97 protein-coding genes (1 of these 97 running past the window's edge) are annotated in these 115,343 nt (G+C 67.0%); 50 read left to right on the top strand and 47 right to left on the bottom strand.

The window, feature by feature from the left end:
- Window positions 1-2,315, top strand: the 3' portion of a protein-coding gene (locus AB0C34_RS25005) for an AAA family ATPase (RefSeq protein ID WP_357077540.1). 826 nt of this gene lie to the left of the window's left edge; the window shows 2,315 of its 3,141 coding nt (coding positions 827-3,141); its start codon lies beyond the left edge, outside the window; the stop codon is at window positions 2,313-2,315.
- 37 nt (window positions 2,316-2,352) lie between these two features.
- Here the strand turns inward: AB0C34_RS25005 and AB0C34_RS25000 are convergent, their stop codons facing one another.
- The 4 genes from AB0C34_RS25000 to AB0C34_RS24985 form a co-directional block, all read right to left on the bottom strand.
- Window positions 2,353-2,940 carry a methylated-DNA--[protein]-cysteine S-methyltransferase gene (locus tag AB0C34_RS25000; protein ID WP_357077537.1) on the bottom strand — a complete coding sequence of 196 codons (588 nt, stop codon included), beginning with the start codon at window positions 2,938-2,940 and terminating at the stop codon, window positions 2,353-2,355.
- Window positions 2,937-4,553: an Ada metal-binding domain-containing protein gene (locus tag AB0C34_RS24995; protein ID WP_357077534.1), complete on the bottom strand. Its 1,617-nt coding sequence runs from the start codon at window positions 4,551-4,553 to the stop codon at window positions 2,937-2,939. Before AB0C34_RS24995 ends, AB0C34_RS25000 begins: the two co-directional genes overlap by 4 nt.
- Window positions 4,554-4,727: 174 nt before the next feature.
- Window positions 4,728-4,913 (bottom strand): YbdD/YjiX family protein, encoded by a 186-nt coding sequence (locus AB0C34_RS24990; protein WP_357077671.1) that lies wholly within the window; start codon window positions 4,911-4,913, stop codon window positions 4,728-4,730.
- A 71-nt stretch (window positions 4,914-4,984) separates the two neighbouring features.
- A complete protein-coding gene (locus AB0C34_RS24985; RefSeq protein ID WP_357077531.1) occupies window positions 4,985-7,255 on the bottom strand; it encodes a carbon starvation CstA family protein in 2,271 nt (756 codons plus the stop codon).
- A gap of 201 nt (window positions 7,256-7,456) precedes the next feature.
- Between AB0C34_RS24985 and AB0C34_RS24980 the strand changes: the two genes are divergently transcribed.
- The 3 genes from AB0C34_RS24980 (at window position 7,457) to AB0C34_RS24970 (ending at window position 10,625) form a co-directional block, all read left to right on the top strand.
- Window positions 7,457-8,773 (top strand): sugar ABC transporter substrate-binding protein, encoded by a 1,317-nt coding sequence (locus tag AB0C34_RS24980; RefSeq protein WP_357077528.1) that lies wholly within the window; start codon window positions 7,457-7,459, stop codon window positions 8,771-8,773.
- A gap of 68 nt (window positions 8,774-8,841) precedes the next feature.
- Entirely contained in the window at window positions 8,842-9,717 is an 876-nt protein-coding gene (locus AB0C34_RS24975) for a sugar ABC transporter permease (RefSeq protein ID WP_357077669.1), read from the top strand.
- A gap of 47 nt (window positions 9,718-9,764) precedes the next feature.
- Window positions 9,765-10,625 (top strand): carbohydrate ABC transporter permease, encoded by an 861-nt coding sequence (locus tag AB0C34_RS24970; protein WP_357077666.1) that lies wholly within the window; start codon window positions 9,765-9,767, stop codon window positions 10,623-10,625.
- Here AB0C34_RS24970 and AB0C34_RS24965 read toward each other — a convergent pair.
- Window positions 10,622-11,044 (bottom strand): VOC family protein, encoded by a 423-nt coding sequence (locus AB0C34_RS24965; protein ID WP_357077525.1) that lies wholly within the window; start codon window positions 11,042-11,044, stop codon window positions 10,622-10,624. The two genes, AB0C34_RS24970 and AB0C34_RS24965, sit on opposite strands and share 4 nt — an antisense overlap.
- Before the next feature lie 11 nt (window positions 11,045-11,055).
- On the bottom strand, window positions 11,056-11,892 hold the full coding sequence (locus AB0C34_RS24960) for a helix-turn-helix domain-containing protein (RefSeq protein ID WP_357077522.1): 837 nt from the start codon (window positions 11,890-11,892) through the stop codon (window positions 11,056-11,058).
- 259 nt (window positions 11,893-12,151) lie between these two features.
- Between AB0C34_RS24960 and AB0C34_RS24955 the strand changes: the two genes are divergently transcribed.
- The gene (locus tag AB0C34_RS24955) at window positions 12,152-13,075 is read left to right on the top strand and encodes a zinc-binding dehydrogenase (protein WP_357077519.1); all 924 of its coding nucleotides are present in this window, start codon (window positions 12,152-12,154) and stop codon (window positions 13,073-13,075) included.
- Window positions 13,076-13,237: 162 nt separating this feature from the next.
- Window positions 13,238-14,332, top strand: a complete 1,095-nt coding sequence (ychF, locus tag AB0C34_RS24950) for a redox-regulated ATPase YchF (RefSeq protein WP_357077516.1) — start codon at window positions 13,238-13,240, stop codon at window positions 14,330-14,332.
- Between the two features lie 161 nt (window positions 14,333-14,493).
- On the opposite strand, the gene AB0C34_RS24945 is transcribed toward ychF, so the two are convergent.
- The gene (locus AB0C34_RS24945; protein ID WP_357077663.1) at window positions 14,494-15,243 is read right to left on the bottom strand and encodes an SDR family oxidoreductase; all 750 of its coding nucleotides are present in this window, start codon (window positions 15,241-15,243) and stop codon (window positions 14,494-14,496) included.
- On the opposite strand from AB0C34_RS24945, the gene AB0C34_RS24940 reads away from it, so the two are divergent.
- The 3 genes from AB0C34_RS24940 to AB0C34_RS24930 all read left to right on the top strand — a co-directional run bounded on the left by AB0C34_RS24940 (window position 15,209) and on the right by AB0C34_RS24930 (window position 16,742).
- Window positions 15,209-15,724: a hypothetical protein gene (locus AB0C34_RS24940; RefSeq protein WP_357077680.1), complete on the top strand. Its 516-nt coding sequence runs from the start codon at window positions 15,209-15,211 to the stop codon at window positions 15,722-15,724. The genes AB0C34_RS24945 and AB0C34_RS24940 overlap by 35 nt on opposite strands.
- Before the next feature lie 389 nt (window positions 15,725-16,113).
- Window positions 16,114-16,332 carry a type II toxin-antitoxin system VapB family antitoxin gene (locus tag AB0C34_RS24935; RefSeq protein WP_357077513.1) on the top strand — a complete coding sequence of 73 codons (219 nt, stop codon included), beginning with the start codon at window positions 16,114-16,116 and terminating at the stop codon, window positions 16,330-16,332.
- Window positions 16,329-16,742, top strand: coding sequence for a PIN domain-containing protein (locus AB0C34_RS24930; protein WP_357077510.1), 414 nt, complete (start codon window positions 16,329-16,331; stop codon window positions 16,740-16,742). Before AB0C34_RS24935 ends, AB0C34_RS24930 begins: the two co-directional genes overlap by 4 nt.
- A gap of 152 nt (window positions 16,743-16,894) precedes the next feature.
- On the opposite strand, the gene AB0C34_RS24925 is transcribed toward AB0C34_RS24930, so the two are convergent.
- Window positions 16,895-17,395, bottom strand: coding sequence for a helix-turn-helix domain-containing protein (locus tag AB0C34_RS24925; protein ID WP_357077507.1), 501 nt, complete (start codon window positions 17,393-17,395; stop codon window positions 16,895-16,897).
- 87 nt (window positions 17,396-17,482) lie between these two features.
- Between AB0C34_RS24925 and AB0C34_RS24920 the strand changes: the two genes are divergently transcribed.
- Together AB0C34_RS24920 and AB0C34_RS24915 are read left to right on the top strand one after the other, a co-directional pair.
- Entirely contained in the window at window positions 17,483-18,127 is a 645-nt protein-coding gene (locus AB0C34_RS24920; protein WP_357077504.1) for a dihydrofolate reductase family protein, read from the top strand.
- Between the two features lie 218 nt (window positions 18,128-18,345).
- Window positions 18,346-18,789, top strand: coding sequence for a nuclear transport factor 2 family protein (locus tag AB0C34_RS24915; RefSeq protein WP_357077660.1), 444 nt, complete (start codon window positions 18,346-18,348; stop codon window positions 18,787-18,789).
- 18 nt (window positions 18,790-18,807) lie between these two features.
- Here AB0C34_RS24915 and AB0C34_RS24910 read toward each other — a convergent pair whose 3' ends face one another.
- From AB0C34_RS24910 to AB0C34_RS24900, 3 genes are read right to left on the bottom strand one after another with little or no spacing between them, the layout of a single operon-like run.
- Entirely contained in the window at window positions 18,808-19,821 is a 1,014-nt protein-coding gene (locus AB0C34_RS24910) for a hypothetical protein (RefSeq protein ID WP_357077501.1), read from the bottom strand.
- On the bottom strand, window positions 19,818-21,167 hold the full coding sequence (locus tag AB0C34_RS24905; protein WP_357077498.1) for a peroxidase: 1,350 nt from the start codon (window positions 21,165-21,167) through the stop codon (window positions 19,818-19,820). Before AB0C34_RS24905 ends, AB0C34_RS24910 begins: the two co-directional genes overlap by 4 nt.
- Window positions 21,164-21,685, bottom strand: coding sequence for a hypothetical protein (locus tag AB0C34_RS24900; protein ID WP_357077657.1), 522 nt, complete (start codon window positions 21,683-21,685; stop codon window positions 21,164-21,166). The genes AB0C34_RS24905 and AB0C34_RS24900 overlap by 4 nt, the downstream gene beginning before the upstream one ends.
- A 925-nt stretch (window positions 21,686-22,610) precedes the next feature.
- Here AB0C34_RS24900 and AB0C34_RS24895 point away from each other — a divergent pair.
- Together AB0C34_RS24895 and AB0C34_RS24890 are read left to right on the top strand one after the other, a co-directional pair.
- The gene (locus tag AB0C34_RS24895; RefSeq protein ID WP_357077495.1) at window positions 22,611-24,359 is read left to right on the top strand and encodes a hypothetical protein; all 1,749 of its coding nucleotides are present in this window, start codon (window positions 22,611-22,613) and stop codon (window positions 24,357-24,359) included.
- Between the two features lie 86 nt (window positions 24,360-24,445).
- Entirely contained in the window at window positions 24,446-24,943 is a 498-nt protein-coding gene (locus AB0C34_RS24890) for a hypothetical protein (protein WP_357077492.1), read from the top strand.
- Here AB0C34_RS24890 and AB0C34_RS24885 read toward each other — a convergent pair.
- The 3 genes from AB0C34_RS24885 to AB0C34_RS24875 all read right to left on the bottom strand — a co-directional run bounded on the left by AB0C34_RS24885 (window position 24,918) and on the right by AB0C34_RS24875 (window position 28,316).
- A complete protein-coding gene (locus AB0C34_RS24885) occupies window positions 24,918-25,772 on the bottom strand; it encodes a VOC family protein (protein WP_357077489.1) in 855 nt (284 codons plus the stop codon). The genes AB0C34_RS24890 and AB0C34_RS24885 overlap by 26 nt on opposite strands.
- 257 nt (window positions 25,773-26,029) lie before the next feature.
- Window positions 26,030-26,512, bottom strand: a complete 483-nt coding sequence (locus AB0C34_RS24880; RefSeq protein ID WP_357077486.1) for a MarR family winged helix-turn-helix transcriptional regulator — start codon at window positions 26,510-26,512, stop codon at window positions 26,030-26,032.
- A gap of 235 nt (window positions 26,513-26,747) precedes the next feature.
- On the bottom strand, window positions 26,748-28,316 hold the full coding sequence (locus AB0C34_RS24875) for an MFS transporter (RefSeq protein WP_357077654.1): 1,569 nt from the start codon (window positions 28,314-28,316) through the stop codon (window positions 26,748-26,750).
- A gap of 220 nt (window positions 28,317-28,536) precedes the next feature.
- Here AB0C34_RS24875 and AB0C34_RS24870 point away from each other — a divergent pair, with 220 nt between their 5' ends.
- The 10 genes from AB0C34_RS24870 to AB0C34_RS24825 all read left to right on the top strand — a co-directional run bounded on the left by AB0C34_RS24870 (window position 28,537) and on the right by AB0C34_RS24825 (window position 52,979).
- Entirely contained in the window at window positions 28,537-37,950 is a 9,414-nt protein-coding gene (locus AB0C34_RS24870) for an amino acid adenylation domain-containing protein (RefSeq protein WP_357077483.1), read from the top strand.
- Window positions 37,947-43,442, top strand: coding sequence for an amino acid adenylation domain-containing protein (locus AB0C34_RS24865; RefSeq protein WP_357077481.1), 5,496 nt, complete (start codon window positions 37,947-37,949; stop codon window positions 43,440-43,442). The genes AB0C34_RS24870 and AB0C34_RS24865 overlap by 4 nt, the downstream gene beginning before the upstream one ends.
- The gene (locus tag AB0C34_RS24860; protein ID WP_357077478.1) at window positions 43,439-44,560 is read left to right on the top strand and encodes a saccharopine dehydrogenase NADP-binding domain-containing protein; all 1,122 of its coding nucleotides are present in this window, start codon (window positions 43,439-43,441) and stop codon (window positions 44,558-44,560) included. Before AB0C34_RS24865 ends, AB0C34_RS24860 begins: the two co-directional genes overlap by 4 nt.
- Window positions 44,561-44,636: 76 nt before the next feature.
- Window positions 44,637-45,662 carry a Gfo/Idh/MocA family oxidoreductase gene (locus tag AB0C34_RS24855; protein WP_357077474.1) on the top strand — a complete coding sequence of 342 codons (1,026 nt, stop codon included), beginning with the start codon at window positions 44,637-44,639 and terminating at the stop codon, window positions 45,660-45,662.
- On the top strand, window positions 45,659-46,396 hold the full coding sequence (locus AB0C34_RS24850; protein ID WP_357077471.1) for an alpha/beta fold hydrolase: 738 nt from the start codon (window positions 45,659-45,661) through the stop codon (window positions 46,394-46,396). Before AB0C34_RS24855 ends, AB0C34_RS24850 begins: the two co-directional genes overlap by 4 nt.
- Before the next feature lie 131 nt (window positions 46,397-46,527).
- Complete coding sequence (locus AB0C34_RS24845; protein WP_357077468.1) at window positions 46,528-48,309, top strand: ABC transporter ATP-binding protein; 1,782 nt, start codon at window positions 46,528-46,530, stop codon at window positions 48,307-48,309.
- Window positions 48,309-50,072, top strand: coding sequence for an ABC transporter ATP-binding protein (locus AB0C34_RS24840; protein ID WP_357077465.1), 1,764 nt, complete (start codon window positions 48,309-48,311; stop codon window positions 50,070-50,072). The genes AB0C34_RS24845 and AB0C34_RS24840 overlap by 1 nt, the downstream gene beginning before the upstream one ends.
- A complete protein-coding gene (locus AB0C34_RS24835) occupies window positions 50,069-50,704 on the top strand; it encodes an MptD family putative ECF transporter S component (RefSeq protein ID WP_357077462.1) in 636 nt (211 codons plus the stop codon). The genes AB0C34_RS24840 and AB0C34_RS24835 overlap by 4 nt, the downstream gene beginning before the upstream one ends.
- On the top strand, window positions 50,701-51,459 hold the full coding sequence (locus AB0C34_RS24830) for an energy-coupling factor transporter transmembrane component T (protein WP_357077459.1): 759 nt from the start codon (window positions 50,701-50,703) through the stop codon (window positions 51,457-51,459). Before AB0C34_RS24835 ends, AB0C34_RS24830 begins: the two co-directional genes overlap by 4 nt.
- On the top strand, window positions 51,453-52,979 hold the full coding sequence (locus tag AB0C34_RS24825) for an ABC transporter ATP-binding protein (protein ID WP_357077456.1): 1,527 nt from the start codon (window positions 51,453-51,455) through the stop codon (window positions 52,977-52,979). The genes AB0C34_RS24830 and AB0C34_RS24825 overlap by 7 nt, the downstream gene beginning before the upstream one ends.
- 261 nt (window positions 52,980-53,240) lie before the next feature.
- Here the strand turns inward: AB0C34_RS24825 and AB0C34_RS24820 are convergent, their stop codons facing one another.
- Window positions 53,241-54,224 carry a WYL domain-containing protein gene (locus AB0C34_RS24820; RefSeq protein WP_357077453.1) on the bottom strand — a complete coding sequence of 328 codons (984 nt, stop codon included), beginning with the start codon at window positions 54,222-54,224 and terminating at the stop codon, window positions 53,241-53,243.
- 87 nt (window positions 54,225-54,311) lie between these two features.
- Between AB0C34_RS24820 and AB0C34_RS24815 the strand changes: the two genes are divergently transcribed.
- Window positions 54,312-54,965 (top strand): TIGR03086 family metal-binding protein, encoded by a 654-nt coding sequence (locus AB0C34_RS24815; protein WP_357077450.1) that lies wholly within the window; start codon window positions 54,312-54,314, stop codon window positions 54,963-54,965.
- Between the two features lie 218 nt (window positions 54,966-55,183).
- On the opposite strand, the gene AB0C34_RS24810 is transcribed toward AB0C34_RS24815, so the two are convergent.
- The 4 genes from AB0C34_RS24810 to AB0C34_RS24795 are packed head-to-tail and all read right to left on the bottom strand — an operon-like array spanning window position 55,184 to window position 58,765.
- Window positions 55,184-56,158 (bottom strand): glycine betaine ABC transporter substrate-binding protein, encoded by a 975-nt coding sequence (locus AB0C34_RS24810; protein WP_357077448.1) that lies wholly within the window; start codon window positions 56,156-56,158, stop codon window positions 55,184-55,186.
- Window positions 56,155-56,925: an ABC transporter permease gene (locus AB0C34_RS24805; RefSeq protein WP_357077445.1), complete on the bottom strand. Its 771-nt coding sequence runs from the start codon at window positions 56,923-56,925 to the stop codon at window positions 56,155-56,157. Before AB0C34_RS24805 ends, AB0C34_RS24810 begins: the two co-directional genes overlap by 4 nt.
- A complete protein-coding gene (locus tag AB0C34_RS24800) occupies window positions 56,922-58,121 on the bottom strand; it encodes a betaine/proline/choline family ABC transporter ATP-binding protein (RefSeq protein WP_357077442.1) in 1,200 nt (399 codons plus the stop codon). Before AB0C34_RS24800 ends, AB0C34_RS24805 begins: the two co-directional genes overlap by 4 nt.
- Complete coding sequence (locus tag AB0C34_RS24795) at window positions 58,118-58,765, bottom strand: ABC transporter permease (RefSeq protein WP_357077651.1); 648 nt, start codon at window positions 58,763-58,765, stop codon at window positions 58,118-58,120. The genes AB0C34_RS24800 and AB0C34_RS24795 overlap by 4 nt, the downstream gene beginning before the upstream one ends.
- A gap of 548 nt (window positions 58,766-59,313) precedes the next feature.
- Between AB0C34_RS24795 and AB0C34_RS24790 the strand changes: the two genes are divergently transcribed.
- Window positions 59,314-60,441, top strand: coding sequence for a hypothetical protein (locus tag AB0C34_RS24790; protein WP_357077439.1), 1,128 nt, complete (start codon window positions 59,314-59,316; stop codon window positions 60,439-60,441).
- A 177-nt stretch (window positions 60,442-60,618) separates the two neighbouring features.
- The gene (locus AB0C34_RS24785) at window positions 60,619-61,335 is read left to right on the top strand and encodes a DUF1906 domain-containing protein (protein WP_357077436.1); all 717 of its coding nucleotides are present in this window, start codon (window positions 60,619-60,621) and stop codon (window positions 61,333-61,335) included.
- A gap of 48 nt (window positions 61,336-61,383) precedes the next feature.
- Here AB0C34_RS24785 and AB0C34_RS24780 read toward each other — a convergent pair whose 3' ends face one another.
- Window positions 61,384-61,743, bottom strand: a complete 360-nt coding sequence (locus AB0C34_RS24780) for a hypothetical protein (protein WP_357077433.1) — start codon at window positions 61,741-61,743, stop codon at window positions 61,384-61,386.
- Between the two features lie 128 nt (window positions 61,744-61,871).
- Entirely contained in the window at window positions 61,872-62,657 is a 786-nt protein-coding gene (locus AB0C34_RS24775) for a hypothetical protein (RefSeq protein WP_357077430.1), read from the bottom strand.
- Between the two features lie 277 nt (window positions 62,658-62,934).
- On the opposite strand from AB0C34_RS24775, the gene AB0C34_RS24770 reads away from it, so the two are divergent.
- Window positions 62,935-64,206, top strand: a complete 1,272-nt coding sequence (locus AB0C34_RS24770; protein ID WP_357077427.1) for a mannosyltransferase — start codon at window positions 62,935-62,937, stop codon at window positions 64,204-64,206.
- A 7-nt stretch (window positions 64,207-64,213) separates the two neighbouring features.
- On the opposite strand, the gene AB0C34_RS24765 is transcribed toward AB0C34_RS24770, so the two are convergent.
- Window positions 64,214-64,513, bottom strand: a complete 300-nt coding sequence (locus tag AB0C34_RS24765) for a 4a-hydroxytetrahydrobiopterin dehydratase (RefSeq protein ID WP_357077424.1) — start codon at window positions 64,511-64,513, stop codon at window positions 64,214-64,216.
- A 51-nt stretch (window positions 64,514-64,564) separates the two neighbouring features.
- A complete protein-coding gene (locus tag AB0C34_RS24760) occupies window positions 64,565-64,741 on the bottom strand; it encodes a hypothetical protein (protein ID WP_357077421.1) in 177 nt (58 codons plus the stop codon).
- Between the two features lie 153 nt (window positions 64,742-64,894).
- On the opposite strand from AB0C34_RS24760, the gene typA reads away from it, so the two are divergent.
- From typA to AB0C34_RS24730, 6 genes are all read left to right on the top strand, one after another.
- The gene (gene typA, locus AB0C34_RS24755) at window positions 64,895-66,793 is read left to right on the top strand and encodes a translational GTPase TypA (protein WP_357077418.1); all 1,899 of its coding nucleotides are present in this window, start codon (window positions 64,895-64,897) and stop codon (window positions 66,791-66,793) included.
- Window positions 66,794-67,804: 1,011 nt separating this feature from the next.
- Window positions 67,805-69,520 (top strand): ABC transporter family substrate-binding protein, encoded by a 1,716-nt coding sequence (locus tag AB0C34_RS24750; RefSeq protein WP_357077648.1) that lies wholly within the window; start codon window positions 67,805-67,807, stop codon window positions 69,518-69,520.
- The gene (gene mshB / locus AB0C34_RS24745) at window positions 69,517-70,428 is read left to right on the top strand and encodes an N-acetyl-1-D-myo-inositol-2-amino-2-deoxy-alpha-D-glucopyranoside deacetylase (RefSeq protein WP_357077415.1); all 912 of its coding nucleotides are present in this window, start codon (window positions 69,517-69,519) and stop codon (window positions 70,426-70,428) included. The genes AB0C34_RS24750 and mshB overlap by 4 nt, the downstream gene beginning before the upstream one ends.
- Before the next feature lie 163 nt (window positions 70,429-70,591).
- Window positions 70,592-72,061, top strand: a complete 1,470-nt coding sequence (locus tag AB0C34_RS24740) for an amino acid permease (RefSeq protein WP_357077412.1) — start codon at window positions 70,592-70,594, stop codon at window positions 72,059-72,061.
- Between the two features lie 36 nt (window positions 72,062-72,097).
- Complete coding sequence (locus AB0C34_RS24735; protein ID WP_357077409.1) at window positions 72,098-72,256, top strand: hypothetical protein; 159 nt, start codon at window positions 72,098-72,100, stop codon at window positions 72,254-72,256.
- Window positions 72,253-72,696 carry a hypothetical protein gene (locus AB0C34_RS24730; RefSeq protein WP_357077406.1) on the top strand — a complete coding sequence of 148 codons (444 nt, stop codon included), beginning with the start codon at window positions 72,253-72,255 and terminating at the stop codon, window positions 72,694-72,696. Before AB0C34_RS24735 ends, AB0C34_RS24730 begins: the two co-directional genes overlap by 4 nt.
- 9 nt (window positions 72,697-72,705) lie before the next feature.
- Here the strand turns inward: AB0C34_RS24730 and AB0C34_RS24725 are convergent, their stop codons facing one another.
- The 3 genes from AB0C34_RS24725 to AB0C34_RS24715 all read right to left on the bottom strand — a co-directional run bounded on the left by AB0C34_RS24725 (window position 72,706) and on the right by AB0C34_RS24715 (window position 76,831).
- Window positions 72,706-74,478: an amino acid permease gene (locus AB0C34_RS24725; protein ID WP_357077645.1), complete on the bottom strand. Its 1,773-nt coding sequence runs from the start codon at window positions 74,476-74,478 to the stop codon at window positions 72,706-72,708.
- Between the two features lie 194 nt (window positions 74,479-74,672).
- The gene (locus tag AB0C34_RS24720) at window positions 74,673-76,280 is read right to left on the bottom strand and encodes a PH domain-containing protein (protein WP_357077642.1); all 1,608 of its coding nucleotides are present in this window, start codon (window positions 76,278-76,280) and stop codon (window positions 74,673-74,675) included.
- 53 nt (window positions 76,281-76,333) lie between these two features.
- On the bottom strand, window positions 76,334-76,831 hold the full coding sequence (locus AB0C34_RS24715; RefSeq protein ID WP_357077403.1) for a PH domain-containing protein: 498 nt from the start codon (window positions 76,829-76,831) through the stop codon (window positions 76,334-76,336).
- A gap of 107 nt (window positions 76,832-76,938) precedes the next feature.
- Here AB0C34_RS24715 and AB0C34_RS24710 point away from each other — a divergent pair, with 107 nt between their 5' ends.
- The 5 genes from AB0C34_RS24710 to pruA all read left to right on the top strand — a co-directional run bounded on the left by AB0C34_RS24710 (window position 76,939) and on the right by pruA (window position 83,498).
- Complete coding sequence (locus tag AB0C34_RS24710; protein WP_357077400.1) at window positions 76,939-77,232, top strand: hypothetical protein; 294 nt, start codon at window positions 76,939-76,941, stop codon at window positions 77,230-77,232.
- Between the two features lie 146 nt (window positions 77,233-77,378).
- Window positions 77,379-80,045: a 5-amino-6-(D-ribitylamino)uracil--L-tyrosine 4-hydroxyphenyl transferase CofH gene (gene cofH / locus AB0C34_RS24705; RefSeq protein WP_357077397.1), complete on the top strand. Its 2,667-nt coding sequence runs from the start codon at window positions 77,379-77,381 to the stop codon at window positions 80,043-80,045.
- A 261-nt stretch (window positions 80,046-80,306) separates the two neighbouring features.
- Entirely contained in the window at window positions 80,307-80,630 is a 324-nt protein-coding gene (gene fdxA, locus AB0C34_RS24700) for a ferredoxin (RefSeq protein WP_357077394.1), read from the top strand.
- Window positions 80,627-81,748: a succinyldiaminopimelate transaminase gene (gene dapC / locus AB0C34_RS24695; protein ID WP_357077391.1), complete on the top strand. Its 1,122-nt coding sequence runs from the start codon at window positions 80,627-80,629 to the stop codon at window positions 81,746-81,748. The genes fdxA and dapC overlap by 4 nt, the downstream gene beginning before the upstream one ends.
- A gap of 115 nt (window positions 81,749-81,863) precedes the next feature.
- A complete protein-coding gene (gene pruA, locus AB0C34_RS24690; RefSeq protein WP_357077389.1) occupies window positions 81,864-83,498 on the top strand; it encodes an L-glutamate gamma-semialdehyde dehydrogenase in 1,635 nt (544 codons plus the stop codon).
- A gap of 471 nt (window positions 83,499-83,969) precedes the next feature.
- Here the strand turns inward: pruA and AB0C34_RS24685 are convergent, their stop codons facing one another.
- On the bottom strand, window positions 83,970-84,728 hold the full coding sequence (locus tag AB0C34_RS24685; protein WP_357077386.1) for a PhzF family phenazine biosynthesis protein: 759 nt from the start codon (window positions 84,726-84,728) through the stop codon (window positions 83,970-83,972).
- A gap of 274 nt (window positions 84,729-85,002) precedes the next feature.
- On the opposite strand from AB0C34_RS24685, the gene AB0C34_RS24680 reads away from it, so the two are divergent.
- Window positions 85,003-85,635 carry a TetR/AcrR family transcriptional regulator gene (locus AB0C34_RS24680; protein WP_357077639.1) on the top strand — a complete coding sequence of 211 codons (633 nt, stop codon included), beginning with the start codon at window positions 85,003-85,005 and terminating at the stop codon, window positions 85,633-85,635.
- Window positions 85,636-85,690: 55 nt separating this feature from the next.
- Here AB0C34_RS24680 and AB0C34_RS24675 read toward each other — a convergent pair whose 3' ends face one another.
- Both AB0C34_RS24675 and AB0C34_RS24670 read right to left on the bottom strand, forming a co-directional pair.
- Window positions 85,691-86,401, bottom strand: coding sequence for a hypothetical protein (locus AB0C34_RS24675; RefSeq protein WP_357077383.1), 711 nt, complete (start codon window positions 86,399-86,401; stop codon window positions 85,691-85,693).
- 138 nt (window positions 86,402-86,539) lie between these two features.
- Complete coding sequence (locus AB0C34_RS24670; RefSeq protein ID WP_357077636.1) at window positions 86,540-87,394, bottom strand: oxygenase MpaB family protein; 855 nt, start codon at window positions 87,392-87,394, stop codon at window positions 86,540-86,542.
- 146 nt (window positions 87,395-87,540) lie between these two features.
- Here AB0C34_RS24670 and AB0C34_RS24665 point away from each other — a divergent pair, with 146 nt between their 5' ends.
- Window positions 87,541-88,968 carry an acyl-CoA synthetase gene (locus AB0C34_RS24665; protein ID WP_357077381.1) on the top strand — a complete coding sequence of 476 codons (1,428 nt, stop codon included), beginning with the start codon at window positions 87,541-87,543 and terminating at the stop codon, window positions 88,966-88,968.
- Between the two features lie 69 nt (window positions 88,969-89,037).
- Here AB0C34_RS24665 and AB0C34_RS24660 read toward each other — a convergent pair whose 3' ends face one another.
- The 3 genes from AB0C34_RS24660 to AB0C34_RS24650 all read right to left on the bottom strand — a co-directional run bounded on the left by AB0C34_RS24660 (window position 89,038) and on the right by AB0C34_RS24650 (window position 93,377).
- A complete protein-coding gene (locus tag AB0C34_RS24660) occupies window positions 89,038-90,273 on the bottom strand; it encodes an MFS transporter (RefSeq protein ID WP_357077378.1) in 1,236 nt (411 codons plus the stop codon).
- 75 nt (window positions 90,274-90,348) lie between these two features.
- Window positions 90,349-92,133: an HEXXH motif domain-containing protein gene (locus AB0C34_RS24655; RefSeq protein WP_357077375.1), complete on the bottom strand. Its 1,785-nt coding sequence runs from the start codon at window positions 92,131-92,133 to the stop codon at window positions 90,349-90,351.
- 14 nt (window positions 92,134-92,147) lie between these two features.
- Window positions 92,148-93,377, bottom strand: a complete 1,230-nt coding sequence (locus AB0C34_RS24650; RefSeq protein ID WP_357077372.1) for an FxsB family cyclophane-forming radical SAM/SPASM peptide maturase — start codon at window positions 93,375-93,377, stop codon at window positions 92,148-92,150.
- Between the two features lie 877 nt (window positions 93,378-94,254).
- Here AB0C34_RS24650 and AB0C34_RS24645 point away from each other — a divergent pair.
- Window positions 94,255-94,641: a PPOX class F420-dependent oxidoreductase gene (locus tag AB0C34_RS24645; protein ID WP_357077369.1), complete on the top strand. Its 387-nt coding sequence runs from the start codon at window positions 94,255-94,257 to the stop codon at window positions 94,639-94,641.
- 239 nt (window positions 94,642-94,880) lie between these two features.
- Here the strand turns inward: AB0C34_RS24645 and dapD are convergent, their stop codons facing one another.
- On the bottom strand, window positions 94,881-95,828 hold the full coding sequence (dapD, locus tag AB0C34_RS24640) for a 2,3,4,5-tetrahydropyridine-2,6-dicarboxylate N-succinyltransferase (protein WP_357077366.1): 948 nt from the start codon (window positions 95,826-95,828) through the stop codon (window positions 94,881-94,883).
- 139 nt (window positions 95,829-95,967) lie between these two features.
- Here dapD and dapE point away from each other — a divergent pair, with 139 nt between their 5' ends.
- From dapE to AB0C34_RS24615, 5 genes are all read left to right on the top strand, one after another.
- Entirely contained in the window at window positions 95,968-97,068 is a 1,101-nt protein-coding gene (dapE, locus tag AB0C34_RS24635) for a succinyl-diaminopimelate desuccinylase (RefSeq protein ID WP_357077363.1), read from the top strand.
- Window positions 97,069-97,183: 115 nt separating this feature from the next.
- Window positions 97,184-97,993 carry a TIGR00730 family Rossman fold protein gene (locus AB0C34_RS24630; RefSeq protein ID WP_357077360.1) on the top strand — a complete coding sequence of 270 codons (810 nt, stop codon included), beginning with the start codon at window positions 97,184-97,186 and terminating at the stop codon, window positions 97,991-97,993.
- Window positions 97,990-98,547, top strand: coding sequence for a TIGR00730 family Rossman fold protein (locus tag AB0C34_RS24625; RefSeq protein ID WP_357077357.1), 558 nt, complete (start codon window positions 97,990-97,992; stop codon window positions 98,545-98,547). Before AB0C34_RS24630 ends, AB0C34_RS24625 begins: the two co-directional genes overlap by 4 nt.
- Before the next feature lie 317 nt (window positions 98,548-98,864).
- Window positions 98,865-99,749 (top strand): dihydropteroate synthase, encoded by an 885-nt coding sequence (folP, locus tag AB0C34_RS24620; protein WP_357077354.1) that lies wholly within the window; start codon window positions 98,865-98,867, stop codon window positions 99,747-99,749.
- Window positions 99,746-100,684 (top strand): glucosyl-3-phosphoglycerate synthase, encoded by a 939-nt coding sequence (locus tag AB0C34_RS24615; RefSeq protein ID WP_357077351.1) that lies wholly within the window; start codon window positions 99,746-99,748, stop codon window positions 100,682-100,684. The genes folP and AB0C34_RS24615 overlap by 4 nt, the downstream gene beginning before the upstream one ends.
- A gap of 155 nt (window positions 100,685-100,839) precedes the next feature.
- Here the strand turns inward: AB0C34_RS24615 and AB0C34_RS24610 are convergent, their stop codons facing one another.
- The 7 genes from AB0C34_RS24610 to sigE form a co-directional block, all read right to left on the bottom strand.
- Window positions 100,840-101,079, bottom strand: a complete 240-nt coding sequence (locus AB0C34_RS24610) for a hypothetical protein (protein ID WP_357077348.1) — start codon at window positions 101,077-101,079, stop codon at window positions 100,840-100,842.
- A 22-nt stretch (window positions 101,080-101,101) separates the two neighbouring features.
- A complete protein-coding gene (locus tag AB0C34_RS24605) occupies window positions 101,102-101,548 on the bottom strand; it encodes a hypothetical protein (protein WP_357077346.1) in 447 nt (148 codons plus the stop codon).
- 506 nt (window positions 101,549-102,054) lie between these two features.
- A complete protein-coding gene (locus AB0C34_RS24600; RefSeq protein ID WP_357077343.1) occupies window positions 102,055-102,912 on the bottom strand; it encodes a hypothetical protein in 858 nt (285 codons plus the stop codon).
- A gap of 52 nt (window positions 102,913-102,964) precedes the next feature.
- Window positions 102,965-103,381 carry a Sec-independent protein translocase protein TatB gene (tatB, locus tag AB0C34_RS24595; protein ID WP_357077340.1) on the bottom strand — a complete coding sequence of 139 codons (417 nt, stop codon included), beginning with the start codon at window positions 103,379-103,381 and terminating at the stop codon, window positions 102,965-102,967.
- 123 nt (window positions 103,382-103,504) lie between these two features.
- Window positions 103,505-105,034: a trypsin-like peptidase domain-containing protein gene (locus tag AB0C34_RS24590; RefSeq protein WP_357077337.1), complete on the bottom strand. Its 1,530-nt coding sequence runs from the start codon at window positions 105,032-105,034 to the stop codon at window positions 103,505-103,507.
- Between the two features lie 10 nt (window positions 105,035-105,044).
- Entirely contained in the window at window positions 105,045-105,440 is a 396-nt protein-coding gene (locus AB0C34_RS24585) for a hypothetical protein (RefSeq protein WP_357077334.1), read from the bottom strand.
- Between the two features lie 60 nt (window positions 105,441-105,500).
- On the bottom strand, window positions 105,501-106,160 hold the full coding sequence (gene sigE / locus AB0C34_RS24580; RefSeq protein WP_357077331.1) for an RNA polymerase sigma factor SigE: 660 nt from the start codon (window positions 106,158-106,160) through the stop codon (window positions 105,501-105,503).
- Between the two features lie 270 nt (window positions 106,161-106,430).
- Between sigE and AB0C34_RS24575 the strand changes: the two genes are divergently transcribed.
- The 3 genes from AB0C34_RS24575 (at window position 106,431) to AB0C34_RS24565 (ending at window position 107,784) form a co-directional block, all read left to right on the top strand.
- Window positions 106,431-107,069: an O-methyltransferase gene (locus tag AB0C34_RS24575; protein WP_357077633.1), complete on the top strand. Its 639-nt coding sequence runs from the start codon at window positions 106,431-106,433 to the stop codon at window positions 107,067-107,069.
- 69 nt (window positions 107,070-107,138) lie between these two features.
- On the top strand, window positions 107,139-107,366 hold the full coding sequence (locus AB0C34_RS24570; RefSeq protein WP_357077328.1) for a hypothetical protein: 228 nt from the start codon (window positions 107,139-107,141) through the stop codon (window positions 107,364-107,366).
- Between the two features lie 211 nt (window positions 107,367-107,577).
- Window positions 107,578-107,784, top strand: coding sequence for a hypothetical protein (locus tag AB0C34_RS24565; protein WP_357077326.1), 207 nt, complete (start codon window positions 107,578-107,580; stop codon window positions 107,782-107,784).
- On the opposite strand, the gene glgC is transcribed toward AB0C34_RS24565, so the two are convergent.
- On the bottom strand, window positions 107,781-108,995 hold the full coding sequence (gene glgC, locus AB0C34_RS24560; protein ID WP_357077323.1) for a glucose-1-phosphate adenylyltransferase: 1,215 nt from the start codon (window positions 108,993-108,995) through the stop codon (window positions 107,781-107,783). The genes AB0C34_RS24565 and glgC overlap by 4 nt on opposite strands.
- 137 nt (window positions 108,996-109,132) lie before the next feature.
- Here glgC and glgA point away from each other — a divergent pair, with 137 nt between their 5' ends.
- Window positions 109,133-110,290 carry a glycogen synthase gene (gene glgA, locus AB0C34_RS24555; RefSeq protein WP_357077630.1) on the top strand — a complete coding sequence of 386 codons (1,158 nt, stop codon included), beginning with the start codon at window positions 109,133-109,135 and terminating at the stop codon, window positions 110,288-110,290.
- 19 nt (window positions 110,291-110,309) lie between these two features.
- Here glgA and AB0C34_RS24550 read toward each other — a convergent pair whose 3' ends face one another.
- From AB0C34_RS24550 to AB0C34_RS24525, 6 genes are all read right to left on the bottom strand, one after another.
- Complete coding sequence (locus tag AB0C34_RS24550) at window positions 110,310-111,134, bottom strand: putative RNA methyltransferase (RefSeq protein ID WP_357077627.1); 825 nt, start codon at window positions 111,132-111,134, stop codon at window positions 110,310-110,312.
- Between the two features lie 63 nt (window positions 111,135-111,197).
- A complete protein-coding gene (locus AB0C34_RS24545; RefSeq protein WP_011211259.1) occupies window positions 111,198-111,365 on the bottom strand; it encodes a DUF3117 domain-containing protein in 168 nt (55 codons plus the stop codon).
- Between the two features lie 141 nt (window positions 111,366-111,506).
- Window positions 111,507-112,100, bottom strand: coding sequence for a DNA-3-methyladenine glycosylase I (locus AB0C34_RS24540; RefSeq protein WP_357077624.1), 594 nt, complete (start codon window positions 112,098-112,100; stop codon window positions 111,507-111,509).
- Window positions 112,097-112,417, bottom strand: coding sequence for a DivIVA domain-containing protein (locus AB0C34_RS24535; RefSeq protein WP_357077320.1), 321 nt, complete (start codon window positions 112,415-112,417; stop codon window positions 112,097-112,099). Before AB0C34_RS24535 ends, AB0C34_RS24540 begins: the two co-directional genes overlap by 4 nt.
- A gap of 200 nt (window positions 112,418-112,617) precedes the next feature.
- Window positions 112,618-113,745, bottom strand: coding sequence for a P-loop NTPase (locus AB0C34_RS24530; RefSeq protein WP_357077318.1), 1,128 nt, complete (start codon window positions 113,743-113,745; stop codon window positions 112,618-112,620).
- 19 nt (window positions 113,746-113,764) lie between these two features.
- The gene (locus AB0C34_RS24525; RefSeq protein WP_357077315.1) at window positions 113,765-114,631 is read right to left on the bottom strand and encodes a lytic murein transglycosylase; all 867 of its coding nucleotides are present in this window, start codon (window positions 114,629-114,631) and stop codon (window positions 113,765-113,767) included.
- Window positions 114,632-115,343: the final 712 nt, after the last annotated feature.

The following is a 115,343-nucleotide window of genomic DNA, read 5'->3' as shown; positions in this document are numbered from 1 at the left end:
AGCGCCGCATGGTCACGGCGCGTCGACAGTTGGACGCCTATGCCGCGGACGCCGAGCGGCGCACCGCCTGGCAAGCCGAACTCGAACTGGCGCGCCGCGCCGAGCCGATCGCGGAAGCGATCGACGAGGCGCGTTCGGCGGTCCGGATGCAGCGGCGCCGTGACGGCGAACAGCGGAGCGCGGCGCAGCGATTGGCTGCTTTGCTGCTGGAGCCGGCAAGCGGCGATCTCGGCGGCGCCGAACTGATGCGATCCGCCGATGGGACGACGGTTCGTGCTGACGTGATCGGTGCGGACAGCGATGCGGCGATCCGGCTGTGGAGCGCGCAGATCGGCGCGCTGGACGAAGTCCGCGCGGATGCCGCCGTCGCCACCCGTCTCGGTGCCGAACTCAGCGTGTTGCGCGCCGAGGCCGCGACGCTGGTCAGCCGCGCCGCGGAACTCGCCGAGCGGCGTGACCGGCTGCCCGCCGCGGTCGCCGCGGTGGAAACAAGGCTGCGCGAGGCGACCGAAGCGGTCGCGGCGCTACCCGGCCTGTCCGCGGCAACCGAACGTCTGCACACCGCGGCGACGGCGGCCGTCGAACTGGCCGCGCGCCGAACGGCGCTGGACCACGCCAGGGTCGAGTTCGACACCGCCCGCACGGTTCACCTGGACGCCAAGGAAGCCGTGCTCGACCTGCGCGAGCGCAGGCTGACCGGGATGGCCGCCGAGCTGGCCAGCGGACTGGTCGAGGGAAGTCCGTGCGCGGTCTGTGGTTCAACCGACCATCCCGCGCCCGCCCGGCCTACCACTACCGCGGTGTCCGAGGCGGAGGAAGAGGCCGCCGTGGCGGCCGAGCGCGCGGCAGAGGACATCCGCGACCGGACGCTGGCCCGCATCTCCGGACTCGAGCGCGAGATCGAAGCGCTCGTGGCACGCGGCGGCGATACCGACCGCGTCGCGCTCGCCGCCGAGGTGCGCGCCGCGACCGACCGTTACGCGGACACAGCCGAACTCGCCACGCACGCTGAGGGTCTGACCAGCGAACTCACCCGTCTGCGTGACGAGCAGACCCGCCTGCACGACGAACTGCGTGAGTCCGAGGCCGGCCACAGCGCTGTCGCCGCCACCATCGCCTCCGCCCAGGCGCGCTTCGACGAACTCACCGGCCGATTGCGCAAGGCGGCGGGAGCCGACGAGACCATCGACCGGCGTCGCGCCCGGCTCGCCGCCCTGGTCGCCGCGGCGACGGCACACCGCGATGCCCGCACGGACGCGGCAGCCGCGCGCGAACAGGTGTCGGTGATTGCCGAGCGGGTCGAAAAGCTCGCCGGTGCGGCGGGTTTCGTGCCGGAGGACGAAGAGGGCGTCGATCGCGGTCCCGCTATCGGCGCCGCTGCCTCGACCATGAAAGAAAAGTCCGCGGATCATTCGGCGACCGAGGAGCCACCCGATGGCGTCGGGGTGCTGACCGCATACGCAAAGGTCATCGCGGTTGCTTCCCGTTCCCTCGAGCGGCAGGCGGAGATCGACGGTGATCTCGTGGCGGCCGACCGAGCCAGAGCCCACGCGGAAGCCGTCCTGGCGGAACCCGAGATCCAGGCGGTCGCCGCGCTGCGGCCGGGCGACCTGACCGAACTCGACGACCAGGTCGCCACCGCGCAGACCAGCCTCAACGCCGCGATCGCCGCCCACGCCGACGTGAGTAAGCGGGTGAGTCAGCTCGAAGACCTCGGCAGTCAGCTCTGGGCCGCGGTCGATCGGATCGCCCCGGCGCGGCAGGCGTTCGAGGAGCTGGACGGTCTGGCCGATGTGGTTGCCGGACGCGGTGCGAACAACCGCCGCATGTCCCTGCATTCCTACGTCTTGGCCGCCCGGCTGGAAGAGGTGGCGCAGGCGGGTTCGTTGCGGTTACGCAGGATGTCCAGCGGCCGTTACGAATTCGTCCATTCGGACAAGGCAGGGCCGCGCGGGCGCCGGGGCGGACTCGGACTCGACATCCGTGACGACTACACCGGCGCCATCCGCCCGGCCAAAACACTCTCCGGCGGCGAAACCTTTATGGCCTCGTTGTCGCTGGCACTCGGCCTGGCCGACACCGTGGCAGCAGAGTCGGGCGGGCTCGTGCTGGATACCCTCTTCATCGATGAGGGCTTCGGGGGCCTCGACGGTGACACCCTCGACGCGGTGATGGGCGTGCTGGACGAACTCCGCGCCGGTGGCCGGGTGGTCGGCGTGGTCAGTCACGTGGACGAGATGCGCCAGCGCATTCCGAGCCGGCTGCATGTCCTGCGCGGACGCACCGGCTCTCGGGTCAAGGCAACCGTTGCCTGAGTGCGCGCCGTAGCAGCACTCGGTGGTGTCCGCGCTGTCAGCCGCGGCGCAGGGCCGAGGCCACGGACTCGCTGTCCCGCCACCCCTCGTGATCAAGCAACCAGCGCTTGATCGGCAGGCCCCAGCGGAAGCCGCCGAGTGCCCCGCCGATGCGGAAGATCCGGTGGCAGGGCACGAAGAGCGCGGCGGCGTTGCGGGCGCAGGCGTTGGCCGCGGCTCGGGTGGCGTTCGGTCGTCCGGAGACGGCGGCGAATTCGGTGTAGCTGAGGGGGCTGCCCGCGGGGACCTTACGCAGCATGTCCCACGCGTGCATCAGGAAATCGCCGGAGCGCTGCCGGACGTCAATGCTGTCGATCGCCGTGAGATCGCCCGCGTGGTAGGCGATGACGGCGCTGGTCACCGAGCCGAGCGAAGGCCGCTGGCGCAGTGTGGTGGGACGCAGCACGGGATGAATCAGGCCTTGCAGGTTCACCGCGTCCGCGGTCCAGCCGGCGGCGAGCACGGCGCCGTCCGCGTCGACGAGCGTGGTGAAGGGACCGACCGGGGTATCGGTGATGGCGAAATCCGCGGTGGTGGGGACGGTGGTCTCGCGTACTGTGCGGTGGTCGACACGGGTGGTGTTCATGATTCGACGTCCTTTCTCGCCACGGCCAGCGCGGCGGTTCTCGATGGTGTGGCGCGGCCGGTCAGCGCCGCCTTCCACAAATGCATGGACAGATACGACCGCCACGGCGCCCAACGCGCGGTGTCGGTGAGATCGATGCCGAGCAGGCTCGCGCCCTGGCGGACGACCAGGTCGGTGCTGAGCAGGACATCAGGGTCGGCGAGCAGACGCATGGTGACGTAGTCGGCCGTCCATGGCCCGACGCCGTCCACCGCGAGCAGTTCGTGGCGTAACTCGGCCGCGGTGCGACCCTGGTGCAGCGCCAGCTCGCCGGAGGCGAGCGCCTCCGCAGCGGCGACGATCGCGCGGACTCGTCGGGCCGGGCCGGTCAAGACCTCGGCGCCGCGTTCGGCGATCATCGCCGGGGTGGGGAACAGCAGGGGGATCGGTCCGTCCACCCGCTCGCCCAGTGCCTCGACGAGCCGGGCGGTGTGGGTCGCGGCGGCGGACACCGAGATCTGCTGTCCGATCATGGTGCGCAGGAGCAGTTCGGGTCCGTCGAGGCAGCCGGGCGCCCGGATGCCCGGCGTGAACGCGACGTGCCGCGGCGCGGAGCTGCCGGCCTCGGGCATCGCCTCGGTGTTCGGTGGTGAGCCCGCGCCCGCGTCCAGTAGTTGTTCGGTGCGCGGGTCCGAGAGTCGTTCGTCGGAGGCCGCGGCCCCGGCCCCGAGGGCCTCGTCGATGCCGATCGGATCGGCATCCAGATCGAGCAGATGTCGTAACCGCGCCACCGTCGGCGCCAGATCGCGCATATCGCGCAGGGACAATTCGGCGCGCACATGGTCGCGTCGGAAGCTGAGGCGTGTCGTGGCGTGCCCATGCGGGGTGCGCAGGTTCCTGGTGTACGCGCGGTCCTCCCACAGTTCCAGGCCGGGTACGGCGTGGGCGCAGAGGAACCACTCCAGCCAGGCGCGGTCCAACGGCTCGCGGTAGGGCAGTCGCAGGGCGAGCGACCCGGTGGCAGGGGGCGCCGGATGAGCGCCGGATCCGGAACGCCGCACCTCGGTCCGCATCGTGGTCGGGCTGACCGCGAATACTTCGCGAACCGTGTCGTTGAACTGGCGGATGGAGGCGAACCCGGCCGCGAACGCGATGTCCGACATCGGCATCGCCGTGGTCTGGATCAGCAGCCGCGCGGTGTGCGCCCGGTGCGCCCGGGCCAGCGCCAATGGTCCGGCGCCCAACTCGGTGGTCAGCACGCGGGTGAGTTGGCGCTGTGAATAGCCGAGCGTGGCGGCCAGCGCGGGTACCCCACCGCGTTCGATGACACCGTCGCCGATCAGCCGCATCGCCCGCGCGGCCAGATCCGCCCTGGTGTTCCACAGCGGCGAGCCGGGAGCGGCATCCGGCAGGCAGCGCCGGCAGGCCCGGTAGCCTGCCTGCTGTGCCGCGGCGGCGGTCGGCAGGAACGAGACGTTGACGCGCTTCGGCGTGATGGCCGGACAGGAAGGGCGGCAATAGATTCCGGTGGTCCGCACCGCGGTGAAGAATTGCCCGTCGAATCGGGAGTCTCTGGTCGACACCGCCCGATAGCAACGCTCGAAATCCAATGCCGTGATGGTCACGCCCACCACGATGTCAGCTGCGACCGACCTGTGCTAGCGGAAATCAGTCATCGTCGCCAGCGCTGGCGCGCCCTTCGCACAGGCGCCGTGACATCGCACAACGAACCGGCGCTCGGGAATTATTCGAACTACCAATTCGACATGCGACGGCGCGCACCGAAGTCGGTGCCACCGGGTTCGGACTCAGCAGCAGCGATTCGTGGGATTGTTGTCCGCCTCGGCATGACGGTGCCGCCAGTACTCCCGCTCGGTCGGAATCTCGCACCCTGGATGGGTGCGCCGCAGATGGTCGACGTACCGCTGGTAGTCCTGCCCGCCCAGGATCGAGTTGAACCACCAGATGCCGGCGCGAACGCCCTCGACGCATATCCGCGCCGCGCCGCGCAGCCGGGCACCGGCTGGTCCACTCGACCAGCCGGCCCGCGGCGCCGTGGCATCGCTCATCGCGCGTGCGCGTGCGCGTGCGCGTGCGCCGCGCCGGAAGCACGCACCTTTCCGGCCGCGATCAGCTCGTCCCACTGCTTCTGGACTTCCTTCTCCGCCGCGGTGGCGACGAACCCGCTGGGTGCGAAGATCTTCGACGGCTCTTCCGGCGTCTCGGTGGTTGTGGGCTGTCCGGACCGCCAGGCACGGAAAGCTACGACGGCACCGACGATCGCGACGATCAGCACCAGCACGGCGAAGATGATCGACAGCGTGCCCTGGATGAAGGTATTGCGCAGGATCGCGGTCATGTCGTCCTGGGTCTTGGCCGTCAGGCACATCTTGCCGGCCTCCTGCGCCGTCTGGCAGATGCTGTGCTGCTTCCAGTATCCGACTTTCGGATCGGCGGAGAAGATCTTCTGCCAGGACGCGGTCATGGTCACCGCGAGGTCCCAGACCAGCGGAATGCCCGGAATCCAGGCCCACTTGGCCAGGCCCTTACGCACCACGATCACCAGGACGACGGTCAGCGCCATCGCCGCGAGCAACTGGTTGGCGATGCCGAACAACGGGAAGAGCGTGTTGATGCCGCCCAGCGGGTCGGTGACGCCCATCAGCAGGATCGAACCCCAGGCCGCGACCACGACGGCCGAGCACAGCCAGGCGCCGACCCGCCAGGACGGATCACGAAACTTCTTCGCCGCACCACCGAAGTTGCCCAGCGCGTCCGACAGCATGAAGCGCGCGACGCGGGTGCCCGCATCGATCGTGGTGAGGATGAACAGCGCCTCGAACATGATCGCGAAGTGATACCAGAACGATTTCATACTCGCGCCGCCGAGGAACTGGTGGAACACCTCGGAGATGCCGACCGCCAGCGTGGGCGCACCGCCCGTGCGGGAGATGATGGTGGTCTCACCGACATCACTCGCGGCCTGGCTCAAGCCGGCGGCCGTCGTGGGGGCGCCGCTCAGCCCGAGGCTGTTGGTGTAGGCCGCGGCCTTCTCCGCGGTACCGCCGGTGAGGCCGAGCGGCGCGTTCATCGCGAAATACAGGTGCTGGTCGATGATCGAGGCGGTGATGATGGCCATGACCGCGACGAACGACTCCATCAGCATGCCGCCGTAGCCGATCATCTTCGCGTGCGATTCCTTCTCCAGCAGCTTTGGTGTGGTGCCGGAGGAGACCAACGCGTGGAAACCGCTCAGCGCACCGCAGGCGATGGTGATGAACAGGAACGGGAACAGTGAGCCCGCGAACGCGGGGCCGGTCCCGGAGGTCGCGAAGTCCGAGACGGCGGGGGCCTTCAGCACCGGAAGCGTGACCAGAATGCCGACCGCGAGCAGGACAATGGTGCCGACCTTCATAAAGGTGGACAGATAGTCCCGCGGGGCGAGCAGGAGCCACACCGGAAGTACCGAGGCGACGAAGCCGTAGGCGATCAGCAGCCAGGAGATGGTCACCGGCGAGAGCGTGAACAAATCGGTGCCCCACTCGGTCTCCGACACCCAGCCGCCGCCGAGGATCGCCAAGATCAGCAGCGCGAACCCGATGACGGACACCTCGCCGACCTTGCCGGGGCGCAGATAACGCAGATACAGGCCCATGAACAGCGCGATCGGGATGGTCATGCCGATCGAGAAAACGCCCCAGGGGCTGGCCGCGAGCGCGTTGACCACGACCAGCGCGAGCACCGCGAGCAGGATCATCATGATCACGAGAACACCGACGATGGCCGACCAGCCGCCGATCACCCCCAGTTCGTCGCGCGCCATCTGTCCGAGGCTGCGGCCGCGCCGTTTCAACGAGACCCAGAGCACCAGGTAGTCCTGCACCGCCCCGGCCAGCACCACACCGACCACGATCCAGATCGTTCCCGGCAGGTAACCCATCTGTGCGGCGAGCACCGGGCCGACCAGCGGACCGGCGCCGGCGATGGCGGCGAAGTGGTGCCCGTACAGCACCCGTCGGTCCATCGGCATGTAGTCCCTGCCGTTTTCCAGGATCTCGGCGGGGGTGGCCAGGTCATCGCGTGGTTTGGTGATCGTGCGTTCGATGAACCTGGCGTAGAACCGGTACGCGAAGATGTAGGTACAGACGGCGGCGATCACGATCCAGACCGCGTTGACCGATTCGCCACGGGATACCGCGAGCACCGCCCAGGCAATGGCGCCGAGTACGGCGATACCGGCGAAGATCGCTTTCTTGGCCGGGGTGATCGGGGACTTGTCGACTACACCGACAGGCGGCAAATCGGGATCGGTCCGTAGATATTCGATTGTCGCCATCCGTCTACTCTCCTGTAAAACGCGCAGGATCCTGCTGAAACACGTGACAACGTATCCGATCGGTGCTCGCCCTCGTGCCGATTCCGACCGCAAGGCAAGCGCCGTGAAATATTGTTCATGTGTCGGCCGTCACCATGATGTAGCCGAACGTATGCTGCCATGCAGTTCGAGAAAGCTCCACATGTGCCCCAGAGGAGGGCTGTGTCGCGTTCCAACCCTGTTCCACGGGTCCGTCGCCGGACGTTGCTCGGGTCAGCGCTGGCGGCGCCATTGCTCACCGCCACCGGCTGCGGATCTCCCGATGACGCGCTGACCTTCTTTTTCCAGGCCCGACCGGAAGAGGCCCGGGTCCGGCTGAAGATCATCGACGAGTTCCGAAAACGGCACCCGGACATCAGAATTCGTACCATCATGGCAGGGCCGGACCCGATGCAGCAGATGCTCACTTATTGCGCCGGAGGCAAGTGCCCAGACGTGATGATGGCCTGGGAACTGTTGTATTCCGGGTTGGCCGAGCGTGGTGTGCTGCTGGATCTGAATACCCTGCTCGACCGCGATCCGGCCTACGCCGCCGCGTTGCGTGCCGACAGCTACCCCGCGCTCTATGACACCTTCACCTACGGGGGCGGTCAGTACGCCCTGCCCGAGCAATGGTCGGGAGTGTTCCTCTACTACAACCGGGAACTGTTCGCCGACGCCGGGCTCAGACCGCCCACGCGCTGGCGCGACGCCTGGTCGTTCGACGAGTTCCTCGCCGCCGCTCACGCGCTGACCAGGCACGAATCCTCCGGAAGGACCCGGTGGGGATTCGCCGACGCCTGGGTGCCGTACTTTTCGGCGGCCTGTTTCGGCATGAACAACGGCGCCGAGTGGTTCACGCCGTCGGTGCGTCCGACCAGGACGAATCTGGGTGATCCGAAGTTCGCCGAAGGGTTTCAGTTCTACGCCGACCTCGCGGTCCGCCACCGGGTGGCGCCGAAAGTGTCCGACACCCAATCGGTGTCGGCACCGGACCTGTTCCGGCGCGGCCGGGCGGCGATGGCTTTGGGCGGGCATTGGCTCTACTCCGAGTTCGCCGGGCACGACGATCTCGCCATCGACGTCACGGTGCTGCCGGTCGGCCCGCGGGGCGGCCCCGGCGCCAGCACCGACGTCGGCAGTACCGGCCTGTCCATCGCCGCGGACAGCCCGCGGATCGAACAGGCGTGGGAGTTCGTCAAATTCGCGACCGGGCCGGTAGGGCAGGCGATCATCGCCGCGTCCGGACTATTCGTGCCGGTGCTGAAATCCGCCATGGGCGCACCGGGTTTCGCCGCAGCGCACCGGGAAGTCCGCAACCTCGAGGTGTTCACCGACGGCCCAGCCAACTCCCGTCCCCTCCCGGTGACGCCGGCGTGGGGCAAGGTCTCCGCGCTCTTGGAACGCGGCGCCAACCGGGTGCTTCGCGGTGCGGATACCGCCGCCTCGCTGAACGGCCGTTTCACCTCCGACGTCGACGCCCTCCTGGACACGCCATGACGAGATCGCAGTGGTCGCACACCGCCGGCAAAGTCCTGCGCCATGCTCCAGGCGGCGCAGCGGCGGGTTTGGCGCGGCGCCGGGAACGAGCCGGATGGGCGTTCGTCGCGCCGAATGTGGCGGCTGTCGCCGTCTTCTTGTTGTTCCCGTTGTTATTCTCGCTCTATCTGAGTTTCCATTCGTGGGACCTGTTCGGCCCCATGAGGTTTATCGGATCGACCAACTACCGGCGATTGTTCGGTTCGGATCCACTGTTTCTCATCGCCTTGCGCAATACCGCCGTTTTCACCGTGCTGACATTGCTTCCCACGGTGGCGATCGGTCTCGGAGTCGCGGCGATAGTGAATCGACAGTGCGCCGGTATCGGGATCTTTCGCACGTTGGCGTTCCTTCCCCTGGTCGCCTCCACGGTCGCCATGGCGGTGGTGTGGCGGTTCATCTTCACCGAAGACGGGCTGCTGAACCTCGCGCTCGGCAAGATCGGGATCGACGCGGTGCCCTGGCTGACCGATCCGAACTGGGCGCTGGTCTCGCTCAGCATCGTCACGGTGTGGAAGAGCGTGCCGTTCGCGACGGTCATTCTGCTCGCGGCCATGCAAGGTGTGCCGGAGACGCTCTACGAGGCGTCGAAGATCGACGGTGCCGGAGCGTTGCGCAGGTTCTCCTCGATCACCCTGCCATTGATCCGCGGGCCGCTGTCGTTCGTCTTCATCATCACGATCATCAACTCGGTGCAGGCCTTCGACCAGGCATACGCGCTGACCGGAGGTAACGGCGGACCCGAGACCGGCACCTACCTGCTCGGGATCATGTTGTTCCAGAACGCGTTCGGCTTCTACGAGGTCGGCTACGCGTCCGCGCTGGCCTGGGTGATCTTCGCGATCCTGTTCGTGCTGACGCTGTTGCAGCTGCGGATGGCTCGGCGCGCGGAGGTCGAACAGTGAACGCCTACGAGGTGGTGCGTCGCGCGCTGCCGGTCCGGCGCGACAGCGTGGTTGTCGTCGCGCGCTGTCGGGTCGAGCGGGCGATCGTGCGGCGGTTGGTGCGCGGCGTCGCGGTCTATGTCGCGCTCGTCGTCGTCGGCTGGTGTGCGCTCGCGCCGATTCTGTGGGCGGTCTCCGGGTCACTGAAGCAGGATGGTGAGATCGCCGACGCCGCGTTGCTTCCCGAGCATCCGCGGTGGTCGAATTACGGCGAAGTCTTCGATCTGCTGCCGCTCGGCCGGATGTTGCTGAACACGGCGGTTTACGCGCTGTGTGTCACAGCGGGACAGGTCTTCTTTTGCTCGCTGGCGGGTTACGCGTTCGCGCGCTTGCGTTTTCGTGGACGCGAAGTGCTGTTCCTCGCCTATCTCGGCACGCTGATGGTGCCGTTGACCGTGACAGTGATTCCGCAGTTCCTGCTGATGCGGGCTTTCGGCTGGGTGGACACCCCGTGGGCGATGATCGTGCCCGGCCTGTTCGGGAGCGCGTTCGGCACCTATCTGATGCGCCAGTTCTTCCGGACGCTGCCGGCCGAGTTGGAGGAGGCGGCGATTCTCGACGGCTGCTCCACCTGGCAGGTCTATTGGCGGGTCCTGCTTCCGCACACCCGCCCCGCCTTGATGGTGCTCGCCGTGCTCACCTGGATCACGGTGTGGAACGACTTCCTCTGGCCACTGGTCATGATCCAGCGCAACGACATCGCCACCGCGACACTGGGTCTGGTACGGCTGCAGGGGCAGTACCAGACTCAGTGGCCCATCCTCATGGCTACCGCGGTGATCATTCTGCTTCCGCTGCTGGTGATCTACGCGATCGCCCAGCGCGCGTTCATCCGCGGCATCGCGCTGTCGGGGGTCGGCGGTCGCTAGGAACCCGAATAGGTACCGAAACTCCAGAGGTTGCCCTCGGGATCGCGGACCGTGAAACCGCGGGAGCCGTAATCCTCGTCGCGCAGGCCCTGCACCACTTCGGCGCCCGCGGCGGTGGCGCGGGCGAACAAGGCGTCGGGGTCTTCGCAGACCAGATAGACCGCGTCGTGGCCGGGCGGGCGCGTGCCGAACGGACCGTCGTCTTTGCCGGCCGACCCGAACATGATGCCGCCGCCCAGCGGCCAGCGCAGTTCCGCGTGTTCGACGATGGACGGATCGTTCTCGCGGGTATAGAGCGCGCTCTGGCGGAAGTCGAACGCCGCGACGAGGAAGGCGGCCATCGCGCGGGCATCGCGGAAACTCAGGGTGGGCCACACCGCGGTACGGGTGCCGGATTCGGTAGTTGTCGGGTTTGTCATGTCGTTCATCATCATCCCGCGAACTCGTCGGAGTCTTGGACGGATGGAACCTCCTCGGCCAGCCAGGTCGTCGGGCTGGCCCCAGCCAGTACGGCGAAATCGCGATCGAGATGGGCCTGGTCGTAGTAGCCGCAGGTGGCCGCCACCTGCGCGATGGTGGCGAACCGCGGTGCGTACGCGAGCATCCGCCGGGCCCGCTCGAACCGGGTGATCCGCGCTGCCAGTTTCGGGCCGAGGCCGAACTCCCGGGTGAACCGACGGGTGAGATGCTGCCTGCTCCACCCGATCTCCTCGGCCAACGGGCCGACCGCGATCGCGCCGCCGGATCGGACTACGGCGCGCCACGCGCAGGTCAACTCAGGGCCGACCACCCGGTCCTGGTCGGCGAGTGCCGAGAGCACCCGGTCGCACGCGGCGAAGCGTTCCGGCCAGGTCGGCGCGTGCTGCACGCGCTCCCATAATTCCATCCCTGCCGGGCCGACCAGGTCGGCGAGCTCGACCGAGGTGTCCCACAGTGCCGCCGCGGGCATCCTGAACAGCGTGCGGCAGCCCAGCGGGGTCAACTGCACGCCCACGCCTTCCTGATGTCCAGCGTGCGCGATCAACGCCGTGCTCGCCTGCAGACCACTCACCACACAGCGGTAGCGCTGTGGCGACTGGCGCGGATCGGTCTGCTCGATGACATCGATGGTGGGGCCGACAGCGACGATGAAAGTCATGTGCCGCGAAGGCAACCCGCGATGCACCGCCGCGGCGAACCCGGACATGCGATAGCCGATATAGCGGTCGACGAATGCCGCGAGCGCGGGTGCCGGACGTGCCGCCACCACCTCCGTGGTCGGCTCCATGTCGGTTACGGTACGCCGAGGTGCCGGCCACGGGACGCGGATGACGGTGGCGGGCCTCGCGGCGGAATGGTGCGGGGTTCAGGACGCACACCGGCGGGATACGTCGTGTGGTCGGTCCGCCCGGAAACCGGGGTGTCCGGAGCGGCTCTTCCAGCACAACCGGCGAAGGTGAGATCGCACACTTTCGCCGTTGTAGGGGTGGGTAGTAGCACCGCGGTCTGGTTAGCGTTGCGGCTTCGAACGGTTTTCTGGAGGTGCGATGCGGCGGGTTCACTACGAGCGCAGCGGTGGACCCGAGGTGCTCGAACTCGTATCGGTCGAAGCGCCGACGCCGGGCCCCGGTGAACTTCTGGTCCGTGTCGAGGCGATCGGGGTGACCCTGCCTGTGGTGCGGAAGGTGCGCGAGCAGCGTGCGCCGATCGCATTGGGCGGCGAAGTCGCCGGTGAGGTGGTCGCGGTCGGCGAGGGGGTCGAAGGGTGGGTGCCCGGCTATCGCGTCACCGGCTTGGTGTTCGGCCACGGCTACGCCGAGTACGCGCTGCTGTCGGCGGCCATGGCAACGCCGATTCCCGACGGCGCCTCAGCGGTCGACGCGGTCGCGCTGGTGCGCAGCGGCCTGGTCGCACTTGGCGCGCTCGACGCCGCGTCCGCGCGGGAGGGCGAGTCGGTACTGATCACCGCCGCCGCGAGCGGTGTCGGACACCTCGCGGTCCAGCTGGCCCGGGTGCGCGGTGCGGTGCGTGTGGTCGGCGCCGTGTCGGATCCGGCCAAAGCGGATTTCGTGCGGCAACTCGGCGCCGACGAGGTGGTGGGATACGGCCAAAAGTCCTGGGGCGCGCCCGTCGACTACGTACTCGACGCGGTGGGCGGCGATCTGCTCACACCCGCGATCGCTGCCCTCCTGCCCGGTGGTCGGCTGGTCGCCTACAGTTCCGGCGGCGGAACCATCCAGGCGTATGACCTGCTCGTTGGCGCAAAATCGGTGGTCGGCTTCCAGCTGGCCCGCATCGCGCAAGGGCAGCCCGATCGATACGAGCACTGGCGTCAGGAGCTGTGGCAGTACTTCGCGTCGGGTCGACTACGCCCCGCCGTGCACGCCGAGTTCGCACTCGAGGACGCCGCCGAAGCGCACGCCGTCATCGAACGCCGCGCCAACCTCGGCAAAGTAGTGCTGATCCCGTGAACATCGACCCGATCCCGACCGATCGCCGCTCGACGAGTACGTGGCACCCCTGATCTCCCCGAGCTGGGCGCCGGGCCGGTCGGCCGCGCGAGAGCGGCGCGCTGCCGCCTTGCGGCAGGCGCGGGGCAGCGGGGTCGGTGTGCCGCGTAGACTCTGTTCCTCGTGAGTCTCACCCTCGGAATCGTCGGCCTGCCCAACGTCGGAAAGTCGACGCTGTTCAACGCGTTGACCAAGAACGATGTGCTCGCCGCGAACTATCCGTTCGCGACCATCGAGCCCAACGTCGGGGTTGTTCCGCTGCCCGATCCTCGACTGAACCAGTTGGCGGAGATCTTCGGTTCCGAGCGCATCGTGCCCGCCACCGTGTCCTTCGTCGACATCGCTGGCATCGTGAAGGGCGCCTCCGAGGGCGCGGGCCTGGGCAACAAGTTCCTCGCCAACATTCGCGAAGCCGACGCCATCTGCCAGGTGGTGCGGGTGTTCGCCGACGACGACGTGGTGCATGTCGACGGCCGCGTCGATCCCTCCGCGGACATCGAGGTGATCGAGACCGAACTCATCCTCGCCGATCTGCAGACCCTGGAGAAAGCGGTCGTGCGGTTGGAGAAGGAAGCCAAAGTCAAGAAGGACCGCAAACCGGTCGCCGACGCCGCCAAGACCGCGCAGGAGATCCTCGACAGTGGCACCACCCTGTACGCCGCGGGCGACAAGGTGGACACCGAACTGCTGAAGGAACTTTCGCTGCTCACCACCAAGCCCTTCCTCTACGTCTTCAACGCCGACGAAGCGGTGCTCACCGACGAAGCGAAGGTCGCGGCCCTGAAAGCCTCGGTAGCCCCGGCAGATTCGGTGTTCCTCGACGCGAAGGTCGAAGCCGAGCTGCTCGAACTGGACGAAGAGTCGGCGATCGAACTGCTGGAATCCATCGGCCAGACCGAGCCCGGCCTACACGCCCTCGCCCGTGCCGGTTTCCACACCCTCGGCCTACAGACCTACCTCACCGCAGGCCCGAAAGAATCCCGTGCCTGGACCATTCACCAGGGCGACACCGCGCCGAAAGCCGCCGGCGTCATCCACACCGACTTCGAACGCGGGTTCATCAAGGCGGAGGTTGTGGCCTACAACGACCTGATCGAGGCAGGTTCGATGGCCGCAGCCAAAGCGGCGGGCAGGGTCCGGATGGAGGGCAAGGACTACGTCATGGCGGATGGTGACGTGGTCGAGTTCCGTAGCGGATTAGCGTCTGCGAAGAAGTAGGTAGAGCAGCGGGCTGACAGCGCGCGACGGCGTTTCACGCTGTCACCCCGGCTGACGGCGAGAGGCATCGGCTGCTCACTCGCCGGCGGCACGACCGGGCTCGATGAGACCGGCAGTTCGAGAAGCTGGCAAGGACGAAATCACCCCCGTGAGAGGCAGTCTCAGATCTGACTCGCCCCGCCGTCCACATAGATCTCGGCGCCAGTCATGAACGAGCTGCTGTCCGAGGCAAGGAAAACTACCGCGTCGGCGATCTCTTCCGGCTTGCCCAGTCGATTCATCGCTACGCCGGCGGCGAGGTTCTCGAACAGTTGCTCGGCAGCCTCGGGGCCGTCGACCAAGCCAGTCAGACCGGGCGTCTGTACGGGGCCGGGCGCGATGCTGTTGACCCGAATGCCGCGGTCAGCGAGTTCGGCGGCCCAGCTGCGGGTGAACGAGCGCAGAGCCGCTTTGCTGGCTGCGTAGACGCTGAACGCCGCAACTCCCTTGATGTCTGTGTTGGAGCTGGTCAACACGATCGATGCACCTCGGTTGAGAAGCGGCAGCATGGCTTGGACGGTAAAAAGTGTGCCTCCCACATTGGTGTTGAACGTATCCGAGTAGTGCTGCCAGGTAATGTCGCCCAATGCGGCGAACTCACCGCTGCCGGCATTGGCGAACACGATGTCGAGTCCAGCGCCCTTCTCCTGGATGGCCGCGGCGACCCGCTCCAGGTCGCCCAGATCGGTGACGTCGGCGCGAATCCCCGTGGCGTGGGGGCCGAGGCCGGCCACGATTCCGTCGAGCGCATCCTGGCGACGGCCGGTAAGGAACACCGATGCGCCCTCGCCGGCCAGCTTCTCGGCTGCTGCCAGCCCGATCCCTGAGGTGGCCCCGGTGACCAGGGCCGTCTTTCCGTTGAGCATGTTGATTCTCCTAAAGGGACAGTGCGTCGGCCAGGTCACGCCACCGCGTCAGCGGCTGATCGTTGCGAGCATGGATGGCTATGTGGTCGGCGCCTTCGGAAATCAAGATGAGTTGTTCAGGCGTGTGGTCGCACGTTATGCCCAAGTCGACATGGCATACGCGCGCCGCGCCCTGGCTGAGCCCACGGCGTATGCCGTGATCGAGCGCTACCGCGAGGCGCAGGTCCATAGACAGGTCCGGCTCGGCCACGACGGCGAGGCGCTGAATCCCAGCTTTCGCCGCAGTTCGGGAGAGCACCGACCGGTATCCAGAGGTTCGCCGAACTCGGGAGCCTTGCGGCGAAGGCCAATGCGCTGCAAAGGTATTCGGCCGCGTGATGGCGACCGTTACCGGTTGATCCCCCGCTGCTGCGCCATAGTGCTGTCGGCGGTTGCCTCACCACGGATTGATCATTGTGGTGCCGGTGGACGGCGGGCCGGTGAATGATCGTACCTGCCAGAGTCGGTGGTACGTCGCTGCCGACGGCGCGGTGCTCGAGCCGTCCCCGAAGTCGCTGGACCATCGAACCTGCACCGCGATCCGCCACCGGGCCTGAAGTGCCTCCGCTGACCACCGCCCGGCGACTGGAATTTTCGGACCTGCACGTCTTGGACGAGGCTCGCTCGGTCCGATATCTTCTTCGACCGACTCAGCACAGCGCTCGCGGCCCGGCTTACGCGGGGTTGGTGGGGGTGGTGCTCGGATGGCTCGTCTTCTCCGGCGCGGTGTCGGCAGCGCGGTGGTGACCGTGCGCTCGCCGTATCGATTGCTTTGGTGGTAGTCGGTGCCCGCGGCCTGGTATATAATCAGCTATATAGCGCAGAGGAGGGGTTGTCATGGCAGTCACCAGCGTCGACCTGGATCCGCAGCTCATCGAGCGTGCCAGAGAACTCACGGGCGAGCGATCGAACCGGGCCGTGCTCGACCTTGCGTTGCGTCGGCTCATCGCCTCGAAGCAGAAAGGCGCGATGATCCGCGGCATCGCGGGACTGACCGACCTCGAGAACGAGTTCGGCGCGCCAGTAGTCTCTCCGGGCGAGTCGCAGTCCGCGTGACCGACTACCTGGTCGACAACTCGGTATGGGCAAGGCTGGCCACAGGAGACGCGGCTGTCGCTGCGCGCCTGCGGCGAATCGAGCGAGCACCGGCGGACCTGTTCGTCACGTGCCCGCCGCAGGTACTCGAGTTTTGCCACAGCGCCCGGACGCCCGATGAGCACGCGAACTATCGAGAGCAGATCTCCCTCGGATTTCCGCTCGAGCACGCACCGGACGAATCGCTTGTCCTCGATATTCAGGCGGCGCTGTGGAACGCGGGGCTCGTCCGGGCGGCCGGCTCGCACGACATCCTGATCGCCGGCTACGCCATTGTGAACGATGTGACCGTGCTCGCCGCAGATCACGACTTCGAGCACATTGCGAGGGTTTCCGACCTGCAGTGCGAGTACATCGCGCCTTCACTGTGACGTTGCTTCGTCCCGAAAGTAGTCGAGTTCCGCTTCAACGTGTAGTCGGGTTTCGGTTCAACCTCAGGGCTTCTCGCGAAGGCGTCGGGCCGCCCGAACGTTCAGAAGTCGGCGCTCGAGGGTGCTGGTTCGGGCGCGTCGCTGCCACCGGGTTATGCTCCCGCTCTCGCTGTGGCGGCCTCGAACGCGTGCTGTAGTCGTTCGGACGCGAGGGGGCGTTCGTGGTCGCGTCGCGGAATGCCGAGGTGAATCTCGCGGAGTTCGTCAATGAGGTCGTCGACGAGGTCCGGGGACTCGGCCAGGATGCGAGCGCGAACGCTCAATGCGTGTGACGTGGGTCGATGACGCATGCCCCAGGTTCCGAGGGCCACCATCACTGGAACCGTCTGAATCCCTGCCTCGGTGAGCGAATACGCCGCCCGCTGCCCGCGCGTCGCATCGTCACGAGAAAGCAGGCCCTCATCGACCAGATTTCGGAGGCGGTTGGCGAGGATGTTCGACGCGATGCCTTCGTCGCTGCGCGTCAGGAGTTCGCGGAAGTGTCGGCGACCGCCGAAAACGATGTCGCGAAGCACGATGAGGCTCCAGGCGTCGCCCAGCACTTCGACCGCCGCATTGATTGCGCACCCTGATCGGGCCTGTTCTCTCGCCACCGGGCCTCCAAAGTGGTTGCAGATAGAAATCACTCTACGCTACGATGCGAATGATTTTATTCTGCAACCACTTGTATTGGAGCCATGATGTCCCGTACCCGAGTCCACAACCTCTTCGTTTCCTCGGACGGGTATGCCGCCGGCGATCATGTGACGTTCGAAGCGCCGATCGGCGGAGCGGAGGCGCTGTTCGGCAAGTTCGACGGACGCGTCATCGACGGCATTCACGGAATCGACGAACCGGTGACCGTGGACCGCGCCATGTTCAGTATGTGGGGCCAGGGTGTCGGGGCGGAGATCATGGGTCGTCGTAAGTTCGGCCCGCAGGCGGGCGAATGGCCGGAAGACGGCTGGGAGGGATGGTGGGGAGATGCGCCGCCCTTCCGCACCCCGGTCTTCGTTCTGACCCATTACCCGCACGAAGTACTCGAGTTCGACAACGGCACCAGTTTCCACTTCGTGGATGCCTCGCCGCAGGAGGCGCTTCGCTTGGCGCAAGACGCAGCCGGCGGGTTGGACGTCCGGATCGGCGGCGGGCCGTCCACCGTGAGCGAGTTCCTCCAGGCTGATCTCATTGATTTTCTGCACGTGTCGATCATTCCGATCGTGCTCGGTGCCGGTGTTCGGATCTGGGATCACCTCACTGGCCTGGAAGAGCGATTCAGCGTCGAGTCCATCAGCACTTCTAGCGGTCTGACGCATCAGCTGTGGAACAGGACCCGCGGCGAGTGAGAGCGCGGTGGCTTGGGTCGGTGACACGCACCCGACGAATCGCTCGTGCTCGATATCCAGGCGGCAGTGTGGAACGCGGGGCTCATCCGGGCGGCCGGCTCGCACGGCATCCCTCTCGCCGGCTATGCCATCGTGCATGATGCGACCGTGCTTGCCGCGGACCACGACTTCGAGCGCATCGCGAGGGTGTCCGAGACCCGGCAGCTAGTAGGCGCGCCATCGAGGATCTCATCATCAGGTACGCGTCGCTGATCGATGCGGGCGACCTCGCGGCGCTCGCATCCCTCTTCGCGGATGCCACGTTCGCGACCGACATCACGTCGGTGCGGGGCAGTGTCGCGGTCGTCGAGGAGCAGTTCCGCGACCTGATGATCACCTACGCGGACGGCACACCGCGTACCAAACATGTCATTACGAACATTCTCGTCGACGTCGATGAGCAGGCCGGGACGGCCGCTGCGCAGGCGTACTACACCCTGCTCCAGGCGCTGCCGGAACTGCCGTTGCAGATTATCGCCGCTGGCCGTTACCGCGACCGCTTCGCGCGCCGCGACGGCGAATGGCACTTCGTCGAACGGCACTTGTTCTTCGATCTCGTCGGGGACCTCAGCCGCCACCCGCGCATAGCCGCTCCCGTCTCGGGAGCGTCCGACACAGCGTGAACGCCACTCGGCTTGCGGTCATTTCATGGTGGCGAGGTTGTGCCACAGGTTTTCGAGGCTGTCGGTGCCACCGAACAGTGTGGTGAAGTTGGTGGAGTCGATGAGCACGATGTCGCCGGCACGTTGGCCGGTGGGTGGCATCCAGATCAGCGTGTTGAATTCCGTATCGCCGGCCTCGGTGAAGGGATGGGGCCGGGTGGGATCGACGCGCTGACGTGCCAGGACCCGGAGGGACTCGCTTTCCGGTGCGGTGAGCGCGTAGTGCGGCAGATGGGGGTGGAAATTGAAGGTGGTGACGTTGTCCAACAGATGGGGTGTGTCCAGATCGCGGAATCCGGTCAGGGGAACGATCTCGCCGCTGCCGTCGACGACCGCGGGGCGTAGTCCCCACTTGTTGTGGACCGGCACGTCGAGCGCATTCATCAGTGAGCGCGTGTACTGGCCGAACCTCTGCTGGCGGGGGACCAGCGGGTCGCCGTGATGCTCGTATTCGGTTTGCCGCTGGGTGTAATCGTCGGTGAAGCCCACATCGTGGTGTGGCGCCAGAAGTAAGCAGGTGCCTTCGCGTTGCAACCAGTCCCGGATCGCGGCGCACTCGTCGACTGCGGCTTCCTGCTCGGAGAGGACGTGATCGAGCCCGAACACCATCAGCGTGTCGGTATCGGCCAGGATCCGCTCGTCGATCGGCAGGCGGTAACCGGCCTGGTCGATGCGCTGGAACACCGCGACGGGATGACCGGTCGCCACACCGGCCAGCCGCTGAAACGCCAGAGTCGAGCGATGGAACAGCTCGAGTGTGCCAGCAATACCTTGTAGGAAGTGCGTCGCGTCGTACTCGGGGGTCTCGTAGCCCGGCCACGTTGCGTTGCGGACTTCGGTCATCGTGGAGAAGCGATTGTATATTTCGGCGGGATCGCGTTGAGCCTCCCACGGGTAACTCCACGCCCAATAGATGCTGATCCTGCGGTGCCCATCGTGGGTGCGCGGGACGTGGTTCTGGTTGTAGGTGCGGGCGAGAAAAGGGGCGCTCATGATGTCACCTCTCGGCTGTCGAGCGTCGCGAGATATCGCAGGGCGTTGATCCCCGGCAGGAAGAAGTACGCGCCACCTCTGAGCGTGGTGAAGGCAGGCAGGCCAGCGAGCACTGTGCGGATGGGCCGCTTGGGGATGGTGAACTCCAGGGTTCCGTCCTGCGTGCCGCAGATGGGATCGCGTTCGTTGCCGAGTTCGTGAAATGTCTTGTCATTGATCCAGACGTTCTGGGCGAACTCGAACTGGCGGACCAGGCTGGCGCAGATGATGAACGCGGCGATGCCTCGATCCGCCCCATCGTCGGGTTCGCCCTCGGGAAGCGCGGGCCCGTAGGTGGCTCCGCGGCGAATCATCCTGCGCCGGTTCATGTTGACTGCGGTATCGCGCGGATTGAGTCGCCGGATGTGCGAACCGAGCGGAACTGCGTAGCCGTGCGGGTCCATCTCCCGGTAGGTGAAGTCGTTGTTCCGCAGGGGATCCGCGCCCAGTTGCGGATCGTCGTGCTCGGGGGCCAGTGTCAAGGGCGCGCCGCTGCGCCAGCGGCCCATGAACTTCGCGGCCAGTAGTTCCTGCCCCTCCGGGGTGTCGGCGTGCTCGTGTAAATGGGTCCGAAACACGCCGACGTGTTCTTGCAGTCGCCGGTAAGCCATATAACTGCCGTTGCGGGACAGCACGTGCGGCTGCGGTAGGCCGTGTGGCGGCCCTTCCTCGTCCGGGTAGCCCAGGATGAATTCGCCGGGTTTCAGTGCGGGCCCGGAGCCCGGTGTCGGGGTCTGGCCCGAGCCTTCGATCACTGGCTGGGACAACCGGTCTCGGAATCCGAAATGGTCATGGGCGTGGTCGAAGGGTGGCGTCGCGTTCAAATCCAGAAATGACAACACCCGCACGCCAGAGCAACGGGCCACAAGCTTGTGGTGCTCGGCGGTGCATCTCTGGTATTCGGTGTCGGTGCGGGCGAACAAGATCGCGATGGCGTGCAGGTCGTCACCCGCCAGTCCGCCCACCCAGTTGTCCGGGCTATTGGCGCCCGTGTCGCCCAGGATGTCGGCGCGGGCGGCCATACCTTCCCGGAATTCGTCGGGAAAAGTGGCCAGCGATTGCTCCGATACCCCGAGCGCCCGCAACCCTTTCCAGGTGAAGGCGAGGGTGATCCAACGCTGGGAACTGTCCATCGTGGCGTGCGCGTCCGCTGCCGACTGGACTCGATCCAGCAGCGCGGCCAACCAGGCCCGACCTCCGGTGGGGTCGTCGAAGGACAGGAACTCGTAGCGGCCCGTCATCGCGGGGGTGCGGGTCAGCAGGATGTGCTGGATATCGTCGAGCTCGAGCGTCGACGGGGCGCTCACTGCATCTGGTCGAGCATATCGGAGAACGATGCCTTGGCGCGCAGCGCCTTTTTGATTTCCTCGGCGGTGACGTAGGGGTATTCGCCGTATTCGAGGAAGCTCGGAAAGTGGTGTTCGCGGACGAATCGGGCGAAGGCGCCCGGGTTCTCCTTCCAATCCTCGGGGAATCCTTCGAGGTTGGTGAATACGGTGGTGATGCCCGTCTGGCTGAAGAGCGTTACGGCATCCTCGGTGTACTTATCGAAATCGGTATCGAAGATGCCTTGATATTGGAAATGCAATCCGGATCCGATATCGAACAGAACCCATCGCAGGTAGTGCAGCCGCAGTGGCGCCAGCACGCCCGGATCATTCGCGACCGCATCCTCGATCTGCTTGCCGTACTCGCGAATAGCTTCTTCTCGACCAGGTTTCACCTTCGCGATGATCGAGAAACCGTAGGAGGCGGGTGTGCGTGGATAGATCGGGCCGTATCGGCCCCGCTCCAACTCGAAATAGCCGTCGGCCGGTATGGCCATAGCCGCCGGTTTGCTCCAGTCGCGATCTGTTGTCGACACGGCGCCACCTTCCTCACCACCGTAGGAAACCGCACGTCGATCAGCGTACCGCTTCCGAGCGCGCGGTCGCAGTGCAATGGGCGTGATAGGCCGGTGGTGCGTCGACCGAAATCGGTGAGCGATATTTGCATATTACTTCTGGTCGGTTATCCATCGACTCCTATGGCGAATTTCGGGCTCGGCGGGATGATGTCATGTCGGTTTCTGTGAGACGCGCGAGTCAATTTTAGAACTCTCGCCGTTTCTCAACGCTATGGGCCGCCGCGGCGGTCGGAGTATTGTTTGCGATGTCGTTTCCGGAGATAATGTTGATCTCGGTGCACATGGAATACCCGAAGAGGTTCGGGGAGGCCCTATTGATGGGAGCAACCGACTCCGAGTTCACCAGCGACGGACACCAGCGACGGACACCAGCGACACGGCGTTCCATCGGCCGGGTGCGGCCTTCTCGTTTCGGTACTGTCGCGGGCAGTCGACATCGCGAAGTGTGAACCCACACAAACAGGATTCACGTTCAAGCGCATCTCGGTGGATGACGCCCGGACTACTCGGCGCTCCTACCTGTGATCGCGTTCTGGAGATGTCCGTCGCCGTGCGCGCGACGACGCGGCTCGGCGTCGACGGCCCTGCCGCCGGGGTGGCTGGATCCGGCCGCCGATCTGCGCAGCCCGTGCTCTCCGCCCGGGGCGAGCCCGCCACCTCCGGACGGTGGATTCCGCCGCTCGTCGACGGCAATCGGGCCCAACGGTTTTCGATGACGCGGTTCGGATCTATTCTTTGGTCTCGGACGAGGCCGTCGTCGCGTTCGGCGGATAGACGCCGACGGGCGGATGTCGTTCTGACTCGCTGAGTCTGGAACACTGCATCGTCGGAAAGGTTCTTGCTGATGATCCGTCGTTTCACGACCCTTGCGCCCGCTACGGCGACGCCGGTGGACGATTTGGTGGCCGGCGCGCTGCCGGACCGGGTACAGATTGCGCACGAGCGGCTGGCGCACCAGGACGATCCAGCCCTGCTGGAGGCGTTGTCGCAGCGGGAACTCGCCGCTGCCCGCGAGCTGGCGGAACTTGTGCGTGACCACGAACGCAACGAGCAGCGGGCCCGTATCCAGGCGGCCGCCGACGCCGCGGCGCGGGTGCGGCATACCGCTGCCGAGTTGGCCGAACGCGAGGCCGCGGACCTGCTGCGTGCCGCACAAGCGATCGGCGAGCAGCGCCACAGCAGTAGTCCGCACGCGAAAGTGGCTCGCCTGCACCAGCGCAAACCACGGGTGCTGGGGTTGCTCACCGGTGTCGTGGCGTTCTCGATGCTGTTCTCCGCGGTCACCGTGCAGCAGAACATCGCGCCGACCGGCGGCATGACGAATCCGATGTGGTGGTTGTCCTATGGTCTGGAGGCTCTGATCAGCGCGGTACTCGTCGCGCTGATGCTGTCCACCGGCGATACCGCCGAGTGGGGTGTGATCGATAGACTGTGGCAGGTGTACACCGTGGAGGGTGTGCTCCTGACCGCGAGTATCGCGCTGAATACCTTCCCCTACGTCAAGGCGGGCGCGGTCAGCGGGATCGGTATCCACGCGATCGCGCCGATCATGATCGGCGTCGCGCTCGTGACGCACAGACTTGTCGCCGAACGCTACGGACGGGCCATCGAGCAGGCCACTGCCGCTGTGCCGGACCACGAAGATCTCCAGGCCCGGCTCACGGCGCTCACTCAGGTCGGCGGCGCCGGGAATCAGATCCTGCCGGACATTCTCACCGAGCAGCCCACAACCGCGCGCAGCGCCAGAGAGCACCCCGCCGATGTCGGGGAGCGCCAACCGGGCATGTCAGCCGATCACGCAGCGCACCCCGGCGCAGGGCATCCCACCGCGGAACTCGGGATCGCGGCGTACACCGCTGATCCCGCTGCCACGATGCCGGAGCGGGCGACTACCGACCCGGGGTCGGGCGCGATGCGGACCCTCGCGGGCGAGCCGCCCCCGGGCGGCCGGGAACCGTCTGCCCAGGGCAATGCCAGCGTGGCTGACCTGGATGCTCGATTGGCCGCGGCGTTGCGGCAGACGCTGGCCCATAAGCAGATCAGCGCGCAGGCGATGCCGGCACCGATCGTGGCGCCGGGGTCGTCGCGCCCCGATGCTGTTGAGCACGAACGGAACACCCCTGCTTCCGCTGCGGCGGAAGCCGAGTGGGTCGCCCCTTCAGGATCGGCCGAGCTGCTTCCCGAACCGATCGCACGCGGTGACTGGGGACCGATGTCCGCGCAACCGAACGAAGGCCCCGCACCGACCGCGCGTGAAACCGATTCTGCGCCGTACACGGAACAGAACGCACCGATCGCGCCGGACATGTCCGCTCGCGTCCGCGAGGCCGGAGCTGGGCGGTACGTCGTGCCGGCACCGTACCTGGCAGGCGAGCCGGAACCCGCACAGATGGCCGGGCATCCGATCGTCGATCACGAACCGCCCGCGCAGGAAATAGATCGCGCGTGGCTCGCGGCGCACGACTCGGCCCACGTCGAGAAAAACCAGGCACCGAGCACGGGCGACGAGCATGCCGCTCGCTCCGCGGTTTCTCCGGTCTGGCTCACCAACCGCACAGGGGTCGCGCGCGGGCCCGTCGCACGCCACCTGTGAACCCTGCGCGGGCGAATCGGTCTGGGCTGCAAGCGACCTCGCCTAGGCTGATTCACCCGCACTCGTGTGCGGGAGAGGGGGTCGACGTGGCGGTACGCCGGAATTCCGCCGATGGACGCGGAGGTTGCCCGTTACGGCGAATACCGCATGACTGTCGTCCAACCCGGACCTCCCGTGAACGGCCCGATCTCTCGGCGCATGCCCCCGCCGCGGCCTACGAATTCGCCGAATCCTTCGGCACCATCGACTCGGGCGCGGCGGTCGGCCGCGGTGTCGGTTCGGTCGGCGGCGCGGTCTTCGGTGCGCCCATCCTCGACGCCGGCGGCCGCACCCTCATCGCAGGATGCCTGGCCGGTGCTGGTGTGCTCGCTGGCCCGGGGGCCATCGTCAACGCGGTGGTGCTCGGTGTCCCGGTGGGTATTGCCGCGGCGATCGAGTTCCAGAACACCATGAGTCGGCCGTACGACGAGGAAGGCGCACACGGAGTGACGGGTACCCGGGTTCGGCACCGTCGACTGGGTATTTACCGTTGTCAGGTCCCGATCGCCTCGTCCGAGGCTATGAGAGGGACCCCGGCGGGGTGAACTGACTCGCGGTGAATTCCGCGCCTTGCGGATCGCGGATCAGCACGGCTCGCGTCCATTCGGTATCGGCGGTCGAGAGCACGGTAGCGCCGAGCTGTACTGCGGCAGCGGCTGTTTCGTCGCGGTCGGCCACGGTGAACGTGACATGCCAGTGCGACGCTTTGGCTTCCTGGACCGGCGTCAGCCATCCGATGGCGTCGGCGAATCCGGGTGGCACCATGTCGCCGGATTGCCGCTCGTAAATGCCTGGATCGACCGTGGCGGCGAGATGGTCCCCATAACCGGGACGGCGAATCATCGTCGCGAAGTCGAGATCATCGATGACCCACCCGAATACTTTGGCGTAGAACGAACTCGACTCAGCGGTATCGACCGCATGGAGATCGCTGAAGTTCCACGACCCCGGCGTGTTGGTGATCTGCGCGCCCGGCCGCCGTTTCGCCTGCCACAGTCGGAACTCCACACCGGCCGGGTCGGCGCACACCACCGATGTCCCGCCCTCGCCCGCGGCGGTGGGCGGTGTGACAATGCGACCACCCGAATCCGTGACGAGTTCGGCCGTGGCGTGCGCATCGTCGACCGCCACGTAGGTGTTCCACGCCGAAGCCGCCGGTTGTGCCCGAGCGGTGTCGGTGGGACCGCCGATCCCGGCGACGTCCTTACCGTCCAGTTGCGCAATGACATATCGGAACGGCGCACCTGGTGCGGTCGCCTCCACGAACGTCCATTCGAATAGTCCGCCGTAGAAAGCCTTCGCCGCCGCTACGTCGTTCTGCTCCACGTCGACCCAGGACGTCACTCCGGCTGGATAGGTCCGCACGCCAGTCATCAGTCGCTCCTCTCGGTTTGTGCTCACGAACGTAGGCGCAGGCACTGACAACGTTGGGAATCTGGACAAGGCCCGAGAGCGACTGGTTCGGATCGCGGCCAGTACGTTGGTGGTGCGGGGAGCCTTGCCGCTCACGGTGCTGTCGTGGTCGCAGTCGTTGTCCGGAACCGGCGGCGATGTCGACCGCGGTGACGCTGGACCACGTCAGGGTGCCGTCGTAGCGGTGCGAGGGTGCCTGTGGGCCCTACTGACCGGACTCAGCGCAGACCCGGTGGGCGTGGCCAGGGATTGTTTTCCCGGTGCTCGACCGATTGGTTGAATCGCGCGACAAGTTTGCTCAGTTGATCGACGTCGGATTCCGCCCAGTCTGCGACCACCACTCCGACGCCGTGGCGGCTCTGTGTCCGATCGGATGCCAGGAGTTCCAGCCCCTTGGCACTGGCGCGGATCTTGCGGGCGATGCCGCCGTCGGGGTCGGGAACCCGGTCGACCAGGTCTTGCTTGAGCATTGCTCCGACCTGGCGATTGATCGTGGAGATGTCGAGTTGCAGCGCTTCGGACAACTCGCGCAGGCTGAGCGGGGAGTCGAGGTCGAGCCGGGTCAGGATCAAAAAGGCCGAGCGGTCGAGCTGGAACCCGGGGCGACGGTGCACCGCGGCGGGAAAGTGCCTGGCCAACAGGGACAGCTCGAAGACGAGGCGACTCAGCGCTGGATTGTCGGCGGGACCGAAATCGGACATGGCCACACTATGTCGTGTAGGTCATGCCGAGATCAAACTGTGTACCATACATATGATGTGTATCGTGCATTTATGAATGTCGCGTGGACGGGTCGTCGACTGTCTGTGGGATCGGTATCGGGTCCGCGTCTCCGGTGTGGTGGCGAGAACGACGCGTTCGGTGTACCGGTGTGCAGCGGCCATCACATCGGAGAAATCCGCGGACAGCGCGTAGGGATGAGTGCTCGAGCGGCGATCATGGGTTCCCTATGGTGTCGGTGGGTGTCTGCCCAGTAGCGGGGGTGCTTTCGCGGCGGTCGACGTGGCGAAGGAGCAGTGCCGAGATGATGGCGGCTGCCAGTGCGCCGCAGCCGGCAAGAACGAAGATCAGTCGCAGGCCGTGGGTGAACGCGGAGATGGCGAGTTCGGTCTGCGCGGCGTTGGGATAGCGCAGGATGCCTGAGGTCACCGCGGCGGCGAAGCGTTCCGCGCCGGCTCCGACCGCCTCCGTGTCGATCTCGGCGTGGACCCGGCTCGACAGCACCACGCCGAACAGGGCCACACCGGCCGCGGTGCCCAGCGGCAGGGCCGTATTCGCCGCACCGGTGGCCATACCGGCCTTGTCGGGCGGAGCGACATCCACCGCGAGATTCATCAGGTGCGGCATCGCGAGCCCGCAACCGATGCCGACCGTCACGAGGCACGGCAGAGCCATCTGCCAGGGGCCGGTCCCTGCGATCAGGGTGCCGAGGAACAGGCCGGCGGCGGTGATGATCATCGCCAGCGTCATGGTTCGAGCGACTCCGATGACCCGGGCCAGCGGGGTCCCCACTCCTGCGGCGATCATCAGCGGCACCGCGAGCGCGGTGAGGACGAGCCCGGTTCGGAACGCGGACATCTCGTGGGCGCCGGCCAGCCACAGGATGAGGAACGGGAAGATTCCGAATGTCAGCAGCCGCACCACGAAACCGAGCACGATGGCCGCGGCGAAGGTGGGGATGCGGAACAGTTCGAGGTCGAGCAGCGCGGTACCGCTCCGTCGCAGTTCGAGCCACACGAAACCCGCTCCGGTGGCCACCGCGACGGTGAGGGCGGCGACGACCTTCGGCTGCCCCCATCCGCTGTCCGCCCCGGTCAGTAACCCATAGTTCGCGGTGAACAACGGAACGACCACCAGGACGGCTCCCACGCGATCTACGGCACCGTCGATCGCCGGAGTTCGTTCGACAGTGGGAACCCGCAGCACCGTGGCGACGATCAGGACGACTCCGATGGGGATGTTCACCGCGAAGATCCACTGCCAGGACCCGGCCTGCACCAGCCCGCCGCCGATGAGTGGACCCAGCGCCGCGGCGGCGGCGCCGGCGGCGATCGCGGCGCCTACCGCTTTTCGTCGCATCTCCTCGGCGGCACCGATATGGGCGTCTGCGACCAGAGCCAGGCAGGTCCCGAACACCAATGCGCCGCCGACGCCCTGCACGGCGCGGGCCGCGATCAGGGCCGTGTCCGATCGAGCCGTCATGCACAACGCCGAGGCGACGGAGAAGACCGCCAGCCCGGCCAGGAACAGCGACCGGCGGCCGTACCTGTCGGACAGGCTGCCGACCGTCAGCAACAGGGCGGCGAACGCCAGAACATAGGCGTTGACCGTCCACTGGAGGCTGTCGAGCGAAGCGTCGAGATCTGACTGGATCTCCGGAAGCGCGACATTGACGACAGTGACGTCGAGGGTCATCAGAAAGCAGGAGAGCGCCGCTACGGCGGTGGTCCACCGTCGGCGAACACCGGCTGCGAGTGTCGCCGATTCCGTTGTTGCGGTGTCGATGTCGCTTCCTCCTTGTGGCCGGTCGACCGTGGCTCGGTCCGTAGTGCTCCCACTATAGGCGATAGGTAATGGAAATCATTTGCGTTAGCATGGCAGGCTGAGTCCACTTTGCGCGAGTGTTCGACCGCCGTCGTCGTCGGTTATCGCGTGCACGTGGCGAGATCCGCCGCCGTGTACCGCTTGTAGGTGCGGTGCGCGGCTGAGTATGGAGACAAGAGATTTGAGCATCATCCCCCATCCGCTGTCCGCCGAATCCGCCGCTGTTCAACGGTCCGTCAGCGAGGTATTCGACGATTGCGCGCAATGCTTTCCGGATCGGATCGCACTCCGTACCGTCGAGGTGGGCCGAACCCGGGAATGGACCTATGCGGAACTGACCGAGCGGGTCGCGGTGACCAGCAGCGCTTTCGCTGATTTGGAGTCCGGGGCGCGGGTCGTGCTGGCACTGCCGAGTGGGGTCGACTTCGTAGCCGGTTTCCTGGCCGTACTATCGGCCGGCGGGCTACCGGTGCCCATCTACCTGCCGTCGCTGAGATCTCCGCAGCGGTACCTTGCCCGCGCCCGCCACATTCTGCGGGATTGCGAACCGGCCGCGATGTACACCCTCCCCGAACTGACCGAGGCGGTGGCGCAGGAGCCCGGCACCGCGGACATCCCGGTGCGCACCCCTGCCGATCGGGGCGCGGCGCCGCCGCCGGTCTCGCGCCGGCCCGAGGACCCGGCGTTCCTACAGTATTCGTCCGGGTCGACGGGGCGCCCGAAAGGCGTGGTCAACACCCATGCCTCGATCCTGCGCCAAGTGGGGATCGCTACCACGATGTGGCGCGGCCCGGACCCCGTCCACACGGTGAGTTGGCTGCCGCTCTACCACGATATGGGTATGTTCTGGGGGGTTCTCGTACCGCTGCTCACCGGTGGCTGCGCGACCCTCATCGCGCCGCACGATTTCGTGCGCGATCCGCGGATCTGGTTGGAAACCGTCTCCGCCGTTCGTGGAAACTGGATCGCCGGACCGGATCTCGGCTACCGCCGATGCGTTCAGGCATTCGACGCCGAGGCCGTCGCCGCGCTCGATCTGAGTTGTCTGCGGATCGCGACCAATGGCGCGGAACCGATCCGCCCGGACAGCGTGCGCGAGTTCATCGAGCATTTCGCGCCGGCCGGACTCGGCGCGCAGGTCGTCGCACCGCAATACGGGCTCGCCGAGGCGGGCCTCGGGGTGAGCGGTAGCCTGCGCCCGCGCCGCCCGCGGCAGGCCGATTTCGACGCCGCGGAGTTGGAGCGGGGCCGGGCAGTGGTGGCCAGCGGTGCGACCGCCACCCGCGTCCGCACGCTGGTCGGCTGCGGTGATTCCGCCCTGGGCTGGGATTTACGCATCGTAGATCCGGACAGCGGAGAGGTACTGCCGGACGGTCGGGTCGGGGAGATCTGGGTCGGCGGCCCCGGTCTACCGCAGGGGTATTGGCGACGACCGGAGGATACCGAGGCGGTATTCCGGGCGGTGACCGCCGATGGCAGCGGGCCGTTTCTCCGGACCGGCGACGCGGGGACGCGTCGGGACGGCGAACTGTATATCTGCGGACGCTACCGAGATCTGCTGGTGATCGGTGGTAGAAACCATTTCCCGAACGATCTCGAGGCCACCGTCGAGAACGCCGAATGCGGTGTCGGCCGCGCCGGCGCGTGCGCTGTGCAGCCGGACTTCGGGGATCCGTCGTGGACGCTCGTCGCCGAAACCGACCGGAGCGCGGACGATCTGGACGATCTGACACGAATACTCCGCCGCCGGATACTCGCCGAACACGAGACCACCCCCGATCGCATCGTCTGGGTGCGGCCCCGGACGCTACCGCTGACCACATCGGGCAAGATCCGGCGCCACGAGGTCGTCGACCGGCTGGCGGCGGGAACGCTGCCGGTGGTGTACGAGTTCAGTACGGCGGCCGACGGGGCGCGTCGGGACGAACTGACCGACTATGTGGCTGGCCTGCTCGGTGTGCATCCGGACCGGCTGGACGCCGACGCCGATCTCGTGGAATGCGGCTTGACCTCGATGCTGACCGCGGATGTCATGACCTGGGCCGCGGCCAGGGGGAGCAGACCGGCCTTCGTCGAGCTCTATCGGACGCCGACCCTGGCCGCCTGGCGGAAACTGCTCGAGCGCACGACCGTGCCGGACACGACCTTCCAGCCGCCGAGCCCCGCGAGATCGATACCCACCACACCCCTGCAGCGGGCGTACTGGATCGGCCGGGACCCGCGTCAGCCGCTCGGCGGAGTGGGATGCCAGACCTATCTCGAATTCGCCGAGACGCGCCTCGATCCCGAACGGCTGCGGGAGGCCGTGACAACGCTGACACATCGGCATCCGATGCTGCGCAGCCGATTTCCCAGCGCCGAGCACTACCTGATCGAACCCCGCACGGCAGCACCGGTGCCGATACCCGTCCACACTGTCGCCACCGCGGATACGCGCCGACATCTCGAGCAGGTGCGCACCCGGTTGCGTAACCGCCGATTCGATCCGGTCGCGGGCGACTGCTGGGCCATGGAGTTGACGGTCACCCCGGACACCTCGGTCCTGCATTTGGCGATCGATCTGATAATCGCCGATATCACCGGCATCGGCATTCTGGTGCGTGATCTTGCCGCCCTGTACCGCGGGGCCGAGCTGCCCGAGATCGAGGACGGGTTCGCATCCGGGATTACCGCAGTCGTCGACGCCGCGACCGATACCGGGAAGTCAGCGGGCGGTGTGGGAAGCGCGGATGCCGCCCTGCCGGAACCGCCGCAGCTGCCGCAGGCCGCCGAAGAGGCGATCCAATTCCGGCGACGCCGTCACACATTGTCGCCCGCCCTGGTCGCGGCGCTGGACCGAGCCTGCCGGGCGGCCGGTGTCACTCGGGCCGCGCTGCTGCTGGCCTGCTATGACCTGGTCCTGCAACGGTGGTCCACCCGTTCGACGTTCCTCGTCACGGTGACGATGTCCGGTCGGACCCCGGAAAACGCGCGAACGGTCGGTGATTTCACCGCGGCCCGGCTGCACCGGTGTACGGCCACCCCGGGCAAATCGTGGGCCGACCTGATACGCGATACCCAGCGCGCGCTGCGGGCGGAACTGGATACTCCCGACGCGAGCGCGGTCTTGCGCGCGGAAAGCGCCCGTGGGGGCGGGCATTCGGGGCTGTCACCGATTGTGTTCACCTACGCCGCGGATATTCCGCTGCTCGACGAATCGACCACCGCGACCCTCGGTGTGGTCCGGGAAGTGACGTCGATGACACCGCAGGTGTTGATCGACAACCAGATCTGCACCATCGGATCGGAACTGATGGTCTCCTGGGATCACCGGTCCGGATGTTTCCTGCCCGGGGTGGTCGACGATATGTTCGACACCTACACCGGTCTGCTGGAACGGCTGACCAGCGGGGACTGGGACGAACCGGCACTTGTCGACCTCCCCGAACATTCGCGCCGTATACGTGCCCGGCGCAACGCCACCGAGGCGCCGCTTCCGACCGGCCTGCTGTACGACGGGTTCCGGCGACAGGCCCTCACCGACCCCGACCGGGTCGCGGTGCGCTGGCAGCCGGACGAATACGACGGTGCCGAAGTGGTAGCGGCACTGGTCGGACCGTGCGCTGAACTCGATTATGGCGAACTGGATCGTTACGCCCGCGCCGTCGCCGCGACGGTGAGCGCGGAACACGTGCCGGGCTCGGTGGTGGCCGTTCAGCTGCCGAAGGGGCCGGGCCAGATCGTCGCGGTCCTCGGCGTCCTCATGGCCGGCTGCACCTATCTGCCGATCTCGGTGGACCAACCGGCCGAGAGGGTGGCGCGAATCCGGCAGCGATCGGGGATGCGCGCGCTGATCCGAGCGCGAGCTGACGCCGGGATTATCGGCACCGACGGCGTGGCCCGGTACGCGCTCACCGAGATGCTCGACCAGGAACCCGGCGAACCGATACCCGTGGACCCGGCGCAACCTGCCTATATCGTCTACACGTCCGGCTCCACCGGCGAACCGAAGGGTGTGGTGGTTTCGCACACCGCCGCGCTGAACACCGTGCTGGATGTCAACCGCCGCAATGAGATCGACCACACCGATACGGTGCTCGCGGTCTCCGCACTCGACTTCGACCTCAGTGTCTACGACATCTTCGGCCTGCTCGAATGCGGGGCGGCGATCGTCACCATTTCCGAGGATGCCCGCCGCGACGCTTTCCGCTGGCGCGATCTGGTGCGCTCCTTCGGGATCACGGTGTGGAACTCGGTGCCGGGACTGATGGAGATGCTGCTCATCGCCGCCCGATCGGACGCCGCGACGCTGTCGACTCTGCGGCGGGTGCTGTTGTCTGGCGATTGGATTCCGTTGGACCTGCCGGGTCGGCTGGCCGAACTTGTGCCGGGGTCGCGGTTGGTGGCCATGGGCGGCGCCACCGAGGCGGCGATCTGGTCCAACGAATACGTGGTGGACTCGGTCGACCCCGAGTGGCCGTCGGTGCCCTACGGGTCGCCGCTGACCAACCAGATGTATCGGGTGGTCGGCGAGGACGAGCGTGATCGGCCCGATCAGGTGCCGGGCGAACTGTGGATCGGCGGTGCGGGTGTCGCGCTGGGCTATCACAACGCGCCCGAGCTCAGCGCCGCCCGGTTCCTCGTCGACGACACCGGAATCCGCTGGTACCGCACCGGGGATCTGGGCCGCTATCGGCCCGACGGCATCCTGCAGTTCCTCGGCCGGATCGACGCCCAGGTCAAGATCCGCGGACACCGGGTGGAATGCGGGGAGGTGGAGCATATTTTGCGCGCGCACCCGGTGGTCGAGGACGCGGTGGTGGTGCCCATCGGCGGCAACACCGCCCTGGGCGGGGTCGTTGTGTTCGCTGGCGCCGCCGATCTTCCCGATGACGAACTGCGGACCCATCTGGCTCAGCGGTTGCCCGGCTATATGGTGCCGAGAACGTTCGTCCGGACCGATGCCGTTCCACGCAGCGCGAACGGCAAAGTGGATCGGCGGGCAGCGGCCGGCCTCATCGAATTACAGCGGCCGGCGGACGATACAGCGCCGGCGGGGCGGCTGTCGATCGTCGAAGAAGCGGTCGCCGCGGCATGGGCCGAGGCATTGGATGTACCGGTCCAGAGGCTGACACCGACCGCCAATTTCTTCGCCTTCGGCGGCGACAGCCTGCGCGCCACCGAGGTATGCCGGCGTCTGGAACAGCGGGGTATGCGCGGAGTGCAGGTGCAGGCGCTGCTCGGGCGACAGACATTGCGCGATTTCGCCGCCGGGTGTGTTCCAGGGGTCGGTACCGACCGGGCTGCCCCGACACACTCGACACCGACGACGCCCTTTCCGCTCACCCGTCTCCAACAGGGCTATGTGCTCGGCGCCGGCGGACTGAACGGAGTGGTGCGTGCGCCAACGGCGTACGGGATCGTGCTCGCCGGATCCGCGCCGATCGATACCGATCGGCTGGCGCGCGTGATCGGCGACTGCACGGCCGAATTCGCGGTGCTGCGCTGTCGTCTCGACTCGGATATCGCCCAGATCGTCCGCGGTGCGGCCGATCCGACGCCGGTGCATATCATCGACGGTCTGCGCGACGACCCGGACGAGTTGATGTACCACCTCGGCGGCGTCGATCTCGACCTGCGCACCGATCCCGTGGTGCAGTGTTTCGCGGCGGCGACACCGAAACATATCGGGCTACTCGTCAACTACCTCGCCCTGGACGCTCGCAGTATCGCCATGGTGGTGGAGACGATCCTCGCCGACTACGACGCCGTCGCCCGGCCCGTCGCGGTCGACGGCGATGCCGACGTCTTCCGCACCTACGCGGAAACCGGAGTGGACGCCGACGCCCTGCCTAAGGTGGCCGTGGCTCCGCCGCAAGTGCCCCTGGCGCGCGACCGCGGCGAGGGATCGGACAATGCCTGGCCCGCGCGCTTCGTGCGTCGTGGTTTCACGCTGAATTCCGAGGAATATCAGCGTCTTCGGCGGCGGGCCGCCGATGGCCTGGTGACGCCGAACGCCCTGATCCTCGAGGCGTTCGCGCACGCGCTGTACTCGATCGGCGGGGGTGAGCGGTTCGCCGTATCGATTCCACGCACTCACCGGCCGTCCTACGCACCGCGGGACCGGGAGATCCTGGGCAATTTCACACGTCTGTTCCTGTGCGATATCGACTTTGCGACGCATCGCCCCGGTTCCGCCGCCGCGGTGGCGCACATCCAGGACAGGTTGCGTGCGATCGTGAGCGCTGAGGGGGACGGCACCGGGGATATCGCCGCGGCGCGTTCGCGGTATCGGGACGGGTACCCGGTGGTTTTCACCAGCACATTGGGTTTCGGGGCCCGGCGAAGCTATTCGCTGCGCGGTGTCGCGAGTCTGACCAGAACGCCGGGGGTGCTGCTGGACTGCCAGGTCGAAGACCACGAAGGTGGGATCCGGGTCGGCTGGGATATCCCCGACAACACCCTGGCGCCGACGCCGACGGCTGTGGCGTTCGCCGCGTTCGAGCGGTATGTCCGCGCATTTCTCGAACCAGCGCCCATCGCGCCGAACCCGGTCTCCACGCGGCCGGGTACCGCGCCCGGCGCGCGCGATACCGAGCCCGGCCACGTGGCGCCGGATGGTCGCGGCGCATTCACCATCGATGCTGGCATCGCCCGAGTGGGCGCGGCGGACAGTGACTCGCGGAATTTGGCCGGCCCCGCCGTCGGAAGCCCGGGAACCGCCGCCGGCGGATCGGATGGTGGCCGGCCCGGTGCTCTCTGGCCGTCGGCCGTGATCACCGCCGCGTTGCGTTACCTGAGTGCGGAAGGGAACAGGGACGTTCTGGCGGAGTACCGGACGCTGGTCGATCGCTGGCAGACCGTAGCGAAGGCGGGGGAGCCCGATGGGGCGGCACTGCGCGCGGGACACCGGTTGGCGGCCATCGTCACCGGAGCGATGTCAGCGCACGCGGTGCTCGGCGATCCGGAACTCTCACCCGAAGAGTTGCTGCTGCGGCAGCCGGAGGTATCGGCCGGGATCGCCGAACTGGTAGACCGGGTCTACGCGCACGCGCGAGCCCTGGGCAGGCGGGTACGGGTGGTCGAATTGGGTTCACGCACTGGGCTTGTCGCCGTTCGGATGTTCGCCGAACTCGCCCCTGTGATCGACTCGTACACGGCGGTGGAACCGAACCCCGTCTTGCGGGCCATGGCCACCGAACGCACCGCGGCGACCTCCATCGCGCATCGCACCCCCGCCGAGGCGTGGACGGGGGAGCCGTTCGATATCGTGCTGTGCTTCGGTTCGCTGCACCGGACACCCGAGGCGGGCCGGCTGGTCCGCGACATTCCGGCACACCCGCGCGGGTGGCTCTGGCTGGCCGAACACCAGCAGTTCACTGCCGCGTCGCTGATCAGCGCGGCCGTCATCGATCTCGGAATGGTTGCCGATGAACCGGTATCGGCTGATCGGTGGTGGCGCTTCCTCGTCGACCACGGGTGGACCCCGACACGGATGACCGCCACTGGCCCCGGGGTCACTATCCTCGCCCGGCCGGAGAACGTCGAGGACGACCTGACCGAAACCCTCTCGGCAGCGGAGTCCGAACCGACCTCGCTCACACGCCGGGAGGCGGCAGAGGTGTCAGGGCGTGTTCCGGACGAGCCGATCGACGATGACGCCGTTGCCGTGCTGACCGAACTCTGGCAGCGATATCTGGGGGTGCGGCCCGGTCTCGAAGACGATTTCTTCCTGCTCGGCGGGGACAGCCTCGCCGCCACCCGGATCTACACGCGGCTTCGGGAAGCCGGATATGAGCGTCTCGCCATGGTCGACCTGTTCAACCATCCGGTGTTGGGCGATCTGGCAGGCAGGCTGGGCGCGCCGAATACGACCGCGCCACAGCCGAATACCGCACAAAACAACAAGCCGGCGGCGATCGACGCGCCAGCGCGGTACACCCTCACCCCGGTCCAGCGCGCCTATGCCGCTGGCCGCCGTCGCGGATACCTGCTCAGCGGAGTCGCCGCGTACTGCTATTTCGAATTCGCCACGGCCGAGCTGGATCTGCCGCGGTTCCGTGCCGCGGTGACCGAGCTGCTGCGCCGCCATCCGGGTCTGCGCACCACCGTGCACGACGGCTCGGCGACGGTGCATCCCGAACCCCTCGAACCGGTGGTCCGCGTGCTCGGCGACCTGCGTGCCGCCATGCGCGACCAGGTGATAGACCTGTCCACGCGTCCCGGAATCGATATCGGCGTCCATCTCGCGGCGGCGGGCGAGCGCACGCTGATCGGGATCGGCATGGACAACCTGCTGCTGGACGGCGCCAGTATGATGACCGCGCTCGCGGAACTCGACCACCTCTACCGCGGCCGACCTGTGACCGAGCTGCCACCGATCCCGGTGACATTCGCCCACTATGTGCGAACCCATCCCGTCCTGGACGGCGACGCCGACGAAACGGCGCTGCCGGAACTCGCCGCGGCCCGGGACTATTGGCGATCCCGGCTGGCGACCCTGCCCACCGCGCCACCGCTGGTCTCCCCGATGGTTCTCGCGGAGATCGAACGACCCGTATTCGCCCGAGCCACCGCCGCCATCGAACGTGAGGTGTGGCAGCGGATCACCGCGCGCTGCCGCGCCGACGGCGTGACGGTCGCCGCGCTGCTGCTGGCCGGATATGCCCGCACCCTGGCCCGCTGGTCGCGCACTACGCATTTCTGCGTGAACGTGACCATGTTCGACCGTGATCCGGCGATCGCCGGCGTGGAACATGTCATCGGCGACTTCACCTCGCTGGTCCTGCTCGAATGCCGGGTCGAACCGGGGGCCGGTATCGGCGAACAGGCGCGCGCCGTTCAGGCGCGACTGATGACGGATCTGGCGCATCGCGCCGCCGACGCGGTGTGGTTGCAGCGGGAACTGCTCGCCCGGCACGGCACACCCGGGGCGGCCATGTTCCCCGTGGTCTTCACCAGCGGGCTGGGGTTGCGTGAGATCGACACCGGCGGCGGGCTCGCATTCGGCGAACAGGTCTACGCGGCCTCGCAGACCCCGCAGACCTTGCTCGACTTCCAGGTATGGGAGGACGGCGGCGGACTGAACCTGTCCTGGGATTTCGTCACCCAGGCGATCGCTCCGGAACTCGCCGATGAGCATCTGGCAGGACTGGTATCGGATCTCGTCGCGGTCGCGACAGGGGTGCACGACCCGGCCACGTGGTCACCACACCCCGAAACCGGCACTCCGGTCGTCGACGCCGCACCGGCGTCGGCCCCGGACCCGGATACGGCCGCGCGGTCGTCGCGCTCCGAGACCGGGACATCGGTCATCGACGTGACACCGCCGCCGGTCGCGATATCGGAGGAGGAACTGCGCGTACGGATCGTCGAGATCTGCGCATCCGCGCTGGGCAGCCCGCGGGTGGACGCCGAAACGAACTTCTTTCGAGCGGGCGGCGATTCGGTGACCGCCACCGCCGTAGTCGATCGGATCCAGCGCGAGGTCGCGCCCGCGGCGACGTTGCGGATGCTGCTCGCCCATCCGGTGCTCGCCGACTTCGCCGCGGCGATCGTTCGCGCGACGGCCGCCGCTCTCACCACCGCAGACGATGTCGAGGAAGGCATACTGTGAGCCCCGAAGAACTGCTCCGTCAGCTGCGCGCCGCGGGCGTCGAAGTGTGGATCGACGGACCCGGACTACGGTTCCGGGCACCGCGCGGCGCCCTTACCCCGGAGCTGAAGACCGCCCTGGCCGCGGCCAAACCCGAGATCATGACGTTGCTCGCGGCCGAGGATACGCTGATCCGCGAACCGGAGCACCGGTACGAGCCGTTTCCGCTCACCGACGTACAGGCGTCGTATCTGCTGGGCCGCACTCGCGCGTTCCGCTGGGGCGGAGTGGGATGCCACGGTTACGCCGAATTCGCGGTACGCCCGCCGCGGGGGACACGGTCCCCCGAAGCGCGGCGTTTCCGGGACGCATGGCGGAAGGTGATCGCCCGGCACGAGATGCTGCGCTGCGTCGTGTATCCCGACGGATATCAGCGCATCGCACCCCTCGGTGACGATCCCATGCCCCCGGGCTTGACGGTGCACACCTGTGCCACCGCCGCCGAGGTGGCCGAACTGCGGACAGATATCGGCCGGACCCTGGCGCACCACGTGTACGAGCCCGGTGTCGGTCCGATGTTCGACCTGGTGGTGACCCTTGGCCCCGAGGACACCGTGGTGCACTTCTCCGTCGACCTGCTCATCGCCGATTTCGTCGGCATCGCGGTGATCGTGCGCGATCTCGAACGCTGTCTGCGCGAGCCCGATATCGACTTGCCCCCTGTCGAATTCGGCTTCCGAGACTATGTGCTCAACCTCACCCGCGCCGCCCACGGTCCGGCCGAACGCGCCCGCCGCGATCGGGATCGGCAGTACTGGTTCTCCCGCCTGGACACCCTGCCGCCGGCGATCGGTATGCCGCTGCTCCCGGACGCGGACTCGGCGCCTGCCCGGTTCGCTCGCCGGTCCTTGCGACTGTCGACCGACGAATGGTCGGCATTCACCCGCGCCACTGCCGAGCACGGCGTGACCCCGACCGCAGCCCTGCTGACGGCGTTCGGTCGAGTACTCGGCCGCTATGGTGATCGCGACCATTTCCTGCTGACCATGACGACGATGAACCGCCGCCGGATCACCGCGGCCGTGGACGAACTCGTCGGCGATTTCACCGGTACCAGTCTGCTCGAGGTCGACGTCCGCGGCGAGGTGCCGTTCGCCGCGTTGGCCGCCCGCGTGGGGGAGCGGTTGTTCGACGATATGGACCATGCCCGGGTGAGCGGTGTGGAGGTCCTGCGCGAACTGGCCCGCCGGGACGACAACCGTGGCCAGCAATCACCGGTGGTGTTCACCTCCACCCTCGGCGCCGCTACTCGCGACGGCGGCGAGGCGCTGCTGGTGCCGGTCCCCGGACGTGGGCTCAGCCAGACCCCGCAGGTGCTGTTCGACTGTCAGGTCACCGAAACCGTCGCCGGCGTGGACGTGAACTGGGATACCCGTGCGGGAGCGATCCCGGATGCGGTGCTGGATCGCGCCTTCGCCGATTTCGACATGATTTTGCGCGTCCTGTCGACCGACACTGCCGCCTGGGAACGGCAACTGCTACCACCGGTACCGCCCCCGCCGACATCGGTCGGGCCCCTCTCGACCGATCTGCTGCACAGCGGTTTCCTCCGGAAGGCCGCCGAGCGGCCGGAGGCGGTCGCGATCCGCCGCGGCGACCGCGCGATCACCTACGCGGAACTGCTGGGAGCGGCCACGGCGGTCGCCGCGGAACTGAGCACAAGTGGTGTCGGTCCGCGCGAACTGGTCGGGGTGCGGCTGGAGGCCGGCCCCGAGCAGATCGCCGCCCTGTTCGGAACACTGTTGGCCGGCGCGGGCTATGTGCCGCTGGACGTTCGCTGGCCCGATGCCCGCGTCGCGCAGATCGTGCAGCAGTGCGGTTTGGCGGTGCGAATCGAACCCGACGGCGCGATCGCCGCCTTGCTGTCCGATCCCGCTACCTGGGCCCCGCGCACATCCGAAGTCGTCGCCGAGCAGGCGCGTCGCAAACAGGTCGGTCCGATGGACACGGCTTACGTGATCTTCACCTCGGGCACCACCGGAAGGCCGAAGGGGGTGGTGATATCGCATGCGGCGGCGGTCAATACGATTGACGACCTCGAGCAGCGGTTCGGCGTCACCGCCGCCGATGCGGTCCTGGCGGTTTCCCAGCACACCTTCGATCTGTCCGTCTACAACGTCTTCGGCCTGCTCGCCGCGGGCGGCTGCATCGTTGTCCCGGAGGGGGATGAGCGCGCCGATCCGCAGTCTTGGCTGGATGCCGTGACCACTAACGGCGTCACCGTGTGGAATTCGGTGCCCGCGCAGTTCCAGCTGCTACTGGACCACATGCGCGATCTGGACGGGGAGCGCGGATTGTCGAGTTTGCGCCTGATCATGCTGTCCGGTGACTGGATTCCCGTCGGACAACCGGTGGAGATCGCGGCGGCAGCGCCGAACGCGCGGGCCTACAGCCTAGGTGGCGCCACCGAGGCGGCCATCTGGTCGATCCTGCACCCCCTCGAGGCGAGAACCTATCTCCGGAGCGTGCCGTACGGCACGGCGATGCGGAATCAGAGTGTCCGGGTGCTGACGCATCGCGGTGAGCTCGCCGCGCCCTGGCAGATCGGTGAGATCACGATCGGGGGAGCGGGCTTGGCCGCAGGCTATCTCGGCGACTCCGAACGCACCGCCCAGGCGTTCATCACCCATCCGGTGAGCGCGGAGCGGCTGTATCGCACCGGCGACTACGGGCGCACCGACGAGGCCGGCGTCATCGAACTCGTGGGCCGCCGCGACAACCAGATCAAGATCCGTGGCCACCGAATCGAACTCGCCGATATCGAATCCGCCCTCGACCGGCTCGACGGTGTCGCGGCGGCGGTGGCCTGCGTGGTGGGCGACCGGCACCGCCCAACCCTCACCGCGGTAGTGACCCCCGCGCCGGCCGACGCCACCGAACTCGCGCGGCGGCGGGTGATCGCGGACGCGGTGGCGGAAACCGCCGCGGTCGCCCACCGGTCGCTCACCGCCGACCTGCCCACGGAGGGACTCGTCGCGTTCGCCGCCGCCGCGAAAACGGCCGCGCTGCACAGTATGACGGCCGCCCTGGCACCGGCCCTGCCACCTGGTCAGCGGTCGAGTTTCGACGAACTCGCCCGCGATCTGAAGGTGTCCGACAATCTGCACCGGCTGCTGCGCCGGTGGATCGCGGTACTCGTCGACGAAGGAATGGCCCGCCGCCGCGGCGACGGTATCGAACTGCTCGAACACCACGACCTGGACCGGTGTGTCGGCGAGTGGGCGCGAGTGCGGGAACTGGCGGCGGGTATCGGCTACGGCGACGAACTCATCGCCTACGTCGGCCGGTGTATCGCGGAACTGCCCCGCCTGCTCACCGGTGCTACCGATCCGCTGACCCTGCTGTTCCCCGCGGGCAGTACCGATATCGCTACCGCCGCGTACCGCGACAACCTGCTCAGTCGATACGCCAACGGCATGATGGTGGCGCAGATCGTCGAATACGCCCGTCATCATGTCGGCGATCAGCCCCTGCGCATCCTGGAAGTGGGCGCCGGGGTGGGTGGTACCAGCGCGGAGCTGGTGCCCGCGTTGCGTGGGCTCCCGGTGCGGTACACGTTCACCGATGTCTCGCAGTTCTTCCAGAAGGCCGGCCGCGAGCTGCTCGCGGACCACGATTTCGTCGATTACCGGTTGTTCGACCTGAACACCGATCCCGCCCGTCAGGGTCTGTTCGATTCCTCGTTCGACCTCATCGTCTGTGCGAATGTTCTGCACAACGCCGAACACATCGAGGAATGCCTTGCTCGGCTCGACCGGTTACTGCTGCCTGGCGGCGCACTGGTTTTCCTCGACTCCACCGGAGTCAACCATCCGCTGATGATCTCCATGGAATTCAAGGACGGCCTGGGCGGTCATCGTGACCTGCGCGCCGACGGCGACTCGCCCTTCCTCACCTTCGATCAGTGGGGGCAGGTGCTCGAGCGCTCCCCCTTCGGCGCGATCCATGCCTTCCCACCGCGCGGACACAGCCTCGAGCCCTTCGGACAACATGTGTTCTGGTGTGCGAAACAGGCGCCGGCGCGGGCACTTCGACCGGCTGGGCTGCTCACGGCCGTGCGGGAACTGCTGCCGTCCGCGATGGTGCCGCAGCAACTGCGCGTCGTTCCCGCCCTGCCGCTGACCGGCAACGGCAAGATCGATCGGGCGCGCGTTCGCGAGGATATGGAGCGTTTCGTCACCGCCGTCCGCGCCGACGCCGCCACGACGGCCGATGGCGGCGAACTCACCGGGGTGCAGACCCGGATCGCCGAGATCTGGGCTTCGGTACTCGGACTCACCGCTATCGGCGCGCTGTCGCCCCGCTCCGATTTCTTCGATCTCGGCGGCGATTCGCTGCTGCTCGCGCAGTGTATCGGCCGGATTCGGCAGGAGATCGAGAGCGCGGCCGACCGCACCTGGGACGAACTGCTCCGGGCCATGGTCACCGACCCGACCTTGGCCGGTGCCGAACGCGCCGTCTGTGGTTCGGACGGGCAGCGGGTAGGCGTAGAAAACGAGACAGCCGCGACCTCGGTATCGCCGCTGGTGCGAATCGGTGCCGGGGCGGTGACCGACGGAGCGAACCGTCCCATTGTCGTGTTGGTGCACGACGGCAGTGGCGGCCTGGCGCCGTACGCGGAACTGATCGACGCGCTGACGCGGCAGCACACGACACCCGACCTGTATGGCGTGCGGCGTATTCCTGGTGACGACTACGCGCGGATACCGCCGCAGGACCTGTTCACCACGCTCGCGGTCGGCTACGGGCGCGCGATCGCCGAGATCGCCCCCGCCCGTGTCCATCTCGTCGGCTACTGCATGGGCGCACTGCTGGCCACCGAGATCGCCAGATATCTCGAGGAAGCCGGCATCCCGGTGGGCGGAGTGACCGCCATCAGCTCCTACCGCGTTCCCGTCGAGATCGACGACGAGGATGTGCTCGACTACTGCTTCGCCCAGATCATGGGTGTGCGTGCCACCGAACTCGGGTTGGTATCCGCCGATGCCGACTTCGTCGACGCCTTCACTCGCGCCCGTGCCGACCATCCGCGGGTCATCCCGGCGGGGACATTGCGCCGGATCAGCCCAGCCCTGACCCGCGACCTGGCCACCGCACCGGAACCCGGGGTGCCGCGCTTGCGGTTACTGGCGGAATCCGGTGTCCTGGGCCGGGACTGGTCGGCGGAATCGCTCGCAGAACTGCGTTCGGTCTTCGCGCACAGTATCCGCGCCGTGGCGCGCGGAGCCCGCGAACCGTTCCTCGGTGATGTGCATTTCTTGCGGCAACGCGGCGATATCCACTTTCTGCCGACCCTCAAAGAGGATATGACCGACTTCTGGCGCGGGCACTGCCTTGGCGAACTCATCATCACCGATATCGACGGCAACCATTTCGACTGCCTCACCGGCGCGAACGCCGTCGCGGTGGCGCGGCTGCTCGACGCGTCCTGGCGGGAGGTGGCTGGCCGATGACCCGGGTATTGCTGTTGGGAGCCACGGGGGCGGTCGGGCGTGCCTGCTTTGCCGCGCTTGCCGCCGACTCGCGGTTGGCGATCACCGTGGCCGGACGTGATCCTCGGCGGCTGGCCGAGTTCTGCGCCGGAACCTCCGCACGACCCGCGTCGCAACAGATCGATCTCGCGGCCCTCGCCGCCGGCCACGACCCGGGCCTGACCGAACTCGTCCGGACCGCCGACGTGGTCGTCAACTGCGCGGGTCCCTCGCACCGCTACAGTGTCGCTCTCGCCGAAATCGCGCTGCGCGGCCACAGCGCCTACGTGGACCCCGGTGTGGACGAGTCGCAGCGGCAACTGTTGCGGCGTATCGCCCCTCCGGACGGTGTCGCGTTGGTTCAGGCCGGGGTCCAGCCGGGGCTGTCCGGGCTGGCGCTGCGCATCGTCGCCGATCGTCTCGGCGGACGAGCCGACGCCCTCATCGCCTGGTGTGGTGGACTGCAACCACTCACCCGGGCCGCGGTCCACGAATACCTCGACAGCATCACTGTCGGGAGCGGCGGAGTGTCCACGGTACGGCGAGCTGGTGGGCGTGTTCGGGTCCGGCCAGACGAGATGTCGCCCGCACCCGCGCCCTGGTTCCCGGATACGGCGCAATCGCACGTCCATCTGGACGTCGAAACCGAAGTCCTCGCCGATGCCGTGGGAGCCCACGACGTGGAATGGGTCAACATCACCGACGGCGAACGCACCGTTCGCGCCATCCAGGACCTTCAGGTGTCGGTGTCCGCAGCCCCGCCGTCCGACACCGCTGTCGACGCCGTGCTCGCGGCGGCGGAACTGGATCTGTTCGGCCGTGAACCCTATTTCACCCTGCTCGCCACCGCGCGGTCGAGTGGGAAGGCGGCGACCTTCCTGTTGCGTACTCGCGACAGCTATGCCGTCACCGGAGCCATCGCCGCCTGGGCGACCCGTGCGGTCACCACGTTGCCCGCCGGTATCCATCCGCTCCGGTCGATACCGGACCCGCGGGCCCTGTCGGACGACCTTGCCGGGCTCGCGCCGGGAACCGAGGTGCGTGTTATCGACGGTGCGGTGACCGGCCACCGAGACCTCGTCGAGGAGGGGGTGCTGTGACCACCGCTGTCCGCCCGCCGCGTTCGCCGATCGGCGCGGCGTCGTGTCCGGATATCGCGGTCCAGGAGCGTGATTGGTGACCGCGCCCAGTAGCCGCAAGCCGACCGCGGTCTTGGTCGGCGGCACTTTCGGTGCCGTCTACGCCGAGGCGTTGACATCCCTGAACTCGCCGGTCGAACTCGTCGGGATCTTGGGAACTGGCGCGGGTCCCGCGCGGGATTTGGCGCATCGGCTAGGACTGCCGCTATATACCGACCCGAACGCGCTGGGACCGGTCGATATCGCCCTGGTCGTCGTCCGGTCCGGGGTGGTGGGTGGCGCCGGTGCCCGGATCAGCGCGGAACTGCTCGAGCGCGGTATCCACGTCCTCCAGGAACAGCCGGTGCACGCCGATGAGATCGTGGAACTGCTCAGAGTCGCCGCTCAGCATGGAGTTCGCTACGGCGTCAACGATTTCTACAGCGCACTGGCGCCCGTGCGACGGTTCGTCGGGGCCGCGCAGTTGCTCGCCGCGCGCACACCGGTGCGCTATGTGCAGGCACGATCCGCGGTCCAGGTCGTCTACCCGTTGTTCACGATGCTCGCCGATCTGGTCCCCGCTCTCACACCCGCGCGGGTCGAGATATTGCCCCCCACCCCGGGCGCGTTCGACACCGGGCGGATAACTCTCGGCGATATCCCGGTGGATCTGCTGATCGACAACCAGTTGTGCCCGAGCGACCCGGACAACTACGTGCGGCTCATGCACGAGGTGACCGTAGGCACGGACGCCGGCGAACTGGTGCTCACCCACACCCACGGCCGCACTCACTGGCGGCGCCGGCAGACGGGCGCCGTGGCCGACCGGGCGATCGCGGAAACCGTTGGCGACGCCGACGAACCCACGACCGCGACCATCCGCGAGCGCATCTGGCCGGACGGGGTGCGTCGCGCGGTCGCCGATTTCGCCGGCACGATCGCGGCCGGCCGCAACCCCGTCTCGCATCGTTTCATCCGGGCCGTCCGGTTGTGGTCGGAGTTCACCGCAGCAGCCGGCCCGGCCACCCTGATCGAACCGATCGAACCGCCGCCGATCACCGCCGAGGAGTTGCTCACGCCATGACCGTTCAGATCGACACGCTCACCGAACGCTCCGCCGCCGTGGTGGTTGTGGTGTTCCCGCACGCGGGCGGTAGCCCTCGGTTCTTCGCGCCCTGGTCGTCGTCGCTGCCGGAGACCTTCGAACTGGTTGGGGTGACCTATCCCGGCCGCGATGCCCTGATCGACGTTCCCTCGGCCGCCGATATCCCGGCCTTGGCCGCGGACTGCGCGGCGGAACTCGCGCCGCTCGCCCGCTCGCGTCCGGTGCTGCTGTTCGGGCATTCCATGGGCGGCCACGTCGCCTTCGAAACCGCGCGGCGGTTGGAAGGCATCGGCTGTCCGGTCGCCGGACTGGTCGTCAGCGGTGCCGACGCGCCGTCTCGAAGAACCATCGAGCGGTGGCATCTGGCCTCGGATGTCGAGTTGGCCGACCATATCGGCGAGCTGGACCCGAAAATCCGGGCGGTACTGGCCGAACCGGCATTGGCACGGATGTTCCTGCCAACCATTCGCGCCGATTACCGGCTGGTGGAGACCTATCGGGCCGATCCGTGGGCGACGGTGTCCTGCCCGACTGTGGTCGTCTCCGGTGACAGCGACCCGGAAATCACCCCGGACGGTATAGCCCAGTGGATCGCGCACACCCCTGGCGGTTGCCTGTTCCGGTTCGCGCGTGGCGGACACTTCTCGCTGGCCACCGACCCCTCCGAGATATATCGGTGCCTGAACGAGGTGCTCGGCGCACGGGTGGGATGACGGTCCCGTGTCTGGATTCCGAACCGCGTGCTGACGTCAGGGGCGTGGTCGGCTACCATGCAATTGAAAATAGATTTCATTATCTTTCTGATCGGGATATCGACCTATCAGCCTGCGCTCGAAGGGTTTCCATGTCTGCACCTGTCACCGAGGCCGCTGCGCCGACCGAGGTGAGGCGGACGCCCTCGGTGTTCGCCGGCGCCCGTCTCACCCTGATCGGCTGTGCGGTGCTCACCGTCGTCTGCGCGGTCGCCGGAATGGCGCCGCTCATCGCCGTCGTCGAGATCACCCGCCGTATGTTGCGCGGCGACAACGACGTATGGCCGATCATCATCGTCGCTCTCATCGCGCTCGCGATACGGCAACTGGGCATATTCGGAGCCGGTGTGCTCACCCATCTCGCCGATATCGAGGTGTCGTTCGGTATCCGACGGCAGTTGCTCGGCAAACTCAGCCGGGTACCGCTGTCCTGGTTCACCGATCGCAACTCCGGCGTCGTCAAGAAGACGGTCGAGGACGACGTCGCCGCCCTACACCGGCTCATCGCCCATTCGATTGTGGAGATCACCGCCGCGGCGGTGCCACCGGTGGTCGCCGTCGGCTACCTGTTCTCCGTCGACTGGCGCATGGCACTGCTCACGCTACTGCCTGTAGTGGTGGGCCTGGCCGTCTACCAGTGGGCGATGTCCGACGCGGGCACGAAATATCCGGAGTATCTGCGCTGGCTGGAGCAGTTGAACGGCGCCGCAGTGGAATTCGTCAATGGGATCGGCGTGGTGAAGACGTTCGGCACCCCGGGCACCACCACCCTGCGATTTCGGGAGATCTCGCGCGATTTCGCGCAGTTCTTCCATGACTGGGTCAAATCCACGAGTGTCGCCGGGGTGATTGCCGAGATCATGGTGTCGCCGCCGAGCATGCTGGTGGTAGTCGCCGCCGGCGGAGGACTGCTCACCCTGGACGGGAGGTTGCCACTGCCGGATCTCATCGCGGTCCTGGTGTTCGCCACGGTCGTCACCGCCGGGGTCATGATCGTGATGATGTCCGCGAACCAGCTGGTCACCGCGTTGGACGTCGCGCGTGGTATCCGCGGACTGCTGTCCGCCCCGGAACTGACCGTCCCGGACGATCCGATCATGCCGGACCCGAACCACGACGGACCGGTGGTCCGACTCGACGGTGTGCGCTTCACCTACGGCGATACGACCGCACTCGACGGGATCGACCTCGAACTGCACGCCGGTACCGTGACCGCGCTGGTCGGCCCATCCGGATCCGGGAAATCCACCCTCGCCAAACTGCTGCCGCGCTTCGACGATCCGGTGGCGGGTTCGGTCGAACTGTACGGTGTGGACATCCGGCGGATGGCTCCCGCGCAGCTCTACCAACACGTCGCGTTCGTCTTCCAGGACGCGACCCTGCTGCGGACCAGCATCCGTGACAATATCCGGCTCGGTCGGCCCGACGCCGACGACGCCGCGGTGCGCGAGGCGGCCCGTAAGGCGCGGATCGCCGACTGGATCGAGGAACAACCCGGCGAATACGACGCCATCGTGGGGGCCGAGGTGCAGCCATCCGGGGGACAGCAGCAGCGCATCTGCATCGCCCGCGCAATCCTGGCCGACCGCCCGGTTCTCGTTCTGGACGAGGCCACCGCCGCCGCCGACCCGGAGAACGAGGCCTGGATCCAGGACGCCCTGAGCGAGGTGGCGCGCGACCGCACCGTTCTGGTGATCGCGCACCGGCTGGGCACGATCCGGGGGGCGGACCGGATCGTGGTCCTGGACGGGGGACGGATCGCCGACCAGGGCACACACGACGAACTACTCGCCCGCGACGGGCTCTACGCCCGCCTGTGGGAGTACGACCGGCGGGCACGCGACGGGGACACCATACAGAGGGGAACCGATTGATGAGCACGATGATCCGATACCTGCTCGACCTGCTCGATCCGCCCGGCCGCCGTCATCTGCGCACCATGCTGGTGTTGCTGGTCGGGCAGGGTGTCCTCCAGGGACTCGGGTTCCTGTTCGTGGCACCGCTCATCGCGGCGCTCGCGCAGACACCGATGGACCGGGACCAGGCGCTGCTATGGATCGGCGCACTCGCCGCCGCCGTTGTCGCACACCATGTGCTGCTGGCGTGGAGCACGTCGCTGGGCTACCGCATCGGCACCGATGTGCTCACCGGTTTTCACGGCCGCATCGGTAACCACCTGGCAGTTCTGCCAATCGGCTGGTTCCGTACCGACCGCACCGGTCCCGTCGCGCGATTGCTCAGCAAGAACACGGTCGATGTCGCCGACCTCCCCGCGCATCTGCTGCGCTACGTGGTGGTCGGCGTCGTCGCGCCGACCGTCATGATCGCCGGTAGTTATCTGCTCGATTGGCGGATCGGCCTGACCTTCACCGGGGGCGCGCTGCTGTGCGCGCTCGCGCTGCGACTGCTCATGGCCGTGATCGCCCGCAACGACGACGGGCACGAGCACGATATCGGCGTCTCCGCCTCCGGCATCGTGGAATTCGCACGGCAGCAGCCGATCCTGCGCGCCTACGGTGTCCTGGACCGCCCGGATCTCGGCACCCTGGGCGACGCCTTGGATCGGCAGCGGGAATCACAGTCCCGGCTCACCATCGGCGGCGCCTGGGGGCTGATGCTGTTCTACGGCGCCGTGCAGCTGGTGATGACCGCCGTTATCGCGTTGACCGTGGCGTTCGCGGTGGACGGCAGCCTTGCCGTGGCGTCCATGGTCGGTCTGCTGATCATCACCCTGCGCATGCTCGATCCGCTGGCTCAGTTGGGTGATCTCGCCGGACACGTCCAAGTGAATGCCGACGCCATTCGCCGGGTACGTGCCCTGCTCGCCGAACCGCGGCTGCCCGAACCCGCGCAGCCGGTCGAGCCGTCCGGATACGATATCGACCTGCGCGGGGTGCGATTCGGCTACGACGACCGAATCGTCCTCGACGGTATCGATGCCCGGCTGCCACAGGGCACGCTCGCCGCGATCGTCGGTCCGTCCGGCGCCGGGAAGAGCACCCTGCTGAAACTGATCGGACGTTTCTTCGACACCGACGACGGCACGGTCCGGATCGGCGGTTGCGATATCCGTGATCTGGGCAGCGCCGCGGTGGCCCGGATGACCGCGCAGGTCTTCCAGGAGGTGTACCTGTTCGAGGGCACCATCGCCGAGAACCTGCGGATGGCCGATCCCGACGCCACCGATGCGGACCTGGCTCGCGTGGCGCGCATCGCCCGCCTGGAGGAGGTGATCGAAAGGCTCCCCGACGGCTGGAACACCCGGGTCGGCGAGGCCGGATCCACCCTGTCCGGTGGTGAGAAGCAACGGGTGTCCATCGCCCGAGCCTTGCTGAAGGACGCTCCGATCGTCCTGTTCGACGAGGCCACCGCGGCATTGGACGCCGTCAACGAGGCCGCGGTCGCCGATGCCATCGCCGAATTGGCGCGCGACCGCACCGTCGTGGTGGTGGCTCACCGCATGTCCACGGTGACGGCGGCCGACCAGATCCTGGTGCTCGATGACGGCCGGATCACCGAACGCGGAACCCACGGCGAACTGCTCGCCCACGGCGGAACCTACGCCCGGTTCTGGCACGAACGCCGCCGGGCCCGCGGCTGGCAGCTGCGCGGTGACGTACCGGCAGGCGCCTCATGACTCTCGACCGCCCACCGCGGGAACCCTTCTTCGCCGGACGCCGAATCGATATCCGGATGAGCGCCCAGGATCTCATCACGATCGGGGTCTTCGCCGCCCTCTATGTCGTGATCGTGTTCGCGATCAATATGCTCGGCTTCCTCAATCCCGCGATCATGCTGGTCGCGCTGGCCGCTGGGATCGTCGCCGGCGGTGTGCCCTTCATGCTGTTTCTCACGCGGGTCCGGCACCCGGGCATGGTTCTCCTCTTCGCGGCGATCACCTCCGGGCTGATGACCCTCACCGGCCATCCGCCGATCGGTCTCCCGCTCACCCTGCTGTGCGCGCTGTTCGCCGAGAGCGCGCTGTGGATCGGCGAATACCGTTCCCCCCGGATGAGCGTGCTCGCCTACACGGCCTACTCGCTGTGGTATTGCACCCCGTTGCTGCCCATCTTCTACGCCCGCGACGAGTATTTCGCCGACCCGGCCATGCAGCAGATGGGCAGCGGCTACATCGAACAGATGAAGGACCTCCTGTCGCCGCCGGTACTGGCCGGGTTCAGCGCTTCCACCGTCTTGTTCGGTCTGCTCGGGGGACTGCTGGGATTACGGATGCTGCGAAAGCATTTCGAGAAGGCCGGGCTGGCGTGACCGGATCCGACATCACCGACGAGGCAGCGGTCGCCGCGGCGGCCATGACGGAGCAAGCGATCGTGCAAGCCCACACGGACCCTCGGAATGCGGTTCTCGATCCACGCACGAAGATCGGCATCGTCCTCGTCACGTCGGTGGTGGTCATGGCGCCGGGCGGCGCGAAATTCGTACCGGCCGCCCTGATCTTGGCGGTGGTGCTCACCCTCGCCGAACGGGCCTGGCCGCGGGCGGCCGGGCTGCTCGCGGCGGCCGCGGTCGCCGCGTCCTTCGCCTACCTGCTGCCGCGGACGGTGGTGCATCCGCTGACCGGCGTCCTCGGCGTGCTCGCCGCCTATCTGCTGCGGCTCGTCGTGATCGCGGGTGTGGCCATGTATCTGGTGCGCACCACCACACCGAGTGAGTTCACCGCCGCATTGCGCGTGGCCCGGGTACCTCGGGGCATCACGGTATCGGGCGCGGTGATGCTGCGTTTCATTCCGACCATGATCGCCGAGGCTCGCGCGGTGCGCGACGCTATGCGACTGCGCGGTCTCGGCATGCTCGGCAACCCCGTCCGAGGTCTCGAGTACTTCACCGTGCCGCTCATCGCGTCGAGTCTGCGTGCGTCCGAGGACCTTTCGGCTTCGGCGCTATTGCGCGGTCTGGGCTCTCGTACCCCGCCGACGTGCATGCGCCCGCCGCGGTTCGGGATCGGCGACGTCATGGTCGGGCTGTTCGTCGCGCTCCTGGCCGGAGGCACGCTGCTGTGGTAGCCGAACCGATGATCGAGATCGCCGACGTGACCTGGCGTTACGCTGGTGCCGACACCCCGACACTGGCCGGCCTGAACCTGCGGATCGAGCAGGGCGAAACCGTGGTGCTGTGCGGGGCGAGCGGGTCGGGGAAGAGCACCGCGCTCCGACTCGTGAACGGACTCATCCCGCACTTCCACCGCGGAACCCTCGAGGGCATCGTTCGTCTCGACGGCGAACCGATCGCCGAGCAGCGCCTGGACGTCATCGGCCGACAGACCGGAACCGTCCTGCAACACCCACGTCGCCAGTTCTTCACCGATAGCGTCGACACCGAATTGGCCTTCGCCTCGGAGAATTTCGGTGCGCCGCCCCAGTTGATCCGGGCACGCGTCGCCGCCGCTCGCACCGAGCATCGACTGACCGATCTCACCGGCCGTCGACTGTTCGAACTCTCCGGCGGCCAACAGCAGCAGGTCGCCTTCGCTGCCGCCACTGTTCACCGGCCCGCGGTTGTGGTCCTGGACGAACCCACCGCGAACCTGTCCGCCGCGGCCGTCGAACAGTTCATCGCCCGAATCGCCGAACTCCGAGCCGCTGGCGTCACCCTGGTGATCGCCGAGCATCGGCTTCATCGGCTCGCCGATCAGGCGGATCGCATAATATTGCTGCGGGACGGCCGCGTCACGACGGAGTGGTCCGGCGCGGACTTCGCGCGCCTGCCCGAAAAAGTATGGACAGCGGAGGGATTGCGCCGCGACCTGCCCGCGACCCGCGTACTGCCACGGGTATTCGGCCACGGACCCAGTGTCGAACCGGCGCGACGGTCGCCGCGACAAAAGAATCCAGCGGGCGGCTCCGAGCCGTCTCGTGGCCTGACGCTGCACGAGATTCGGTGCACTCGCAAGGGTCGCCCGGTACTCGATATCGCTGACGCACACTTCCCGGCAGCAACCGTCACCGCGGTCACCGGACCGAACGGGGCGGGCAAGTCCACGCTGGCCCATGTGCTCACTGGATTACAGCGCCATAGCGGCGTGATCACCCTGGACGGCCGCCGGCTGAGCCGGCGTCGTCGACTCGCCGATGCCGCGCTCGTCATGCAGGACGTCCAACGTCAACTGTTCGCCGACAGCGTCGCCGCGGAACTGCGTCTCTGGACCGACGAATCCGCGGCCGGCCGAACGGATCCGAGCGGCGCGCCGAGCGAGTCCACGAGTCATCCACTGCTCCGAGCGCTCGGTTTGGCGGGACTCGACGACCGCCATCCTCTCGCCCTGTCCGGCGGACAACAGCAGCGTCTTGTGGTCGCGGGAACCCGGCTGATCGGGCGCCGGATCGTGGTGTTCGACGAGCCCAGTTCCGGTGTCGACGCCCGCCATCTGGCCTCGATCACCGACGTCCTACGCGGCCTCGCGACTGATGGAGCCGTCGTCATATTGATCAGCCACGATGACGAACTCGTCACTCGAGCCGCCGATCTGGAACTCCGGTTGCGCTCGTTGCCAGACCCGGTCGGCACAGAACAACCTCGGGGATAGGGCGACCCACGCCGACTGCGGGGCTGGGGTGGCGGGTTGTCCCTGGAAGGAATCGAAATTGTCACTGCGGACAAGTGAGAACGATCGGTGGCGACAAACTCGGCGAGGTCCGCATCCACCGATTGGCCCGACGTGTCGGGGGCGAAACCTGAAATCGGCTACCTCGAAGGCCGATCCGGGTGTGCCCTGGCCGGCTCGCGGCACGGCGAGGCCCCCGGACGCCGCGGACCCGATTCCGGCCGCGCACGTCGTCGCGGCAGGTCAGGCGTTCGGTGTGTCGGCGACTGCCTCGGTGTACCGGCGGGCGAGGGTACGGATGTGCGTGAGCAGTTCTGGCGGACTGTCGACGCGAAAGTCCATCATCAGCATGGACAGGTAGATCGCGACCGTTTCCAGTGCGTCCGCGCCGGTGTGCAGGACACAGGTGTCGGCGTCCACGGTCTCCACCACGCCGACAGCGGGGTTGATGCGTGCGATCACGGTCTCGGCCGGGGCGAGCACGGTGATCCGCGCATGCACCCGCCAGCCGGTGATGGCGATGTGGCGCATGACGAACGCGACGAGGTCGTCGTCGGGAAGCGCGCGTGCGGCGAAGCGATGGTCGCCCGGCTCGGCTCGGTGGATCCGGGCAACGGGAATCGCATGCCAAGAATGGTCCCCGAGGCTGTAGGCGACCAGGTACCAGCGGCGCTGCCAGTTGATCAGGCGATACGGTTCGACCTCCGATCCGGGATGGCGCCGGGCGTTCTCCTCGATGCGGACCGTCGCGCCGTCTCGGATGGCGCCGGCCAGAGTGGTCAGGACCGCGGCGGGCACCGGGGTGTCGGGCTCGCGGGAGCCGGTGGTCGCCGGGCCGATCGCGGTCGCCGCACGTAGCGCGGACACCTTGCGTTGCAGGCGTTTCGGCAGAATCTGATCCAGTTTGGCGAGCGCCCTGCTGGCGTGGTCGGCGATGTCCGCGATGCCGGTGGAGCCGTCTTCGGCCACGCCGATCGCCACCGCGACCGCCACCGCTTCATCGTCGTCCAGCAACAACGGCGGCATGGTCGTGCCGCGGCCGAGCCGGTAACCGCCGAGCGCGCCGCGCTGTGCGTGGACGGGGTAGCCCAGCTCGCGCAGCCGCTGGATGTCGTTGCGCAGCGTGCGGTCGGTCACGCCCAAGCGCTCGGCCAGCTCGCGGCCGGTGCGCTCGCGGCCCTGGAGCAGGGCCAGCAACCGAAGGACACGCGTGGTGGTAGGAGCCACTATTCACCTCGATAAATTAGGAAAATAACTAGCCTAATGGCCGCATAGGCTGGATGTCAGCAGCACCGACAACCCGAAAGGTCTGACATGAACGCCGCAGTCGCCACCACCTCCGTTGTTTCCTTGCGCCCTGTCTGGCGGGACGTTCTCGACGCCGCCTACCGCGCCTTGGACAGCGTCGTCGCGGGCATCGCGGACGAGCAGTGGCACGCGCCGACACCGTGTTCGGAATGGGATGTGACACAGGTGGTTCAGCACGCCGCCGGCGATCAGCTGGCGTACGCCGAGTCACTCGGCATCGGTGAAGGTCCCGCCTACAACCCGTTCGCGCCGTCCGGCACGGTCGACGGGTGCCCGGTGCAGTTGGTCCGCGCAGCGATCGAACGGGCCGCTGTCGCCTGGGCCACGGTCGCGGACGACACCGAGACCGTGCCGACGCCGCTGCCGCACGGCGCCCTCGCCACGCCGGTCGCCGCTGTCATGTGCGCGCTGGACGCCGCGGTACATGCCTGGGACATCGCCATCGCGACCGGCCAGTCCTCGCCGCTGACCGACGACCTCGCTGTCCATTTGCTGACCGCCGCCCGCACCACACACCCGGCTCCTGGCAGTGGCGCGCGAGTCGAAATCATCGAGCCTCTGCGTCAGTGGGGCGCTTACGCCCCGATTGTGGACGGTTCGGCCGTGGGTACCGCGGTCGCCGAACTCTTGCGCTACCTGGGCCGTAACGCGGGAGCCTGACCGCCGCGGCCGGACGCGGCGCCGCGTCCGGCGAAGCCTCCTTGCGAGCGTCACAGCATTTCGGTCAGCCCGACGGCGTTCATCCAGCGGCGGCCGCCCGGTCGCCAACGAGTCGATGCTGGTTCACCGCTCGAGCCGGGTATACAGGGCGCGGCGCGCGAGTCGCCGAACGGTGTTGCCGGAAGACACGATCGGGCAGGGGAGTGCGGGGCGCCGATTCAGCGCGCGGTCACGAAACCTTCGGCAACCATCCAGTCTCGTGCCACGTCGGCGGGCTCGCGTCCGTCCACGTCGACCTGCCGATTGAGTTCGGTGATGGTGTCGTTGGTGAGGCGTCTGGAGATCGGCGACATGACGGTGGCGACCTGTGGATGTTCGTCGGCGAAGTCCGCGCGCATGACCAGGGCGGCGTTGTATTTCGGAAAGAAGCCGCGGTCGTCCTGGAGCAGAACGAGATTCAGGGCGGGGAGACGGCCGTCGGTCGCGGCGACGGAGCCGAAACGGCACTGCTTGCTGTCGGCGGTGGCCTGGTAGACCACGGCGTCTTGAACGATCTGTTTGCGCACCGCGGTAGTGTCGATCGCGTATCTGCGGGCAAGGCCGGGGAATCCGTCCGGTCGGGCATTGAATTCGGTGCCCACGCACAGGGCGGCCGCGGCCGGGTCCGAGCCGACCAGCGCGGCGAAGTCCGACAACGTGCGTACTCCGGTCTCCCGCGCGGTCCGGGCGCTCATGACCAGCGCGTAGGTATTGTTCATCGGCGCCATGGCCGTCCACGCCATGCCGTGCTCGGTGCGGTCGGCGTCGCGGACCGCCTCGAACTGGCCGATCTCGTCCGGCGCCGCCGTCTCGTTGCCGAGGTAGTTGATCCAGCCGGTTCCGGTGTAGTCGTAGGCGACATCGATCTGCCCGTGCAACTGGGCGTCGCGCACACTGTTGGACCCTTGGATATTCGTCATGTCGCGAACATCGGCGCCCGCCGCCGACAAGGCGAACTCGATGAGGTATCCGAGGATGTTCTGCTCGGTGAAATCCTTGGAACCCACGGTGATCCGCACACCCTCGAGTTCGGGGACCCGTTGAATGCCGGCTGGGCCGACTCGCAACGGCACCACACCGCCGGATTGCAACCCGCACGCGGCGACCAGTGTCAGACCGAGCACAAGCGCGCATGCGCGCCAGGCCAGGCTCATGTCAACCCCCTCGGCCCGAGGAATTCCTCGGCTAGCGCGCCGAGCCAGTCGACCAGCAGTGCCAGCGATACCGCGAGCACCGCACCGACCACCAGGGTGACGTTGTCACGCAGCTTGTATCCGGTATCGATCAGAATGCCGAGGCCACCCGCGCTCACCAGGAACGACAGCGTCGCTGTGCCGACCGCGAGCACCAGGGAGGTGCGTAGTCCGGCCAAGATGTATGGCACGGCGAGCGGGAATTCGATGCGACGCAGGACCATGAACGTGGACATCCCTTGGCCGCGCCCAGCGTCGATCAGGCTCCGATCCACCTGCTGGTAGCCGAGAATCGTGTTGCGCAGCACCGGAAGCAGCGAATAGAACGCGATCGGCGCGACGCCGATCCAGAAGCCGGTGGTGCGGATCGCGAGGTAGCACAGCACGATCAGACCGATAGCGGGCGCGGCCGCGCCGATATTGGCGATGCCGACGAAAATCGGTGCCAAACGGCCGAATCCGGGCCTGGTGACCAGGGTGGCGAGCGGGACGGCCACCGCGACGACGATCAGTACCACCGTCGCGGTGATCAGTACATGCTGCCAGGTGAGGGTCGCGATCGTGCGCGTGTTCAGCCCGGCCCGCTGTGTGGTTGTGAGGTCGCGGGCGAACCCCCACGTCAGCACGCCCGCAGTGAGTGCCAGAACGAGCGCGGGCTGGGCGAACAGGCGGATGCGGTCGGCTCTGCGCTGGGTAGCGGGCGACGTCGCGCCGCTGGTGGCCGTCATGGTAGTTCCGCTGGTGCGGCACTGTCGGATCCGTGCTCCGCGCGCATCGCCGACAAGTGCCGGACGAGGGTGTCGATCGTGATCAGCCCCACATACTCGCCACGCGTTCCGGTGACCACGGCGGTCGCCGTCTGGTGGGTGAGCAGTGCTTCGAGCGCGTCTTGCAGGGTCGACTTCAGCGACAGTATCTCGCCGATCGGCGTTCCGGTGCCGCGCAACGCGTCAGCGTGCGCCAGCTGCTGTGCCGACACCCAGCGCAGCGGCCGCCGATGGCCGTCGAGGACCAGCGCCCACGGCCAGTCCTTCCCGGTCAGCGCGTTTCGTAAATCCTCGACCGGGTCCTGCTCGAGTGCGGTGGGGCAGCGGCCGAGTTCGACATCACCGACCCTGGTCAGCGTCAGTTGCTTGAGTGAGGCATCCGCGCCGACGAAGCCGGCGACCGTCTCGTCGGCGGGATCGGCCAGGATCGTGGCAGGTGTGTCGTATTGCAGGATCCGGGATTGGTTGCCCAGCACGGCGATGCGATCGCCGAGCTTGACCGCCTCGGTGAAATCGTGGGTCACGAACACGATGGTCTTGCCCAGGTCGGCTTGCAGACGCAGCAATTCATCTTGCAGCAGGCCACGGGTGATCGGGTCGACCGCGCCGAACGGCTCGTCCATCAGCAGCACGGGCGGATCGGCTGCCAGTGCCCGCGCCACCCCGACCCGCTGCTGCTGACCACCCGAGAGTTGGCGCGGGTAACGGTCGCGGTAGCTGGCCGGGTCGAGGCCGACCAGTTCGAGCATTTCGTCGACCCGCGTGTCGATGCGCTTGCGGTGCCAACCGACCAGACCGGGCACGGTCGCGATGTTCTTCGCGACCGTCATATGAGGGAACAGTCCAGCCTGTTGGATCGAATAGCCGATTCCGCGTCGTAGCCGATCGGGATTCATCGAGGCGGCGTCCCGCCCGTCGATCGTAATGGCGCCCGAGGTGGGTTCGATCAGCCGGTTTATCATCCGCATGGTGGTCGTTTTGCCGCAGCCGGACGGCCCGACCAAGACAACGATCTCACCGGCGGGAATGGTCAGCGAGACGCTGTCCACCGCGGGGTCATGGTGGCCGGGGTAGCGTTTGGTGACCGAGTCGAGCACGATCTCGACGCCGGACACGCCCGATTCGGTGGTGCCGGTCCGGGTTTCGATGTCACTCACGCCAGTCCCCTCGAAGTGGTGAGTTGTCCGAGCAGGACGTAGATCCCGTCGAGAACAAGTGCGAGCACGACGATGAGGACCGTGCCGATCAGGGCCTGCGGCATCGCGTTCGGGCTGCCGAGCCGTGCGAGTCCGGAGAAAATCAGATTGCCGAGGCCGGGACCTTTGGCATACGCGGCGATAGCGAGGATGCCCATGATCATCTGCGTGCTCACCCGCATTCCGGCCAAGATCGAGGGCCAGGCGAGCGGAAGCTCGATGTGTGTCAGCACGCGCAGCCGATTCATCCCTACCCCGCGAGCCGCGTCGGTCACGGCGGGATTCACCGAGGCCAGTCCGATGATGGTGTTGCGCATGATCGGAAGCAGCGCGTAGACCACCAGGGCGGTGATGGTCGACGCGACGCCGAGGCCGAGCACCGGGATCAGCAGTCCGAGCAGCGCGAACGAAGGAACGGTGAGCACCGCGCTGGCCAGCGCGGTGGCGATCGAGGAACCGAGCGGGCTGCGATACACCAGGATTCCGATCAGCACCGACACCACCGCGGCGACCACGATCGATTGCACCACTGCCGAGACGTGCAGCGCGGAGTCGACAAGCAGTTGGTGGCGCCGGTGCACGACGAACATCCACAGCGTGTCCAGAGCCGTACCTCCCCGCTGGGTTCTTGCGGAGACCGTAGCGGTTTCCGTGCGACCGGACGCTATCCCGGCTCGTAGGGGTTGCCCCGTGAACGGGGGATCGAAACCACGGTTCGGTGGGGAACTGTTGCGGCCGTGCGATCGTCGAACTCATGCGGGCCGGCGGGCTGGCGCTGCGAGGCCGTGACCACGATGACCCCGCAACTTCGGCTGTGAGCGGGCACGGACGAGGTGAGCGGGTTCGGTGAGCAAACTCGGCGAGGTCCGCATCCCCCGATTCGCCCGACGTGTCGGGTGCGGTCGAAATCGGGTGATCCGTGACAAGCGTCGCCGGTGCCGGCACGGATCATTCCGATACGGGCGTGAAACTGGTGCTGGATGGTCCTACGATGAACTCGGCGGCGCCCGGCAGCGCCGTCGCCGATCCCCGGCCCTGCTTCCCCCTCATCAGCAGGTCGGGGATCTCGGCTCTTGGCGTGTGCGGTTTCGACGCACTATTTCTCGCGTACGGTGTCGGTTGTCCATCGAGAGGTGAGGGTTTCGGAATACTGATGCAGCCGACCGACGAACGCAGCGGTGCGCCGGCCTGGATCGACTATGCCGAGTTCGGCCGGCGTTTCGTCACGCACGCCGTGACCGCGGCCCGGATCGAGGCAGCGGTGTCGGGCATGGCAGGTCGGGGCATCACTATCGGCCCGGTCTCGATCGGCCCGGCCGGACTCGCCGGTTTCGTCGCCGAGGGCAAGGTTGGTACTCCCGTCGTTCTGCACAGCGGTCCGCGGATTACGTTCGAGGTCACCGTTCCGGTCTCGCTCATGCTGAAGGTGCTACTCGGTGGCAGGAAGTTGCGACTGGAAGCCAGGGTCGAGATCGATGTGACGCTGCATGCCCGCACCGCGGATCCACTGCTCATCGTCATCGATATCCCGCCGATCACCCAGCGTGATATCAGCTTCGTGCTGCGCGCCCAAGCGGTGGAATCGGCGTGGGAGTGGCTGCTCGACCCGATCGCGGGAGTAGTGCAGCGCGAGGTCGCCGCCAGGGTGAACGCCATGCTGGCCGATCCGCAGACCCGTCGCGGCCTGGTGTTCGATATGGAGGCGATGGTCGGCGGCACCCGTTCGGGTCATCGGGACAAGACCACGTTCGACTGGATCGACTACGACGAGTTCGGGCGCCGGTTCTTCGCCCGTGTCGTCACGCGGGACCGCGTGTTCGACGTCGTGGAACGGTTGGCGGGCAGGCCGATCGAGGTCGGGCCGTTACGGGTTGGTCCGCGCAACGCCGCGTCGGTGTCGGTCCGCGGATCGGTGCGAGTGCCGCGGCTGGTGGACCGATCGGCTGAGCCGGTTGCGTTCGACCTGACGCTCCCGGTGAGTCTGGATATCACCGTCGAGGTGTTGCAGGCCAACCGCTACCGCGCCGACGTGGAGGTACCACTGGTGCTGACCGCGCGGGCGGCCGACCCGCTGTTGCTGGTGATCGACGTCCCGCCGCCCGACCTCGACGACATTCAGCTGGAGTTCATTGCGCACGGTATGCGCGCCGCTACCCTCGGTGTATTCGCCGGCATCAAAAAGCACATCGTCGCCCAGGTCGCCAGGGTCGTCGGCCGTGAACTGGCCGACCCTTCCAGTCGAACCATCGACGTCGCCGCCCGCATTGATGGTGCGGCCTGAAAATCGTCGCATGGCTTGCTCGTGTGGCAAATGTGAAGTATGTGCCCTGTGGGTCTAGCGGTTCCAATGTGAATGTGGTGAAATAAGTTCACGTTCGAGGCTCCCGGCGCGCGTTGGATAGGGGAAGGCGCGCCGGGCACTGTGCCATCCATGTCGGGTTGCGCGAAGGAGTCCACGATGCGTTCCAGCTCGGTATCCCGGCGCGAACTGTTCGCCTATGCGGCCGCGGTGGCATCGGTCGGCGTGACCGCCTCGGCGGCTCCCGCCATGGCCACCACGCCCGCACTCGGCACGCTGATCGACTACGCCGGCGGCATTCCCTCGGCCGCGGCGATCAGGGACGCGGGCCACCTCGGCGTCATCCGGTACGTCTCCGATCGCAGGCCAGGCGCGGAGTGGATGGAAGGCAAGCCGCTGCGCGCCGCGGAAGTCGAGCAGTTGAGAGCGGCCGGCCTGCGGATCGTCTCCTGCTACCAGTTCGGCAAAGGACAGACCGCCGACTGGCGCGGCGGCCTGGAGGCGGGAAAGCGGCATGCCGAGCGCGGGCTCGAGCTGCACCGCGCGGCGGCCGGCCCGGACAACGTGCCGATCTACGCGTCCATCGACGACAACCCGTCCCCCATCGATTTCGCCACCATGATCGCGCCGTACCTGCTCGGCTGGCAGTCCGTTCTCGGCAAGGAGAACACCGGCGTCTACGCGAACGCGCCCACCATCGAGTCGGCCGCCATCGCGGGATTGTGCTCCTGGTATTGGCAGCACGATTGGGGCACGCCGAAGGGTTTCGTGCACCCCGCCGCGCACCTGCACCAATTCGAGATCGACAAGCGATCCATCGACGGGGTGGGTATAGACCTGAACAACGTGCTGGCCCCCGAGTACGGGCAGTGGTGAGGCTGCGCGAGCGTGGCAGGGGGATCGGCCGGCCGCGCGGCGGTACACCTAGGTCTGGGAGTGGCTCAGTGGTGTGACACGCAGGTCGGGCTCGGCATCAGGGACGACCCGCAGCGTCGGACGGCTGTCGGGCGCCTCGTGGTTGCCGAGCCAGGAGAACAGCGACCATTGGGACAGGCCGGAGAACGCCGAACCGAGGCTGGTGAACGAGAACGAGGAGATCGCCGACCCGAATGACCCGACCGACCCGATCGACAACACCGAGCCGACGCTGCCGATGGACAGGATCGAGTAGGCCGAGCCGATCGACAGGATCGAACCTTCCGAACGGATCGACAGAATCGAGCGGCGCGAGCGCCTGCTCCGAATCGCGTGAACCGGCCGGGTCGAACGATCGATGGGAGCCATGGTCAGGGATTACCACAGTCGTGGCGGCTCATGCGTGATGGTCGCCGACTTTCCGTGTTGTCCGGAAGATCGTTCCGATACGACGACGGGCGGCGCCTCCGGTGGAGACGCCGCCCGTAGTCGAAAGATCAAGCGACGGTGAAGAATCCGAGCGTCGGCAGGAATGAGCAGGTCCGCGCCTCGGCGTCGTCCGCCTTGGTGGTCAGTGAGCCGGCGACGACCGCGACTACGCGGCCCGAGCCGGTATCGGCGATCGCGGACAGCGTGGCCGGGCCGCCCGGATTGATCTTGGCCTCGTCGGTCAACGGCAGGACACCGGACTGACGGGTATCCAAGTTCAGCCACTGCACCGTCATCGGCGGGTTCTGCACCGGGGTCGGCGACTTGGTGCCGAGCGCGGTGAACACGAAACCGGTCTGTCCAGCCTTCGGTCCCGGCGGCGGCAGCGTGGCGGGGCCGGGCACGGCCAGCGCGGTACCGATCGAGTCGGCGGTCGGGCCGATGCAGCCCTTGCCGACGGTCGGGTACAGGAACTGCGCGATCGCGGGCCCGTCCTTCGGTACCTCGGGGCCCCCGCCGCCGCTGCCGTCGAGGAAGGTGATGATCGATTCCAGCGTCGACTTGATCTGGGGCGGCAGGTTGAGCAGATTCAGCAACTTGCGCGCCTGGTCCAGAATCGCCGACTGCGGACCCGCGACATCGGCCGGACCGGCGATGGATCCGACGATGGCCGGGGCGAGTGCCGCCAGCGTATCCACCGGAACACCCTCAGGGACCATCGGAACGCCCTGTGTGGTCGCCGTAGTGGCCGCGGGCGCAGGGGCCGCGACCGCCGTCGTCGGCACGGCGAGCGTGGCGCTCGCCGCGATGGCGAGCGCGGACAATGCGATCCGCGATCCTCGGGTGCGAAGCACTGGTCTGGCCGTCCTTACCTCGGGTACATCTGGGGCCGATGCCAAAAGCCATCGTTTCGGGGTCACTCTAGGGACATCACGGCAATGTGTACAGCCGGGTGCCCGAAAGGCGCTGTGGACGATCAGTGTTATCAGACGGTAACGCGTGCCTGGTGCTGCTGGTGTGAACAGTGATGCAAACGTTATCAGCGGTTCGAGGGTGGAACAGGCACGATCCGCGCTGCGGTTAATCTAATCCTGCCGTCCGCCCCGTCGTCGGATTTACGGAACTCCGGGCGTGCCGAACCGACCTTCCGCACCCGAGCCGAAAGCCAGCGATTTGAATCGTCACCTCCGATGGGCTGTGTCGGTGCTCGGTCTTTCTGTGCTGGCCCGATTGCTCTGGATGTTGCTGTCGACGAACGGCATGAACCTCGTCGACCTCCACGTCTACGTCGGTGGATCGGCCGCGCTGCTGACCGATCACCTCTACGACTTCACCTATGCGGAGAAGACTCCGGACTTCCCGCTGCCGTTCACCTATCCGCCGTTCGCGGCGTTGGTGTTCTTCCCGCTGCACTACCTGCCGTTCACCGTGGTCGCGGTGGTCTGGTTACTCGCCATCGCCGCGGCGCTGTATGTCGTGGTGTACATCAGTTTCGAGCTCATGCTCGGCGCGCAGGCCCTGCGCGCACCACAGTGGCGGGTGGCGACGGTCGGCTGGACCGCGGTGGGACTGTGGCTGGAACCGGTCCGGACCACGATCGATTACGGCCAGGTCAATGTGTTCCTGGTGCTCGGCGGAATGCTCGCGGTACGAAGTTCGCGCTGGTGGATCTCCGGCGGGCTGGTCGGCGTCGTCGCGGGGATCAAGCTGACGCCCGCGATCACCGGTCTGTATTTCGTCGCGCGGCGACGCTGGCTGACGGTGGTGTGGTCGGCGCTGGTGTTCGGTGCGACCGTAGGGCTGAGTTTCCTGATCGCGCCGGAGGAAGCGCGGCGCTACTTCGGCACGCTCCTGGGGGACGCGGACCGGATCGGGCCGGTGGGTTCGGTGTGGAATCAGTCGTTGCGTGGCGCGCTGAGCCGAATCCTCGGCCACGACGTGGAATCCGGCCCTTGGTGGATCGTGGCGGTGCTCGTGATCGCGGTGCTCGCGTTCCTGGCCTGGCGCGCGCTCGGTCCCGACGACCTGCTCGGGACGCTGATCATCGTGCAGTTGTTCGGGCTGATGGTCTCGCCGATCTCGTGGTCGCACCACTGGGTGTGGCTGTTGCCCACGGTGCTGTGGCTGGTCTACGGACCACTGAGTCCAGCGGCGGGCGCGCGGATCTTGGCGGGATATTGGCTGGCGACCATGCTCGTCGGCGTGCCGTGGGTGCTGTCGTTCTTTCAGGATTCGATCTGGACCATCTCACGCCCCGGCGTGCTGGCCTGGCTCGGCGCCGTCGATGTGCTCGGCGTCGTGGTTTTCTACGGGTGGGTGATCAGGGCGGGGCGTCGGCGTGTGCAGTCCGGCGCGCCCGAGGGAGTCGTGGTGACTTCCGAGGGTCCAACGCACGCCGGATAGGTGCAGCTCAGGCTGGCTGCGCCGCGAGACGATCGATTTCGTGAGCCAGTGCGACGTCCTTGGCGGTGAGCCCGCCCGCCGAGTGGGTGGACAACGTGAAGGTGACCTTGCGCCAACGGATATCGATGTCCGGGTGGTGGTCGGCAGCCTCGGCGACCTCGGCGACCTGCCGCACCAGTTCGATGCCCGCGGGGAAGGTGGCTGCCTTGACGGTGCGGACGATATTGTCCTCGGACCGGGCCCAGTGCGTCAGCTCGGTGAGGGCATCGGCGATTTCGGTGTCGGAGAGCAGGGTGGGCTGCGCCATATCTCCTTACTACTCGCTTCCGGCGGCAGCGGGAAGGGAGGCTGGCGGCGGTCAGGCGGCGCGGGCCTGTTTGAGTGCTTTTTTCAGATCCTTGCCGCAGATGCCGGCGGCTTCGCACTTCTTCATCCGCATGATGACGACGGGGCATTTCACGCAGCGCGTCTTCTTGCGACAGCACTTCTTCTTCGGCTTCAGGCCCGAGACCTTCTTAGCTTTGACCTTGCCCACGATGGTTAGCATACCCTAAGTGCAACGCCTGAAACATGGCCCGGACGGGACGGGCGGTAAGGTGTAACCGGCCGCAATGCCCGGTGAGTTTCGATTCTCCACCTGTTTGCAGGGGTCGGCCGGCACCAACACCTAACAGCAGGAGGATTCAGCGTGTCGTCTGCACGCGATTTTCGCAACGTCGCCATCGTGGCCCACGTCGACCACGGCAAGACGACGCTGGTCGACGCCATGCTGCGCCAGTCCGGCGCCTTCGCCGAGCGGGCCGAGCCCGTCGATCGCGTGATGGACTCCGGCGACCTGGAACGCGAGAAGGGCATCACCATTCTCGCCAAGAACACGGCGGTGCACCGCCACCACCCGGACGGTTCGGTCACCGTGATCAACGTGATCGACACCCCCGGCCACGCCGACTTCGGTGGCGAGGTCGAGCGCGGCCTGTCCATGGTGGACGGCGTTGTGCTGCTGGTCGACGCGTCCGAGGGACCGCTGCCACAGACTCGGTTCGTGTTGCGTAAGGCACTTGCCGCGTCGTTGCCGGTGATCCTGGTCGTGAACAAGACCGATCGTCCCGACGCTCGGATCGAAGAGGTGGTCGAGGAGAGCCACGACCTGCTGCTCGACTTGGCTTCCGATCTGGACGACGCCGCCGCCGAGGCCGCCGAGCTAGCGCTCGACCTGCCGGTGCTGTACGCGTCCGGCCGCGAGGGCAAGGCGTCCAAGGAGCGTCCGGAGAACGGCAACGCGCCCGCCGCGGAGAACCTCGACGCGCTGTTCGAGGTGCTCATGGAGAACATCCCGGCGTCCAAGGGCGACCCGGCCGCGCCGCTACAGGCGCACGTCACCAACCTGGACGCCTCCGCGTTCCTCGGTCGCCTCGCACTGGTCCGCATCCACAACGGCGAACTGCGCAAGGGGCAGAACGTCGCGTGGATGCACGCCGATGGCATCAAGCAGGTGAAGATCACCGAACTGCTGCAAACCATCGGTGTGGAGCGACAGCCAGGTGAACTCGCCGTGGCCGGCGACATCGTTGCCATCGCGGGCATCCCCGAGATCATGATCGGCGACACCCTCGCCGATATCGACGACCCCGTGGCGCTGCCGCGGATCACGGTCGACGAGCCTGCGATTTCGGTCACCATCGGCACCAACACCTCGCCGCTGGTCGGCAGGGTGCAGGGACACAAGCTGACCGCGCGCATGGTGAAGGCCCGACTGGATCAGGAACTGGTCGGCAATGTGTCGCTACGCGTGCTCGACATCGGCCGACCGGATGCCTGGGAGGTGCAGGGCCGCGGCGAGTTGGCCTTGGCCATCCTGGTCGAGACCATGCGCCGCGAGGGCTTCGAGCTGACGGTCGGCAAGCCGCAGGTGGTGACCAAGCAGGTCGACGGCAAGGTGCACGAGCCGTATGAAGAGTTGACCGTCGACTGCCCCGACGAGTACCTGGGCGCCATCACCCAGCTGCTCGCCGCACGCAAGGGCAAGATGGTGCAGATGAGCAACCATGCCGCGGGGTGGGTGCGGATGGAGTTCATCGTCCCGTCGCGCGGTTTGATCGGCTTCCGCACCGACTTCCTCACCGAGACCCGAGGCACCGGCATCGCCAATGCGGTTTCGCACGGGTATGCGCCGTGGGCGGGTGAGATCCGGGCCAGGCACACCGGCTCGCTGGTGTCCGACCGCGCCGGCTCGGTGACGCCGTTCGCCATGATCCAGTTGGCCGACCGTGGGCAGTTCTTCGTCGAACCCGGTGCGGATACCTACGAGGGCATGGTCGTCGGCCTCAATCCGCGCGCGGAGGATCTCGACATCAATGTCACCCGTGAGAAGAAGCTGACCAACATGCGCAGCTCCACCGCCGATGTGATGGAGACCCTGGCCAAGCCGCTTCAGCTGGATTTGGAAGCCGCCATGGAGTTCTGCGCCGCCGACGAATGCGTCGAGGTCACCCCGGAGGTGGTTCGGGTGCGCAAGGTCACCCTGGGCCAGAACGAGCGGGCGCGGGAGCTGTCCCGGCGCAAGGCGCGCGACCGCGCAGCGCTGTAACCACTTGTCGCGTATCGGAATCCGGCGCCGCCCCGGCGGCGCCGGATTTTTCCTGCTCGGATCGCGTGCTCAGTGAGCCGGGATGGGAGTGCTCACCGGAGGGTGGGAAGCCGCGGTAGGCCTCGAATCGAGCGGGTGGGGTGCGGGCGGCAATTCATCGTGATATGGCCACTAATTGAGACTTCGCGCGCAGAGAAATAATTTTCCGGCCAAGGGGAATCCCATCGCTGGGAGTGGATTCGGCCCGAATGAAACATACCCGGAGTGGGCGAGGTGTTCGGTCGACACAATCCGGTAGCGCTTCGATCGTTTCGACCGCGTGCGCAGCAGGAGAATTTGTGCCGGCCAGGCGTGCGGCGGAGATCGTTTCCTTTCGAGTCACTGCGACGGTCATGGATGATTTTAGAATTCAGTTCGAGGGCCACGGTCGCCGTCGACACCGCGATCAGGGTGTACTTTTCTCGACCCCGGCCACCCATGCGCTCTTCGGCGCAACGCAGTGCGTATCGATCGCGTCCGTCGGCCAGTGTGGGCGGACTCCGACCAGGCATCTCTCGCGTGTGCATGGCTGTTGGGCCGGAATGTCGGTTCGGCGCACACGAGGCCGGGCGCGTCCGGTTCCGCGGCCGGATGCCGCGGCATACTCGGATGAATGTCGCCGCGGTGCCCGGGTTCTGGTCGGTTGGCATTGCACATCCCATATCACTTCTTGCTCGCTGCCCGATTCGCGTGTGGTGGTCGACATTCGAATGAATGTGTACTGCCGCGTTCTATAAGCTGAATATTTACCCAAGGGTGACAGGGTAATATTTGACCGGTGCGCTGGCTGGCGTGGCCGAATGCTTTTCTCGTCGAATCGATATCGCAACCGTCAGGATGGCGCGCTCTTGTCGGCGGCGACACCGTGATTCGGTGAGCGGACTCGACGGTGCGGTAGAGTTCCCGAGCGTGAAAGTGGGCGCAGGAAAACGCGCAGCGTGGCGCACGTTGTTGCCGACCGTGGCAGTGCTGATGCTGATCAGCAGTTGCGCGGCGAACCCGCCGCCGCCCATCGAGAGCACCGACAGTCCGAAGACCACGCCGGTGAAACCGGAGGAGACGACGGTGGTCGTCGCCCTCGACACCATCGGCACGGCCTTCAACCCGCATCTGCGGTCCGACCAGTCCGCCGCCACCTCGGCGATCGCCTCGCTGGTGCTGCCGAGTCCGTTCCGGCCGGTCCCCAGCCCGACCACACCGGGGGCGACGGCGTGGGTGCCGGATTCGTCCTTGCTGGTCGCTGCCGAAGTCACCGCGCCGGAACCGTTCACGATCACTTATCGACTGCGTAACGAGGCGTCCTGGTCGGATGGGGCGCCGATCGCGGCCGAGGACTTCCGCTACCTGTGGCAGGAGATGATCTCCGAACCGGGAGTAGTCGATCCGGCCGGCTATCGGTTGATCTCGGATGTGCACTCTTCGGCCGGCGGCAAAACCGTGACCGTCGTGATGACCCAGCCCTACCCCGGCTGGCGCGAGCTGTTCACCGATCTGCTGCCATCGCATCTGCTGAAGGATGCTCCCGGCGGGTTCGAACGTGGGATGAACGGCCAGGTGAGCGGCGTTCGAGTGTCCGGTGGACCGTTCGGAATCCGATCGGCGGACCCTGGGCGCGACGAGATGCTGCTCGAACGCAATGACCGCTTCTGGGGAACGCCCGCCATGCCCGGTCAGATTCTGCTGCGCCGTGGCGGCACAACCGCTCAACTGGCGGGCTCGCTGCGCACCGGCGATGTACAGATGGCGCTGGTCCACGGTGGTGTCGCGACCCAGGCGCAGCTTGGAGCGATCCCGTCGGTGCGGACCGCCATCATGCCGCAATCGCGGGTGTTGCAACTGGCGCTCAACGGACGCAAGGGAGAACTCGGCGACCCGCGGGTCAGGTCGGGCATTCTCGCGTTGCTGGACCCCGCGCTGCTGGCCGCGGTCGGCGCGCAGACAGGTAACTGGGTGGAGCCGGCGCGTGCCCAGGTGCTCGCCCCGTCCGACCCGGGTTACGTCCCCACCGCTCCGCCGCGGCCCTCCCCGGACGAGGCTTTCGCGCTGCTCGCCGCCGCGGGCTTCGGCCGGGCGCCGGAGCCGCCGCCGGTGGCCTCGCCGACCTCGCCCGCGCCACAGCCCCGACCGATCGGTAAAGACGGCAAGCCGCTCACCGTGCGGATCGGCGCGGCCGATAAAGACGCCACCGCGCTCGCCGTCGCCAATACCGCCGCCGACCAACTGCGCAGCGCCGGAATCGACGCTACGGTGCGTAGCGTCCCTGCCGACGAGTTGTACGGCAAGGAGTTGATCGACGGTACGGTCGACGCGATCGTCGGCTGGGAGGCGGCCGGTTCGGATCCGGCGACCATGCTGGCATCCCGGTACGGATGCGCACCGCTCGCGGTGCCGGAACTCACCGGCATCGCACAGGTCATCGCCGAAGCCGCGCAGCGCGCGCCGAGCAACGTGTCCGGCGTGTGTGATCCGACGTTGCAGCCCGCGATCGCGGATGCGTTGCGTGGGGTCGAGGCGGGCCGGGTGCTCGCCGAGGCCGAGCCAAAACTGTGGGCCATGGCGACGGTACTGCCGATCGTGCAGGACAACCAGGTCGCGGTGTCCGGGCCGAGGGTGGACGGCGCCTCGCTCAGCGGCGCCATCCAGGTCGGTATCTTCGGCGACGCGTCCATGTGGCGCAGGATTCCGTGACCGCCACCGCCACCGCCACCGGCGGGCTGTTGCTCGTGCACGCCCACCCGGACGACGAATCCATCACCACCGGTGGCACGATCGCCCACTACCGCCGCAGTGGCGTTCCGGTCACCGTGCTGACGTGCACTCTCGGTGAGGAGGGTGAGGTGATCGGCGACGAGTGGGCGCAGCTGACCGCCGATCGCTCCGATCAACTCGGCGGATATCGCATCCTGGAGTTGACCCGCGCGCTGGCGACCCTGGACGCGGCGCCACCGCGCTTCCTCGGGGGCGCCGGGCGGTGGCGCGATTCCGGAATGGCGGGTAGCCCTGCCGCGGCGAACCCGAGGGCGTTCGCGCGGTCGGGCGACGACGCGGTGCGTGCGCTCACCGAAGTGGTGCTGGAACTGCGGCCGCGCGTGATCGTTGGCTACGACCCGAACGGCGGCTACGGCCACCCCGACCACATCCGGGCCCACGAGATCACCACGGCCGCGGTGGACGCCGCGGCGGACGCCGGGTGGAACACCCCGAAGTTCTACTGGACCGTCACCGACGCCGACATGCTGCGTCTGCACACCGCCGCGCTGGCCAAGCGCACGGTCGACGGTCTCCCCGGCGGGCTGCCGCCGGGCTGGCAACTGCCCGCTGAGGACGAACTCGTGAGCGTACCGAGCCACACCGTGACCACCACGATCGACGTGTCCGACGTGCTCGCGGCCAAGCGTGCCGCGCTGCGCGCGCACGCCACCCAGGTCGTCGTCGCGCCATCCGGGCGGGAGTTCGCGCTGTCCAACAATGTCGCGCAACCGGTGCTGCCGGAAGAGCACTTCATTCTGGTGCGAGGTCGACGTGGGGCGCTCGAATCGGACGGCCGCGAGCACGACCTGTTCGCGGGCCTCGGCCTGCGCGGTGACGGCGAATGATCGAAGTGCGCGAGTCGACTTTCCGAACACTTCGCCCGGATTCGGTGAATTGTGGGTCGTGCTACCCAGATTCGCACCCTGAGGGTCGCGTTCGCTCCGAAGCCACACGGCGGGTACCGTTCTCCTGAACTCGAGCCATTCGATGTGAAGGATGCAGCGGTTCATGACAGAGGTCGACGGCAAGGCTCACCTGAGCATCGAGGATCACGGATACCACAAGAGTCTCCAGCCGCGGCAGCTACAGATGATCGCGATCGGCGGTGCGATCGGCACCGGCTTGTTCCTCGGCGCGGGTGGCCGGTTGGCCAACGCCGGCCCTGGGCTTTTCCTGGTCTACGGCGTGTGTGGTTTCTTCGCGTTTCTGATTCTGCGCGCGCTGGGCGAACTGGTGCTGCACCGACCCTCGTCCGGTTCGTTCGTCTCCTACGCCCGCGAGTTCTTCGGTGAGAAAGCCGCGTTCGTCGCCGGGTGGATGTATTTTCTGAACTGGTCGATGACCGGCATCGCCGACACCACCGCGATCGCACAGTATTTCCACTACTGGTCCGGGTTCACCGCCATACCGCAGTGGGTGCTCGCCCTGATCGCGCTGATCATCGTGCTCGGCATCAACCTGATCTCGGTGAAGTGGTTCGGCGAGATGGAGTTCTGGGCCGCGTTGGTGAAAGTGTTCGCGCTCTCGGCGTTCTTGATCGTCGGCACGGTCTTCCTGCTCGGCCGGTTCACGGTGCAGGGCAGCCCGACCGGCCCGAGCGTGATCGCCGAACACGGCGGCCTGTTCCCGACCGGGATCATGCCGCTGGTCGTGGTGGTCTCCGGCGTCGTGTTCGCCTACGCCGCTGTCGAACTGGTCGGCACCGCGGCCGGGGAGACCGAGGACCCGGCCAAGATCATGCCGCGCGCCATCAACTCGGTGATCGCCCGGATCGCGGTGTTCTATGTCGGTTCGCTGGTGCTGCTCGGACTGCTGCTGCCGTATACCCACTTCACCGCCGACGAGAGCCCGTTCGTCACCTTCTTCACCATGCTCGGTGTCCCCGGCATCGGCAGCGTCATGAACCTTGTCGTTTTGACCGCGGCGTTCTCCAGCCTCAACGCCGGTCTGTACTCGACCGGACGCATCCTGCGCTCGATGTCGATGAACGGTAGCGCGCCGAAGTTCACCGGCGTGATGGGACGCAACGGTGTTCCTTACGGTGGCATCCTGCTCACCAGTCTGATCTCGCTGGTCGGCATCGCACTCAACGGCGTCGTCCCGGATCGGGCCTTCGAGATCGTGCTGAACATCGCCTCGCTGGGCATCGTCGCCTCCTGGGCCACCATCGTGCTGTGCCAGCTGCAGTTGTGGCGCTGGTCCCAGCAGGGGCGCCTGCGGCGGCCCGCGTTCCGGATGTTCGGGGCGCCGTATACCGGCGTGCTCACCCTGGTGTTTTTGTTCTTCGTCGTCGTACTCACCGGATTGGACTATCCGGTGGGGACCTGGACGGTCGCGACCCTCGCGCTGATCATTCCGGCCTTGATCGTCGGCTGGTTCGGCGCTCGTGGCCGAGTGCTGGCCATCGCCCAGCAGCGCGCGGGCTACACCGGCGAGTTCCCGGTCGTCGCGAACATCCCGGTCGACGGAGAGAACTGATCGTGCGCGTGGTAATGCCGGAATAGACTCGGCGGCATGTACAACTGGGAGCTCCAGGACGCGATCGTGGCGTTCGTCGACAGCATGAAGCCGCACTGGCAGGCGCAACACGACCTGTACACGACGGTGCTGTACGCCTTCGCGGACCTGCAGAGCCAGCTGCTGACTCTGCTCGGCTACCCGCCGGCGCCGTGACAACGAAGACCGATCGCCACGCGGCCGACCGTCCCCCGGTGGGATCCGGTTCCGGTCGTCTGTCGGCGGTCGGGGTTCTCGCGGCGCCGGTGACCTTGGTTCTCCTGGCCGTCAACGCCCTGATCACGCTGTCTCTCGAAGTGCTGTACCTACCGACCTATCTCGGTGCCACCGCCTTTCCGCTTTCCGGTGTGCTCGCCGGCGTGGTGAACCTGTTGCTGGTCTTTGGCGCGCGTTCGGTCTCCCAGCGAACCGCCGCAATGGTCCTTCCCTTGGTCGCCTGGACGCTCGGCTTCCTGGTGTCCGCGAGCACCGGACCCGGTGGTGACGTCCTGCTCGCCAGTGATTGGCGCACCGTGCTGCTGCTGTTCTTCGGATTGGTGCCGCCGCTGCTGTACATCTACTTCCGGGTGAACTCGGGACTATTCGTCAGAATGTGAGCCCGGCGCTCAATCGAGCCGGACCGCGAGGGTGGCGACCACGGCATCGGTGCGGACGCGCAGGGCCGCGGTCAGCACCGGTCCGCGTGGGTTGTGCAGCGGGCGCCGCCACCAGCGGTTGGCTTCGACGTGCGCGAGCAGGACGATGACCCCCCGCCCACCCGCGGTCTGCTTGCGGATGTAGCCGACCAGGGTGGCGACCAGGCTGCGGTGCGGACAGGGGAGGACAACCAACGGAACCCCGGGGTCCCACTCCTTCCACAAGGCGCTCAGGCGCTTGATCGATGCGGCGTCGATCTCCGCGGCGACGGCGACGATCTCCCCTCGCATGCGCAAGGCCGTCTGGAGGGCGCGGTAGGTCACTTCGCTCAGGGTGACTACCGGGACGACGACCAATTCGGTGGTGTCCGGCATCGGGTGCGGGCGCGGCGGGATCCGGCCGAGCCGCAGCTGCTGGGCCACGTCATGGTAGTAGTTCTCGGTTCGTGCGAAGCTGATCATCAGCATCGGGATGAGAATCAGCAGCAGCCAGGCGCCCTCGGTGAATTTCTCGGTGAGCAGCACTATGGCCGCGATAGCGGTGAGTGTGGCGCCGAACCCGTTGAGCAGCGCGCGCGGACCCCAACCATCGCCACGTGCCCGCAGCCAATGCCGGACCAGACCTGTTTGGCTGACGGTAAAGCCGATGAAGACGCCGATCGCGAAAACCGGCAGCAGACGATGCGTTTCGGCGTCGACCAGCATGAGCACCACTGCCGCGAGCATCGCCAGCGTGGCGACGCCATAGCGGAAAACCGGACGTTCGGAACGCAGTGCGAACAGCGAAGGAACCCTGTGGTCTTTGGCCAGCAGCGCGAGCAGCACAGGCAGTCCGCCGAAGCTGGTGTTCGCCGCGAGCAGCAACACGGCCGTCACCGCGAGGTTGGTGAGATAGAACAGCCAACCGGAGCCGTACGCCGCCGCGGACAGCTGCGCCAGGATGGTCACATCACCCCGCGGCACCACATGGTGCGCACGAATCAGCACTGCGAGGCCGAGCAGCAGCGCGCCCAGCAGGACGCCGAGTGTCATCTCGGTGTGCTGGGCGCGGCGCGCGGCAGGTGTCCGGAACGCAGGCACCGCGTTGGCGATCGCCTCGACGCCGGTCAGCGACGAACAGCCCGCGGCGAATGCTTTGAGAAGCAGGACGATTCCGATCGCTTCGACTGGTTGGATCGGCCCCCGGTCGGCACCGATCACGGTGACCGGGCCGGGTCGCAGCAGCCCTACGACGATGACTCCAACGATCAGGACGATGAAGACGATCGTCGGCCCCATCAGGGCTTTCGCCGATTCGGCGACACCGATCAAGTTGATCACCGTCAGCACCGCGAGCCCGATCAGCGTCAGCAGTAGCAGGTGATCGGCCAACGCGGGGAACGCGCTGGCCAGACTGGCCGCACCTGCGGCGAGGCTCACGGCGACCGTCAACACGTAGTCCACCACCAGGCTGGCGGCGGCGAGCAGCGCGGCCCCGCGACCGAGTTCCTTCTTCGCCACCGCGTACGCACCGCCGCCATCCGGGTACGCCGCGATCACTTGCCGGTAGGAGACCACAAGCACCAGCAACAGGGTGGCGATCGCGCAGGAGACCGGTAGCGTCCACGAAACCGCTGCCTCGCCCGCCGCGACCAACACCAGCACGATCGCTTCGGGGCCGTACGCCACGCTCGACAGTGCGTCCAACGACAGCGCCGCGAGCCCGCCGATAGCGGTCAGCCGGTACTTGTCGCCGCGCTGCATCCGCCGAAGCCGGCGATCGGCGATGCGTGGCTCGAGCGAGTGTGGCTGCGTCGTGGTACCCACGACCCATATTGAACGCCGACCAGGTTCGGCAATCGGTGAGCGACACCAGCCGCGTCCAGGTATTTCGCTGGCCGAGCCGTTGGCTTCGATCAGGTGGAACGTACCGCCCTGGCCAGGATGAGTCGGCGGCGTCAGCGCGTGCCGAGCTGTCCCGGCGTCACCGCCTCGATGAGCTGCCAGGCCTTCTCGATCGGGATGTCGATCACCGAGTAGTACTTCTTGCCCGCGGCTGTCGCCGCGACCACCGTGGCGATGCCCGCGCGCCGCTGGAATAGGGTCTGTCGCACGGTCCAGCCGATCACGCCGGGCGCCTTCAGGCAGTCCCGGTCCCGGTCCAGCGATCCGGAGCGGGTGACCAGCCAGGTGGGCGTGGTCGCGGTCGCGGGCAGCACGGCGTGGCCCAGGCCGCGGTACCGGTCCTCCGCCAGTGCGAGTGCGGCCGGAAGGGACACGGTGGGAATCAGCCACAACCACGGCGAATACTGTTGTCCTGCGAGGAAAAAGGAAACCAGGACGGCCGCGGCGAGGACGACGGGGAGGAGGGCGCGGACATATCTGCGGCGCCGAGCCGCGGGGCCGTGCGAGATCAGTGGTGTGTTGCCGGGCGCCGGGTGCGTCGACCCGTTCGATGCCGGGCCGGAACCCCTCGCGGCGCCCGGCTGTACCGGGAAATCTCTGGTTTCAGGCGCGTCGAGTTGTCCCGTGCAACCGACGGATCTGTCCGGTGGTGTTGGAATGTCATCGTCCCGCAGTTCGTTCGGTGTGAGCAGATGGCTCAGGGTGTGCTCGATGGCGGCACGCGGGGCCTGGGGCAGGATCTTCTGGCGCGGTTTTTCGCCGGTCATGATCGCCTCGAGTTCGGCGGCGCCCGCCAGCCGCAGCAGCAGCGGCTCTTTGACCGTCGCGCCGCGTAACCTGGCCAGGTCGAGGGTGATCTGCCGGGTGGTGAACAGGCCGTGGCGCAGCCGCATGGTTTTGCCGTTGTCGGTGACGCGCAGCCCGAAATAGGTGGTCAGATAGTGCGCGCAGGACGCGGCGCCGACCACGACGACGATCGTCAGCACCAGCGCAGCCGTGGCGAGCGCCAACACGAGTGCGCTGGTGTTCTCCACGTCGTGCACCGCGTCCGACCGAAACAGCGCTTCGCCCAGTCCGTACTGGAACGCGACGCCGACGATCGGCGCGATGATCGCGAACCCGGTCAACGACAGTGGTGCGTATCGGACCCACGCGGCCTTCCAGTGCCCGATCTCGTGGGCCTGGGTTCGTGCCGCCGCGAAACCGTCGGATGTCTCTGCTGGCAGAACAGTTCGTCTGTCCTCCTGTTCTGCTGCCCCCGCGGTGTGCGCGAGCAGGGCGGTCCGCAAGGGCGGTACCACGCCTGTGTCCAAGGCGTCGAGCTTGAACCGCTCACCCGAATCCGCCTGTTGTCCGGTCCCGATCGCCAGCACCGCGAGCCCGAGGATCCGATGCAGCAGATCCGCCTCGATGTCCACCGAACGGATCCGCGATCGCGGCACCGACAGCGTCTTGCGCCGCACCAACCCGGTGCGCAGTTCGATGTGGGTGGGTCCCACCCGGTAGGTCGTGGTGAACCACCGGGTGAGCGCGAACCCGACGATCAGCGTCAGCGGGATGATGCTCCACACCGGGTTGCCGCTGCTGGTGCCCAGGATCACCGAGCCGATCAGCACGGGGATGTACCGCACCACCTCGGTGATCGGATGGACCAGCAGCATCCGCTTGGCCAGCCGCTGCCACGGCTGGTCTATCGGTGGGGTGGGTGGCGGCCTCACGTCGCGTCCCCGCGGTGCTGAGCGGCGATCCTGGTCAGCCGCGTCACGGTGACCTCGGCCACCGCGAGATCGAGGGCGCTGATCCGGACGGCGCCCGCCGAGGAGGCGGTGGTCACAGTGACCGTCGCCAGTCCGAGCAGGCGCTCCAGCGGGCCGCGTTCGGTGTCGACGGTCTGCACCCGGGAGATCGGCGCGACTCGGTATTGCTGGCTGAGCCACCCGACCCGGGTGTACACCGCCTCGTCGGTGACCTCCCAGCGGTGCACCGCGTACCGCCACCATGGGACGATGCCGATGGTCACCGCCGCGGCCGCCAGCGTCACCAGCAACACTCCGAGTTGCCACCCGCGCCCAGTCGCATCCACCACTGCCCAGACGATCTGTGCCGCGAACGGAATCGTCCAGGCCAGCGCCGCCTGCACGGTCCACAGGAGCCTGGCTTTCGGGCTGGGGCGCCAGGCCGGATCGGCCATGATCATGCGCGGCTGCGACATGATGTCATGGTCGCACGTCCACGTGGCGGATGCCGTCCTTACCAGTCCACCGCTCGGGAAGCGGCACGGCCGGGCCGACGGTGCCTCGGCGAGAACGGTGCGCCGCGTTGTCGACGATGACTTTCCGTTGTGCGGCAGCGGATTTACCTTCGAGCCCGGGCAGGCGTCAGGAGTTCATCCGCCGCTTCCGGGACGCCGCCGATTTCGACTACCAGCGCGGACGGCTGAGCTTCGGCCCGGCCGTCAGGGTCGATCATGGAACCGATCACCCCACATCGCGTGCTGCGCCGCGGTTGCGCCGAGCGGGAACGGTCGGGGCGCTGATCATCACAGCCACGGTCGCCTCCTACACGCCCGGCGCCGACCACAACGCCGACGGAATCCGCGACATCTCGGAATAGCCTCGGGCGCCGCACAGTTGTGAACGCTCAGCGGTGCCTCACGTCCAGATCGGGCTCCGTGGTGAGCGAAGCCGACATTCCTGGTGGCTCGTCCGCTTCGCCGCACTCACAAGCACTGGAGGGAGACAGTTCCGGATGTGTAGCGCATGATCGAGGGCGTGACCGACCTACCGAACCCGAGCGTCCCGTTCGCACCACCGAGCCCGTCGGCCATGCGTCGTGCGCTGCGACGAGCCCGTGACGGTGTCACATTGAACGTCGACGAGGCCGCGGTGCTGTTGCACGCGACCGGCGACGACCTGGTCGACTTGTGTCACAGCGCCGCGCGGGTGCGCGATGCCGGGCTGGCGTCGGCGGGTCGTCCGAAGACGATCAGCTATTCGCGCAACGTCTTCATCCCATTGACTCGCCTGTGCCGCGACAAGTGTCACTACTGCACCTTCGTCACCGTGCCGGGCAAGCTGCGCGCCGAGGGCAAGGGCATGTTCCTCGAGCCCGACGAGGTGCTCGACATCGCACGCCGCGGCGCCGCGCTCGGGTGCAAGGAGGCGCTGTTCACGCTCGGTGACCGGCCGGAGGACCGCTGGCCGGAGGCCGCGCAGTGGCTGGACGAGCGCGGATACGACTCCACGCTGGACTACCTGCGCGCCGTGTCGATCATGGTGCTGGAGGAGACCGGTCTACTGCCGCACCTGAACCCCGGCGTGATGTCGTGGGAGGAGATCTCCCGGCTCAAGCCGGTGGCTCAGTCGATGGGCATGATGCTGGAGACCACGGCCACTCGACTGTTCACCGAGAAAGGCAATTGCCACTACGGCAGCCCGGACAAGGATCCCGCGGTCCGGCTGCGCGCCATTACCGACGCGGGCCGCCTGTCGGTGCCCTACACCACCGGAATCCTGGTCGGTATCGGCGAGACGATGGCGGAGCGGGCCGATTCGATCATGGCGATCCGCAAGCAGCACAAGGCTTTCGGGCATATCCAGGAAGTCATCATCCAGAACTTCCGCGCCAAGGACGACACCGCGATGCGAGATGTCCCGGACGCGGGAATCGCGGAGTTCTCAGCCACCATCGCCGTCACCCGTATCCTGCTGGGTCCCGACGTGCCGGTGCAGGCCCCGCCGAACTTGGTTTCGCACTCCGAGTGTCGCGCGCTGATCGACGCGGGCATCGACGACTGGGGTGGTGTGTCGCCGGTCACGGTGGATCACGTGAACCCGGAACGACCGTGGCCGAACCTGGACGCGCTGCGCGAGATCACCGAGGCAGCCGGGTATCAGCTGGTCGAGCGGACCTCGGCGCATCCGAAGTACGTGCGTGCGGGCAATCCGTGGGTCGATCCGCGCATCGGCGCGCACGTCGCGGCGCTCACCGATCCGGCCACCGGACTCGCGGACCCGGAGGCGACGCCGGTCGGGTTGCCCTGGCAGGAGCCGGACGAGTCCTGGGAATCGACGGGCCGGGTCGATCTCCACACCGCCATCGACACCGAGGGCCGCAACACCGACAGCCGCAGCGACTCCGCGCTCGGCGGTGGAAACGATCAGCGCGGTGGCAGCCTGCGGGACGGCGCCGAGACCGGAACTCGTCCCTCGACTACCGACCTCGTCGGCGCTTTCGGCGACTGGGACACGATTCGCGAGCAGGCCCGCGATCTCGCGGTCGCAGCGCCGCAGCGCCTGGACGCCGACGTCCTCGCCGCACTACGCGCGGCCGAACGGGACCCAGCGGGCCTGACCGACGCCGAATACCTCGCATTGGCGACGGCCGAGGGTCCCGAACTCGACGCGGTGGCGGCGCTGGCTGATCAACTGCGTCGCGACACTGTCGGTGACGACGTCACCTACGTGGTGAACCGGAACATCAACTTCACCAATATCTGCTACACCGGCTGCCGGTTCTGCGCTTTCGCCCAGCGCAAGGGTGACGCCGATGCGTTCACGCTGAGCATGGACCAGGTTGCCGACCGGGCGTGGGAGGCGCACGTCGACGGCGCCACCGAGGTGTGCATGCAGGGAGGCATCGACCCCGACCTGCCGGTCACCGGATACGCGGACCTGGTGCGCGCGGTCAAGCGGCGAGTGCCGTCGATGCACGTGCACGCGTTCAGTCCGATGGAGATCGTGAACGGCGCCTCGCGTGGCGGTGCCAGCATCCGCGACTGGCTTATCGCGCTGCGGGAGGCCGGCCTGGACACCATTCCCGGAACAGCCGCGGAGATCCTGGACGACGAGGTGCGCTGGGTGCTCACCAAGGGCAAACTGCCCACCTCGGCCTGGGTCGAGGTGATCACCACCGCGCACCAGGTGGGCATCCGGTCCAGCTCGACGATGATGTACGGCCATGTGGACAACCCGAAGCATTGGGTCGGACACCTGCGCGTGCTGCGCGGAATCCAGGACGAGACAGGCGGTTTCACCGAGTTCGTGCTCCTGCCGTTCGTGCACCAGAGTGCCCCGCTGTATCTGGCCGGCGCCGCGCGTCCCGGGCCGACGAACCGGGACAATCAGGCCGCGCATGCGCTGGCGCGGATCATGTTGCACGGCCGGATCCACAACATCCAGACCAGCTGGGTGAAGCTCGGCACCACCGGAACCAGGGTCATGCTCACCAGCGGCGCCAACGACCTGGGCGGCACTCTGATGGAGGAGACGATCTCCCGGATGGCCGGGTCGCAGCACGGCTCCGCCAAAACCGTCGCCGAGTTGGTCGACATCGCCTCGGGCATCGGGCGCCCGGCCCGTGAACGCACCACCGTTTACGGTGTGCCGAAGCATAAGATGTCGGCATTGCCGTTGACCGTGGGATAGTGCACATCACCACCGCTTTTCCGGGCGGTGGTTCGGGTGCGGATCCGGCGTGGTCCGTTGGTCGTCGAGGACCGATCCCGGAACAACGTCGCACAACGTGGCCGACACAGAGCGTGCCGGTCGACGGAGTCGGATTCGCCCGGTCAGTGCTGTGTGGACCATCTGAAGTTAGGGCAGGCCGACCGGTAGTAACGTGGTGCGCCGGGATAGGGTTTCGCCGGCGGACCATCCCGCAGGCGAGGACAGACTAGGAGAGCGGCAGTGCCGTACATCATCGCTGAACCGTGCGTTGACGTGAAGGACAAGGCGTGCATCGAGGAATGCCCCGTGGACTGCATCTACGAGGGCGGTCGCATGCTGTACATCCATCCCGACGAGTGCGTGGACTGTGGTGCATGTGAGCCGGTATGTCCGGTGGAGGCGATCTTCTACGAAGACGACACCCCGGATCAGTGGACCGGATATGTGAACGCCAACGTCGACTTCTTCGACGAGCTGGGCTCGCCCGGCGGCGCCTCGAAGGTCGGCAAGGTCGACAACGACCCTCCGTTCATCAAGGAACTGCCCCCGATGGCGAGTGAGTGAGATCTGCCGTGTTACCGCGTGGCCGGGTCAGCGGCCTGCTGCCCGATTTTCCCTGGGATACCATCGCTTCGGCCAAAGCGAAGGCGGTGGCTCATCCCGGCGGAATCGTCGATCTTTCCGTGGGTACCCCCGTCGACCCTGTTGATCCGCTGATCCGGACGGCATTGAGTTCGGTCGCCGAGGTACCCGGATACCCGACCACGCACGGTACCCCCGAGCTCCGCGCTGCCGCGGTCGACGCGCTGAAGCGGCGCTACGGGATCACCGGCCTCGATCCGGCGGCGGTGTTGCCCGCGATCGGGACCAAGGAGCTTATCGCGGCACTGCCCAGGCAACTCGGCTTGGGCTCGAGTGATCTGGTGGTTATCCCCGAGGTCGCCTATCCCACCTACGAGGTCGGTGCGCTACTGGCGGGCGCGCAGGTGGTGCGCGCCGACGGCCTGACTCGACTCGGGCCACAAACGCCCGCGCTGATCTTCGTGAACTCCCCGTCCAACCCGACCGGTCGGGTGCTCGGCGTCGACCACCTGCGCAAGGTGGTGGCCTACGCCCGCGAGCGCGATGTGATCGTCGCGTCCGATGAGTGCTACCTGGGTCTGGTGTGGGAGGGCCGAGCGGTCTCGCTGCTCGACCCGGAGGTGTGCGACGGCGACCATACCAATCTGCTCGTGATGCACTCGCTATCCAAGACCTCCAATATGGCCAGCTACCGTGCCGGTTTCGTCGCAGGCGATCGCGCCCTGGTCGCCGAGTTGCTCGAGGTGCGCAAGCACACGGGCATGATGGTGCCGTTCCCGATCCAGGCGGCGATGACCGCCGCGCTCAGCGACGACGCGCACGAGGCACGGCAGCGCGAGCGGTACCGGGCACGGCGCGAAATTCTGCGAAAGGCACTGGTGGGAGCCGGTTTCCGGATCGACCACTCGGAGGCGGGCCTGTATCTATGGTCCACCCGCGGCGAGCCATGCCGGGCCACCCTGGATTGGCTGGCTGATCGCGGCATCCTCGCCGCACCAGGTGATTTCTACGGACCTGTCGCAAGCCAGCACGTGCGGATCGCGCTGACCGCGACCGACGAGCGAATCGCCGCGGCCGTCGAACGGCTCGCCGCACGCTGAGCGACCGCCGCTCCGCCCTGGGCGCTCGGCGCTAATCAGCTCGTTCGTGCTGGTCCGGCGCGATCTCGGTGTGTCGGCACCCGGGCGCGCCGCACTGGTGGAGTTAGCCTGAGGTATGGACGCTGTCACGGTTGTCCCCACGCCCGGGAACGAGCCGGTGCACTCCTACGCGCCGGGTAGTCGCGAACGCGAGCTATTGCTTGGCAAACTTGCCGAGCTGTCCGCGGAGCCGGTCGATGTGCCGCTGGTGATCGGCGGAAAACATCGGCCGGGGATCGGCGAACGTCACGACATCGTCACGCCGCATCGGTACCGGCATGTGCTGGGAACCTACACCGACACCACACACTCCGAAGCCGACGGAGCGATCGATGCCGCGCTGGCGGCCGCCCCCGGATGGCGGGCCATGCCGTTCGAGCAGCGCGCGGCGGTTCTGTTGCGTGCGGCCGACCTGCTCGCCGGGCCGTGGCGGGAGACCGTCGCCGCGGCCACCATGCTCGGGCAGTCCAAATCGATTCAGCAGGCCGAGATCGACGCCCCCTGCGAGCTGGTCGATTTCTGGCGGTTCAACGTCGCCTTCGCGCGCGGGATCCTGGAGCAACAGCCGCAGTCGGGTGCCGGGGTGTGGAATCGCATGGACTATCGGCCACTCGAGGGTTTCGTCTACGCGATTACGCCGTTCAACTTCACCGCGATCGCGGGAAACCTACCGACAGCGCCCGTGCTGATGGGCAACACGGTGGTGTGGAAGCCGTCGCCCACACAGACATTGGCGGCGTTTTACACCCTGCGGGTGCTGGAAGCCGCAGGTCTGCCGCCGGGCGTGATCAACATGGTGACTGGCGACGGCGTGCAACTGTCGGAGGTGGCGCTTGCCGATCCCCGACTGGCTGGCATCCACTTCACCGGTTCCACCAGGACATTCCAGCACCTCTGGCGGGAGGTGGGCGCGAATATCGACCGCTACCACGGCTATCCGCGCCTGGTCGGGGAGACTGGAGGCAAGGACTTCATCGTCGCGCATTCGTCCGCCGATCCCGACGCGTTGCGCACCGCCTTGATTCGCGGTGCTTACGAGTACCAGGGCCAGAAGTGCTCGGCGGCGTCGCGCGCCTATATCGCCCGGTCGGTGTGGCGCGAGATCGGTGACGACTTCCTGCACCATACCGACCAGCTGACCTATGGCGACATCGCTGATCTAACCAATTTCGGTGGGGCGCTGATCGATCGGCGCGCGTTCGACAAGAGCGCCGCTGCCATCCGGCGGGCACGGGACGCGGGTATCACGATTCCGGTCGGCGGCACCTGCGATGACAGCGAAGGCTGGTTCGTCCGGCCCACCGTGCTGCTGGTGGACACTCCGCACGACGAATCGTTCGCCACCGAATACTTCGGTCCGATCCTCGCGGTGTACGTCTACGACGACGCCGAGCCCGGCTCGTACAGCGCGATCCTCGCCGAGGTCGAGTCGGCGGCACGCTACGCGCTGACCGGCGCGGTGTTCGCACAGGACCGGCATGCGATCCAACAGGCCGACGCCGCACTACGATTCGCGGCGGGCAATTTCTACATCAACGACAAGCCGACCGGTGCGGTGGTGGGTCAGCAGCCGTTCGGTGGCGCCCGTGCCTCCGGCACCGACGACAAGGCGGGCTCGCCGCTGAACCTGCTGCGCTGGGTCGCGCCACGCACGATCAAGGAGACCTTCGTTCCGCCGGTGCGGCACCACTACCCGCACATGGCGACGTAATGCGCGGCAGCGCACCGGAGGCCGGTGGCGAATTGGAGAATCCGGCGGGCGCTGGGTGGCGAGGCCGAGCTATTCCGGACTGACGCGAGTGGGCGGACTGGAAGTGGGCAGGGCGGATGCCCTGCCCACCTACCCTCTGGTGCCACGTATCCGAACTTTCTACACCAGTGGTCTTCCCAGACGCTGACGTCTGTGCAGATCGAAAAGATACGCGTTCAACGGGAACATTCGTGCCGATTTGGGTAATCACGTGTGTATCGCGGCGACAACCCGCAGCATCCGATCGAATCGGCGCTGGTCACGTGGTGCAGTGCTACCCGGCCATCGACGGCAGGGTCCGCTACTACGACAAGCACGCTCCACGTGTTTCGGTTCCGCAAGAAGTTCGGCGGAAAGGTCGTCCGCGGCCGCGAATCCCTGCGGTGTCGCCGGCTGAGTACCTTACGCCGATCGGACTCGGCGCTTCGAGTGCTATCGGGCGGGTTCGGCAGCTAGCTCGCCGGACGCCACCGTCACCGCCTGTCCGGCCAGGCCCACCCGGTCGCCACGCAGATGCATGCGCACGATGCCGCTACGCTGCGAGGCCTGTTCGCCAACGAGTTCTGGACGGCCGAGCCGATCGGCCCAATAGGGGGCCAACGTGCAATGTGCGGAGCCTGTGACCGGGTCCTCCGGTACGCCGTACGCGGGATAGAAGGTTCGGCTCACCATGTCGATGCCGGGCCTGTCGCCGGGTGCTGTGATGATCAGGCCGCGGGCGTCCCAATTGGACACAATGCTCAGATCTGGTTGCACCGCCCGGGCTTCGGCGGCATCGTTCACCGCCACGATCACATCGGATACACCGCGGCCGACGAATTCCACCGTCACGCCGGGCAGGGCCTGCGCGACATCCACGGTGGACGGTTCGGGTGGATCGGCCGGGAAATCCATGTGTACCCAGCCATTGTCGGCCCGGCAGGTCAGTGGGCCGCTGCGAGTCCGGAACACATGATCGCCGCCCAGTACGTGCGCGGCGGCCAGCGTGGCGTGCCCGCACAGGTCGACTTCCCTGGCCGGAGTGAACCAGCGGAGCCGGTCCCCGTGTACGAACGCGGTTTCCGAGTGCTTGAACTCGGACGCTACCGCCTGCATCCAGGTGTCATCTGCCGGGGTATTCAGCAGTACGACTCCTGCCGGGTTGCCGGCGAAGGGGGTATCGGTGAAGGAATCGACCAACCAGAAGCGCATATTCCGAGGTTAACGCCAAGTGGTTACATCGCCTTGGTGCGTGACATCGTGAACCACGGTGCGGCTCGCGCTCGGATCCGGCGCATGCCCGGCGGGAGCGCGCAGCGCAGCGCTTACTATCCACCTCGTCTCAGGGTCATCCGTCCACACCTGGTGGGACGGATGATGAGAAGATGTTGACAAGCATTCTCATCGCCTCGAGGGTGTGTCAACCGCCCTGACGGTATGCAATGCTTGCAATATCATCGTTTCGCCGATGCGGAAGAGTAGAGGTATGGCCAGGTTGACCAGACTGCTACCGCTGGTGCGCGGCGCGGCGCCGGAGGACGGCAATCAGACGCGGGTGCTCGACGCCGCGTTGCTGGCATTCCTGGATTTCGGTATCAAGCGCACCAGCATGGTGGAGGTCGCGCGGCGCTGCGGGTTGTCGCTGGCCACACTGTACCGGCGCTTCGCGAGCAAATCCGACCTGATCAAGGCCGTCGGGCTGCGGCAGACCCGCGAGTTCATCGAGCAGGTCGACGCCGCGTTGCAACGGCAAGTCGACCGGGACGCGAGCGCGGAGGAACAGATCGTCGAGCTGTTCGCCGCGTTCATCACCGGCTTGCGCGACAACCGGCTGATCCACCGGTTGTTGGCCACCGAGCCCGAACTGGTGCTGCCGTATCTGACCACGGAGGGCGCCCCGGTCATCGAACTCGGCCGTGACTATCTCGCCGAGTTCATCACGCGGTTGCAGCAGGAAGGCAAACTGCCGGACTACGATCCGGAACCGCTGGCCGAAATGATCGCCCGCACAGCGCTTTCGCTCGCGCTGACACCGCAGACCGTGATCCCGCTCGGCGACGACGCGGCGATCCGGCAGTTTGCTCGCGACCACGTGGTGGTGTCGTTCCGGGTGCGGTAATGGATCCGGCAAGCCGGCGACCGCGGGATTCGGCCGACTCGCCGCGTGTGCTGGATCAGCGGCAGGAGATCAGCCCGGCAGTCATCGCAGGGAGGGCGGCGAGGACATCGGCGGTCTGCTCGGCGGCGGTGCCGTGCGTGTGCGCGGTCACCGCGAAACCGGGACCGTAGGACGCTGACGCCACCTCGGGTTCGCCGGAATCCGACCAACCCCACTTGGTGCCGAGTACCAGAGGAAATCGTGCGGTGCCCCAGTCCTGTTCGGTGCCGTCGAGGGCAGTCGAGCCAGCGGCGGCCATCCACTCGAAGATCGGCGACTCGGGATCGGTGCGCAACTTGGCCACGAGGAAGTCGGATACATCCGCGGCGCTCGTCGTCCCCGCGCCCCAGTCGTCTCCGGCGCGGGTCGCGGTAAGGCCGTATTCGCCAGCGATGGCGCCCACGGCCTGCGGGTATTTCGCCGCCATCAGGCTCGCCGCGCCGTCGTCCGAGTAGCGGATCATGCGCTCGGCGAGGCCCCGATCGTCCGCCGAGCCGTCGCCGCGGCGCAACGCGTAGTCGGCCAGGAAAAGTTTGGCCAGCGACAGGCTCGAGCGCGGCTCGTGTTCGTTCGCGCTGCCCCATCCGATGCCGAGGATGGTTCGCACGGACATCGCGGTGCGTTGCGGCATGGCAACCTGGCAGGGTGTGGCACTCGCTACCGGCGTCGCCAGGGCGAGGCAGGTGCCGAGGGCAACTAGCGCGCTCACCGTCATTCGATAGCCCATGGTTGTCTCCTGGCTCGCTTCGGCGTGAAAAACTTCGGAGTGAGTCGAGATATCACTGGTACAGGTGCGATTGGACGATACAACACGCGAATGCTGAAAGTTTACTGTTATAGGGCAATTGCGGCAAAGTTGTGTCGTTCAGACCAGACGTAGGCCGAGTTTTCGCCGGATGCGCATATCCAGCAGGTAGGCATTGAAGGGAAACGCCCGGACCTGGCGCGGCAGCCTGGCTTCGGCGGCGCCGAGGGCGCGTAGGACGCGGTGCAAATTGCGGTCGTCGCGCTCGGTCCAGGAGAGACTCATCTGGTCGCGCAGGTGCTGGGGGAGCAGACCGGTGACGAAGAAACGATGTACGCGGCCGAACGTCAGCCGTACGGGGCGCGGCAGCATGCGCAGGTCTATCAGGTCGTCGAAATAGTCGTGCAGGATCGGATCGATGCTGGTCTTCGCCAGATTCGCCACCCAGTACGCGGCGAATGTCGCCCGGTCGGCGGGCCACATGTCCGCGCGCATCTGGAGGGTGGTGCCCAGGCGGGCGCCGTGCTGGTAGAAGATCTCGGCGGTGGCCTCGTCCATCGGGCCGTGCATGCGCTCGTAGAGGTCCGTCGCGCCCCAGTACAGGCACGCGGCGACCCATAGTTGTAGATCGGGGTCGAACGCGTTGTAGCGCACCGGGCTCGACGCGCTGGAGTGCACCGGTCGGTGCGACACGTCGACCGCGTCGCGGTAGGCCGCGCGCTCCTCGTCGGAACCGAGCATCGCCACCGACAGGTAGGTCAGCGTGGTGCGCAGTCGCTTGACCGGGTGCACCATGACCTTTCCGCTGTCGACCGTGCTCTCCACTACGCCGTAGCCGACCGGTGGGGCGCTGAGCTGCATGATGACGTTCGCGGTACCGCCGAGGAAACCGGCGATCCCGTCGATGTACCGCCCCATGTCGAACGAATCCGGCGATTCGGGGTGCGTCGTCGTCGCGTGCGATGGCCTGGCCATCATCTACCTCGCTCCTTCTGAGAAGGCTAGATGTCAACAGTCTCACTGCCTCGAGCGGGAGTCAACCGGCCCAGCCACGACAATTCGTTCTCGACATCGGCGGATGTCGTGACGATGCACCGAACCCGGCGAAGTAGCGTGGTCGAATGTCGTTCGGTCCGCCGCTGCTGCTCAGTTCCTTGAACCCGCTCGCCGTCGCAGGTGGTGCGGACATCCCCAACGCCGTCAGCATCGACGGCACGACACTGTCGCGCAGCGACCTGCTCGGCGCGGCGACTTCGGTGGCCGAGCGCGTCGCCAGGGCTGAGCGGATGGCAGTGCTGGCCGAGCCGACCGTGGCCACTGTGCTCGCGGTGGTCGGCTGCCTGATCGCGGGCGTGACGGTGGTGCCGGTACCCCCGGACTCGGGCGCCACCGAACTGGCCCATATCCTTGCCGACTCCGGTGCGCAGGCCTGGCTGGGGAAAGCGCCGGAGGGCAGCGAACTGCCCGTGGTTCCGGTGCGCAGGCACGCCAGGTCTTGGCACTCGTATCCCGAACCCGACCCGGCCACGCCGGCCTTCGTGCTTTACACCTCAGGAACCACTGGTCTGCCGAAGGGGGTTGTGCTCCAGCGCGGCGCTATCGCGGCGGGGTTGGACGCGCTCGCTGATGCCTGGGCGTGGACCGCCGATGATGTTCTGGTGCACGGACTTCCGCTGTTTCACGTCCACGGGTTGATTCTCGGCGTGCTCGGCGCGCTGCGCGTGGGCAGCCCGCTGATCCACACCGGTAAACCGACGCCGCGAGCGTACGCCGCGGCGAAGGGATCGCTCTATTTCGGTGTGCCTACAGTCTGGTCGCGGATAACCGAAGACCCGGACGCGGCACGGCAATTGGCCGCCGCCCGGCTGTTGGTCTCCGGCAGCGCGCCGCTGCCGGTGCCGGTGTTCGAGCGACTGCGCGAGTTCACCGGGCACGCGCCGATCGAGCGGTATGGCATGAGCGAAACCATGATCACGCTATCCACCCGAGCGGACGGTGAGCGTAGGCCGGGTTGGGTCGGCACGCCGGTACACGGCGTGCGGACCCGACTCAGGGACGAGTCCGGTGCCCCGGTCCCGCACGACGGCGAGAGCATCGGCGGACTACAGGTGCGCGGTCCCATGCTCTTCGACGGCTACCTGAACCGGCCGGATGAGACCGCCGCGAGTTGGACCGACGACGGCTGGTTCACCACCGGTGACGTCGCCGCCATCGACTCCGAGGGCTTTCACCGCATCGTCGGGCGGGAATCGGTGGATCTGATCAAGTCCGGCGGCTTTCGCATCGGCGCGGGCGAGGTGGAGACGGTGCTGCTCGGGCACCCCGCGGTCGCCGAGGTCGCGGTGGTGGGACTGCCCGATGACGACCTCGGGCAGCGCGTCGTTGCGTTCGTCGTCCGGCGCGCCTCCGATGCCGGGACCACGGAGCGTGAATTGATCGCCCATGTGGCCGAGCAGCTTTCGGTGCACAAGCGCCCGCGTGAGATCCGACTGGTCGACGCGCTGCCGCGCAACGCGATGGGCAAGGTGCAGAAGAAACTACTGAGCTGAGGTCATTGCCGCCGTTGCCTGTCGCGAAGGGTGCGACCTGACACAGTCCTACTAGGCACGTGTGGCACGTCAGCTCCGCTTGTGCTCTTGCTGCTCGGGTATGGCCATGCGCCTGGTGCTGAGCGCGACGACGAACATGGCGCCCGTCAGCAGAATGCCGACGCCGGTCGTGCCGAGCCCGCTCAGGAGGTAGCCGCCGAGTAGCGCGCCGAAGGCGACGCTTCCGTCGGTCACCATGGTGAGTAGGCCGACCGTCCGGCCGAGAGTTTCCTCGGGGATGACTTCCACGCGAAAGATCGTCATGAGGACGGTGATTATGAGGCCGCTACAGCCCACGGAGAACCAGGTTATCGCGAGCACGACGGGGTTCGAACTCAGCGTGACCGGCAGCATCAGCGCCGTGTACGCCCACAGCGCGCCGTGGTAGACACGTGCTCGGCCGAACCATGTGATCAGCTTCGTCGCGGCGGCGGAGCCGACGATGCCGCCGACGCCGGCCGCGCCGAGGACGATACCGATCGTCCACGCTGGCGCGTCGCCGCCGTCGAGTTTCACCATGATCAGCAGAATGGCCACCTGGATGATCAGGTTCGTCAGCCCGCTGATCGCGGTCGTGGTTCGCAGGAACGGTTCGGCCCAGGCGATCTTGGCACCGTCCCGGACGGCGCTCCCCATCCCTTCAGTGAGCCGTTCGCGCAGCGCGGGCCCACCGGGCCGCGCGGGGGTGTTCCATCGGATCGCCTGTAGGGTACTTCGGCAAAAAATGTATGACATGGTGTTTACCGCGAAGGGCAGCCAGGCCACCGCCCCGTAGGCGGCAGCGCCGGTGGCCCGGCCGACCACGATGGCGACAGGCTTCTCGGCCGAAAGGAAGGACAATGCGACGCCGCGATCCTCGGCGCCGACGATATTTCGAATCGAAGCCAGTTCGCTGACTTCGAAGAAGACATTGGCGGTGCCCTCGACGAAGGCGGTGAGCATGAGAACCGGTGCGAAATACGGTATCTGGAGTATGACAACGGCGATGGCCAGGCAGGCCGCGGACAGCCCGGCCGACTGGCAGATCAGCAGAATTCGTCGCTGATTCCCATAGTCCGCCGCGATGCCCGCCGGGATCTGGAAAATCAGACTCGGCAGGGTTACCGCGAAGGTGACCCAGCCCGCAAGCGCGGGATTGTCGGTCGCCGCCAATGTCAGTAGTGGATAGGCGATGCGTACCCCGTAGAAGCCGACCAGCGAAACCGCGTTGCCCGACCACAGCAACGCGAAGTTTCGGTCGATGTAGATTGTCCGCGATCCGCTCATCCGCTGGATACGGAATAGTCGCGATCCGCTCATCCGCTGGGTAGGTCTGTCGACGGGTCGGTAAGCCTCCCAGCGCTACTCATCTCGGCTCGGTTCGTTGGACAGCCAGCGCAGCAGATCGACGATCTCGATATCACCGCTATCCCGGATTGCCCGATACAGACCGGCTGCTACTGCGGCCCTGTCGTTCAGGATGCCGAAGGTGTCGTCTGGATACAGTTTCGGCAGTGCCAGGGCCAGGCCTGCCCACGGTTGCGGCCGCAACGGATCCGACCGCAACTGCTGGGTGTAGAGCGCCACGGCTTCGGGGAAGTCACCGGCCAGGTAGGCGCGGTCGCCGGGCTGCTGCTCCTGACTCGACAACACGTCGGCCGCACTGGTATCGAGCAGCTGCGCGGCCAGCTGCAGCCGCCGATAATGGGTGGGCACCGTCTGCTGATCCACCTGGGTCACCGCCGGGAGGGTATCGGGCCGTTGTGCTCGTGCTGTCCAGCATGCGACAAGATCGGAAATGCCTTCTGAGGAGACCGTCAGGTTGCGCACCTGCCAGAAGGTCCGATGGGCGACGGACACCTCAGCTGTGGCCAGCGCCGTCGCGGCGGGTACGTCCTCCTCGGCCCACGCACCGATGCTCGCTGTGAGCCGATCGAGGAAGTCTTCTCCCGCCGGGGTCAGCAGACCCGATGTCGCCGCTTGAGCGATGGCCGCTTCCACCTGGCCTCGCCACAACGCGAAATTCACGTGTGCTTGCATGGACTGGTGGCACTCGGCGTTCCGATGAACTCGCCAGAAATCAGTGACACCGAAAAACGCGTAGATTCCGTGCAACAGGCCATAGATCGGCCGGGGATCGTCGCGCCACGGTGCGTAGAAGCGGCACGCCGGATCTGGATCGAACAGCACGATCTGATCGGTCAAGAGGGTGAACTTGGCATGCTGGATCTCGTGGATCAGCGTCAGCGCCAACTGGCAGGGATCCGCCGGGGCGGTGGTGTACACGCAGCCGAGTCCATTGAACGCGGTGTGGCTCGTACTCGCGGCCAGCGGTTGCGCGCTCAGCGGCGCGAGGGCCCGCAGGCAGGGACGCATGGGTAGCAGGTAGTGGTCGAAATGGCGGTGCAACAGATCCCAGGCGCCGGCGAAGTCCTGCTGCCACCGATCACTGTGCGCTGCTGTCAGCCGCGGGGGATCGAGGTGGGCGTCGCGCAGGTCACGGAAGGGGTCGAGGTCGTCGAGCAGCACCTCGCGTTCCGCTGGGGCGCCACGGACGGTCCGCAGCGGTGACCAGGCGGGATCGGATTCATCGTCGACGGCCGAAACGGCGACTGTGGCGGCATCGGTGGTGAAATGCAACGTGCCGCTGGTCCAACGCAACTCACAATGCCCAGAATCTTCGGAGGACCCTAGGCGAGCAAGGCCAATACCCGGCAGCATCACCACGCCGTTGCGTATCACGAGTGTCACCGATCCTTCGGGTAGACACGTGAGAGCGCCGGCCGCGGCGAGCCAGCCGAGGTAACCGCAATCGGCCCACAACGTAGTCGGGACGGCGCCCGACTCGGCATCGAGCAGCGACAGGACATGCGCGAGCCACAAGCCGACGTGCGGATAGGACAGCAGGGCCGCGACCTCCGCCGGATGTGTTTGCTGCAGGTCGGCCAAACTCTGATAGGCCTCGACGAGACCGGCGCGTTCCGCGCTTTCGGGCGCCCGTGCAGTTACTTCCGCAATCAGTGTTCGCAGCAGGATCATCCGCGTCGTCACCATGCCGTCCATCAGTGTTTCGACGGACGCGACGGTGCCGTAGCCGGAACTCAGATCGATAGCGGCATGACCGATCTCGGCCAATGCGATGGGCATATAATTTCCAGCTTCTATCCGGCGGCGGAGTTGATATCTGCCCGGACCCGGGACGAGATGTGGTGAATCAACTTCTGCAGATCGGCGCAATACACGGAAGGATTGCGGAAACCGTTATCCGCGCGGTATCGGTGCACGTAATGCCCACCGCCGCATACGGTGTGTACCGGGCATCCGCGGCAAGTGTCACTCAGCGCATCGAGACCGATCTGACGAGCGATCATTGATGGTTCCCACAGCGCCTGATCGAGCGGATTGCCTTCGCCCTCGGTCCGTATTTTGGTCGCTCCCGCGAAGGTGGACTTCAGCTCGTCGACCTGTTCCAGAGTGCCGTCGGTTTCGATCACCGCCATTCGCATAGGAGCGAGACCTACGGCCTCCGACCCACCCCGGCCGCCGAGTATGAGATCGATGATGGTGTCGAAGAGCCGGACCTGAGTTTCCAACTTCGGTGCGTGATACCAGCGATCGAAAACCGCGATCAGCCAGTCCGCGTACGGTGTGGCGCGGTAATCCAATGCTGGTGGCGGCGTCGTCCAATTGCCATGTGGTAGCAGAAAGTCGACCGCAGGTGGCTGAAACTTGACGAGTGCCTCATATGTCTGCACGGGATCGTTCGCTACGTCGATCGTGCACAGCAGGCCGGAAAACAAGTGACGGTGGTTGTCGGCATCCAGCCGCGCCAACCCTGCGGCGACCCGGTCATAGCTACCCGCACCCCGCCGATCGCGTCGATGCCGGTCATTCTCGTCCTCGCCACCGTCGATACTGATCCCGATCCGAATACCCCACCGGTGACAAATATCCAAGAATTTCTCATCGAGCAGTACCCCGTTGGTCTGGATTCCCAGACGCACATTGGTGATCGGCTCGAGCAACATTCGAGCCTGCCTGGCGAAGTACGCCAGGTCGTCATGACCGACGAGAAGCGGTTCACCACCGTGGAAGACGAGTTCCACCATAGGTAGCGCATGAGTGCGTGCATGTTCACCGATCATTCGGCAGGCGTCGTCGAAAACGGTACGGCTCATCGTTTTCGGCTGCTCACGCCAACTCTGATCGGCCATCTCGTAGATGTAACAGTAGTCGCACGCTAGATTGCATCGACTATGGATCTTGATCACGAACTCGATAAATGGCAGCGGTTCCCAACCATTGCGCACCAATTCGCGGATATCCAAACCGGAAGCGGGCCATAAGTTTTGCTCGCCACAGTTACCCAACGACAGCGGAACCGGCGTCATTTCATCTCCCCGGAACTGCGACCGGCCACGGGCATCACCGAAGGTGGAAATGCCCGTGGCCGATGCTTGTTACAAGCTACTTTTCGGGACTGATGAAGGACTGAAACCTTGCTGTGTGGTCTGTGGATTGGGTGCGATGACGCTCGAGCACCGCACGCAGGGCAGGGCTGGTAACAGCCGTCAACTGCTCCGGTCTCAGGGTCCCGAAGTCTGCGAGATTTTCCATGGCAGTACCTCCTGCTCGCTCTCCCGCTGGGCATTCGAGAACATCGCCCGAAGAAGTCGAACCTTCGGGCGAAATCTCAAGTCCAGCTAGGGAGATGATCTTCATCAGCGGACATGAGCGGTCCGCCGGTAGGTGAAGTGTACTACAGCACAACATGATCTGCGCAGCACGATATGACCTGTTGTGGCGCAACAGCCTCCGATGGCGATACCCGGTCGGCGCTCTTTCGAAACCGGTCACCGGCGCTGATCGAAAAGTAGGCCACTCAACCGGTATTGGACGGGTGATCAAGTTGTCGGACTGGGCGGAGATCAGGTATCGGCACGAGGGCGAGTGCCTGTCGATCAGCACGATCGTGAGGCGGACGGGTTTCTCGTGGGACACAGGGCGCGTGCGGTGCGGTCGGATTCGCCGCCGAGTTGGTCGCGGTGTCGGGGCCGTCGGCGGTCGATACGTCCGAGGGTGCTGGCCGAGTGCCCGCATATGCTGGCGTCTGCGGTCGCCGAGCTGGTCGACTGGGTCGGGTCCCCATCGTGGTTCAGTAGATGATCGGGCTGACCATCACCGTGGAAGATGCCGATTCCTACCGGGCCGCCGCTGTCTGTCGAGAAGGGTTGACCTCGAGCCGAGTCGAGGTTCTACGGTCACCTCATGACCTCGACCTTGACTCCCGAACAGATCGACTATCTGGGCAGCCAGCGCCTCGGTCGGCTGGCCACCGTCCGTCCCGATGGCACGCCGCAGAACAATCCGGTGGGCTTCCGCTACAACGCCGAGTTCGACACGATCGACATCGCGGGGTGGAACATGGGCGCCTCGTGGAAGTTCCGCAACCTGGCCACGAACGAGCATGTCGCCTTCGTAGTCGACGACATCGCCTCGACGGAGCCCTGGCGAGTCCGTTGCCTCGAAATCCGAGGCGCTGCTCGAGCATTGACCGACGTCGAACCGTACATTACCGGCGTTTCGCGCGAAATGATCCGCATCCATCCCCACCGCGTTATCGCCTTCGGTTTGGTCGCTTCCGCCGCACCGTGAGCGCGGCCGTACGAACTCCCGTTCGGCCCGGGTGAGGGCAAGCCAACAACCTGCCCCACCCGGAGTCCGCGAGCATTGGTGCGCGAACCGAAATCCTGATACGCCAACTACTTTCGCGAGATCATGGGTGACTCATCGTGAAGCCCAGACCCGACCCGCACGCAACGCGAGACCTGAACGCCACTCCCGCACCACCCAGCGCATACGGCCCAAAGACCCGGAGCGGCGGAACAGACAGCTCAGTCGTTGGCGTGCAGGGCGGCGTTGAGTTCGATGCCGGTGCCCTTGCGTGCGACGACCTCGACCGCGCCGGTGGTGGAGTTGCGGCGGAACAGCAGGTTGTCGCGGCCGGCGAGATCGGCGGCTTTGACCAGGGTGCCGTCGGGGGTGGTGACCTTGGTACCCGCGGTCAGGTAGAGGCCGGCCTCTAGGACGCAGTCGTCGCCGAGCGGAATGCCGAGGCCGGAATTGGCGCCGAGCAGCGAGCGCTCGCCGATCGAGATCACGGTGGTGCCGCCGCCGGACAAGGTGCCCATGGTCGATGCGCCGCCGCCGATGTCGGAGCCGTCGCCGACCACGACACCCGCGGAGATGCGGCCCTCAACCATGGACGCGCCGAGCGTGCCCGCGTTGAAGTTCACGAAGCCCTCGTGCATCACGGTGGTGCCAGCGGCCAGGTGTGCGCCGAGGCGGACCCGGTCGGCGTCACCGATGCGCACGCCCGACGGGACGACGTAGTCGACCATGCGCGGGAACTTGTCGATGCTGTACACCGTGACCGGGCCGCGGGCGCGCAACTTGGCGCGGGTGGTCTCGAAGCCCTCCACCGCGGCGGGGCCGTGGTTGGTCCATACGACGTTGTTCAGCAAGCCGAACTGGCCGTCCAGGCTCACCTCATGCGGCATGACCAGGCGGTGCGAGAGCAGATGCAGGCGCAGGTAGACGTCGTGCGCGTCGACCGGGGCGGCGGACAGGTCGGCGATCGTGGTGTGCACGGCGATCACCTCGACCCCGCGCGCCTCGTCGAAGCCGAGCAGCGCCTCGTACTCGGCGGGCGGCTCGTCGAGCCGCTCGCTGCCGGTCGAGGTGAACTCACCCAGCCGCGGGCTCGGGTACCACGTATCAAGCACGGCCCCGTCCGCGGTCACGTTGGCGATACCGACTGCAGTTGCTCCCTGAGTGCTCACGTCGGAAGAGGTTACCGACATCGGTCCGTCGATGCTGAGCCTCCCTCGTGCGCACGCGCACCGTGGATCGGGCGAGCGGTGCGGTGGGATAGCACCGACCGTGACATTCGGGACGCGCCGCGGTCGTAGGGTGAAGAACGTGACCATCGACCTACATGCCGACCCGATCACGTTGACCGCCGCGCTCGTCGACATCCCGAGCGTGTCACGGAACGAGGCCGCGATCACCGACGTGGTGGAGCGGGCACTGCGCGAGCAGACGACCGGCTTCGAGGTGTTGCGGAACGGGAACGTGGTGCTCGCGCGAACCAATCGGGGCTTGCCGACCAGGGTGCTCCTGGCTGGTCACCTGGATACCGTACCGATCGCTGACAACGTGCCGGGCCACTTCGCGGTCGGTCCGGCGGGCGAGCGTGTGCTCTACGGCTGTGGCTCGGTGGATATGAAATCCGGTGACGCGGTGTTCCTGCACTTGGCCGCGACCGTCGCCGAGCCGGTGCACGATGTGACGCTGATCTTCTACGACTGCGAAGAGATCGCCGCGGAGTTCAACGGGCTCGGTCACATCGAACGCGATCACCCCGACTGGTTGGTGGCCGATCTCGCGGTGCTCGGTGAACCATCCGGCGGCTGGATCGAGGCGGGTTGCCAAGGAACGCTGCGGGTTCGGCTGAGTACCTCCGGTATCCGCGCGCACTCGGCGCGATCATGGCTGGGCGACAACGCGGTACACCGGCTGGCCCCGATTCTGCAGCGACTGTCGGACTACCGGGCACGCGAGGTCGACATCGACGGCTGCGTCTATCGCGAGGGTTTGTCGGCGGTCCGTGTCGACGGCGGTGTGGCGGGCAATGTCGTACCGGATGCGGCCGAAGTCGACGTCAACTTCCGCTTCGCCCCCGATCGCTCCGTCGACCAGGCCATCGATCACGTCCGCGAGGTCTTCACCGGCCTCGACGTCTCCTTCGAGGTGACCGACTCCGCACCGGGCGCGCTCCCCGGCCTGACCGCGCCGGCAGCCAAGGACCTCATCGCCTCGGTGCACCGGCACGGCGGCGGCGTGCGCGCCAAATACGGCTGGACCGATGTCGCCCGTTTCGCCGCCCGCGGCATCCCCGCGGTCAATTTCGGTCCCGGCGACCCCAACTTCGCGCACAAGCGCGACGAACACGTTCCCGTCGACCAGATCACCGAAGTCACCGCGATTCTGCGTGGCTATCTCACCGGTGCCGAGAGCTGAGTCGGCCGATGCGCGGAGTGCGCGTGTCGCACGAGTGCGGCCCCGTAGTTGAAAGTCAAACGACTTCTTGCCTCCGCCCGGTGCGTGTGGTCGCCCGGGCGGTAGCGTGAGCTGCATGTCCGCCGACGCCGCTGACCGTGAGGTCCCCAACAAGCCGAAGTCGACAGCCAAGTTCCGCGGACCGATAATGTTTCGCCGCGATCGCAAGGACGAGATCGGGACCGCCGACCGGAGCCTGCTGGACCGACGGGGCGATACCGACTGGGTGCACAGCGACCCGTGGCGGGTACTGCGTATCCAAGCCGAGTTCGTCGAGGGTTTCGGCGCGCTCGCGGAGGTGCCGCGCGCGGTGACCGTCTTCGGTTCCGCGCGCACACCCACCGACCATCCCGAGTACCACGCCGCGCACGCGATCGGCGCCGCGCTGGCCAGGGCGGGTTTCGCGGTGATCACCGGTGGCGGGCCCGGCGCGATGGAGGCGGCCAACCGCGGCGCCTGCGAGGCGGGTGGCTACTCGATCGGCCTCGGGATCGAGTTGCCGTTCGAGCAGAGCCTCAACGAATGGGTCGATCTGGGCATCAACTTCCGCTACTTCTTCGTCCGCAAGACGATGTTCGTGAAGTATTCGCAGGCGTTCATCTGCCTACCCGGCGGTTTCGGCACGCTGGACGAGTTGTTCGAGGCGCTCACCCTGGTGCAGACCCGCAAGATCACCCGCTTCCCGATCATCCTGTTCGGCAGTAGGTACTGGTCCGGTCTGGTCGACTGGGTGCGCGACACGCTCGGCGGCTCCGGCAAGATCTCGCCGGGCGACCTCGGCCTGCTGCGCGTGACCGACAGCGTCGAGGAGGTCGTGAGTATCATCCAGGCCAACGTGCAGGCGGGCGCCGCCGAGGATGCGATCGGTACGGAGGATCAGTGGTGAGCGAACAGCCTTTCGCGGTCTGTGTCTACTGCTCGGCGAGCACAACGGACACCGGCCATCTCTCGCTGGCCGCCCGGGTCGGCACCGAGATCGCCCGGCGCGGATGGCAATTGGTGTCCGGCGGCGGCCATGTCTCGATGATGGGCGCGGTCGCGACCGCGGCACGAGCGGGCGGCGCGAACACCATTGGCGTGATCCCGAAACATCTGGTGCACCGGGAGGTCGCCGACGTCGACGCCGATGAGCTGGTGGTCACCGACACGATGCGCCAGCGCAAGCAGGTCATGGAGGATCGCGCCGACGCCTTCCTCACCCTGCCCGGCGGCATCGGTACTCTCGAAGAGTTTTTCGAGGCATGGACCGGTGGGTATCTGGGCGAGCACGACAAGCCGGTCGTCGTGCTGGACTCCGATGGATTCTTCCGCGGGTTGTTCTCCTGGCTGGATGAGTTGCACGACCGAAAGTTCGTGCCACAGAAGGCCCTGTCACGGATTACCGTGGCAACCGATCTTCCTACCGCTTTCGCCGCACTGGAGGCATCGCGTACTGCCTGATTCGGCGAGCTGACACCGTGCCCACCGACCGCCGCCCAGCGGTGAGTTCGGTCACCACGCTCGAGGGATCTGCGCCGGCGAAGTCGGCGCCGAACAGCTGACGATATGCACCGAGCGGGACCATGGTCGCGGCACTCCGCCGAATCCACCGCCGTGGTAGTCCGGAACGGAACATGGATTTCGTCGGCACATGGGTAACTCGTCGGGCACGCCCAGAACTGATGTGCCGCCGAACGCGGGACCTGAATATCGGTCCCGCGTCGCTAACCAGCACGGTCCGAAAGATCTGGAGAAGCGGACTAGCTACAGTCGTGGGCATGTTCAGCTCGGCCACGGCGCCGCTTCCGACACTGTGCGGCAGGCCGGTGGCGACGAATCGGGCGCTGGTGATGGCGATCGTGAATCGCACACCGGACTCGTTCTACGACCGAGGCGCCACCTTCACCGACGCGGCGGCAATGGACGCGGTGGCGCGTGCGGTCGACGAGGGCGCCGATCTGGTCGACATCGGCGGCGTGAAAGCCGGCCCGGGTGTGCTGGTCGACGCGGCCGAGGAGACCAGACGGGTGATCCCTTTCGTCGCCGCCATTCGTGCGAAGTACCCCGAGCTACTGGTCAGCGTCGATACCTGGCGCGCCGACGTTGCGTCGGCTGCCGCCGGCGAGGGTGCCGACCTGATCAATGACACCTGGGCCGGCGCCGACCCGGATCTGGTCCGGGTGGCGGCCGAGCACGGTGTCGGGGTGGTGTGCAGCCACACCGGCGGCGCGGTGCCGAGAACCAGACCGCATCGAGTCCGCTACGCCGATGTGATGGGTGAAGTCGCGGACGCCGTGGTGACCGCCGCCGAGAACGCGCTCGCTGCGGGGGTGCGCAAGGATTCGATTCTGATCGATCCGACTCATGATTTCGGCAAGAACACCTATCACGGGCTCGAGTTGTTGCGCGGAGTGGACATTCTTGTAAATACCGGATGGCCTGTCTTGATGGCGCTGAGCAACAAGGATTTCATCGGGGAGACTCTAGGTGTCGATCTTTCCGAACGGCTGGAGGGCACATTGGCGGCAACAGCATGGTCGGCGGCCGCTGGTGCCCGAGTCTTCCGAGTCCACGAGGTAGCCGCGACCCGGCGGGTCGTGGACATGATCGCCGCGATCCAGGGCATCCGGCCCCCCGCACGAACCTTGCGAGGTCTGGTATGAAAATCCAACACCGCGAGCCCGCCTGGGCGACGACCAATACCTGGGACAACCCGGACTGGACGGTGGACGAACTCGTCGCCGCCAAAGCGGGGCGCGCTGTCTCGGTGGTGCTGCCTGCGCTGAACGAAGAGCGCACCGTGGCCGATGTGGTGGCGAGCATTCGGCCACTGCTCGGCACACTGGTCGACGAACTGATCGTGCTCGACTCCGGCTCGACCGACGCGACCGCGGAACGGGCGCGCGCCGCGGGGGCCGAGGTGATCAGCCGCGAACAGGCGGTACCCGAGCTGAATCCCGTCCCTGGCAAGGGCGAGGTTCTGTGGCGATCTTTGGCCGTGACCAGCGGCGACCTGATCGCGTTCGTCGACTCCGATCTCATCGACCCCGACCCGGCCTTCGTGCCGAAACTGCTCGGCCCGCTGCTCACTGTCGGCGGCCTGCACCTGGCCAAGGCGTACTACCGCAGGCCGCTGCGCCAGGGCGGCGCAGTGGACGCGCACGGCGGCGGTCGCGTCACCGAGCTGGTGGCCCGACCGCTGCTCGCTGCGCTGCGGCCCGAACTGTCGCAGGTGCTGCAGCCGCTGGGTGGCGAATACGCGGGTACCCGCGAACTGCTCACCTCGGTGCCGTTCGCGCCTGGCTACGGCGTGGAAATCGGACTGCTGCTCGACACCTACGACCGGCTCGGCCTGTCCGCGATCGGCCAAATCAATCTAGGTGTGCGGACGCACCGCAACCGACCGCTGGCCGACTTGGGTGTGATGAGCCGCCAAATCCTGGGCACCGTGCTCGGCCGCAGCGGCGTGCAGGACTCCGGTTCGGCGCTCACTCAGTTCCCGCTGATCGGTGACGAATTCACCGCGCACAGTACCGAGGTGTCGCTGACCGACCGCCCGCCGATGAACACGCTCCGACCCGTGCAAGCGGCCGCCTGAACCTCGAACGCCAGTGGCTGGGTGACGGGATGGTCGATGCCGTCATCGGGTTCGGCCGGTCCCGGATACTTGTCGAGAGAACAAGGATTCGCGCTGCGGTGGCGAAAAACGCGCGGGTGTCGACCAACCGCCCACCCGATTCAGCTACCCAGTGGCTATTCGACTCGGTTATGTTGTTCGGGCAGCGATTCGGCTACCGGCTCCTCGTGCCCGTCGGCCGGGCGGTCCGCCAGCTGCGTGGGCGCCGCTGCGGTGGACTCCTTTGTGAGGCGGTCCTGTAGCTCGGCGACGGTCAGGTGCGGGTGCGAATCCGTCGGCCGCACCAGCACGGTGATGGCGAAGGTGAGCAGTCCAGCCGTCAGCACGACGACGCCGACGAACGTGATCGGATTCACCGTGGCCTTCCCGAAGAACGCATCACATGACCGTCTCGCGGAGTTGGAGATAGGGCTGGACCGCGCCTGTCTCGAAGTACGCCGTGAAAATCTCGGCCGCCTGCTCGGCGGTGAAGACTTCGTCCGGGTAGATCACCGGCGCGGGCACACCGGCGGGAACCGGCATGTCGAGGCCGGGTACACCGATCCGGTCACCCGGCAGACCGACGACGAACTGGCGCGCCGTGGAGCCGATGGTGACACGCAGTTCGATCGCCAACGCGTCGGCGGCGCCGGTGCATTGCAGATAGTTTCGTCCAGGCGCGGAGCTGATCGCTGGACTGATGTCGGTGGGCCGCATGGGCACGGCGAGACGAGTCATGTTCACCGAGTAGCGGTGAAGGCCGTCGAGCCTGCGCAGTGGGCGTAGGAAGTTGTCGAGGGTCTCGTCGGGTCCGAGGAACACCTTCAGCCGGTCGCTGTAGGTCATCCGGTGGGTGGTGAGTGCCGGATCGGACGGCGCACCTGGACAGAGCGACTCGTTCCGCTTCGCGGGAGGTGTGGACGCCGAACTCGCAGATATCGAACTTCGAACATGCACCAGAGTTCACCTATCGACTTGGTTATCTTTCAGCTATTGAAGCATTCGGGCAGGAAAGCGTGTGCCGGAGGATGGTGTGACGTACGTCACATTCTTGGAGTTCTGTGTGTGACAAGCTGTTCAGAAGTGCCGAATGCGCAGGTGAAAGGCATTCGGGCAGCGAAGGGGTCATCGATCCAGGGGGCTGACAGTCGAATTGTGGTCTCGACAGGTAAGCCTCGTGCCTCCGGTGGGACGATCCGGTGTGGCAGACCGTTCCCGGTTACCGCGCCGATGAAGTTACCAGTTGTGCTTCGGCATTCGATAATTCCTGGTCGAATCACGCCAGACCAGGGGTAATCCGCGGTGGTGCCGGCTGTCGCCGCGGGGAAGGCGGCCCGCGTTTCGCGGGTGACTCAGTGTCGCAGACCCGGTGCGGGCAACCGCTTTTCCGGATCGTGCCGGTAAACCGGCGTGAGCAGGTCGGCTTCCAGTGGTTCGCCGGTGGCACGGTCGAATCGGCAGGACACCAGCACCGAGAACAGATGTGCGCCGGCCCGCTCGTGCAGGGCGGCCAGTCGCGTGGAGAGCAGCCGGACGGCGCCGAGTGAGCCGGGCGGATGCATGCCGTCGATCATCAGCACGCTGCCGCGCGCGTCGGGTCTGGGCAGTCTGGCCAGATATGCGATGTCGTGTGGTTCGGGCCCACCCGGCCGGTATATTCGCCGCGCGGCCCGATCTTCGATGCCACGGCGCGCGTCGCCTGCTCTGGGCACCGCGCGCCGAAGCCGTGGATCGGCGGTGATCAGCTGGCGGAGGCTGGGGGACAACTCCGGGCCGCCGAGCACGATCAGCCCGTCGCGCCGCAGGTCTATCGGGCGGCCCGGCAGGAAATGCTCGATCGCGACCGTGAAGCCGAGTTCGCGGAGTAGTTCGGCCAGTCGGTGCGGTGCGGCCGGATCCGGCGCACCGATCACTCGGCCGGCCCGCACCTCCGGAAGGAGCACAGTGAGTGATCCGTGTCCGAAGAACAGCCCCTCCGGTGCGGGTCCCTGGGTGCTCACCTGGTGAATTCGGGCGCGGGAAAGCCCGGCCGCCGCACCGATTCTGGCGAACGTCCAGCCTTCGGCATGGAGGTCCCTGATCACGGCACGGCGAATCCTGGTCAGTTCGTTGATGGTCTGCTGGGCCGCCGCCACCCCATCGGTGGCCGCTTTCAGTCGCTCGACCTTGTCTTCGATCGCGAACACGCGCGCCACGTCATCGGCCGACATGTGCGAAGTCTAGACACCCAGTCGCGTCAAGGCGTCTAGTCTGCTTGACAGATCAGGTGGCGTCGGAGTCGATCGGCGGACGTTCGTTGCGCTCCAACGGCTTATCCAGCTTCGGTATCGAATAATCGGGCATTCCGCTGTTGGTGCTGTACAGGTCTTTTTTGTCGGGTAGCGCGCCGTCCCAATCCTTGAACAGCGAATCATCGCCGTTGAGAAGGTGTTTGGTCACCATTGCGCGCGGAGTCATGCCGCGCAATTCATTCAGGTCGGCCAACGGCTTTCGCAAATCCTCGAATTCCGGGCCGAGTTCCTGTTTCAGGTGAGAGGTCGCACCGCTCGCGTAATCCCGCGCCTGCCGCAAGCTGCGTGTGGTCCAGCGCACCGCACCGGGCAGGCGCTCCGGTCCGAGGATCACGAGGGCGGCGACGAGCAGGATAACCATCTCGCTCCAGCCGATATTGCTGAACACCTAATCAGGCTACCCGGCGCGCCAGGTAATGGTTCAGCGAGACCAGGCGCGGGACCGAACGGTGGGTGTCGTCCGGACCCGACCCCGGTCGGTGAGCGGCAGAAAACGGCCGAAATCGAGTGCTCAGTCCGATTCCAGAGTTACCGGAAGGTCGACTTGGCGGCCGTCACGAATCAGTTGAACGGTGACAGTCTGACCGATTTTGTTCGATTGTTCGGCGACCGTGAATTCGTCGGAGCTGGTGACCTCCCGGTCGCCGACCCGCACGATGACATCGCCTTCTACGATGCCTGCTCGGGCGGCCGGCCCGTTCGGCGTCACATCTGCGACCGCGGCTCCGCTCATCACGTCGTTCGCGACCGTCTTGGTGCGGACGGACAGTCCCATGCTCGCGTGATGAATACGGCCGTCTCGGATCAGCGTTTGCGCCACCTGGGTCATGGCGTCCACCGGGATGGCGAAACCGAGGCCGACCGAGCCGCCGGTCTCGCTGCGGATGGCGGAGTTGATGCCGATGACCCGGCCCTCCATGTCCACCAGGGCACCACCCGAGTTACCCGGATTGATCGACGCGTCGGTCTGCACCGCGTCGATCACGGCCTTCGTATCGCTACCCTCGCCCTCCAGTTTCACGGGGCGGTGCAGTGCGCTGACGATGCCGGAGGTGACCGTCTTGCTCAGACCGAGCGGCGAGCCGATGGCCAGGACATCGTCACCGACCCGGACGTCGCCGGACTTGCCGAGTTTGGCAACGGTGAGATTCTTCACGTCGACCTTCAACACGGCCAGGTCGGTCTTGGGGTCGCGGCCGACGATCTGGGCGGGCACCCGGGTCCCGTCAGAGAACTGGACCTGAATCGCGGCGCGATTGCTCTTGTCCTGGGCGGCCATCGAGATGACGTGGTTGTTGGTGACGACGTAGCCCGCGCCGTCGATCACCACGCCGGAACCGGTGGCGCCGTTGTCGCCGACGGTAACCCGGATCGACACGACCGACGGCAGTACGGCATTCGCGACCTGCGCGATCAAGCCGTGTGGGCGATCGGAATCGCCGCTCTGCTCCAGGGTGACTTTGCGTGAGGTGAGCGTGGATGCGGTGTCCGCGGTGAGGCTGCCGACCAGACCGCCGAGCAGGCCGATCACGAGCGCGACCAGTGCGAGCACCGCCAGCGCCTTCGGCGCGACCACCGAACCGAACAGCACTTGGCGGGCGGCGAGCTTCTCGGCCGGCGGTAGCGGGCGCGGCGTCGGCGTCGGGACCGCGGGGGCGCCGAGGCGCACGGCGGCATCGGGGTCACGCCACGGATCGGCCGGACCCGCGACCGGCGCGGTACCGACGGCCGCGTCAGGGTCGCGCTGCAACAACTCCGAGGAGCCTTGCGGGCGGCCGAACGCCTCGGCGAGCACGGCGTCCGGCGGGCGGTTCTGGAGGTCGGGGCCCACCGGTGCCGCCGGGCCTGTCGGCAGCGGCTCGGCGAACGAGCCGGACTGGCCGGATGGTCTGCGGAAGGTGCGCGCCGTGTGCGTGTCGACATGGGGTCGATATACCGGGCGCGGGCCGAGCACGGGTGCGTCCGGTGGACGGAGATTCCCGCGGTCGGCCGCCGAATCCGAGGTGCCGGCCGAGCTGGAATTCGTCGATTCGGTGGTCACCCGGGAAACTCTACTTGCGCCACCACGTAGTCCACCTGGTCGCGGTGAACGAATCGGTCAGAAAGCCGAAAACCGCTTCGTTGCGCGGTGCTGCGCCGGACCGGGACGCCGGGGACTGTGCGTTGCTCGCCCCGCCCGGCAGTTCGGCAAGGGGAATCCTGGTCAGGCTGTCGTGCAGCCCGGTCGGAATCGCGACATGGCCGGCATGGCGCAACGCGATGCGCGCCTGTTGCTGGGCCTCGACCTCCGCCGCGCATTCGGGGCACAGCGAAAGATGCTGGGCGGCACGCAGATAGGCGTTCATGCGCAATTCGCCATCCACGTAGGCCGCGATCGCCTCACTCGCCAGATGCTCGGTGGGGCTGAAACGAGGCGGACGACCTGACGTACTGGAGTCGCCACTCATTCGGTGCTCACCCTTTCAACCGACATCGTCCGATCCGTTGGCGATGCGGTTGCCGACGGATCACCCTATGTTCGCATCAGCAGCGAGTCGCTGCTCACTTCCATTATGCGCAAGGTAGTCGCGCAGTGCCTGGCGCCCACGGTGGATTCGACTGCGCACCGTGCCGAGCTTCACGCCGAGCGTAGCGCCGATCTCCTCGTAGGACAGCCCCTCGATATCACACAGGACGACGGCGGCGCGGAACTCCGGCGCCAGTGAATCCAACGCGGATTGTAGGTCGGGATCGAGCCGGGAATCGTGATATGCCTGTTCCGGGCCGGGGCCCTCGGCAGGAACGCGGTCGTAGTCCTCGGGCAGCGCTTCCATCCTGATCCGGTTACGGCGGCGGACCATATCCAGAAACAGGTTGGTGGTGATGCGGTGCAACCAGCCCTCGAAGGTTCCCGGCTGGTAATTCGACAGTGAGCGGAACACCCTGATGAACGTCTCCTGGGTGAGATCGTCGGCGTCCTGAGCGTCGCCGGAGAGGCGATAGGCCAGTCGGTAGACCCGGTCGGCGTGCTCGCGGACGAGTTCGTCCCAGGACGGCATGGCCGCTCGGTCACCGGTGGCGTCGAATGCAGCAGTCCCGGTCAACTCGACAGACTCCTCGGCGGTGTCCACCTCGATCGGCGGGATTTGCTCGGACAGGGTGGCGTACTCGTGCGCCGCATCGACCATGTGGATGGGGCTACCTCCTACTAGGGACCGCATACGTTCGGGACTTGCGTCGGCCCAGATATTCGGACCGTGACGACTGAATACAACCGCCATGGGTTATGTCGTTGTTCCCGTATCCCGTGTGAACACGATCGGTTGGTCATACTCTGTCGCGTCCTGATATGGCCGGGATATGGAGACCCTGAGGGTCACCTGAGAAAACCGACGGCGAGAATAGCGGGCGGCGCGTGTTGTCCGGAACGCCGAGACTGCCCACCCGGCATTAGCCTCATACCCGTGGCATCGAATCTGGAGCGAAATCTCGCCTACGTGGAGGAATCCGTCGTGGAAGACGAGATCCTCGTCAGTGCGCGCGAACGAGCCACCGAACTCGGCGTGGCACCCGTGCCACCCTCGGTGGGGGCGCTGCTGAGCATGTACGCACAGTTGCTCGGCGCCCGTGCCGTGGTCGAGGTGGGTACCGGTGCGGGCATCAGCGGGCTGTGGCTGCTCGACGGAATGCGCGAGGACGGCACGTTGACCACCATCGATTCCGAGCCGGAGCACCAGCGTGCGGCCAGGGAATCATTCCGCGCGGCCGAGATCCTGCCCGCGCGGACCCGCTTGATCAACGGACGAGCGCTCGACGTGCTGCCGCGCCTCGCCGACGGCGCCTATGATCTGGTCTTCATCGACGCGGCACCGCTGGAGCACCCGGAGTATGTCGCTCAGGCGGTGCGATTACTGCGCGACGGTGGAGCCATTCTGCTCCACAACGCCCTACTCGGTGGGCGGGTGCCAGACCCGGCGCAGCGGGATCCGGCCACCCTGGCTGTGCGTGCCGCTACCCGTGCCATCGCGGAGCATCCGGAACTGACGAGCGTGTTGATCCCAGTGGGGGACGGGTTACTGTGCGCATCGCGTGGTTAGTGTTCGGCACGCGCTGATTCCACGACCCGATGGTGGGTACTCGGTGGGAAACAAGTCAGCGAGGTTGTGATGCGTGAACTCGATGCGATCGAGATCGGTTCTATGGCTGAGGTCGTGGTGGAGCGACGATCGAGTTGGCTGCGGCCGACCATATTCGCCTTACTTTTCGTGATTCTGGGTGCCGTCTTGGTGCTGCTCGTTGTCAGCAATGCCGATTTCGACACCGGTCCCCCGAAAGTCACTCCGACACAAGGGCCGTGCGCGCCGTTCTGCACGCAGGCGCCGCAAAGCCCGTAGGCCTCGGTTCCGGCCTACCTCGAGCACCGAGCAGCGGGGGAACGGACCGGCGCTCGACCGCCGAGGCGGGGGCGAAACGGTGCGAACACTCGCGAATTCGGCGATACCCCACCGGGTCGCGATTGTCCGGCGCATGCTGCAAAGAGCAGGTGTGTACGGGCACCGATGGGTCGATTCGCTGAGCGAGGCGTCCGGAAGAAGGTGTGGTGCGGTGATTCTCTGGGACGATGACGAGCGCCGTGTTCGTCCGATCCACTGGGGGCGGGCCATGGCGGCCTTCGCAGCGGTGCTCCTGTTTGCGCTGTTGGCGGTCTACTTGGTCAGCACCGCCGATTTCGGCGGCGCGTCGGGGACGACCACGCCGCGCACCCCGGGCCCGTGCGCGCCGTTCTGCCCCGCGCCGCCCGGTGGCCCCTAGACCCAGACGCCCTTGCCGACCGTGACCACGCCGCCGTTGCTCACGGCGAACCGGTTGCGATCTCGTTCCAGATCCACCCCGATGATCTCGCCGTCGCCGACCACCACGTTCTTGTCCAGGATGGCGTGGCGCACCACCGCTCCGCGCCCGATCCGGACGCCGGGCATGATCACACAGCCCTCGACGGTGGCGCCGTCGTCGACCATGACGTTCGAACTGAGCACCGAGTTGCGCACGGTGGCCGCGGACAGGATGCTGCCCGCGCCGACGATGCACTCCTGCGCGAGCCCACCCTGGGCGAACTTGGCCGGTGCCAGGTTCTCGGCAGCTCCGCGGATCGGCCAATGCCGGTTGTAGAGGTTGAACACCGGGTGCACCGAGACCAGATCCATGTGCGCCTCGTAGAACGCGTCGATGGTTCCGACATCGCGCCAGTAGCCGCGGTCGCGGTCGGTGGCGCCGGGGACCTCGTTGTCGGCGAAGTCGTAGACGCCCGCATGGCCCGCGCCGACCAGCGACGGGATGATGTCGCCGCCCATGTCGTGGTCGGAGTCGGAGTTGTCGGCGTCGGCCTTGATCGAATCCACCAGCACCTTGGTGGTGAACACGTAGTTGCCCATGGACGCGAACGTGACGTTCGGGTCGTCGGGAGTGCCCGGTGGGTGCGGGGGCTTCTCCAGGAACTGGGTGATCCGACCCGCCTCGTCGCTGTCGATGCAACCGAACGCGCTCGCTTCGCTGCGTGGGACTCGAATGCCCGCGACGGTCACGCCCGCCCCAGAATCGATGTGGTGGCGCACCATCTGCTCCGGGTCCATCCGGTACACGTGGTCGGCGCCGAACACCACGATGTAGTCCGGGTCCTCGTCGTAGATCAGGTTCAGCGACTGCATGATCGCGTCCGCGCTCCCGGTGTACCAGCGCGGCCCGAGCCGCTGCTGCGCGGGCACCGGGGTGATGTACTCGCCGGCGAAGCCGGACAGCCGCCAGGTCTGCGAGATGTGCCGGTCCAGCGAGTGCGACTTGTACTGGGTGAGTACGCACAGCCGCAGAAAGCCCGCGTTGACCAGATTGCTGAGCACGAAGTCGATCAGGCGGTAGGCGCCTCCGAACGGGACCGCGGGCTTGGCACGGTCCGCCGTGAGTGGAAAGAGTCGCTTGCCCTCGCCACCGGCGAGCACGATTCCGAGTACGTGCGGCTGGCTCCTCACACCTGCCAAACTACCGGGTGACGCGTGGGTGAGTAGCCCGCACGGACCCGAACGTCTAGTTTGAACCGGTGAGTTTCGGCACGTACGGCGGGCGCTCGGCGGTGGATTCCGACGAGCGGAACCGGCTTCGGGTCGCGATGCTGACTCGGGAATACCCACCCGAGGTGTACGGCGGAGCGGGGGTGCATGTCACCCAGCTGACAGCGCATCTGCGTGCGCTGTGCGAAGTGAGCGTGCACTGCATGGGCGTCGCGCGCACGGATGCTGTGGTGCACCAACCAGATCCGACGCTCTACGCCGCCAACGCCGCACTGCGGATGATGTCCGCGCAGTTGCGGATGTCCGATGCGGTCGGCGAGGTCGATGTGGTGCACTCGCACACCTGGTACACCGGTCTGGCCGGACACCTGGCCGCGCTGCTCTACGGTGTGCCGCACGTGCTCACCGCGCACTCGCTCGAACCGCGCAGACCGTGGAAGGCCGAGCAGCTCGGCGGCGGTTACCGGCTCTCCTCGTGGTCGGAGCGCAATGCGGTCGAGCACGCCGACGCTGTCATCGCGGTGAGCGAGGGCATGCGGCGCGATGTGCTGGCCGCCTACCCGGCGGTCGATCCGGATCGAGTGCACGTGGTGCACAACGGCATCGACGGGCGAATGTGGTATCCGGGCCCGGCGGCCGAAGGCTCGCCCTCGGTGCTCACCGGACTCGGCGTGCGCACGGACCGGCCAATCGTCGCGTTCGTCGGTCGCATCACTCGGCAGAAAGGCGTCGGCCACCTGTTGGCCGCGGCCCGCGATTTCCAACCCGGCATCCAGCTCGTGCTGTGCGCGGGCGCGCCGGACACACCGGAACTGGAGCACGAGGTCGCCGCGGCAGTGCACGAACTACAGCGGCGGCGCGGCGACGTTTTCTGGGTTCGCGAGATGCTGCCGACCGAGCAGATCCGGCAGATCTTGGCCGCCGCCACCGTGTTCGTGTGCCCGTCGGTGTACGAGCCGCTCGGCATCGTGAACCTGGAGGCGATGGCCTGCGCTACCGCGGTGGTCGCCTCCGATGTTGGCGGCATCCCCGAGGTGGTCGAGGACGGCCGCACCGGACGGCTGGTGCACTACGACGCGGGCGCCGCCGAGGACTACGAGCGCGACTTGGCGGCCGCCGTCAACGAGGTCGCCGGCGCCCCCGCCCTCGCCGCGGAATTCGGCGCCGCAGGGCGCGCACGGGCGGTCTCCGAGTTCGACTGGGCTCGGGTCGCGGCGCACACGGTCGAGGTATACGACAAGGTCCGCAGGCGGTAGGCACGACCGGACAGCCGGGTCAGGCGGCCGGACGATAACTGGCGACGACGACCGAAGCGGTCACCTCCACAGTCTCCGACAGCTGCGCCAGCCGTGCGTCCGTGGCGGTCGCGTGATGTGCGGACGGCCCCATGCCCACCACATTGGCCACATCGGAGCGGTCGAGTGTCATCGGATACTCGACGAGCGTGTGCTCGACCGTTTCGAAGTGACCTGACATCGCGTTGTCGAGCCGTCGATCCTTATCCGGGTCGACGCGCACCATGTCCAGCGGGCCGATCAACTCACCGAGGTGGCGTTCGGTGGGTGTCGCGACAACGAAACGGCCGTCGTCGGCGAGGATTCTGGCGATCTCGCGGGGATTGCGTGGGGCGAACACCGAGAGCACACGGTTGACCGCGCCATCTCGAATCGGCACGCCGAGCCAGGCATCGGCAAGTACCGCCGCGGCGCGCGGATGGGTGCGGGCGCACCGTCGGACCGCGGGTTTGGCTACGTCGAGCCCGATACCAACGGTCGAGGGAGCGGCGTCGAGCACCGCGGCCAGGTAATAACCCGTGCCCGCGCCGACTTCCAGCACCGAGCCGTCGGGTCGCTGCGCCGCCGTGACGGCGCGGCTCACCGCATCGGCGATCGGCGCGAAATGCCCTCCGCTCTGGAAGGTGGCACGTGCGTCCAGCATGGCTGCGGTGTCACCGGTCATCTTGGTCGACGCGCCGGTCAGCAGGCTGACATAACCCTGTCTGGCGACGTCGAAGCTGTGCCCACGTCCGCAGCGCAGCGCCCGATCCCGCGGTTCGAGCGCGAGCGCCGAGTCGCTCTCGTGCGGCTGCGGTAAGCGCACGCATTCGGGACAGGTCAGTAGACCGGCCACCGCCGCGAGGGCCGAGTGCTCAGCTGGTGACACTCAGCTGGTCACGCTCTTCAGTTCGTCGCCGAGCGCCGCTGCTTCATCCGGCGTGAGTTCGACGACCAGACGCCCGCCACCCTCGAGTGGAACCCGCATGACGATTCCACGCCCTTCCTTGGTTGCCTCGAGGGGACCGTCCCCGGTACGGGGCTTCATGGCCGCCATCCTCTGCTCCCTCCAGATCTGCGCGGTCTGCTGCGCACTTTCTTGGAAATCCAGTTGTCACCAACCAGCGAGCTCGCCGGCATTTGGCGAGCTACACCCGTCCTATTCTTCCCTATCGCGGATGTCGACGGACACCTGAGTTCAAAAAGTGACCGGTCGCCCCGTGGCGGATGGGTCACTGCTCACCCAGCAATCGGCGAGATGATCGTTGACCATTCCGGTCGCCTGCATCAACGCGTACGCGGTGGTCGGCCCGACGAATCGAAACCCACGCCGCTTCAATTCTTTTGCTAGAGCGATAGATTCGGGAGTTGTCGCGGGAATGTCCACGTGGGAACGCGGTCGTGGCCGCGGTGGCGGCGCGAACGACCAGAGCAGTGCGTCCAACCCGGAATCCAGGTCGCGGGCAACCCTGGCGTTAGCGATGGCGGCCTCGATCTTGAGCCGATTGCGCACGATGCCCGCGTCGGCCAGCAGCTTCGTCACGTCGGCGTCGCCGAACCCCGCGACGCGCTCGATCGAGAACTCGGCGAACGCCGCGCGGAACGCGGGCCGTTTCCGCAGGATGGTGATCCAGGACAGCCCCGATTGAAATGCTTCCAGGCACAGCCGTTCGAACAGGGCGTCGTCGCCGTGCAGCGTCTTGCCCCATTCGTAGTCGTGGTAGTCGCGGTACAACTGGGAATTCAGCGGCCACGGGCAGCGAATCCGGCCGTCCTCGGCGGGAGCGGTCATGTCGACTCGGGCGCGGTCGGCGTCGGCCACCGGTGCGCCTGCGCCTCGGCGAGTTGCTGCTGGAGATCGTCTATCCTGGCGGCCAGTCTGGCCAGCGCCCAGTCCACCTCACCGACCTTGTATCCACGCACCACCTGCTGGAAGCGCAGCGCCCGCACATCCGCCCCGGAGATCGCCTCGGCGGGAAGCACAGTGGCCGTCGTCCCCTCCGGCAGCGGCCCCAGTTCCTCGGCGCGTCCGAACACCGCACTGGCGAGCAGGAACAGCACCGCGGCGACCAAGCCGACGATCAGCACATACAGCAGCATCGTAAGCATGAGGTCTAGTGTGCAGCGCCGCCGGTGCCGACGATTCGCTGCCCCCTGTTGGTTCACGTCCGAGCCACCGCGACCGGCGACTTCTTCGTCGCAGACGTGTCGCCCGCTCGCACACTGCATGGGCGGCGAACGGACAACTCTCAATTCGGCAAGAAGTGACGAAGCCGTCCAAGACCCTGTACTCGGACGCAGCGCCGCAATCAGGCCCTATCGATGCCGAGGGACATGCCCGCGAGGCCGCGACGGCGGATGGCGAGCTTGTCGGCGACCTCCAGAAGAGCCTGGGCGGCGGGGTTCGCCGGATCGCGCAACACGATCGGAGTGCCCTCATCGCCCGACTCGCGCAGTGCCTGCTCGATCGGGATCTGACCCAGCAGGGGCACCTTCGCGCCGACCGCTTGGGTCAATCGGTCGGCAACGGCTTGGCCGCCGCCGGAGCCGTAGAGGTCCATCCGGGTGCCATCCGGTAGGTCCAGCCAGGACATGTTCTCCACCACGCCCGCGATCCGCTGCCTGGTCTGCAGCGCGATCGCCCCCGCGCGCTCGGCCACCTCGGCGGCAGCCGGCTGCGGTGTGGTGACGACCAGGATCTCGGCATTCGGGATCAACTGAGCGATGGAGATGGCGACATCGCCGGTGCCTGGTGGCAGGTCGAGCAGCAGGATGTCGAGATCGCCCCAGAACACATCGGCCAGGAACTGCTGCAACGCCCGGTGCAGCATCGGGCCGCGCCACACGACAGGCGTGTTGCCCTGGGTGAACTGCGCGATCGAGATCATCTTCACGTCGTGCGCGACGGGCGGCATGATCATCCGCTCGACCTGGGTCGGGCGGGCATCGGTGCCGAGCATGCGGGGAATCGAGTGGCCGTAGATGTCGGCGTCCAGTACGCCCACCGAGAAGCCGCGGGCGGCCATGGCCGCGGCGAGATTCACCGTGACGCTCGATTTTCCGACCCCGCCTTTCCCGGAGGCGACCGCGTAGACGCGGGTCAGTGAGCCCGGCTGGGCGAAGGGGATGACCGGCTCGGCCGAGTCTCCGCGCAGTTGCTTGCGCAGACCGGTGCGCTGCTCATCGCTCATCACGTCGAGCTCGACGGTCACCGCGCCGACACCGGGTACATCGGCGATAGCCTTGGTGACCCGCTGGGTGATCTCGGTGCGCAGCGGGCAGCCTGCCGTGGTCAGATAGATCTCCACGTGGACTTTGCTGTCGGCGCCGATCATGACGCTTTTCACCATGCCGAGCTCGGTGATCGGCTTGCGGATTTCCGGGTCGTCGACCTTTGCGAGGGCGCCTCGCACATCCGATTCCGTCACTACTGGCATGGCAGGAATTTTAGGCGTGTCAAATTCTCGGCAGGTCTCCGGGCCGGGGTGCGACCCCGGTGCTGTAGGAACTCTCCCAGGCCATGACGTTCGCGACGTAGGCCATGGAGTGGTTGTAGCGCAGGATCGCCCGCGACTGCTGGGCCAGGTCGCGCATGTTCAGACCACCGTCACAGAGGTATCTTCCCGAGGTCAGCGCCGCGTCGAAGAGGTTCTGCGGATCGGCGATGCCGTCACCGTTGCCGTCGGCGGCGTAGTGCTTCCAGGTCTGCGGCAGGAACTGCATCGGGCCGATCGCGCGGTCGGATCCGGCCAGGCCGTCCAGCGCGCCGTCGTCGGAGTCGGCCACGACCTGGTTGCCGCCCAACGATCCGTCCAGCACCGGGCCGTAGACCGGGCTGAGCGGATTGCCGTCGGCATCGGCCTTGCCCCCGAACGCGTGCGTGGACTCGACCCGGCCGATACCGGCCAGCAGTGACCATGGCATTCCGCACACCGGATTCTCCGCTGCCAGAATGCGTTCCGCGTTCTGGTAGGCCGCGACGGCCACGCCGGGAACGCCCATCGGCCCGGCGGGCAACGCGGCGGCCTGCCTGCCTGCGGGCAGCGCTACGGTTTTCACCACCGGCGTCGCGGTGGGTGCGGCCTTGGCCAGTGCGTGCGCGATGAAGTCGGTCGTGACAACGGGTTCGGCGACGGTTTGCAGGCCGGCGCTCTGCTCGACCTGGGCAACTCCGGGCGCCTGGACCGCCGCGGCCGAGGTGGCCAGGGTGTCCACCTCGGAGATGGCCGTGACTGCGACGATCCCCGTGGGTACCAACCCGGTCAATGCGATAACGGAGCTGCGCCGGACGGTGACGGTCGGCGGCTTTCGGTGACGTCCCACGGTGTGGTGACCCTCCAATGGCTCGGCGTGAGCCTTTCGTGACGAACGAGAGGAAGGTTACCGCATTCGAGATCTCTTTGTTACTGCTTCGTGATCCGATATCGGGTTTGCATCACTGTTGGGCTGCAAGGGGTGTGGGGAGTGGGATGACGATGCCGAAGGGGAGGGTGATGGCGGGCGGGGGAGTCGGAGCGGGTGGGGATAGTTCGGGTTCGGTGGCCGGTTGCGAGTCGTGAGAGGTGTCGGGTGAGTTGGGCGCTTGGTCCACGGGGGCGCCATCGGGCCGACCGTTGGGCGATTCGGGTCGACCATCAGGGGCTGCGGGATTCGCGTCAGGGGCCGCGGGCCGACCGCCAGGGGCTGTGGGATTCGCGTCAGGGGCCGCGGGTCGACTGCCCGGGGCCGCAGGTCGACCGCCTGGAGTTGTGGGCCAACCCCAGGGGGTTCCGGCATCGGCCGCGGACGGCAAACAGGTACCGGCCCAACGGTCCCCGAGATCACCCACCGCCGAACCGCTTCCATCCCCGTCATCGACGGATCGGGAGTCACCCGGCTCGCCGGGCCCCGCACCATAACCGCGGCCAGGCGCCGGCACGGGCGCGAACCGAGCCGAACGGGGCATCGGCGCCGGAACCGCCCGCACCAGACACGGATCCGCCGGCGGCGCAACCGGACCCGGAGCCGGACAGAAAACCCCACACGGAATCGGCGG

The organism is Nocardia sp. NPDC049220, from assembly GCF_040647855.1.
Classification (GTDB): domain Bacteria; phylum Actinomycetota; class Actinomycetes; order Mycobacteriales; family Mycobacteriaceae; genus Nocardia.
The sequence above is the reverse complement of the archived record's forward strand: the minus strand, read 5'-3'. Positions and strand labels throughout refer to the sequence as shown.

Excerpts from the sequence above, each read along its gene's own strand:
- AB0C34_RS25000 (WP_357077537.1), bottom strand. The coding sequence starts at position 2,940 with ATGAACACCACCCGTGTCGACCACCGCACAGTACGCGAGACCACCGTC.
- AB0C34_RS24985 (WP_357077531.1), bottom strand. The coding sequence starts at position 7,255 with ATGGCGACAATCGAATATCTACGGACCGATCCCGATTTGCCGCCTGTC.
- AB0C34_RS24965 (WP_357077525.1), bottom strand. The coding sequence starts at position 11,044 with ATGACAAACCCGACAACTACCGAATCCGGCACCCGTACCGCGGTGTGG.
- AB0C34_RS24960 (WP_357077522.1), bottom strand. The coding sequence starts at position 11,892 with ATGGAGCCGACCACGGAGGTGGTGGCGGCACGTCCGGCACCCGCGCTC.
- AB0C34_RS24955 (WP_357077519.1), top strand. The coding sequence starts at position 12,152 with ATGCGGCGGGTTCACTACGAGCGCAGCGGTGGACCCGAGGTGCTCGAA.
- AB0C34_RS24935 (WP_357077513.1), top strand. The coding sequence starts at position 16,114 with ATGGCAGTCACCAGCGTCGACCTGGATCCGCAGCTCATCGAGCGTGCC.
- AB0C34_RS24920 (WP_357077504.1), top strand. The coding sequence starts at position 17,483 with ATGTCCCGTACCCGAGTCCACAACCTCTTCGTTTCCTCGGACGGGTAT.
- AB0C34_RS24910 (WP_357077501.1), bottom strand. The coding sequence starts at position 19,821 with ATGAGCGCCCCTTTTCTCGCCCGCACCTACAACCAGAACCACGTCCCG.
- AB0C34_RS24900 (WP_357077657.1), bottom strand. The coding sequence starts at position 21,685 with ATGGCCATACCGGCCGACGGCTATTTCGAGTTGGAGCGGGGCCGATAC.
- AB0C34_RS24895 (WP_357077495.1), top strand. The coding sequence starts at position 22,611 with ATGATCCGTCGTTTCACGACCCTTGCGCCCGCTACGGCGACGCCGGTG.
- AB0C34_RS24885 (WP_357077489.1), bottom strand. The coding sequence starts at position 25,772 with ATGACTGGCGTGCGGACCTATCCAGCCGGAGTGACGTCCTGGGTCGAC.
- AB0C34_RS24880 (WP_357077486.1), bottom strand. The coding sequence starts at position 26,512 with ATGTCCGATTTCGGTCCCGCCGACAATCCAGCGCTGAGTCGCCTCGTC.
- AB0C34_RS24860 (WP_357077478.1), top strand. The coding sequence starts at position 43,439 with ATGACCCGGGTATTGCTGTTGGGAGCCACGGGGGCGGTCGGGCGTGCC.
- AB0C34_RS24850 (WP_357077471.1), top strand. The coding sequence starts at position 45,659 with ATGACCGTTCAGATCGACACGCTCACCGAACGCTCCGCCGCCGTGGTG.
- AB0C34_RS24845 (WP_357077468.1), top strand. The coding sequence starts at position 46,528 with ATGTCTGCACCTGTCACCGAGGCCGCTGCGCCGACCGAGGTGAGGCGG.
- AB0C34_RS24840 (WP_357077465.1), top strand. The coding sequence starts at position 48,309 with ATGAGCACGATGATCCGATACCTGCTCGACCTGCTCGATCCGCCCGGC.
- AB0C34_RS24835 (WP_357077462.1), top strand. The coding sequence starts at position 50,069 with ATGACTCTCGACCGCCCACCGCGGGAACCCTTCTTCGCCGGACGCCGA.
- AB0C34_RS24815 (WP_357077450.1), top strand. The coding sequence starts at position 54,312 with ATGAACGCCGCAGTCGCCACCACCTCCGTTGTTTCCTTGCGCCCTGTC.
- AB0C34_RS24810 (WP_357077448.1), bottom strand. The coding sequence starts at position 56,158 with ATGAGCCTGGCCTGGCGCGCATGCGCGCTTGTGCTCGGTCTGACACTG.
- AB0C34_RS24805 (WP_357077445.1), bottom strand. The coding sequence starts at position 56,925 with ATGACGGCCACCAGCGGCGCGACGTCGCCCGCTACCCAGCGCAGAGCC.
- AB0C34_RS24790 (WP_357077439.1), top strand. The coding sequence starts at position 59,314 with ATGCAGCCGACCGACGAACGCAGCGGTGCGCCGGCCTGGATCGACTAT.
- AB0C34_RS24785 (WP_357077436.1), top strand. The coding sequence starts at position 60,619 with ATGCGTTCCAGCTCGGTATCCCGGCGCGAACTGTTCGCCTATGCGGCC.
- AB0C34_RS24780 (WP_357077433.1), bottom strand. The coding sequence starts at position 61,743 with ATGGCTCCCATCGATCGTTCGACCCGGCCGGTTCACGCGATTCGGAGC.
- AB0C34_RS24765 (WP_357077424.1), bottom strand. The coding sequence starts at position 64,513 with ATGGCGCAGCCCACCCTGCTCTCCGACACCGAAATCGCCGATGCCCTC.
- AB0C34_RS24750 (WP_357077648.1), top strand. The coding sequence starts at position 67,805 with ATGCTGATCAGCAGTTGCGCGGCGAACCCGCCGCCGCCCATCGAGAGC.
- AB0C34_RS24740 (WP_357077412.1), top strand. The coding sequence starts at position 70,592 with ATGACAGAGGTCGACGGCAAGGCTCACCTGAGCATCGAGGATCACGGA.
- AB0C34_RS24735 (WP_357077409.1), top strand. The coding sequence starts at position 72,098 with ATGTACAACTGGGAGCTCCAGGACGCGATCGTGGCGTTCGTCGACAGC.
- AB0C34_RS24725 (WP_357077645.1), bottom strand. The coding sequence starts at position 74,478 with ATGCAGCGCGGCGACAAGTACCGGCTGACCGCTATCGGCGGGCTCGCG.
- AB0C34_RS24720 (WP_357077642.1), bottom strand. The coding sequence starts at position 76,280 with ATGCTGCTGGTCCATCCGATCACCGAGGTGGTGCGGTACATCCCCGTG.
- AB0C34_RS24715 (WP_357077403.1), bottom strand. The coding sequence starts at position 76,831 with ATGTCGCAGCCGCGCATGATCATGGCCGATCCGGCCTGGCGCCCCAGC.
- cofH (WP_357077397.1), top strand. The coding sequence starts at position 77,379 with ATGATCGAGGGCGTGACCGACCTACCGAACCCGAGCGTCCCGTTCGCA.
- pruA (WP_357077389.1), top strand. The coding sequence starts at position 81,864 with ATGGACGCTGTCACGGTTGTCCCCACGCCCGGGAACGAGCCGGTGCAC.
- AB0C34_RS24685 (WP_357077386.1), bottom strand. The coding sequence starts at position 84,728 with ATGCGCTTCTGGTTGGTCGATTCCTTCACCGATACCCCCTTCGCCGGC.
- AB0C34_RS24680 (WP_357077639.1), top strand. The coding sequence starts at position 85,003 with ATGGCCAGGTTGACCAGACTGCTACCGCTGGTGCGCGGCGCGGCGCCG.
- AB0C34_RS24675 (WP_357077383.1), bottom strand. The coding sequence starts at position 86,401 with ATGGGCTATCGAATGACGGTGAGCGCGCTAGTTGCCCTCGGCACCTGC.
- AB0C34_RS24670 (WP_357077636.1), bottom strand. The coding sequence starts at position 87,394 with ATGGCCAGGCCATCGCACGCGACGACGACGCACCCCGAATCGCCGGAT.
- AB0C34_RS24665 (WP_357077381.1), top strand. The coding sequence starts at position 87,541 with ATGTCGTTCGGTCCGCCGCTGCTGCTCAGTTCCTTGAACCCGCTCGCC.
- AB0C34_RS24660 (WP_357077378.1), bottom strand. The coding sequence starts at position 90,273 with ATGAGCGGATCGCGGACAATCTACATCGACCGAAACTTCGCGTTGCTG.
- AB0C34_RS24655 (WP_357077375.1), bottom strand. The coding sequence starts at position 92,133 with ATGCCCATCGCATTGGCCGAGATCGGTCATGCCGCTATCGATCTGAGT.
- AB0C34_RS24650 (WP_357077372.1), bottom strand. The coding sequence starts at position 93,377 with ATGACGCCGGTTCCGCTGTCGTTGGGTAACTGTGGCGAGCAAAACTTA.
- AB0C34_RS24645 (WP_357077369.1), top strand. The coding sequence starts at position 94,255 with ATGACCTCGACCTTGACTCCCGAACAGATCGACTATCTGGGCAGCCAG.
- AB0C34_RS24630 (WP_357077360.1), top strand. The coding sequence starts at position 97,184 with ATGTCCGCCGACGCCGCTGACCGTGAGGTCCCCAACAAGCCGAAGTCG.
- folP (WP_357077354.1), top strand. The coding sequence starts at position 98,865 with ATGTTCAGCTCGGCCACGGCGCCGCTTCCGACACTGTGCGGCAGGCCG.
- AB0C34_RS24615 (WP_357077351.1), top strand. The coding sequence starts at position 99,746 with ATGAAAATCCAACACCGCGAGCCCGCCTGGGCGACGACCAATACCTGG.
- AB0C34_RS24605 (WP_357077346.1), bottom strand. The coding sequence starts at position 101,548 with ATGACCTACAGCGACCGGCTGAAGGTGTTCCTCGGACCCGACGAGACC.
- AB0C34_RS24600 (WP_357077343.1), bottom strand. The coding sequence starts at position 102,912 with ATGTCGGCCGATGACGTGGCGCGCGTGTTCGCGATCGAAGACAAGGTC.
- AB0C34_RS24585 (WP_357077334.1), bottom strand. The coding sequence starts at position 105,440 with ATGAGTGGCGACTCCAGTACGTCAGGTCGTCCGCCTCGTTTCAGCCCC.
- sigE (WP_357077331.1), bottom strand. The coding sequence starts at position 106,160 with ATGGTCGATGCGGCGCACGAGTACGCCACCCTGTCCGAGCAAATCCCG.
- AB0C34_RS24570 (WP_357077328.1), top strand. The coding sequence starts at position 107,139 with ATGCGTGAACTCGATGCGATCGAGATCGGTTCTATGGCTGAGGTCGTG.
- glgA (WP_357077630.1), top strand. The coding sequence starts at position 109,133 with ATGCTGACTCGGGAATACCCACCCGAGGTGTACGGCGGAGCGGGGGTG.
- AB0C34_RS24545 (WP_011211259.1), bottom strand. The coding sequence starts at position 111,365 with ATGGCGGCCATGAAGCCCCGTACCGGGGACGGTCCCCTCGAGGCAACC.
- AB0C34_RS24540 (WP_357077624.1), bottom strand. The coding sequence starts at position 112,100 with ATGACCGCTCCCGCCGAGGACGGCCGGATTCGCTGCCCGTGGCCGCTG.
- AB0C34_RS24535 (WP_357077320.1), bottom strand. The coding sequence starts at position 112,417 with ATGCTTACGATGCTGCTGTATGTGCTGATCGTCGGCTTGGTCGCCGCG.
- AB0C34_RS24530 (WP_357077318.1), bottom strand. The coding sequence starts at position 113,745 with ATGCCAGTAGTGACGGAATCGGATGTGCGAGGCGCCCTCGCAAAGGTC.